This window comes from Dyella sp. 333MFSha, from assembly GCF_900102405.1.
Classification (GTDB): domain Bacteria; phylum Pseudomonadota; class Gammaproteobacteria; order Xanthomonadales; family Rhodanobacteraceae; genus Luteibacter; species Luteibacter mycovicinus.
Genome location: NZ_FNBR01000001.1, coordinates 56720 through 172062 on the forward strand (window position 1 = coordinate 56720; position 115343 = coordinate 172062).

At 65.2% G+C, this 115343-nt stretch carries 98 protein-coding genes (2 of these 98 running past the window's edge); 72 read left to right on the top strand and 26 right to left on the bottom strand.

What is annotated here, in order from left to right:
• From flgE to BLT40_RS00475, 43 genes are all read left to right on the top strand, one after another.
• Positions 1-578 carry the final stretch of a flagellar hook protein FlgE gene (gene flgE / locus BLT40_RS00265; protein ID WP_036111170.1) on the top strand. It extends 646 nt beyond the left edge of the window, so only the last 578 of its 1224 coding nucleotides appear in the window; the start codon falls outside the window, past its left edge; the stop codon is at positions 576-578.
• Between the two features lie 57 nt (positions 579-635).
• The gene (gene flgF, locus BLT40_RS00270) at positions 636-1376 is read left to right on the top strand and encodes a flagellar basal-body rod protein FlgF (protein ID WP_036111172.1); all 741 of its coding nucleotides are present in this window, start codon (positions 636-638) and stop codon (positions 1374-1376) included.
• Positions 1377-1438: 62 nt separating this feature from the next.
• Positions 1439-2224, top strand: coding sequence for a flagellar basal-body rod protein FlgG (gene flgG, locus BLT40_RS00275; protein WP_036111173.1), 786 nt, complete (start codon positions 1439-1441; stop codon positions 2222-2224).
• An 8-nt stretch (positions 2225-2232) separates the two neighbouring features.
• Complete coding sequence (flgH, locus tag BLT40_RS00280) at positions 2233-2913, top strand: flagellar basal body L-ring protein FlgH (RefSeq protein WP_036111175.1); 681 nt, start codon at positions 2233-2235, stop codon at positions 2911-2913.
• Complete coding sequence (locus tag BLT40_RS00285) at positions 2913-4037, top strand: flagellar basal body P-ring protein FlgI (protein WP_079522530.1); 1125 nt, start codon at positions 2913-2915, stop codon at positions 4035-4037. The genes flgH and BLT40_RS00285 overlap by 1 nt, the downstream gene beginning before the upstream one ends.
• A gap of 1 nt (position 4038) precedes the next feature.
• The gene (gene flgJ, locus BLT40_RS00290; RefSeq protein WP_090350645.1) at positions 4039-5046 is read left to right on the top strand and encodes a flagellar assembly peptidoglycan hydrolase FlgJ; all 1008 of its coding nucleotides are present in this window, start codon (positions 4039-4041) and stop codon (positions 5044-5046) included.
• Positions 5047-5082: 36 nt separating this feature from the next.
• A complete protein-coding gene (gene flgK / locus BLT40_RS00295; protein WP_036111180.1) occupies positions 5083-6954 on the top strand; it encodes a flagellar hook-associated protein FlgK in 1872 nt (623 codons plus the stop codon).
• A gap of 3 nt (positions 6955-6957) precedes the next feature.
• Positions 6958-8154 carry a flagellar hook-associated protein FlgL gene (flgL, locus tag BLT40_RS00300; protein WP_079522531.1) on the top strand — a complete coding sequence of 399 codons (1197 nt, stop codon included), beginning with the start codon at positions 6958-6960 and terminating at the stop codon, positions 8152-8154.
• Between the two features lie 228 nt (positions 8155-8382).
• The gene (locus BLT40_RS00305) at positions 8383-9720 is read left to right on the top strand and encodes a flagellin N-terminal helical domain-containing protein (RefSeq protein ID WP_090350649.1); all 1338 of its coding nucleotides are present in this window, start codon (positions 8383-8385) and stop codon (positions 9718-9720) included.
• Positions 9721-10043: 323 nt separating this feature from the next.
• Positions 10044-11522, top strand: coding sequence for a flagellin N-terminal helical domain-containing protein (locus BLT40_RS00310; protein ID WP_090350657.1), 1479 nt, complete (start codon positions 10044-10046; stop codon positions 11520-11522).
• A gap of 134 nt (positions 11523-11656) precedes the next feature.
• The gene (fliD, locus tag BLT40_RS00315) at positions 11657-13021 is read left to right on the top strand and encodes a flagellar filament capping protein FliD (protein WP_090350660.1); all 1365 of its coding nucleotides are present in this window, start codon (positions 11657-11659) and stop codon (positions 13019-13021) included.
• A gap of 20 nt (positions 13022-13041) precedes the next feature.
• On the top strand, positions 13042-13458 hold the full coding sequence (fliS, locus tag BLT40_RS00320; protein ID WP_090350664.1) for a flagellar export chaperone FliS: 417 nt from the start codon (positions 13042-13044) through the stop codon (positions 13456-13458).
• Positions 13455-13751: a flagellar protein FliT gene (locus tag BLT40_RS00325; RefSeq protein ID WP_051943373.1), complete on the top strand. Its 297-nt coding sequence runs from the start codon at positions 13455-13457 to the stop codon at positions 13749-13751. The genes fliS and BLT40_RS00325 overlap by 4 nt, the downstream gene beginning before the upstream one ends.
• A 29-nt stretch (positions 13752-13780) precedes the next feature.
• Positions 13781-14356 (top strand): PilZ domain-containing protein, encoded by a 576-nt coding sequence (locus BLT40_RS00330; RefSeq protein WP_090350667.1) that lies wholly within the window; start codon positions 13781-13783, stop codon positions 14354-14356.
• Between the two features lie 291 nt (positions 14357-14647).
• Positions 14648-16072 (top strand): sigma-54 dependent transcriptional regulator, encoded by a 1425-nt coding sequence (locus tag BLT40_RS00335; RefSeq protein WP_090350671.1) that lies wholly within the window; start codon positions 14648-14650, stop codon positions 16070-16072.
• 67 nt (positions 16073-16139) lie between these two features.
• Entirely contained in the window at positions 16140-16469 is a 330-nt protein-coding gene (gene fliE, locus BLT40_RS00340; RefSeq protein ID WP_036111201.1) for a flagellar hook-basal body complex protein FliE, read from the top strand.
• Between the two features lie 51 nt (positions 16470-16520).
• On the top strand, positions 16521-18233 hold the full coding sequence (fliF, locus tag BLT40_RS00345; protein ID WP_090350674.1) for a flagellar basal-body MS-ring/collar protein FliF: 1713 nt from the start codon (positions 16521-16523) through the stop codon (positions 18231-18233).
• Between the two features lie 13 nt (positions 18234-18246).
• Positions 18247-19236 carry a flagellar motor switch protein FliG gene (gene fliG / locus BLT40_RS00350; protein WP_239709175.1) on the top strand — a complete coding sequence of 330 codons (990 nt, stop codon included), beginning with the start codon at positions 18247-18249 and terminating at the stop codon, positions 19234-19236.
• Positions 19236-19901, top strand: a complete 666-nt coding sequence (locus tag BLT40_RS00355) for a FliH/SctL family protein (protein ID WP_052191361.1) — start codon at positions 19236-19238, stop codon at positions 19899-19901. The genes fliG and BLT40_RS00355 overlap by 1 nt, the downstream gene beginning before the upstream one ends.
• On the top strand, positions 19898-21259 hold the full coding sequence (gene fliI, locus BLT40_RS00360; protein WP_090350677.1) for a flagellar protein export ATPase FliI: 1362 nt from the start codon (positions 19898-19900) through the stop codon (positions 21257-21259). Before BLT40_RS00355 ends, fliI begins: the two co-directional genes overlap by 4 nt.
• Entirely contained in the window at positions 21259-21693 is a 435-nt protein-coding gene (gene fliJ, locus BLT40_RS00365) for a flagellar export protein FliJ (RefSeq protein ID WP_036111212.1), read from the top strand. The genes fliI and fliJ overlap by 1 nt, the downstream gene beginning before the upstream one ends.
• Positions 21694-21711: 18 nt before the next feature.
• The gene (locus BLT40_RS00370; protein ID WP_090350680.1) at positions 21712-22905 is read left to right on the top strand and encodes a flagellar hook-length control protein FliK; all 1194 of its coding nucleotides are present in this window, start codon (positions 21712-21714) and stop codon (positions 22903-22905) included.
• 203 nt (positions 22906-23108) lie between these two features.
• The gene (locus tag BLT40_RS00375) at positions 23109-23609 is read left to right on the top strand and encodes a flagellar basal body-associated FliL family protein (RefSeq protein WP_079522540.1); all 501 of its coding nucleotides are present in this window, start codon (positions 23109-23111) and stop codon (positions 23607-23609) included.
• 16 nt (positions 23610-23625) lie between these two features.
• Positions 23626-24648, top strand: coding sequence for a flagellar motor switch protein FliM (gene fliM / locus BLT40_RS00380; protein ID WP_051943379.1), 1023 nt, complete (start codon positions 23626-23628; stop codon positions 24646-24648).
• Positions 24649-24858: 210 nt separating this feature from the next.
• On the top strand, positions 24859-25191 hold the full coding sequence (gene fliN, locus BLT40_RS00385) for a flagellar motor switch protein FliN (protein ID WP_051943380.1): 333 nt from the start codon (positions 24859-24861) through the stop codon (positions 25189-25191).
• 5 nt (positions 25192-25196) lie between these two features.
• Positions 25197-25610 (top strand): flagellar biosynthetic protein FliO, encoded by a 414-nt coding sequence (gene fliO / locus BLT40_RS00390; RefSeq protein ID WP_239709101.1) that lies wholly within the window; start codon positions 25197-25199, stop codon positions 25608-25610.
• Between the two features lie 74 nt (positions 25611-25684).
• Positions 25685-26395, top strand: a complete 711-nt coding sequence (gene fliP, locus BLT40_RS00395) for a flagellar type III secretion system pore protein FliP (protein ID WP_079522581.1) — start codon at positions 25685-25687, stop codon at positions 26393-26395.
• Complete coding sequence (fliQ, locus tag BLT40_RS00400) at positions 26392-26661, top strand: flagellar biosynthesis protein FliQ (RefSeq protein WP_036111221.1); 270 nt, start codon at positions 26392-26394, stop codon at positions 26659-26661. Before fliP ends, fliQ begins: the two co-directional genes overlap by 4 nt.
• The gene (fliR, locus tag BLT40_RS00405; protein WP_255363904.1) at positions 26661-27428 is read left to right on the top strand and encodes a flagellar biosynthetic protein FliR; all 768 of its coding nucleotides are present in this window, start codon (positions 26661-26663) and stop codon (positions 27426-27428) included. Before fliQ ends, fliR begins: the two co-directional genes overlap by 1 nt.
• Before the next feature lie 6 nt (positions 27429-27434).
• Positions 27435-28580: a flagellar biosynthesis protein FlhB gene (gene flhB / locus BLT40_RS00410; protein ID WP_079522543.1), complete on the top strand. Its 1146-nt coding sequence runs from the start codon at positions 27435-27437 to the stop codon at positions 28578-28580.
• Positions 28581-28583: 3 nt separating this feature from the next.
• The gene (gene flhA, locus BLT40_RS00415; protein WP_079522544.1) at positions 28584-30695 is read left to right on the top strand and encodes a flagellar biosynthesis protein FlhA; all 2112 of its coding nucleotides are present in this window, start codon (positions 28584-28586) and stop codon (positions 30693-30695) included.
• A gap of 33 nt (positions 30696-30728) precedes the next feature.
• Entirely contained in the window at positions 30729-32096 is a 1368-nt protein-coding gene (gene flhF, locus BLT40_RS00420; RefSeq protein WP_090350684.1) for a flagellar biosynthesis protein FlhF, read from the top strand.
• 70 nt (positions 32097-32166) lie between these two features.
• On the top strand, positions 32167-33042 hold the full coding sequence (locus BLT40_RS00425) for a MinD/ParA family ATP-binding protein (RefSeq protein WP_090350687.1): 876 nt from the start codon (positions 32167-32169) through the stop codon (positions 33040-33042).
• A complete protein-coding gene (locus BLT40_RS00430) occupies positions 33039-33770 on the top strand; it encodes an RNA polymerase sigma factor FliA (RefSeq protein WP_036111235.1) in 732 nt (243 codons plus the stop codon). Before BLT40_RS00425 ends, BLT40_RS00430 begins: the two co-directional genes overlap by 4 nt.
• A gap of 53 nt (positions 33771-33823) precedes the next feature.
• Positions 33824-34225, top strand: a complete 402-nt coding sequence (gene cheY / locus BLT40_RS00435) for a chemotaxis response regulator CheY (RefSeq protein ID WP_036111237.1) — start codon at positions 33824-33826, stop codon at positions 34223-34225.
• Positions 34226-34235: 10 nt separating this feature from the next.
• Entirely contained in the window at positions 34236-34877 is a 642-nt protein-coding gene (locus tag BLT40_RS00440) for a protein phosphatase CheZ (protein ID WP_176809059.1), read from the top strand.
• A 7-nt stretch (positions 34878-34884) separates the two neighbouring features.
• Positions 34885-36951 carry a chemotaxis protein CheA gene (locus BLT40_RS00445; protein ID WP_090350691.1) on the top strand — a complete coding sequence of 689 codons (2067 nt, stop codon included), beginning with the start codon at positions 34885-34887 and terminating at the stop codon, positions 36949-36951.
• A gap of 1 nt (position 36952) precedes the next feature.
• On the top strand, positions 36953-37693 hold the full coding sequence (locus BLT40_RS00450; RefSeq protein ID WP_036111245.1) for a flagellar motor protein: 741 nt from the start codon (positions 36953-36955) through the stop codon (positions 37691-37693).
• A complete protein-coding gene (gene motD, locus BLT40_RS00455) occupies positions 37690-38598 on the top strand; it encodes a flagellar motor protein MotD (protein ID WP_079522548.1) in 909 nt (302 codons plus the stop codon). Before BLT40_RS00450 ends, motD begins: the two co-directional genes overlap by 4 nt.
• Positions 38595-39422 carry a ParA family protein gene (locus tag BLT40_RS00460; RefSeq protein ID WP_079522549.1) on the top strand — a complete coding sequence of 276 codons (828 nt, stop codon included), beginning with the start codon at positions 38595-38597 and terminating at the stop codon, positions 39420-39422. Before motD ends, BLT40_RS00460 begins: the two co-directional genes overlap by 4 nt.
• Entirely contained in the window at positions 39422-39994 is a 573-nt protein-coding gene (locus BLT40_RS00465; RefSeq protein WP_079522550.1) for a hypothetical protein, read from the top strand. The genes BLT40_RS00460 and BLT40_RS00465 overlap by 1 nt, the downstream gene beginning before the upstream one ends.
• Positions 39991-40440: a chemotaxis protein CheW gene (locus tag BLT40_RS00470; protein WP_239709099.1), complete on the top strand. Its 450-nt coding sequence runs from the start codon at positions 39991-39993 to the stop codon at positions 40438-40440. Before BLT40_RS00465 ends, BLT40_RS00470 begins: the two co-directional genes overlap by 4 nt.
• 145 nt (positions 40441-40585) lie before the next feature.
• A complete protein-coding gene (locus tag BLT40_RS00475) occupies positions 40586-40990 on the top strand; it encodes a DUF2802 domain-containing protein (RefSeq protein WP_043695293.1) in 405 nt (134 codons plus the stop codon).
• A gap of 36 nt (positions 40991-41026) precedes the next feature.
• Here the strand turns inward: BLT40_RS00475 and BLT40_RS19855 are convergent, their stop codons facing one another.
• From BLT40_RS19855 to BLT40_RS00530, 12 genes are all read right to left on the bottom strand, one after another.
• Positions 41027-41467, bottom strand: a complete 441-nt coding sequence (locus tag BLT40_RS19855; protein ID WP_139382809.1) for a hypothetical protein — start codon at positions 41465-41467, stop codon at positions 41027-41029.
• Between the two features lie 991 nt (positions 41468-42458).
• The gene (locus BLT40_RS19860) at positions 42459-42896 is read right to left on the bottom strand and encodes a hypothetical protein (protein ID WP_143025807.1); all 438 of its coding nucleotides are present in this window, start codon (positions 42894-42896) and stop codon (positions 42459-42461) included.
• Positions 42897-43004: 108 nt separating this feature from the next.
• Entirely contained in the window at positions 43005-44369 is a 1365-nt protein-coding gene (locus tag BLT40_RS00485; RefSeq protein WP_176809060.1) for an RHS repeat-associated core domain-containing protein, read from the bottom strand.
• Positions 44370-44904: 535 nt separating this feature from the next.
• Positions 44905-46266, bottom strand: a complete 1362-nt coding sequence (locus BLT40_RS00490) for an RHS repeat-associated core domain-containing protein (RefSeq protein ID WP_079522553.1) — start codon at positions 46264-46266, stop codon at positions 44905-44907.
• A gap of 325 nt (positions 46267-46591) precedes the next feature.
• Positions 46592-47023 (bottom strand): hypothetical protein, encoded by a 432-nt coding sequence (locus tag BLT40_RS00495; RefSeq protein ID WP_079522554.1) that lies wholly within the window; start codon positions 47021-47023, stop codon positions 46592-46594.
• Between the two features lies 1 nt (position 47024).
• Positions 47025-49865 carry an RHS repeat-associated core domain-containing protein gene (locus tag BLT40_RS00500; RefSeq protein ID WP_176809061.1) on the bottom strand — a complete coding sequence of 947 codons (2841 nt, stop codon included), beginning with the start codon at positions 49863-49865 and terminating at the stop codon, positions 47025-47027.
• A gap of 5 nt (positions 49866-49870) precedes the next feature.
• A complete protein-coding gene (locus BLT40_RS00505) occupies positions 49871-51445 on the bottom strand; it encodes a DUF6531 domain-containing protein (protein WP_090350704.1) in 1575 nt (524 codons plus the stop codon).
• 118 nt (positions 51446-51563) lie between these two features.
• The gene (locus tag BLT40_RS00510) at positions 51564-53858 is read right to left on the bottom strand and encodes an FdhF/YdeP family oxidoreductase (RefSeq protein WP_079522557.1); all 2295 of its coding nucleotides are present in this window, start codon (positions 53856-53858) and stop codon (positions 51564-51566) included.
• Between the two features lie 171 nt (positions 53859-54029).
• The gene (locus BLT40_RS00515; protein WP_090352480.1) at positions 54030-57776 is read right to left on the bottom strand and encodes a translocation/assembly module TamB domain-containing protein; all 3747 of its coding nucleotides are present in this window, start codon (positions 57774-57776) and stop codon (positions 54030-54032) included.
• An 11-nt stretch (positions 57777-57787) separates the two neighbouring features.
• Positions 57788-59554 (bottom strand): autotransporter assembly complex protein TamA, encoded by a 1767-nt coding sequence (locus BLT40_RS00520; protein ID WP_079522583.1) that lies wholly within the window; start codon positions 59552-59554, stop codon positions 57788-57790.
• Positions 59555-59703: 149 nt separating this feature from the next.
• On the bottom strand, positions 59704-62346 hold the full coding sequence (locus BLT40_RS00525) for a glycosyltransferase (RefSeq protein ID WP_239709174.1): 2643 nt from the start codon (positions 62344-62346) through the stop codon (positions 59704-59706).
• Between the two features lie 230 nt (positions 62347-62576).
• Complete coding sequence (locus BLT40_RS00530; RefSeq protein WP_090350706.1) at positions 62577-63044, bottom strand: Dps family protein; 468 nt, start codon at positions 63042-63044, stop codon at positions 62577-62579.
• Between the two features lie 118 nt (positions 63045-63162).
• Here BLT40_RS00530 and hrpA point away from each other — a divergent pair, with 118 nt between their 5' ends.
• On the top strand, positions 63163-67200 hold the full coding sequence (gene hrpA, locus BLT40_RS00535; RefSeq protein ID WP_090350709.1) for an ATP-dependent RNA helicase HrpA: 4038 nt from the start codon (positions 63163-63165) through the stop codon (positions 67198-67200).
• 20 nt (positions 67201-67220) lie between these two features.
• A complete protein-coding gene (locus tag BLT40_RS00540) occupies positions 67221-69326 on the top strand; it encodes a RelA/SpoT family protein (RefSeq protein ID WP_090352481.1) in 2106 nt (701 codons plus the stop codon).
• A gap of 25 nt (positions 69327-69351) precedes the next feature.
• On the opposite strand, the gene BLT40_RS00545 is transcribed toward BLT40_RS00540, so the two are convergent.
• A complete protein-coding gene (locus BLT40_RS00545) occupies positions 69352-69933 on the bottom strand; it encodes a YggT family protein (protein ID WP_090350713.1) in 582 nt (193 codons plus the stop codon).
• A complete protein-coding gene (proC, locus tag BLT40_RS00550; RefSeq protein ID WP_043695279.1) occupies positions 69930-70754 on the bottom strand; it encodes a pyrroline-5-carboxylate reductase in 825 nt (274 codons plus the stop codon). The genes BLT40_RS00545 and proC overlap by 4 nt, the downstream gene beginning before the upstream one ends.
• Positions 70755-70871: 117 nt before the next feature.
• On the opposite strand from proC, the gene BLT40_RS00555 reads away from it, so the two are divergent.
• Both BLT40_RS00555 and BLT40_RS00560 read left to right on the top strand, forming a co-directional pair.
• Positions 70872-71909, top strand: a complete 1038-nt coding sequence (locus BLT40_RS00555) for a type IV pilus twitching motility protein PilT (protein WP_036111278.1) — start codon at positions 70872-70874, stop codon at positions 71907-71909.
• A gap of 93 nt (positions 71910-72002) precedes the next feature.
• Positions 72003-73166 (top strand): PilT/PilU family type 4a pilus ATPase, encoded by a 1164-nt coding sequence (locus BLT40_RS00560; RefSeq protein ID WP_036111280.1) that lies wholly within the window; start codon positions 72003-72005, stop codon positions 73164-73166.
• A 122-nt stretch (positions 73167-73288) separates the two neighbouring features.
• Here BLT40_RS00560 and BLT40_RS00565 read toward each other — a convergent pair whose 3' ends face one another.
• From BLT40_RS00565 to BLT40_RS00585, 5 genes are all read right to left on the bottom strand, one after another.
• Positions 73289-73654 carry a BON domain-containing protein gene (locus tag BLT40_RS00565; protein WP_036111283.1) on the bottom strand — a complete coding sequence of 122 codons (366 nt, stop codon included), beginning with the start codon at positions 73652-73654 and terminating at the stop codon, positions 73289-73291.
• 217 nt (positions 73655-73871) lie between these two features.
• Positions 73872-75620 (bottom strand): hypothetical protein, encoded by a 1749-nt coding sequence (locus tag BLT40_RS00570; RefSeq protein WP_036111285.1) that lies wholly within the window; start codon positions 75618-75620, stop codon positions 73872-73874.
• A gap of 64 nt (positions 75621-75684) precedes the next feature.
• On the bottom strand, positions 75685-76611 hold the full coding sequence (locus tag BLT40_RS00575; protein WP_079522562.1) for an aspartate carbamoyltransferase catalytic subunit: 927 nt from the start codon (positions 76609-76611) through the stop codon (positions 75685-75687).
• A 24-nt stretch (positions 76612-76635) separates the two neighbouring features.
• Positions 76636-77055: a Holliday junction resolvase RuvX gene (ruvX, locus tag BLT40_RS00580; RefSeq protein WP_036111291.1), complete on the bottom strand. Its 420-nt coding sequence runs from the start codon at positions 77053-77055 to the stop codon at positions 76636-76638.
• A 13-nt stretch (positions 77056-77068) separates the two neighbouring features.
• The gene (locus BLT40_RS00585) at positions 77069-77635 is read right to left on the bottom strand and encodes a YqgE/AlgH family protein (protein ID WP_090350718.1); all 567 of its coding nucleotides are present in this window, start codon (positions 77633-77635) and stop codon (positions 77069-77071) included.
• A 91-nt stretch (positions 77636-77726) separates the two neighbouring features.
• Here BLT40_RS00585 and BLT40_RS00590 point away from each other — a divergent pair, with 91 nt between their 5' ends.
• Positions 77727-78056 carry a hypothetical protein gene (locus BLT40_RS00590; protein WP_218124504.1) on the top strand — a complete coding sequence of 110 codons (330 nt, stop codon included), beginning with the start codon at positions 77727-77729 and terminating at the stop codon, positions 78054-78056.
• A 145-nt stretch (positions 78057-78201) separates the two neighbouring features.
• On the opposite strand, the gene BLT40_RS00595 is transcribed toward BLT40_RS00590, so the two are convergent.
• Together BLT40_RS00595 and gshB are read right to left on the bottom strand one after the other, a co-directional pair.
• Positions 78202-79062 carry an energy transducer TonB gene (locus BLT40_RS00595; RefSeq protein ID WP_090350722.1) on the bottom strand — a complete coding sequence of 287 codons (861 nt, stop codon included), beginning with the start codon at positions 79060-79062 and terminating at the stop codon, positions 78202-78204.
• Positions 79059-80003, bottom strand: a complete 945-nt coding sequence (gene gshB / locus BLT40_RS00600) for a glutathione synthase (protein ID WP_090350725.1) — start codon at positions 80001-80003, stop codon at positions 79059-79061. The genes BLT40_RS00595 and gshB overlap by 4 nt, the downstream gene beginning before the upstream one ends.
• A 300-nt stretch (positions 80004-80303) precedes the next feature.
• Between gshB and pilG the strand changes: the two genes are divergently transcribed.
• From pilG to BLT40_RS00700, 20 genes are all read left to right on the top strand, one after another.
• Positions 80304-80660: a twitching motility response regulator PilG gene (pilG, locus tag BLT40_RS00605; RefSeq protein WP_051944199.1), complete on the top strand. Its 357-nt coding sequence runs from the start codon at positions 80304-80306 to the stop codon at positions 80658-80660.
• A gap of 37 nt (positions 80661-80697) precedes the next feature.
• The gene (locus tag BLT40_RS00610) at positions 80698-81072 is read left to right on the top strand and encodes a response regulator (protein ID WP_036111303.1); all 375 of its coding nucleotides are present in this window, start codon (positions 80698-80700) and stop codon (positions 81070-81072) included.
• 7 nt (positions 81073-81079) lie between these two features.
• Positions 81080-81625: a chemotaxis protein CheW gene (locus tag BLT40_RS00615; RefSeq protein ID WP_090350727.1), complete on the top strand. Its 546-nt coding sequence runs from the start codon at positions 81080-81082 to the stop codon at positions 81623-81625.
• A 170-nt stretch (positions 81626-81795) separates the two neighbouring features.
• Entirely contained in the window at positions 81796-83829 is a 2034-nt protein-coding gene (locus tag BLT40_RS00620) for a methyl-accepting chemotaxis protein (protein ID WP_036111308.1), read from the top strand.
• 4 nt (positions 83830-83833) lie between these two features.
• Complete coding sequence (locus BLT40_RS00625; protein WP_176809062.1) at positions 83834-90487, top strand: Hpt domain-containing protein; 6654 nt, start codon at positions 83834-83836, stop codon at positions 90485-90487.
• Positions 90480-92195, top strand: coding sequence for a chemotaxis protein CheB (locus tag BLT40_RS00630; protein ID WP_176809063.1), 1716 nt, complete (start codon positions 90480-90482; stop codon positions 92193-92195). Before BLT40_RS00625 ends, BLT40_RS00630 begins: the two co-directional genes overlap by 8 nt.
• A complete protein-coding gene (locus tag BLT40_RS00635) occupies positions 92192-92683 on the top strand; it encodes a chemotaxis protein CheW (RefSeq protein ID WP_036111313.1) in 492 nt (163 codons plus the stop codon). The genes BLT40_RS00630 and BLT40_RS00635 overlap by 4 nt, the downstream gene beginning before the upstream one ends.
• A gap of 172 nt (positions 92684-92855) precedes the next feature.
• Entirely contained in the window at positions 92856-92993 is a 138-nt protein-coding gene (locus BLT40_RS00640) for a hemin uptake protein HemP (RefSeq protein ID WP_051944201.1), read from the top strand.
• A gap of 89 nt (positions 92994-93082) precedes the next feature.
• Positions 93083-93646, top strand: a complete 564-nt coding sequence (locus BLT40_RS00645) for a hypothetical protein (protein WP_090350734.1) — start codon at positions 93083-93085, stop codon at positions 93644-93646.
• Positions 93647-93808: 162 nt separating this feature from the next.
• Positions 93809-95080, top strand: a complete 1272-nt coding sequence (locus tag BLT40_RS00650) for an efflux RND transporter periplasmic adaptor subunit (RefSeq protein ID WP_090350736.1) — start codon at positions 93809-93811, stop codon at positions 95078-95080.
• A 34-nt stretch (positions 95081-95114) separates the two neighbouring features.
• Positions 95115-95825 (top strand): ABC transporter ATP-binding protein, encoded by a 711-nt coding sequence (locus BLT40_RS00655; RefSeq protein ID WP_036111317.1) that lies wholly within the window; start codon positions 95115-95117, stop codon positions 95823-95825.
• A gap of 32 nt (positions 95826-95857) precedes the next feature.
• Positions 95858-97165, top strand: coding sequence for an ABC transporter permease (locus tag BLT40_RS00660; protein WP_090350738.1), 1308 nt, complete (start codon positions 95858-95860; stop codon positions 97163-97165).
• A gap of 10 nt (positions 97166-97175) precedes the next feature.
• Positions 97176-98390 (top strand): ABC transporter permease, encoded by a 1215-nt coding sequence (locus BLT40_RS00665; protein ID WP_079522569.1) that lies wholly within the window; start codon positions 97176-97178, stop codon positions 98388-98390.
• Between the two features lie 15 nt (positions 98391-98405).
• Positions 98406-99707: an ABC transporter permease gene (locus BLT40_RS00670; protein ID WP_090350740.1), complete on the top strand. Its 1302-nt coding sequence runs from the start codon at positions 98406-98408 to the stop codon at positions 99705-99707.
• A 7-nt stretch (positions 99708-99714) separates the two neighbouring features.
• Positions 99715-100926: an ABC transporter permease gene (locus BLT40_RS00675; RefSeq protein WP_090352483.1), complete on the top strand. Its 1212-nt coding sequence runs from the start codon at positions 99715-99717 to the stop codon at positions 100924-100926.
• Between the two features lie 75 nt (positions 100927-101001).
• Complete coding sequence (locus tag BLT40_RS00680; protein ID WP_090350742.1) at positions 101002-102336, top strand: sigma-54-dependent transcriptional regulator; 1335 nt, start codon at positions 101002-101004, stop codon at positions 102334-102336.
• Positions 102337-102373: 37 nt separating this feature from the next.
• Positions 102374-103738: a sensor histidine kinase gene (locus BLT40_RS00685; RefSeq protein WP_255363905.1), complete on the top strand. Its 1365-nt coding sequence runs from the start codon at positions 102374-102376 to the stop codon at positions 103736-103738.
• 52 nt (positions 103739-103790) lie between these two features.
• Positions 103791-104765 (top strand): SPFH domain-containing protein, encoded by a 975-nt coding sequence (locus BLT40_RS00690; RefSeq protein WP_090350749.1) that lies wholly within the window; start codon positions 103791-103793, stop codon positions 104763-104765.
• Between the two features lie 4 nt (positions 104766-104769).
• Positions 104770-105222: an NfeD family protein gene (locus BLT40_RS00695; RefSeq protein WP_090350751.1), complete on the top strand. Its 453-nt coding sequence runs from the start codon at positions 104770-104772 to the stop codon at positions 105220-105222.
• The gene (locus BLT40_RS00700; protein WP_079522574.1) at positions 105215-106498 is read left to right on the top strand and encodes a threonine/serine exporter family protein; all 1284 of its coding nucleotides are present in this window, start codon (positions 105215-105217) and stop codon (positions 106496-106498) included. Before BLT40_RS00695 ends, BLT40_RS00700 begins: the two co-directional genes overlap by 8 nt.
• Before the next feature lie 4 nt (positions 106499-106502).
• Here BLT40_RS00700 and BLT40_RS00705 read toward each other — a convergent pair whose 3' ends face one another.
• Both BLT40_RS00705 and BLT40_RS00710 read right to left on the bottom strand, forming a co-directional pair.
• Positions 106503-106883: a tautomerase family protein gene (locus BLT40_RS00705; protein WP_090350754.1), complete on the bottom strand. Its 381-nt coding sequence runs from the start codon at positions 106881-106883 to the stop codon at positions 106503-106505.
• A 1011-nt stretch (positions 106884-107894) separates the two neighbouring features.
• On the bottom strand, positions 107895-108218 hold the full coding sequence (locus tag BLT40_RS00710) for an H-NS histone family protein (RefSeq protein WP_036111342.1): 324 nt from the start codon (positions 108216-108218) through the stop codon (positions 107895-107897).
• A gap of 192 nt (positions 108219-108410) precedes the next feature.
• Here BLT40_RS00710 and BLT40_RS00715 point away from each other — a divergent pair, with 192 nt between their 5' ends.
• Positions 108411-109316 (top strand): hypothetical protein, encoded by a 906-nt coding sequence (locus tag BLT40_RS00715; protein ID WP_218124505.1) that lies wholly within the window; start codon positions 108411-108413, stop codon positions 109314-109316.
• Positions 109317-109383: 67 nt separating this feature from the next.
• On the opposite strand, the gene BLT40_RS00720 is transcribed toward BLT40_RS00715, so the two are convergent.
• Positions 109384-111084, bottom strand: a complete 1701-nt coding sequence (locus BLT40_RS00720; RefSeq protein WP_079521101.1) for a proline--tRNA ligase — start codon at positions 111082-111084, stop codon at positions 109384-109386.
• Positions 111085-111143: 59 nt separating this feature from the next.
• Positions 111144-111557: a DUF4124 domain-containing protein gene (locus BLT40_RS00725; RefSeq protein ID WP_176167765.1), complete on the bottom strand. Its 414-nt coding sequence runs from the start codon at positions 111555-111557 to the stop codon at positions 111144-111146.
• 159 nt (positions 111558-111716) lie between these two features.
• Between BLT40_RS00725 and pssA the strand changes: the two genes are divergently transcribed.
• From pssA to rimI, 3 genes are read left to right on the top strand one after another with little or no spacing between them, the layout of a single operon-like run.
• Positions 111717-112508: a CDP-diacylglycerol--serine O-phosphatidyltransferase gene (pssA, locus tag BLT40_RS00730; RefSeq protein WP_090350758.1), complete on the top strand. Its 792-nt coding sequence runs from the start codon at positions 111717-111719 to the stop codon at positions 112506-112508.
• A complete protein-coding gene (locus BLT40_RS00735) occupies positions 112508-112972 on the top strand; it encodes a hypothetical protein (protein WP_079521104.1) in 465 nt (154 codons plus the stop codon). The genes pssA and BLT40_RS00735 overlap by 1 nt, the downstream gene beginning before the upstream one ends.
• Positions 112973-112979: 7 nt before the next feature.
• Positions 112980-113453 (top strand): ribosomal protein S18-alanine N-acetyltransferase, encoded by a 474-nt coding sequence (gene rimI / locus BLT40_RS00740; RefSeq protein WP_036111354.1) that lies wholly within the window; start codon positions 112980-112982, stop codon positions 113451-113453.
• A gap of 6 nt (positions 113454-113459) precedes the next feature.
• Here the strand turns inward: rimI and BLT40_RS00745 are convergent, their stop codons facing one another.
• Positions 113460-115343, bottom strand: partial view of an ABC transporter permease gene (locus BLT40_RS00745; protein WP_090350760.1) — the 3' portion only. The gene runs 600 nt beyond the window's last position; 1884 of the gene's 2484 nt are visible here — the last part of the coding sequence; its start codon lies off the right edge, out of view — the gene reads right to left on this strand; its stop codon occupies positions 113460-113462.

The following is a 115343-nucleotide window of genomic DNA, read 5'->3' on the forward strand; positions in this document are numbered from 1 at the left end:
ACATGACGGTGGACGGCACCCAGGTGGGTACCGCTCAGCAGATGGTGTTCAGCTCGGGTGGCTCGCTCACCACGCCGGCCAACGGCAAGCTCAACTTCGGTGCCGCGTCGCCCAACCCCGGCGCCGCGCCGATCAACCTCACGGTCGACATGACCAAGGTGACCCAGTTCGGCGACTCGTACACCACCTCGGCCGTGACCAATGACGGCTTTGCCGCCGGCAAGTTCTCCAAGATCGACGTCTCGACGGACGGCACGGTGTCGGCGGTCTACACCAACGGTGTGTCGACGCCGCTGGGGCAACTGGCCATCGCGACGTTCGCCAACAACCAGGGTCTGCGCCAGCAGAACGACACCAACTGGGTGGCCTCGACGGATTCGGGTCAGCCGATCCGTGGCGTGGCGGGCTCGGGTGAGGTCGGAACGGTGCAGGCCGGCTCGCTGGAGGCGTCCAACACGGCCGACCTCACCGCCCAGCTGGTCAACATGATCAAGGCGCAGCGCAACTACCAGGCCAACGCGCAGGTCATCTCGACCGACAACACGCTGACCCAGACGATCATCAACATCCGCAACTAAGCGTGACGCGGGTGCGGCTCGGGCCGCGCCCGCGACCGGCCGCTAAGGACCGAAGCCATGGACCGTTCCGTATATGTCGCCATGACCGGCGCCGCGCAGATCATGCGGGCGCAGGCCGAAGTGGCACACAACCTCGCCAACGCCAACACGGCCGGCTTCAAGGCCGAGCTGTCGGCGTTTCAGAGCATGCCGGTTCAGGGCGACGGCCTGCAGACGCGTATCAACGGTGTCGCGCAGGGGACCGGCTGGGACACGACGTCCGGTCAGCAGATGCATACCGGCAACGACCTCGATATCTCCGTGCAGGGTGACGGCTGGATCGCGGTGCAGACTCCCGACGGCACCGAGGGCTACACGCGTGCCGGTAACCTGCGCGTCGACGCCGACGGTTTGTTGACGGACATGCGCGGCAATGCCGTGCTCGGCGGCGGCGGTCCGATCACGATCCCACAGTCGACCAGTGTGAAGATCGGCGAGGACGGCACGATTTCCACCGTTCCGCTGGGTGAAAGTCCGGCCACCGTGGCCACCACCGACCGGATCAAGCTGGTCAACCCCGGCAACGACCAGCTGACGTACGCCAGCGACGGTCTGATGCACATGAAAGACGGATCCCAGGCGCCGGCCGACGCGGACGTGAAAGTGGTCAACGGCACCTTGGAATCCAGCAACGTCAACCCTTCGGACGTGCTCGTGAAGATGATTTCGCTGTCCCGCGAATTCGAAATGCAGGTCCGTTCGATCAAAGCCGCGGACGAAAACGCCCAGTCGGCATCGAAATTGCTACAGGTGGGATAACCACCGCCGCGCGACGCAAAACCGTCGCGGGCTCGTAAAGCGCCAACGCGCAGGAGTCAACGATGTTCACGTCCCTCTGGATCGCCAAGACCGGCCTCGATGCGCAGCAGACGCGCATGGACGTCGTCTCGAACAACCTGGCCAACACGAACACCACGGGCTTCAAACGCGCCCGCGCCGAGTTCGAGGACCTGTCCTACCAGAACCGTGGGCAGGCGGGCGCCCAGACCACCGAGCAGACGCAGTCGCCCACCGGCTTCATGATGGGTACCGGCGTCCGCGTGGTCGGCACGCAGAAGATGTTCGAGCAGGGCGGCGTGCAGCAGACCGACAATCCGCTCGATGTGCGCATCGACGGTCGCGGCTTCCTCCAGGTGACCATGCCGGACGGCACCGTCGGCTACACGCGTGACGGCTCGCTCAAGCGTGACCAGGATGGTCAGATGGTCACCAACGACGGCTACCCGCTGGAACCGTCGATCACCATTCCCGCCAATGCGTCGACCGTCACCATCGGTACCGACGGCACCGTCAGCGTTACCGTGCAGGGTTCGGCCGCCGCGCAGAACGTCGGCACGATCCAGCTGGCCGACTTCGTCAACCCCGCCGGCCTTCAGCCGAAGGGCGACAACCTTTACCTGGAGACCGCCTCGAGCGGCGCTCCGCAGACGGGCACCGCCGGCCTCAACGGTCTCGGCACCCTCAACCAGAACAGCCTCGAAACGTCGAACGTCAACGTGGTCGAGGAAATGGTCAACATGATCGAAACGCAGCGCGCCTACGAGATGAATTCGAAGGCGATCACGGCGTCCGATCAGATGCTCCAGACCATCACCAACAAGACCTGAGACACGTCATGAATCGCATTTACGTCCGTGCTGTTCTCGCTGTGCTGCCGTTCGCGCTCCTCAACGGTTGCGCGATGGTGCCGCCTACGCCCAGGCCGATGTATACCGCCACTCTGCCGGAAGAACCGACGCAGCAGGCGCGCGCCACCGGGTCGCTCTATGCCGATCAGCAGTCGCTGGAGCTCTTCGCGGACCCGCGCGCGCATCGCGTCGGCGACATTTTGACGATCACCCTGGTCGAGTCGACCCAGGCCAGCAAAAAAGCGGCGACCAGCACCAGCAAGAAGAACGGCAACACCATCACCTCGCCCACGGTGCTCGGTCAGGGCCTGCGCATCGGCGGAAAGACCGCCGACAGCTCGCTGGCCAGCAACAACGCTTTCGACGGCGACGGTTCGAGCCAGCAGAGCAATCAGCTTTCCGGCGAGATCACCGTCACCGTCGCGCAGCGGCTGTCCAACGGTGCGCTGGTGGTGCGTGGCGAAAAATGGCTGACGATCAACCAGGGCGACGAGCTGGTCCGCATCTCGGGCATCGTCCGTCCGCAGGATATCGGTAACGACAACATCGTCGCCTCGAGCCGCGTCGCCGACGCGCGCATCGAGTACGTGGGCAAGGGCACGCTCGCGGATTCGAACACGCGTGGCTGGCTCTCGCGCTTCTTCGATTCCAAGTGGATGCCGTTCTGATGAACGTCTCGCTTCGTTTTCGCACTCTTTTTAACGCCGCCGTGGCCGTCTTCGCGATCGCCGCCGTCCTTCCGGCGCACGCGGATCGCATCCGCGACCTCGCGCAGGTCGGCGGTGTCCGCAGCAACCAGCTGATCGGTTACGGCCTCGTCGTCGGTCTCGACGGCAGCGGTGACCAGACCAGCCAGGCACCGTTCACCACGCAGAGCCTGGAGAACATGCTTCAGCAGTTCGGTGTCAACGTGCCGGCCAACGTGCGTCCGCAGCTGAAGAACGCGGCCGCGGTCACGATCACCGCCGAGATTCCGCCGTTCGCGAAGCCGGGTCAGCGCATCGACGTGACGGTCGCCTCGATCGCCAATGCCAAGAGCATTCGCGGTGGCGAGTTGCTGATGTCGCCGCTCAAGGGTGCGGACGGGCAGGTCTACGCCATCGCCCAGGGCAGCGTCATCGTCGGTGGTGTCAGCGCGCAGGGTAAGAGCGGTTCGAGCGTGCAGGTGAATATTTCCTCGAGCGGCCGCATCCCTGGCGGCGCGAGCATCGAGCGCAGCGTCGCGACGTCGTTCGACAAGGGCGGCGATCTGATGCTCAACCTCAACACCGCCGATTTCACGACGGCCAACCGTATCGCGCAGGCAGTCAACCAGAACTTCGGCGCCGGCACGGCCAACGCCCTGGATTCCGGCTCGGTGGCGGTCCGCGCGCCGCTCGACCCGTCCCAGCGTGTGGCCTGGCTGTCGACCATCCAGGCACTGGATGTCACGCCGGGCGATGCCCCGGCACGCATCATCGTCAACTCGCGCACCGGCACCGTGGTGATCGGTTCCGACGTCAAGGTCGGCGCCGCCGCGGTGGCACACGGCGCGATCCAGGTCACGATCAGCGAGCAGCCGCAGGTGAGTCAGCCGGGCGCGTTCAGCCGCGGCCAGACGGCCGTCGTGCCGAGCAGCCAGGTCGCCGTGAGCGAAGAGGGCGGCCACATGTTCAAGTTCGGTCCGGGCACCAGCCTCGACGCCATCGTGCGCGCCGTAAACCAGGTGGGCGCCTCTCCGAGCGACCTGATCTCCATTCTGCAGGCGCTGAAGCAGTCGGGCGCCCTGCGCGCCGAACTGGTGGTGATCTGACATGGTGACCGCGGTCGACAACCAGAAGCTTGGCACCTACACGGACATGTCCGGGTTTGCCGGCCTGCGTTCGGCCGCGCAAAAGGATCAGGCGTCCGCCCTTCCCGCCGTCGCCAAGCAGTTCGAATCGATCTTCACGCAGATGATGCTGAAGTCCATGCGTGACGCCAGCGCCGCCATGGGTGACGACATCATGGGTTCGCAGGCGTCGAACGCCTATCGCGACATGTTCGACAAGCAGCTCTCCGTGACGTTGTCGCAGGGCAAGGGTATCGGCATCGCCGATATGCTCATCCGCCAGCTTGGCGGCGCATCGTCCGCGCAGGGCGCCTCGTCCGGCAACGGCCTCTTCGCAGGCGTCACGGGCGATGCGAGTACGGTGGATGCGGTCTCGTCCAAGTCTGACCAGGACAGCGGGTTGATGGATTCGCTCGAGCGCATGCTCGGTCGCGCCGGGCAGGCCGTCGGCGACGGCGCCAATGCCGTGGCGAGCGCGGTCGGCAAGCTGTCGATCTCCTCCCCGGAGGAGTTCGTCCAGAAGCTGGCGCCGCACGCGATCGAAGCGGCGAAGAAGCTTGGCGTCTCGGTGCGCGCATTGCTCGCTCAGGCGGCACTGGAGACCGGCTGGGGCAAGCACATGCCGGCGCAGGGCAGCACCACCAGTTTCAACATGTTCGGCATCAAGGCCGGCAGCAGCTGGGACGGCAAGCGCGTCAACGTACCGACTCTCGAATACGAAAACGGGGTCGCCGTGCGCAAGAAGGACAGCTTCCGCGCTTACGACTCACCGTCCGACTCGTTCAAGGACTACGCCGACATGGTCGCGAGTAGCCCACGCTACGCGGATGCGGTGGGTCGCGGTGATGACGTGAAGGGTTTCGCCAAGGCGCTGGTCAACGGTGGTTACGCCACCGATCCCAGCTACGCACAGAAGCTGGCCGACATCGCCAATGGTCCGGTGATGAAACAGGCCCTGGCCGCGCTCGAACGCGTCGCGGCCGACCTGTAATCCACGGGCTGACGAAAGGACAGAAGGAACGTAACGATGGCCGATCTGCTCTCCACAGGTGTCTCGGGTCTGCTTGCCTCGCAAGTGGGTCTGTCCACCGTCGGACACAACATCAGCAACGTCAACACCGCGGGGTATACGCGGCAGACGACGACGTTCAATGCGCGCACGCCTGAATACAACGGCGGTTACTACGTCGGTCAGGGCGCCGATGCGGTCAGCGTGCAGCGGGCGTACAGTCAGTTCCTCACGCAGTCGATGTGGTCGGCCAACTCGGGACAATCGCGCGCGTCGCAGTACGCCACGCTGACGGCGTCGGTGAATAACATCGTGAGCGGGTCGGCCAATCTGCAGACGGCGCTCGACGGTTTCTTCGGGGCGGTCAGCGACGTGGCCAACGCTCCCGTGGATACCGCCAGTCGTCAGGCCCTGCTGGGCAAGGCCAGTACGCTGGTGTCGACCTTCAAGTCGCTGTCATCGCAGTTTCAGCAGCTGGACCAGTCCACCAACACGCAGATCAGCACCGCGGTCGATTCGATCAATGCGCTGACCAAGACGATCTCCGACCTCAACGGACAGATCCAGCAGGGTTACGCGGGCGGGGCAGTGCCGAACGACCTGCTCGACTCGCGCGATCAGGCGATCTCGCAGCTCTCGCAGCTGGTCGGCGTCAACGTCACCCAGAACGACAATCACATGGTCACCGTCACGGTGGGCAATGGCCTTTCGCTGGTCAATGGCACCGATTCCGCGAAGCTTTCGACGGCCCCCAATCAGTACGATTCGTCCCGGCTCGAAGTGACCGGCCCCGGTGGCTCGGTCATCAGCAGCCAGCTGGGATCGGGTTCGCTCGGCGCGACGTTCGATTTCCGCACCAACGTGCTCGATCCGGCACGCAACCAGCTGGGTCGCGCCGCGATCGCGATGACGGACGCGTTCAATCAGCAGCACGCACAGGGTATCGACCTCAACGGCGACGCGGGCGGAAACTTCTTCACTATCGCCAACCCCGCCGTGTTCAACAGCACGGCCAACAAAGGCACGGGTTCGATCGCGGCCACGGTGTCCGACGTCTCCAGGCTCGATGCATCCGACTACGTCATGCGCTTCGATGGCACGAACTGGAGCGCGACGACCACGGCCGGTGTCACCGTACCGATGACCGGTACGGGCACCGCCACGGACCCGTTCAAGGTCGGCGGTCTGTCCATGGTGGTGAGCGCGGGCGCGGTGGCGGGCGACTCGTTCCAGATCCAGGCGACGCGCAACGCGGCATCGTCCATGAGCGTTGCGATCAGCGATACCAACAAGATCGCCGCGTCGGGTCCGCTGGCGGCCACGAAAGGCTCAGCGAACACGGGTAAGGCCACGCTGGGCGGCCTTACCGTCACCAACGTGGCCGATCCCGCTTTCAATACGCCGGCCAGCATCGTCTTCACGTCCCCGACGACCTACACGATCAATGGGGTGGGTCCGAATACCTACGCCGATGGCGACACGATCACCGGCAATGGCTGGACATTAAAGCTTTCCGGCGTGCCGGCCGCTAACGACACATTCACCGTGAAACCCGCCGGCACCGCCAGCGGTGACAACGGAAATGCGCTGGCGCTGGCCAACGTGGCCAGCAAGGGCGTGCTCGACAACGGTGTGACCACGGTGGGCAAGTCTTACAGCCAGCTGATCGCGCAAGTGGGTACGGCGGGCGCGCAGGCCAACACGGCACTCGATGCGCAGCAGAGCATCCTCGACCAGGCCACGGCGGCGCAGCAAAGCCTGTCCGGTGTGAACATGGATGAAGAAGCGGCCAATCTGTTGCGTTTTCAGCAGGCCTACTCGGCATCCGCCCAGGTCATCACCACGGCGAACACCATCTTTCAGTCCCTCCTGAGCGCGGTACACGGATAACTCATGCGTATTTCGACTTCATGGGGTGCACAGCAAGCGGTCAACCAGATGCTGGATCGCCAGTATCAGCTGTCGCAGACCCAGCTTGCCCTGGGCAACGGCAAGGCCATCCAGACGCCGTCCGACAATCCGGCGGCCGCCGCGCGCGCCGTCGACGTCAGCTCGGCCAGCGCCCAGAACGATCAGTACACGCGCAACATCAACTCGGCGACGACGCGACTGTCGACGGAAGAAACCGCACTCACCTCGGCCGGCAATATCCTCGACCGGATCCGGTCCATCACGCTGGAAGGCGTGAACGGCACGCAGACCGACGAATCCCGCCAGTCCATCGCCACCGAGCTGCGACAGACGCTGAATCAGCTTGTCGCGCTCGGCAACAGCAAGGACGGCCAGGGCGAATACATCTTCGCCGGTAGCCGCACCACCACGCAGCCGTTCACGATCGACGGCCTGTCGGTGAGCTACGGTGGCGACCAGACCCAGCGGATGGTCGCAGCGGCCGCCGGCCTCCAGGTTGCGACGGGCGACAGTGGCGATGACGTCTTCATGTCGATCCGCGGCGGCAATGGCACGTTCGTGACGACCGCGGGTGCAACGAACACGGGAAGCGCCGTTGTCGGCGCAACCTCGGTCACGGATGCCACGCAGTGGGACGGCGGTAATTACACGGTCAACTTCACCTCGGCGACCACCTACGAGATTCATGACGCGGCCGATCCCACGGGCACGCCTCTGTCGACCGGCACGTATACCGGTACCAGCGGCACGATCAGCTTCAAGGGCGCGCAGCTCAATGTCACCGGTACCCCTGCGGCGGGCGATTCGTTCAGTGTAGGTCCGTCGTCGTCGCAGGACGTGTTCTCGACCATCGCCGGCATCATCAGTGCGTTCGAAGCGCCCGGCGGCGGCGCGGCGATGAACAATCAGGTCAACGCCCAGCTGCAGAATCTCGACCAGGCGGCCACCAGCCTGCTGAATACGCGTACCAAGATCGGCGCACGCATGAACACGCTCGACCAGCAGTCGGACATCGGTTCCGACGTCAAGCTTTCTTATGACAGCACCTTGTCGGATCTGACCGAGCTGGACTACGCGAGTGCAGCCAGTAAATACACCCAGCAGCAGACGGCGCTCGATGCCGCACAGCAGGCCTACGTGAAGATGCAGAATCTGTCGCTGTTCAATTACCTGAAATAGAACGCGCCTCGACGTTCGCATTTGCGACATTTCAAGGCGGCCGCAAGGCCGCCTTTTTAGTGCGCGAAATCCGGACTCATCTTCCTCCGGGCCCTACATCAAACTCATCCACCGCCGTCACTAGCCCGCCTGCAAATCGCCGATCACCTCTTACGGCGAATTCCCTTTTAGCGGGCACGCGACGCCGTCGCGTAAGCGGCGTGCCCGCCACGAGAGAAGGACATTCTCATGGCTCTCACTATCAGTACCAACATGGCGTCGCTCAACGCGCAGCGACACCTCGGCATGACCCAGAGCAGGCTGGCCGAGGCCATGCAGCGCATCACCTCGGGCAAACGCATCAACAGCGCAAAGGACGACGCCGCCGGTCTCGCTATCGCGACACGCTTCACCACGCAGATCAACGGTCTCGCACAAGCCCGTCGGAACGCCAGCGACGGCATCTCGCTGTCGCAGACCAGTGAGGCGGCGCTCGACGAGGTAACGGCCAACCTGCAGCGCATCCGCGAACTGGCGTTGCAGTCGGCCAACGGCTCGAACTCCGGTGTGGACCGGCGCGCCCTCAACAACGAGGTGGTCGAACGCCTCGAAGAAATCACCCGCATCGCCACACAAACCAATTTCAATGGCATGAAAGTACTGGACGGAAGCGGCTCGCGCTTCACCTTCCAGGTCGGCGCCAACGTGGGCGAAGTGATTCAGGTGGGCCTTGGGCTGGGTATGCGTGCGGATCAGGTCGGTCAGGTAGCGAGTGGCTCGGTGGATATCGCATCGGCGTTCGTCTCCAAGCCTTACGCGTTCACGCAGGATCCTGCGAAGGACTGGAGCAATGCCAACGGGAAGAGCCTGGGTACGGTGGACTACGATGGCGTCAGGGTCGACTGGTCGCTCTATAAAGGCGACGCCGTCGACACTGCGCGTGGCTTTCTCGAAGGCAAGCTCGGTCGTGACTTCAGGGTTGCCGCCAACGGTGACAAACTCGACATCGTGAGGGTAGGGGGCGACCGCCTCAGCCTGGCTAAAGGCGATCTTTCATTTACCAATGGCAGCGGCGAGCGCGTCGACATCATCGGATCGTTCCGGGACACGCAAAGCGTCGCCGATGCCATCAATGCCAACGGACGAAGCGGTCTCTCCGCCTTTGTCGGTGAAAACGGATCGTTACGCTTCGATTCGCGGTCGGCCGTCAGCGTGTCGGGGGCTCTGGCAGGCAAGCTCGGATTTTCCAGTGATTACGCCATGGACACCGCGACATCCCTGGCCGATGGCTCGGTGCTTACGCGAGATGCGGCATACGCCCTGGTGGCGCGCGTCGACGCGTCACTGGAATCGGTCAGCTCGACCCGTTCCACGCTGGGTGCCGTGCAGAATCGCCTGGAGTCCACCATCCGGAACCTCGACAGCATCCGGCAGAACATGACGGAGTCACGCAGCACCATCATGGACTCGGACATCGCGGAGGAGACCGCAAAGAAGACGATGGCCATGATCCTTCAGCAATCGGGTGTCTCGGTGCTCGCACAGGCCAATTCATCTCAACAGCTCATCCTGAAATTGCTGGAGTAGTTCCACGGCGAGACGGCACAGGGCGGGGCGCCCCCGCGAGTTCGCCGGGGCGCGTACTTCCGCTGCCGAATCGACGTATCTGGCGTTATGAAATTGACCCTAAACCCGGAGCCGACCCTGCCGATAAATTGACTGACGGAGCCTGGGCGTCACCGCCTACACGGTTTCGATCAAGAAAGTTGTTGACAGGTAGAAAAAGTTCTCAAGTTTCCTCCCGGCGTGCCGTAAACCTCTCTGAGGCGGAAGGCTTCCTTCACGGAACCCCGCCGGACTACGCCGCACAACCTCCGGCATTTCGGTTCCGCTTAAAAAGGATCAATCCCATGGCACTGACCATCAACACCAACATCATGTCGCTGAATGCTCAGCGTAACCTGAGCACCTCGCAGACGAAGCTCTCGTCCGCGATCGAGCGCCTGTCGTCGGGTAACCGCATCAACAGCGCGAAGGACGACGCCGCCGGCCTCGCGATCTCGACCCGCTTCACGACGCAGATCAACGGCCTGAACCGCGCCGTGCAGAACGCCAATGACGGTATCTCGCTGTCGCAGACCACCGAATCGGCCCTCGACGAAGTCACGAACAACCTGCAGCGCATCCGCGAACTGGCCGTTCAGTCGACCAACGCTTCCAACTCGTCTTCGGACCGCGCGGCACTCGACGCCGAAGTCCAGCAGCGTCTGTCGGAAGTTACGCGTATCGCCACGCAGACCAACTTCAACGGCATGAAGGTCCTGGACGGTTCCGCCCAGAACCTCAGCTTCCAGGTCGGTGCCAACGTCGGTGAAGTGATCACCGTCGGCCTCGACAAGGGCATGAAGTCCAATCAGGTCGGTCAGCTGGCTTCGCAGACGGTCGACGTCTCGTCCAACTTCACCGTCGCCGCCGATGCCGCCGCTACCAAGGGCACCTTCACGTCCGACGCTTTCACCGGTGCCGACTACTCGGGTGCCGGTAACGCCAAGACCTTCAAGGTCGGCAACACCAACATCACGCTGAACACCGATCTGTCGGGTGACACCGATGGCAGCGCAACGGCTGCGGCGATCCAGGCCCAGCTCACGAGCGCCGGCGATACGTCGGTCGCCGTGACCGCCGCGGGCGGCAAGGTCGTCTTCACCGCCGGCACCGCCGGTGCGGGTGCGGCTCCGGCCCCGACGGGCGCTGGCGCCGCGATCTTCGGCACCGGCACGGCTGTTGCCGGTACGGACGCCGTGAAGGCGGGCGATGCCAAGTCCCTGACCATCGCTGCGGGCGCGGCTGGCGCCAGCATCCAGCTCGCCGACGGTACCAACTTCTCGCTCGCCGGCACGTACAAGGATGCTCAGGGCCTCGCCGACGCCGTCAACTCGAAGTCGGGTTCGGGCATCAGCGCCTACGTGAGCTCGGATGGCAAGAGCCTGACGATCTCCTCGGCCACGGGTTACACCGTCAGCGGTACGCAGGCCGGTACGCTCGGTATCACGACGCAGGCCGTCAGCACGACCTCGACCCTGGCCGATTCCAGCGTCAAGACGGTCGACGATGCGAACAAGACGATCAACCGCATCGATGCCGCGCTGCAGTCGGTTTCCGATCTGCGCTCCACCCTCGGCGCGGTGCAGAACCGCTTCGAGTCGACCATCTCGAACCTGCAGAACATCTCGCAGAACCTGACCTCGTCGAAGTCGGCCATCACCGACGCCGACTTCGCTCAGGAAACGGCGAACATGTCCTCGGCTCAGATCCTGCAGCAGGCCGGCGTCTCGGTCCTCGCCCAGGCCAACCAGAGCCAGCAGATCGTCACCAAGCTCCTCCAGTAATGGTGACACCGCCAACCCGGGGCATCCCCGGGTTGGCAGGGTAATTGCTTAGTTGTCCACGGCTGGCTCCCACTGGGGGCCAGCCGTCGACAAATTGGCGCCCCGGGCAGTGAGGCGTCTTCACGGAGAGTCTCATGGCCACCAGTAGCAGCACCGTTACGCTCGGATCCAGCTCCATCGACGTCGCATCCATCGTTACGAACCTTGTGAACAACAAGCGTGCGGCGAAGGACAGTCAGATCTCGACGGCTCAGACCAGCACCAGCACCCAGATTTCGGCGATCGGCAATTTCACCTCGTCCCTGACGAGCTTGCAGGCCGCCATCAAGTCCCTGACCGACGGCACCGCGTTCTCCACGCTGAAGACCTCGATCGGCGACTCCACCGTCCTCTCGGCGACGACGGATTCCACGGCCAAGGCCAACGTCTACAACATCGCCGTTACCCAGCTCGCTACCTCGCAGAAGACCACGTCGGGCGCGTTCGCCAGCGCCAGGACGACCGAGGTCGGCACGGGCACCCTGAGCATCGCGGTGGGTGACAAGTCCATGAGCGTCGATATCGCCTCGCCGGCGAACACGCTGCAGGACGTGCGCGACGCGATCAACAACTCCAAGTCCAATCCCGGCGTCACCGCCAGCATCGTCACCGGTACCGACGGCGCACATCTGGTGCTGACCTCGCAGACCACCGGTGCGGCCAACGCGTTCACGGTCACCTCCAGTGGCGGCGACGGCGGCCTGGCGCAGCTGGATTTCGATCCCGCGACGGATACCCCGACCATCAAGGCGCAGGACGCCTTGTTCACGGTCGACGGCACGGCGGCCAGCAGCCCCACCAATACGACCTCGACGGCGATCGACGGCGTGACACTGTCGCTTGCCAAGACCGGCTCGAGCAGCATCACCATCAGCAACGACACCAGCTCGGTCAGCACGGCGATGCAGTCGCTGGTCACCGCCTATAACTCCTTCGTTTCGACCTACAGCACGCTGACCAAGTACGACGCGACCAACCAGCAGGTCGGCGCCCTGATCGGCGATGCCACGGTCAATTCGATCAAGAGTCAGGTCTCCCAGCTGCTGGGTTCGCAACTGACCGGCGCCACCGCCAGCCCGCGCTCGCTCAGCGACCTGGGTGTGTCTTTCCAGGTCGACGGCACGCTGAAGTTCGACACCACGAAGCTGACCTCCGCGCTGAGCTCGAACCCGAGTGGCGTGAAGGACCTGCTGAGCGGCACCAACGGTATCGCGCCGAAACTCGACAAGCTGGTCACCGGCTGGACCTCGTCCAGCGGCATCCTGACCCAGCGCACCACCAATCTGAATGCCAAGCTCAAGGACCTGGCCGATCAGCAGACCGCCTGGGACTCGACCATGACCGACTACACGAAGCGCCTGACCACGCAGTACACGGCGCTCGACACCATGATGACCAAACTCAGCAGCACCAGCAGCTACCTCACGCAGCAGTTCGACGCGCTGACCAAATCGTCCTGATCGCAGGACAGGAAACCGACATGGCACTTGGATACTCCCGCGGCGCTGGCGCCTACCAGCAGGTCCGCACCGGTGGCGGCCTCGAGCAGGCCGACTCGCACGGTCTCATCACCATGCTCATGGATGGCGGTCTGGAACGCATTCGCCTGGCGCTGGCGTGCATGGCCACGGGCAACGTCGCGGGCAAGGGCGAGGCCATCTCGAAGACGATCGAAATCGTCGGCGGTCTCCAGTCGGGCCTCAACCACGACGTGGCCACGCCGCTGGTTTCCCAGCTGGACGCCCTGTACGACTATATGAGCCGCCGTCTCGTACACGCCAATCTGCATAACGACGCCGAAGCCCTCGAAGAAGTCGCGCGCCTGCTCGGGCAGATCCGCGACAGCTGGGTGGCCATCCCGGTCGAGGCCCGTCAGGTCGCCGGAGCAGGCGCATGAACGACACCCTCTGGTGCGACCTCCCGCGCGTGCTCGACCTGACCGAGTCCATGCATGCGGCCGCCAGCGAAGGTCGCTGGGATGAGCTCACCGAACTCGAAGCCCAGCGCGAGCCTGTCCTGCGGCAGGGCAGCATGCGTCCGGCCCCGGAAACGCTCGAGTCGCTGAAGTCCATCATGTTGCTGGATGGCCTGATCAAGGACCTCGTCTCGGCGGCTCGCGACGAGACCGCGGCGCAGTGGGACACGTCCCGTCGGGTTCGCCGCGCCGTCGCCGCGTATAATTCGTTCTGATCGACACATCCTTTGGCGGGGACGGACGGATGACTGACGAAGCGTGGAAGGCATTCTCCGATCGCGTAGCCTGGGATTCCCGGTTTCACGCCACCTGTGAGATCACCGAGCGTCCCGATCCGGCCGCCCTGGCCTTGATCAACGACCGCAACACCAACGTCCTGGTCGCCGTGTCCGCCCTCATGGACCGGCGCAGCGACACTGGCGAGGACGACAGCCCCCTGACCCAGGAAGTGGCCCGTCTGGACGCCAAGCTCAACGTCCTGATGGAGATCGTCAACCGGCTCCTTCTGCCTCAGTCCGTCCTGCCACCCCGCATTCCGGTCCGTGTGAACGCCGCCGGCGCCGCCTTGCCATGGGACGGCCTGCCCGCCGTGGGCACCCCGGTGATGCTGAAGCTGCATTTCGACGTGTGCCGGGCCCTCCCGCTGGAGCTGCCGGGCGTTCGCCTCGCCGGTCCCACGGACGGCAAGGGCTTCATCGCCTTCGAGGGCCTGACGGAGTCCGTCCGCGACGGTATCGAGCGACTGGTGTTCCGCCAGCACCGCCGCCAGGTCGCCGAAGCACGAGCCCACGCACGGCCTCAGGACGGCTCGGGCGAGTGAAGTGACCTTTTACGTCACGTGACGTAGGAACGTCGCGTGGCGTCCTGCGTCACATTCGTGACGCGTGTTGTCAGGGCTGACACCAAGGGGCGCCCTCACGCCGTCATCACTTGCCGAAAAGGTTTTCCTCACACCTCCGCAAGCCCCGTACTTACGTGAATGTCGGCCTTGTGGCGCCAGAATTCCGGCGTTGGCACGCTCCTTGATTGATACCTTGCAACGAAGGCGACGGGATTCCATCGCGAACCCGCTCACGGGCCTTCGATCACACGCAACGTGAGGTATCTCAGGATGAAGTCTTCCAACTTTCTCGTCGTCGAATCCGACGCATCGCGCGCTGAAACCGTCGCTTCCGCGCTGGCTTTCCTGGGTTACCGTCCCGTGCTCGCTCATCGCATGCAGGCTGCGGACGCCGCCGAAGGCTGGCGCGCCGCTTATGTCGGTACGGTGGAAGACGAAGCCGAACTCGAAGGCTATCTGGCTGCCCTGGGTCGCCACGGCCGCAACCTGCCGCTCCTGGTCTCGGCCGATTCCCCGGTCGCCAGCGCGCTGATCGCCGGCGACGACGCGCAGAGCCTCAACGTCGAGCTGATCGACATGCCGCTCCGCTACGAGCGTCTGTCCGAGGCCCTGCGCACCCTGCAGTCGCGCATGCAGCCGGTCCAGAACCACCTGCGCTTCGTCGGCCAGTCCGGTCCCATGCAGCGCGTCAACGCGCTGATCCGCCAGGTGGCGCCGTTCGATTCGAGCGTCCTCGTGCTGGGTGAGTCCGGCAGCGGTAAGGAGCTGGTCGCCCGCACCATTCACGACTGCTCGCCGCGTCGCGACAAACCGTTCGTCGCGATCAACTGCGGCGCCATTCCGGCGGAACTGCTCGAGAGCGAACTGTTCGGTCACGAGAAGGGCGCGTTCACCGGCGCGATCAGCACCCGCAAGGGTCGTTTCGAAATGGCCGAGGGCGGCACGCTGTTCCTCGATGAAATCGGCGACATGAGCCTGCCGATGCAGGTGAAGCTGTTGCGCGTCCTGCAGGAGCGCGTTTTCGAGCGCGTCGGCGGTAACCGCCCGCAGCGCTGCGACGTGCGCATCATCGCCGCGACCCATCGCGACCTCGAAGGTGCCATCGAGCGCGGCGGTTTCCGGGAAGACCTGTTCTATCGCCTGAGCGTGTTCCCGCTGGAAATGCCGGCCCTGCGCCAGCGCCTCGAAGACCTGCCGGCCCTGATCGCCGAGTTCAACCAGCGCCTGCTGCAGCGTGGTCTGACCTCGGTGCGCTTCGCGCCGAGCGCCATGACCGCCTTGTGCCGTCACCCGTGGCCGGGCAACGTGCGTGAGCTGTCCAACCTGGTCGAGCGCATGGCCATCCTCATGCCGCAGGGCGAGGTCCGCGCGGCCGACCTGCCGGAAAAGTACCGGGGCGCACTGCGGATCGAGGAAGTATCGGGTGCGGCACTCATCGCGATGATGGAAGCCGAGCCGGAGCCGGTGGTCGAGACCTTCGGTTTCTCCAACGACAGCGATCCGGCGGTGCTGCCGCTCGGTGGCCTCGACCTGAAGGACCACCTGGCGGGTATCGAGATCGGCCTGATCCGTCAGGCGCTGAACTCGGCCAACGGTGTCGTCGCCCATGCGGCCAAGCTGCTGCGCGTCCAGCGCACCACGCTGGTCGAGAAGCTGCGCAAGTACGGCCTGTCGGAAACCGTCCAGGCCGGTTGAGTCGCGTCGGTTTGGCACACCTCGTGCATCGGGTGTCGGTAAGCCGATAACGCGTTGGAAAACCGTCATGACCACGATCGATGTGAACAGCCTGCTGCTCCAGATGCGCCGCATCAGCGCGCAGACCGAGATGCCCGCGATCCGGGGTGTCGGCGAAACGGGGCAGGCGGCGAAAGGTTCCTTCGGTGACGTACTCAAACAGTCGATCGACGGTGTCGCGCAGTCGCAGGCCAAGGCATCGCAGATGGCGTCGGCATTCGAGCGCGGGGACCCGGGTATCGATCTGGCGCAAGTGATGATTCAGGGCCAGAAGGCGGATCTCTCCTTCCGTGCCATGACCGAAGTGCGCAACAAGATGGTCGATGCGTACAAAGAAATCATGAACATGTCGATCTGATCGCGTTGATCCGATCCGGCATGAGCAACCTCACAGGATTCGAGTTTCCCCATGGCAGATAACGGCGTCGCCACCACGGACAGCAACACGGCCTCGCGCATGGACTCTTTGAAGTCCCTGTCGCAGACGCCGGCCGCCCGTCAGCTCTTCATGCTTGCCGGTATCGCGGGTGCGGTGGCGATCGGTATCGCCGCGGTCATGTGGTCGCGCGCACCGAACTACGGTCTGCTTTACGGCGGCCTCGAGCAGAAGGACGCCGCCGCGGTCACGCAGGCGCTGCAGGCCGGCAATACCCCTTACACGCTCAGCACGGACGGCAGTTCCATCTTCGTCCCGGCCGCCGACGTCGCCGGCGTGCGCCTCAAGCTGGCGGGCCAGGGTCTTCCGCAGGGCAGTGCCGCCGCCGCGCTGCCGCAGGCCGATTCGCCGTTCGGCATGAGCGATATGGCTGAGCGCTCGCGCTACCAGTCGCTGCTCGAAACGGACCTCTCCAACACCATCGCGGGTCTGCAGTCGGTACGTGGCGCGCGCGTGCACCTCGCGCTGCCGAAGCCCTCCGCCTTCGTGCGCGACAACAAGCCGGCTTCGGCGTCGGTGGTCGTGTCGCTCTATCCCGGTCGCCAGCTGGATCAGGGCCAGGTGGCCGCCATCGTTCATCTCGTGGCTGCCAGCGTGCCGGACCTCGATACGCGCCAGGTGTCGGTGATCGATCAGACCGGCAACCTGCTCACCGTCAGCGACCCGGACAGCGCCTCCGCGATCGGCGACAGCCGCCTTCGCCTGTCCAATCGCATCGAAGCCACCTACACGCAGCGCGTCGAAGACCTGCTCACGCCGCTCGTCGGCGCGGGTAAGGTGCGTGCCCAGGTCTTCGCCGACCTGGACTTCTCGCAGACGGAGAAGGCCAGCGAGGTGTTCAACCACGAGAACCCGGCGCTGCGCAGCGAACAGACCAGCAGCGACACGCGTACCGAGCCGAACGGCAACGCCGGCGTGCCCGGTGCGCTGAGCAACCAGCCGCCGAACACCGGTGGTAACCCGACGGCGGCCAACCCGGCCGCAGGCAACAGCAAGCCCGCCGCCGGCCAGAACGCCAGCACGCAGACCGCCGCCACGCCGACGCAGCAGTCGCAGAACGCGACGCGCAATTACGAACTCGATCGCACCGTCAGCCATGTCACGGACCCCGCCGGCAAGGTGGCGCGTCTGTCGGTGGCCGTGGTCGTGGACAACAAGCAGGTGCCGGACAAAGACGGCAAGATGAAGAGCGTGTCGTTCACGCCGGAAGAGCTGACCCGCCTGACCGAACTGACCAAGAACGCGGTGGGCTTCAGCGCGGACCGGGGCGACAGCGTCAGCGTCATCAATGAGCCGTTCCGTGCCGCCGTCGCCGAGGAAGAGCCGCAGGGCATGCCGTTCTACGAGCGTCCCGGCATGCTCGACCTGATCAAGCAGGGGCTGGGCGTGATGATCGCGCTGATCGTCGGCTTCTTCGTCCTGCGCCCGATTCTCAAGGGGCTGCTCAAGCCCGCGCCGATCGCCATGAACAACGTCGCGCTCGCCGGTCCGATGCCTTCGGTGTCGGTCATGGTGGACGACGACGACATGTCGCCGGATCGTGTCAGCACGTCCTCGCCGCAGCTGGGCTCGCCCGCGCTGCTGGCTTACGAACAGAAGGTGGGTCTCGCCAAGCGTATGGCCGCCGAAAATCCGAAGCAGATCGCGCAGGTCGTGAAGAGCTGGGTATCCGACGATGGCAGCTGAGTCGAAAGAGGCCCTGACGGGCGCACAAAAAGCGGCGATCCTGCTTCTCACCCTGGGTGAAGAAGACGCCGCGTCCATCCTCAAACACCTCGGCGCACGCGACGTGCAGGCCGTGGGCTCGGCGATGGCCGCGCTGAAGAACGTCAGCAAGGAGCAGGTCGAGCTGGTGCTCACCAAGCTTCAGGAAGACGTCGGTCAGCATACGTCGATCGGCGTGGGCACCGAGGAATACATCCGCCGCATCCTCGTCAACGCACTGGGTGAGAACAAGGCCGGCGGTCTCATCGACCGCATCCTGCTCGGTCGCAGCAGCAAGGGTCTCGAATCGCTGAAGTGGATGGAAAGCCGTGCCATCGCCGAGATGATCGGGCAGGAACATCCGCAGATCATCGCGCTGGTGATGGCGCATCTCGAGTCCGATCAGGCCGCCGAAGTCATCGGCTACCTGCCAGGCCGTACGCGCAGCGACGTGGTGATGCGTATCGCCACACTGGACGGTGTGCAGCCGCACGCGCTCAACGAACTCGACGAAATCATGGAACGCCAGTTCTCCGGCAACTCCAACAAGCTGAAGTCGGCGACCGTCGGTGGCCTCAAGGCGGCCGCGGATATCCTCAACGCGATGGAAACCTCGCGTGAGGCCGAACTCATGGCGTCGATCCGCGGCATCGATTCGGGCCTGGGTGAGCGCATCGAAGAACTGATGTTCGTCTTCGACGACCTCGCCGACCTCGACGATCGCAGCATGCAGACGCTGCTGCGCGAAGTACCTTCGGCGCGCCTCATCACGGCCCTCAAGGGTGCCGAGGTGGCCATTCGCGAGAAGATCTTCGCCAACATGTCCAAGCGTGCGGCCGACATGCTGCGCGACGACCTCGAGGTCAAGGGTCCGGTCCGTCTCTCCGAGGTGGATGCGGCACAGAAGGAAGTGCTGGCTACCGCGCGCCGCCTGGCTGACGCGGGCCAGATCAATCTCGCCGGTGGCGGGGAAGAGTTCGTCTGATGAGCCTTACCTCGATCCTCGCCCGCGAGCGCGTCGACCAGTTCGAACGCTGGGAGCTGCCCGTCGTGGGTGGTCCCGATCCGCGCGAGGTCGTCGAGCAGGAGGACGATGGTCCGCACCGGCCGACCGTGGCCGAGATCGAAGCGATCGAGCGCCAGGCTCGCGAAGAGGGTTTCCATGCCGGCCTGAGCGAAGGTCGTGCGATGGCGAAGCGCGAACTGGATGCACAGGTCGCGCGTCTCGACGCCTTGTTCGCCGCCGTGGAGCGCCCGTTCGCGGATCTCGACGCCGACGTCGCCGGTGATCTCGCCGTGCTCGCCACCGTCATCGCCGAGCGCGTGCTGGGATATGAGATCGCGACGCGCCCCGAAAAGATCGTCGACGTGGTTCGTCAGGCCGTCGACGTGCTGCCGGCTGGCAGCCGGCAGCTGAAGATTCACCTCAACCCGGCGGATGCCGCGATCGTGCGTGAGCACCGGTCGTCGGTCGATCACGAGGGTTCGATCGTCGACGACGCCGCGCTCGAGCGCGGTGACGTGCGCCTGGAGAGCGAGCACTCGCGCCTGGACGCGCGCCTCCGGACGCGCCTGGCCGCGGTGATCGACAGCGTGCTGGAAGGCCGTGTCGAAGAGGCGGAAGCCGATGCGCTGGACGAACCGGCATGAACGCCGAATCGCACACCGCCGGACGCGTCGCGCACTGGCGTCAATCGCTGGCGGCGCAGCGCGCAAGCGCCGAGGGCGTCAGCCCGATGCAGGCCGAAGGCAAGCTTCGCCGCGTCGTCGGGCTTACGCTCGAGGCCGTCGGCTGCGAAGCGCCGGTCGGTGCCCGCTGCATGGTGACCTCGGCGAACGGCAAACAGCTCGAAACGGAAGTGGTCGGCTTTTCCGATGGCCGGCTTCTGCTGATGCCCACCGGTGAAATGCACGGTGTGCTGCCCAATGCGCGCGTCACGCCGGTGGCCGCCGTGTCGGGCATTCCCGTCGGTGACTCGCTGCTCGGTCGTGTCATCGGCCCCGACGGCGTCCCGCTCGACGGCCAGGGTCCATTGCTGGCGCGCGACCGGGTACCGCTGCGCCGCGACCCGATCAACCCCATGCTGCGCCAGCCGATCGATACGCCGCTCGATGTCGGTGTGCGCGCAATCAACGCGTTGTTGACCGTCGGCCGGGGCCAGCGTATCGGCCTGTTCGCCGGTTCCGGCGTCGGCAAGTCGACGCTGATGGGCATGATGACCCGTTTCACCGACGCCGACGTCGTCGTGGTCGGCCTGATCGGCGAACGAGGCCGCGAAGTAAAGGAATTTGTCGACCATACGCTGGGCGAGGAAGGTCGCCGTCGCGCGGTGGTCGTCGCCGCCCCTGCGGACGCGCCGCCGCTCAGTCGCCTGCGCGGCGCTCAGGTCGCGACCGCCGTGGCCGAGCATTTTCGCGACCAGGGCAAGCGCGTCCTGCTGCTGATGGATTCGCTCACCCGTTATGCCCAGGCGCAGCGCGAGATCGCGCTCGCGATCGGCGAACCGCCGGCCACCAAAGGTTATCCGCCGTCCGTATTCGCGATGTTGCCGGCGCTGGTGGAGCGCGCGGGCAACGACGCGGAAGGTCGCGGCTCGATCACGGCGTTCTACACCGTGCTCACCGAAGGCGACGATTACCGCCACGATCCGATCGCCGACTCCGCGCGCGCCATTCTCGACGGTCATATCGTCTTGTCGCGCGACATGGCGGAAGCCGGTCATTACCCGGCGATCGACATCGAAGCGTCGATCAGCCGCGTCATGCCGGCGGTCGTCAGCAAGGATCACATGCGTTCCGCCCAGCGCTTCCGCCAGGTGTATTCGGCGTATCGCCAGCAGCGCGACCTCATCGCGGTGGGGGCGTACCAGAAGGGCAGCGATCCGCGTACGGACGAGGCGATTGCCTTGTATCCGCGTCTTTCGGCCTTCCTGCAGCAGGAAACCGATGTGCCGGTGGATCTGGCCGATGCGGAAGCCGGCCTCGTCGATGTCGCGAGGACTAACTGATGGCCTCGCGTGCCGACCGCCTGCAACCCGTTGTCGATATCGCCGCCGAGAAGGCGGAGGACGCGACGCGTGCGCTCGCCACGCACCAGCGGACGCTTGCCGAGAGCGAACAGCAGCTGGCCGAGCTACGTCGCTATCGCAACGAGTACGCGGCGATGCCCGATGGCATCGGCGTCAGCGCGTTGCTCAACCGGCAGCAGTTCCTGCAGAAGATCGACATGGCCATCGTGCAGCAGATGAGCGAAGTCCAGCGTCGTGAGCAGGGGCTCGAACGAGCGCGCCAGTCGTGGGCGGAGGCCCGCGGCCGTGCCAAGGCGCTCGAGTCGGTGACCACCAGGTATCGCGACCAGGAACGTAAGTCACAGGATCGTCGGGAGCAGGAACAGGCCGACGAGCGCTCGCAGTACCGCCGTAACCCGAGGGGCTCGGCATGATCTCACCGGAAGCACCGCATGAATAACGCCACTGTCGCCCTCAACCTCGCCCGCCCGGTCAGCCAGGCACCCACGTCCGCGTCGAACGCGACGGCCAGGGCGAACGACGGCACGACCCCGTCGAAGCGCTTCGATGCGGTGCTCGACAGCGCGCACGCCCAGGCGCACACCGGCGCCGGCGGCACGGTCAGGCCGCATGCGGCTGACGCCCATGCCAGCAGCCGCGGCGACGCACCGTCCGACACGCGTAAGGCGAAGGACGACAGTGCCGATGAGCGCGACGACAAGAGCACGACGTCTGCCAAAGCCGATGACGGCAAGGTCGCGAGTACGAAAGCGGATAAGAGCGCCAATCAGGATGACGCGAAGAAGGACGACACGTCCGACAACGACGACACGTCCATTGCCAGCACGATGCTCGCCCTGATCGGCGTACCGCCCAAGGTGACCGAACTGGCGTCGAAGACGCTGGGTGCCCTGAAGGGCGTCGCCGGGAAGACGGGCGATCTCAGCGCTGGCGCGTTGGCCATGGGTCTGCCGAACGCTGCCGCTGCCGCCGTGACCGGTGGCGACGGCAAGGGTGCGATGCTGGCGTCGACCGAGGGCGCCGGTGCCCTTGCCGATGCGACCGCGTCGACGGCCGCCGGATCCCCGCTGGCTGCGCTTCTGGCCGCGCGCACGGTGACCGTGGGCACGGGAAAGGAGGACGCGGCGTCGCCTTCCGATCCGACGACCAGCCCGATGCCGCTGACCCATACGCCCGGTCTGGCACCGGTGGACGGCGCGGCCTTGCAGGTACAGGCCACACAGACCGCCACCTCGCCGCAGTTCGCCCAGGAACTGGGCGAGCAGATCGCCTGGATGGGCGGTGGTGACGTCAAGGAAGCGCGGATCAAGTTGCACCCCGAAGAGCTGGGCAGCATGGACGTCCGCGTGAATGTCGACGGCGGCAAGGTCAATGTCGCGATCATGGCGCAGCACCCGGCAGCGGTGCATGCCGTCCAGCAGACGCTCTCGCAGCTCGACACGATGCTGGCGCATCACGGCCTGTCGCTCGGCCAGACCGACGTGGGTCAGCGCCAGACCGGGCAGGATGACGGGCATACCGGCAACGGCGGCGCGGGGCAGGGTGGCGCGGACGATGCACAGGGCGCGACGGTCACACTGGCGACCTCGCGCGTATCCCGCGGTCTGGTCGACGAAGTGGCCTGACGATCGATTGGGTGACGACGAATTGGCGCGCGTCAATTCGTCGTCGCGGCGACGGCGCGTATTCGGGGCGACAACGACGGCGCGACGCGAAGCGGGATGCGCATCACGCTACATGGACGCAGATGGCACGTCGCTTGCAACAATGCCCGTGAGCCCATCGGGCAACGACGACATCGCATTCGCATCACAGAGGTTTTTCACGCATGGCCGCAGCACAGATGGACGCGCCCGAAGGCGCTCCCGTAAAGAAGAAGGGCAAGGGCAAGTTGCTGATCATCGGCGCGGTCATCGTGCTGGCGGCGGGCGGTGCGGGCGGCTGGTTTCTGATGAAGGGCGGCCACGGCAAGACGAGTGCGGCCGATGCCGCCGCGGCGGCCAAGGCCAAACCGGCGGTTTATCTGCAGCTGGATCCGGCCTTCGTGGTCAATTTCCAGGACGAGGCGGCGCTGCGTTTCCTGCAGGTCGGTGTGAACGTCATGTCTCACGACCCGGAGGCGATCGCCGCGGCGAAGGAAGCCGATCCCGAGATCCGCAATGCCTTGCTGATGCTGTTCTCCGCGCAGGACGTGAAGTCCCTGTCCGACGTCAAGGGCAAGCAGAAGCTGCAGGCCGCCGCGCTCGCCGAGATTCAGCGCGTGCTGAAGGAAAAGATCGGTCGCCCCGGGGTGGACGCGGTCTATTTCACCAGCTTCATCATGCAGTGACGGGACACCCGCAGCCATGAGCGACATTCTCACCCAGGAAGAAATCGACGCCCTGCTCGCGGGTGTGGAAGGCGGTGCCGTCGAAACCGAGGTCGAGCTGCCGCCACCGGGCGGTGTTCACGACTACGATTTCACCCAGCAGGACCGTATCGTGCGCGGGCGTTTGCCCACGCTGGAGATGGTCAACGACCGTTTCGCCCGGTATTTCCGCGCCAACCTGTTCAACGTCCTGCGCAAGTCCTGCGAAGTGTCGGTGCTTGGCGTGAAGATGACCAAGTTCAACGAGTACGTTCACTCGCTGGCGGTGCCGAGCAATCTCAACCTCATTCGCATCAAGCCGCTGCGCGGTACCGCGCTGATGGTGTTCGAGCCGCGCCTGGTGTTCACGGTGATCGACAACTTCTTCGGTGGTGACGGCCGGTACCACGCGCGTATCGAGGGCCGCGATTTCACGCCGACCGAGAACCGCGTGATCCAGATCGTGCTGGCGGAGGCCTTTTCGGCCATGGCGGAAGCATGGGCGCCGGTCCTCAAGATGCAGTTCGAGTTCCTCAATTCCGAGATCAACCCGCAGTTCGCCAACATCGTCAGCCCGACCGAGACGGTGGTGGTGTCGCGCTTCCATATCGAGCTCGACGGCGGCGGCGGTGAAGTCCATCTCACGCTGCCGTATTCGATGGTCGAGCCGATCCGTGAACTGCTCGATGCCGGCGTGCAGAGCGACCGGGCCGAGCGCGATGAGCGCTGGATCCAGAACCTGCACGAGGAAATTCTCGATGCGGAAGTGGAGATCACCTCGATGCTGGCCGAAGCGCGCCTGACCATCGGCGACTTCCTGCACCTGCGCAAGGGCGACATCATCCCGATCAGCCTGCCGGAGACGGCAACGGTCTTTGCCGAAGACGTTCCTATTTTCCGGGGCCGCATGGCCAACTCCGGAGGCAACAAGGCGGTGCAGTTCGATTCTCTGATGCGCAAGCGCGGCGAGGGCAGGGCGATGCCGGTGACCACGACGGAGCCGATGCCCGTACTGGCGTGAAGTGCCGTCAATGGACCGGCTCGGTGACTAACTGCCGTCGAGCGTCAGGTTTCCGCCGAGCGTCACTTTCCGGGCGCGAGACGTGACCGGAAAGCGTCGTTCAAAGCACTGAAAAAACACGGTAAATTTACAGTCTCCAGCGTTTCGACAGCGTGGCACGCGGATTGCTTCATAGCTCCCGTAACCCGGTAACGACACTCTGGAACGGACATGAACGAATCCACGCTCGACAATATCGAAGGCACCGATGCCGCCCTGGCCCGGACCATGGGGCTCGGCAGCGAGGTCAACCTCGACGTCATTCTCGATGTGCCGGTCACCATGGCCATGGAAGTGGGCCGGACCAGGATCAGCATCCGCAACCTGCTCCAGCTCAACCAGGGCTCCGTCGTCGAGCTCGACCGCGCCGCCGGTGAGCCGCTGGACGTCTTCGTCAACGGTACGCTGGTCGCCCACGGCGAAGTCGTGGTCATCAACGAGAAGTTCGGTATCCGGCTGACCGACGTGATCAGCCCGGCCGAGCGCGTCCGCAAGCTGCGGTGATTCCCATGCGCCGTACTGTCGCCGCCTTCGCCGGTGGCTCCCTTCCCTGCGCCCTGATGGCGGCTCCGGTCGCCGCTCCGGCGGTCGATTCGGGCGCGGAACTGGTCCGCGTCCTGATCAGCCTGCTCGGCGTCGTGGCGCTCATTTTCTTCGTCGGCTGGATGGCTCGTCGTGCTCAGGCACGGGTGAGTCCGGGTGGCCGGAAGATCCGCGTCATCGAATCGATGCCCGTGGGCATCAAGGAAAAAGTGATGTTGCTGGAGGTTGGCGGCACGCAGATCCTGGTGGGTGCGTCGCCTGCGGGCGGGCTGCGTACGTTGCATGTGCTGGAGACGCCGGTGTCGGACGATCCTTCCGTGCCCGCGGCGCCGGCGATGCGTGGGTTTCGGGACGTGCTTGCTCAGTGGAAGCGGTCGTGAGGCGGGCTCGGGTCGCCCGCGGGGCGGGCTCCTACAGGAGGTGCTGCACATGGGTGGCGTTTTTTGTGCTGCTGATGTTGCCGCTGGCTTCGTTCGCGGCGGATCCGCCGGGCATTCAGCTGCTGAACGTGCAGCCGGGCGCCAATGGCGGCCAGACCTGGTCGCTGTCGATCCAGATGCTGGCGCTGATGACGGCGCTCACCGCGCTGCCGGCGATCCTGCTGATGATGACCTCGTTTACGCGGATCATCATCGTCCTGGGTTTCCTGCGCCAGGCGCTGGGTACCAACAGCACGCCACCCAACCAGGTGATCCTGGGGCTGTCGCTGTTCCTCACCCTGTTCGTGATGACGCCGGTGATCAACAAGGCGTATGACGCCGGGATCAAGCCGTATATGGACGGTCAGATGACCGTGCAGGACGCGCTGCCGCTGGCCGCCGCACCGTTCCGTCACTTCATGCTCGAGCAGACGCGTGAGCCCGACCTGCAGCTGTTCACCAGGCTGGCCGGCGAGCAGCCGTACGCCGACAAGGACGCCGTGCCGTATCGCGTGGCGCTGCCCGCCTTCGTCACCAGCGAGCTGAAAACCGCCTTCCAGATGGGCTTCCTGCTGTTCATCCCGTTCCTGATCATCGACCTCGTCGTGGCCTCCGTGCTGATGTCGATGGGCATGATGATGGTCTCGCCGATGATCATCTCGCTGCCGTTCAAGATCATGCTGTTCGTGCTGGTCGACGGCTGGACACTGCTGCTCGGCACGCTGGCGGGGAGCTTCTTCCAGTGACGCCGGAATCGGTCATCGCGTTCGGCCAGCAGGCGCTGCACGTCGCCATGCTGATCGGTGCCCCGCTGTTGCTCACCGCGCTGGCGGTGGGCTTGCTGGTGGGCATGATCCAGGCCGCGACCCAGATCAACGAGCAGACCCTGAGCTTCATCCCGAAGCTGATCTGCATGGCGCTGGTGATGATCATCACCGGCCCGTGGATGCTGCGTACGCTGGTGCAGTTCACCCGCACGCTCATCGAGAGCCTGCCTCAGGCGGTCCGCTGATGCCGATCGACCTGGGCCAGCTCGATGGGTGGGTCGGCGGCGCCATGTGGGCGCTGGCCCGCATCTCCGGGCTCATGCTGGTCGCGCCGGTACTCGGCTCGACGATGATCCCGATGCGTATCCGCCTCGGTCTGACCGTGCTGCTGACCATGGTGCTGGCCCCGCTGGCGCCGCTGGATATCCGGCCGCTGTCGGCCGCGGGGGTGGCCGTGATGTCGCAGCAGGTGCTGATCGGCGCGGCGCTGGGCTTCATCCTCAAGCTGGTTTTCGAGGCCGTGGCGTTTGGCGGCCAGTTCCTTTCACAGGCCATGAGCCTGGGTTTCGCCGAGACGGTGAACCCGGGTGTCGGCGGCACCACGCCGGTCATCAGCCAGTTCTACACGATGCTCGTCACCCTGATGTTTCTGGTGTTGAACGGCCATCTCCAGCTCATTTCGCTGCTGGCCGACAGCTTTCGCAGCATGCCCGTGGGCGACGGTGGCATCGGCGCCGATGGCCTGTGGGGCGTCCTGAGCTTCGCGTCGCATCTGTTCTCCGGCGCCGTGCGCGTCGCCCTGCCGGCCCTGACCGCGGTGCTGGTGGTCAACCTCGGTTTCGGCGCCATCAGCCGGTCGGCGCCATCGATGAATCTCTTCGCGGTCGGCTTTCCGATCACGATCTGCCTCGGCGTCCTCGCCGTATGGCTTTCGCTGCGCGCCCTTCCCGGTGCGTTCGACTCGTTGCAGACGGCCGCGTGGGACACCATGCGCCAGTTGATCGGGAGGTAACCGGCCATGGCCGAGGGCGCCGACAACGAGGACAAAACCGAATCACCCAGTGACAAACGCCTTCGCGAAGCCCGCGAGAAGGGCGATCTGCCGCGCTCGCGCGACCTGTCGACCGCCGTGGTGGTGCTGGCGGGCGTCGCCACCCTGATCGCCTCGCGCGACCAGATGTCCATGCACGCGGCCAACATCATGCATGTCGGCCTGCGTTACGGGCGCGATGACCTGTTCGCCGCCAATGGCCTCTACCACGCGCTGATGACCGCCGTGATGGAAGGTTTCTGGATGCTGGCGCCCGTGTTCATCGCGACGATGATCGCGTCGGTGGCCGCGCCGACCCTCATGGGCGGCCTGAACTTTTCCTTCGAGGCGCTCATTCCGAAGTTCGACCGTCTGGACCCGATCAAGGGCTTCGGCCGGCTGGTGTCCCTCAACGGCCTGGTCGAGCTGGGCAAGTCGGTGCTCAAGCTCATCCTGATCGGCGGCACGCTGGTCTGGTTCCTGCGGAAAAGCACGACCGAGATGTACATGGGCGGCACGGGTCCGGTGGCCGAAGGCATCGCCCGAGCCTTCGGGATTTTCGGCCACGCCTCGCTGATCTTCGCGGTGGCGCTCGGCGCCGTGGCCCTGGTCGACGCGCCCTGGCAGAAGTACAGCTTCACCAAGAAGATGAAGATGACCAAGCAGGAGGTGAAGGACGAGCACAAGGAAAGCGAGGGCAGTCCCGAGCTGAAGTCAAAAGTCCGGCAGATGCAGCACCAGATGGCACGCCGCCGGATGATGGAAGACGTGCCCACCGCGGACGTCATCGTGACCAACCCGACGCACTTCGCCGTGGCCCTGAAATACGACGAAAACCGCATGGGAGCGCCCCGCGTGGTGGCCAAGGGTGTGGACGTCCTGGCCCAGCAGATCCGCGATGTGGCGGGTGGGGCGAAGATTCCTGTGGTGGAAGCGCCTCCGTTGGCACGAGCCTTGTATGCAACTACGGAAATCGGACGCGAAATCCCGTCGGCGCTGTATGTCGCGGTGGCCCAGATTCTGGCCTACGTGTTCCGGCTGAAGCAGGCGATCGCCATGGGCGATCTCCCGCCGGAGCTACCGAAGCAGGAGATCGACCCGGACCTGCTCGGCCCCTACCGCATGGATAACTGACGAATGGCCGCTTCCACCAACCTGATGGGTACGTTCCGGCAGATCGGCCGCCGAGGCGTCGCGGCGCCGGTCGCCATGCTGATCATGCTCGGCATGATGATGCTGCCGCTGCCGCCCTTCATGCTGGACCTGCTGTTCACCTTCAACATCGCGTTGTCGCTGGTGATCCTGCTCGCCACCATGTACGTGATGCGCCCGCTGGAGCTGGCCTCGTTCCCGACGGTGGTGCTGTTCGCCACCTTGCTGCGCCTGGCGCTGAACATCGCCTCCACCCGCGTGGTGCTGCTGCACGGTCATAACGGCCCGGGCGCCGCGGGCAAGGTCATCGAGGCCTTCGCCGAGTTCGTCATCGGCGGCAACTTCGCCGTCGGCTTCGTCGTCTTCGCCATCCTCACCATCATCAACTTCGTGGTCGTCACCAAGGGCGCCACCCGCGTGTCCGAAGTGACCGCCCGCTTCACCCTCGACGCCATGCCCGGCAAGCAGATGGCGATCGACGCCGATCTCAACGCCGGTCTGCTGACCCAGGAACAGGCGCGCGAGCGCCGCCAGGAAGTGCGTGAGGAAGCCGACTTCTACGGCTCGATGGACGGTGCGTCCAAGTTCGTCCGCGGCGATGCCACGGCGGGCATGCTCATCCTCGCCATCAACATGCTGGGCGGTTTCTTCATCGGCATGTTCCAGCATGGCCTGTCGGCCGGCGAAGCCGCGCGTACCTACACGCTGCTGACCATTGGTGACGGCCTCGTCGCCCAGGTCCCCGGCCTGATGCTCTCGATCGCCACGGCGGTCATCGTCACCCGAGTGTCCAAGTCGCAGGAGATGGGCAAGCACGTGATGGGCCAGCTGTTCGGTCAGCCCAAGGCGCTGGGCGTGGCCGCCGCCGTGCTCGGCACGATGGGTCTGATCCCCGGGATGCCGAACATTCCGTTCCTGCTGCTGGCCGGAGGCGCCGGCTTTGCCGCGTGGAAGCTGCAGCAGCGCAAGAACCTCGTCGCCGAGGGTGGCGCCACCGGCGCACCGGGCGCCCCGGGTACCGATCTGGCGCTGGAGTCCGCGCCGCCGGCCGAGCGTCTCGAACTCTCGTGGGAAGACGTGGCGCAGGTCGATACCATCGGCCTGGAAGTCGGCTATCGCCTGATTCCGCTGGTGGACAAGGCGCAGGGCGGCGAGCTCATGGCGCGGATCAAATCCGTGCGTCGCAAGCTGTCGCAGGAGCTCGGCTTTCTCGTCCCGTCCGTCCACATTCGCGACAACCTCGATCTCGCACCGCACGGCTATCGCATTTCGCTGATGGGCGTGCCGATGGGCGAGGCCGAAATCCATACCGAGCGCATGCTCGCGATCGATCCGGGCCGCGTGCACGGGACGATCAATGGCATCGCCACGCGCGATCCCGCCTTCGGCCTCGATGCCGTGTGGATCGAGCCGGGCATGCGCGAGCACGCGCAGACGCTGGGCTACACCGTGGTCGACCCGGCCACCGTCATCGCCACGCACCTGTCGCACATTCTGCAGAACCACGCCCACGAACTCATAGGCCACCAGGACGTGCAGCAGTTGCTCGACCGTCTGGCCCAGCAGACGCCGAAGCTGGTCGAAGATCTCGTGCCCAAGCGGCTGTCGCTGGGCGCGGTGGTCAAGGTGCTGCAGAACCTGCTCGCCGAGCGCGTGCCCATCCGCAACTTCCGCGGCATCGTCGAGTCGCTGGCGGAGCACGCGGGCCAGAGTCAGGATCCCGGCGTGCTCGCCGCCGCCGTACGCGTCACGCTCGGTCGTCAGATCGTGCAAGAGATCGCCGGCCTGGGTTCGGAAGTGCCCGTCATTACTTTGGCGCCGGAACTCGAGCAGATCCTGCTGCAGTCGCTGCAGGGTGGCGGTCCGACCGGCGCGGCGGTGGAGCCGGGTCTGGCCGATCGTCTTCAGCAGAACGTCGCCGAGGCCGCACGACGTCAGGAAGCGGCCGGCGAACCGGCGGTATTGCTGGTCTCTCCCGCGCTTCGTCCATGGCTTTCGCGCTTCACGCGTCATGTGGCCCAAAACCTGCATGTACTCGCTTACAACGAAGTTCCGGATAACCGACGCGTCAAGCTGGTGACGGCGCTCGGCAGGTAAGTGGGGAATGAACATGGACACAGGATCGAACGCATGAAAATCAAACGCTTCGTAGCCCCCGACATGCGCCAGGCCATGCGCCAGGTGCGCGACGAGCAGGGCCCGGATGCCGTGATCCTGTCGACCCGTCGGCTGGACGACGGCATCGAGATCATCGCGGCGCTGGATTACGACGAAGCGCTGGTGCGTGAAGCCGGCTTCGGTGTCGATCTTCCGCCGCGCGAGCGTGAGGAAGCCCCGATCCGCGTGCGCCGCGAGAACGACTTCGCCGCCCGCATCGATCAGGCCAAGGCCGCGACCGCCGCCGCTGTCGAACGTGTGACGCGCGGTGCTCCGGCGCCCGCCGCTCCGCCGGTCGCGAATCCGAATGCGCCGCAGCGTCAGTCGAGCGCCGCGCTCGCCGCCAGCGTCGCCGATGTGGTGCGCGCCGCGACGGTCGCCCCGAACCACAACGCGAACAGCGACGCCGCCGTCAATGGCGTGCGTGCCGAGATCAACAGCCTGCGTGAGATGCTGGAAGTGCAGCTGTCCACGCTCGCCTGGAATCAGATGGACCGCGACCAGCCGCTGCGCGCCCGCGTGCTCCGCGAGATGACCCGCCTGGGCATCGACGGCGACGTGGCCCGCGCGCTCTGCGCCGAGCTGCCGCCGGGCATGACCGCCGAGCAGGCCCGCTACCTGCCGCTGGGCATCCTCTCGCGCAACATCCGTACCAGCGGCCGCAATGCCGATACCGCCGGTAGCGCCGTCACCGCTCTGGTCGGCACGACGGGCGTTGGCAAGACCACCACCATCGCCAAGCTCGCGGCGCGTGCGGTGCTCCGCCACGGCGCCTCGAACGTCGCGCTGATCAGTGCCGACCAGTACCGCATCGGTGCGGGCGCCCAGCTGGAACATTACGGCCGCCTGCTCGGCGTGCGCGTCTACAACGCCCACGATGCACAGAGCCTCCGCAACGTGCTGCTCCAGCTGCGTGGCAAGCACACCGTACTGATCGACACCGCCGGCCTGGCCGGTAACGACCCCAAGCTGCAGCAGCAGTTCGACACCCTGCGCGCGATGACCGAGGTGCGTGTCTGCCTCGTGCTTGCCGCGAACGCGCAGGCACAGGCCATCGACAACGCGATCCGTGCCTACGCGCCGCTGGCGCCGCAGACCGCGATTCTGACCAAGCTCGACGAGGCCCCGCTAATCGGCGGTGCCCTGTCGGCCGTCATCCGTCACGGTCTGCCGCTCGACTACACCACGGATGGTCAGCGCGTGCCGGAAGACATCGCCTCCGCGGATGCGCGCAAACTCGTCTGCCTGGCCGCTCAACTCGTCAAGCAGCGCACCGACGAACCGGACGACGCGATTCTCGCCGACCGTTTCGGCTTCTCCACCGCGCCAGCCATCGCCTGACACCGGGAACTGAAGTAACGTGACCACGGCATCCGCATCCGCACACCCCTTCACGGCAGTGAATTCCTTCATGAACACACACGTCGATTCCACCCAGGCTGCTGGGCTCAACTGGCTCGCCGACCGTCGTCCCACGCGCAGCATCGCGGTGGCGGGCGGCAAGGGCGGCGTGGGCAAGACCACGGTGGCGGTCAACCTCGGCATGGCGCTTGCGATGGGCGGCCGTGACGTGGTCCTGCTGGACGCGGATCTGGCCATGGCGAACATCGATGTGCTGCTGGGCCTGCAGCCCACGCGCCATCTGGGCCACATGCTCGAAGGCGAGTGCCGCATCGAGGACCTGATCCTCCACGCCAACCACGGCCTGAAAGTGATCCCGGCGACCTCGGGCGCGCGCCGCATGGCGCAGCTGCCGAATATCGAGCACGCCGCCGTGATCCGCGCCTTCGACGAATACCCGGTCGCCCCCGAATATCTGATCGTCGACACCGCCGCCGGCATCTCCGACAGCGTGTCGATGTTCGCGGCAGCCTCCGACGAGGTGGTGGTCGTGGTCTGCGACGAGCCGGCCTCGCTGACCGACGCCTACGCGCTGATCAAGGTGATGAGCCGCGAGTTCGACGTGAACCGCTTCCGCATCGTCGCCAATATGGTCCGCCATGCGCAGGAAGGCCGTCAGCTGTTCGAGAAGCTCGCCCGCGTGACCAACCGCTTCCTGGACGTGTCCCTGGATTTCATGGGCATGGTTCCGCACGACGAGTACCTGCGTCAGGCCATCCGCCGCCAGGCGGCCGTGGTCGACGCCTGGCCGAGCAGCCGCTCGGCGGTGGGATTCAAGAATCTGGCCCGGTCGGTCGATACATGGGGTGAACCCGAACCCCGGGTGCAGGGTCGCATCGGCTTTTTCGCCGAACGGAACCAGATGGGGGGAGGGCTGCCGCTGTGAGTGTCGCTAGCGAATACCTTGAAATCACTAGAGTTCCAGCGGATCAACTGGTTAAAACGCATGCACCCCTGGTGCGCCGGATCGCCTATCACCTGATGGGCCGCCTGCCGCCAAGCGTGGACGCGAATGACCTCATGCAGGCCGGAATGATCGGACTGCTCGAGGCCGCAAGAAATTACTCGCCGACTCGCGCGGCCAGCTTCGAGACCTATGCGGGCATCCGCATTCGTGGCGCCATGCTGGACGAACTGCGCAAGACGGACTGGACCCCGCGCTCCGTCCACCGGAAGTTGCGCGAGGTGGCTGAAGTAACGAGGCAGATCGAGAACGAAACGGGTGGCGACGCCGAAGACGCGGAAGTGATGAAGCGGCTGGGTATCGACGCCATGGAGTACAACCAGATTCTGGCCGACGCGGCGAGCGCGCGGTTGCTGAGCCTCACGGCGCCGGAAGGCGACGAAGGCGCGGCGATCGACGTCGCGGACCCCGACGCCTCGGGCCCGGAAGGCAACTTCGAGAAGAACGGCCTGCGCGACGCGCTGGCGCAATCGATCGACGGCCTGCCGGAACGCGAGAAGCTGGTGATGTCGCTGTACTACGATGAAGAGCTCAACCTGAAAGAAATCGGTGTGGTACTGGGTGTGAGCGAGTCGCGCGTGTGCCAGATCCATGGCCAGGCCCTGATTCGCCTGCGTGCACGCATGACGGGTTGGAAAGACAAGCAGTGACGGCATCGCGGTGCCGTCGCCGGTAAAGAAAAAGCACGTGGCGGAGAGCAGTTTTGGACAAGAACATGAAGATCCTCGTGGTGGACGACTTTTCCACCATGCGGCGCATCGTCAGGAATCTCCTGGTCGAGTTGGGTTTCACCAACACGCTCATCCAGGAAGCCGAAGACGGTAACGCGGCCCTCGCGTTGCTGCGCTCGCAGCCGATCGACCTCGTCGTCACCGACTGGAACATGCCCAACATGACGGGCATCGACCTGCTTCGCGCGATCCGCGCCGATGCCGGTCTGAAGTCGTTGCCGGTGCTGATGGTGACCGCGGAAAACAACCGCGACCAGATCATCGCCGCCGCGCAGAGCGGTGTTAACGGCTACGTCGTCAAGCCTTTCACGGCGGTCACGCTGAAGGAAAAGCTCGACAAGATCTTCGAACGACTCGCCGCGGCTGCGGGCTAAGGGAATAACGATGAATACGATGCTCTCCCCCGGCCAAGAGGTCGTCCCCGAACTGCGCGAGCTGCTCGAGGCCGACGACGGCGCCGCCTTCGAAAAGGCACTCGACAACCTGATCCGCAGCCGCGAGCAGCACCTGTTCCTGGCGCTGGGCCACCTTGCGCGCGACCTGCACGAATCCGTGCGCCGCCTCGCTTCGGACATTTCGACCGACGGCGTGCCCGGCAACATGAGCGATGCGCGCAAGCATCTGCGTGACGTGCTCGAGATGAGCTCGACCGCCGCGCACCGCACGCTGGACTTCAGCGAAAAGCTGCGTCCGCAGGCCCAGGCGCTGGCGAAGCAGGCCGACGAAGTGCTCGTGCTCGATCACGCCGATCCGGCGTTCGGCGCCAATGCCACGGCGCTTGCCGTGCGCGTGGGCGATTTCGCGCAGAGCTGCGACATCGGCCTGGGCGAAATGGTCGAAGCCCAGTCGTGGCAGGATCTTTCCGGTCAGCGCGTGGCGCAGGTCGAAGCGTTCATGGCCAAGGTCGAGTCGTCGCTGGTCGAGCTGGTCCGTCTGACCGGCTCGCTCGCGGGCGGCAATGCGCCGGCCGCGGACAAGGTCAGCCAGGACGAAGTGGATCGCCTCCTCAGCGAATTCGGATTCTGAGCCCGCTATGAGCGTGGAGCTGGACAACGAGCTGCTCAACGTCTTCCTGATCGAAGCGCGCGAACTGCTCGAGAGCCTGGGCGAGCAGCTCGTGGATCTCGAAGCGTCGCCGAACGACACGGAGCTGCTGAACGCGGTCTTCCGTGCGTTCCACACCGTGAAGGGCGGTGCGGGCTTTCTTGGGCTCAATCCCATGGTGGAGCTGTGCCACCGTGGCGAAGATCTTCTGAACGAAGCGCGTAACGGCACGATCGTGCTCAACGCCGCCTTCATGGATGCGCTGCTCGAGTCGCTCGACCTGCTCAACGACATGATGCGCGCCGCCGATGGCGGCGTGCCGATCGAGCCCGCGCCGCGTTCGCTGCTCGACCGGCTGCTGATTCCCGGTCGTGCCGTATCCGCGGCTCCCGTTGCCTTGGCGGTACCGGTCTCTTCGCCGGTCGCGGCACCTTCCGCGCCGAAAGCGTACGACCCGATCGAAGATGAATTCGAGGCGATGCTCGACGCCGCGCGCACCGACCGCGCGCCGGCACCGGCCTCGTCCGCGACGATCAACGATGACGAGTTCGAAGCGCTGCTCGATTCGTTGTACGGCACGGGTGCGCCAGGCGCGGACAGCGCAGCTGTTTCCGCATCGGCACCGACGCCCGCACCCGTGGTCGCTGCCGCAGCACCGTTGCCGTCGAACAACGACGCGATCAGCGACGACGAATTCGAAGCCTTGCTGGATTCCCTTCACGGCACGGCAGCGCCGGGTGCGGTCGGTGGTGCGGCGCCTGTTGTCGCATCCACGCCTGCGCTCGCCGTGGTTCCGGTCGCTGCACCCGCACCGCCGGCAGTGGCTGCTCCCGCAGCGAAGGCCGCGCCCGCCGCGGCTGGCGAAAAGCGCGCCGCGTCCGCCGCCGACACGACGGTTCGCGTCGACACGCATCGTCTCGACAGCCTGGTCGACGCCGCGGGCGAGCTCGTGCTCGTACGCAACCGCCTCACCAGCCTCGCACCGCGCGGCGGCAACGATCCGATGGAACGTGCCATCGGCGAGCTGGAGCGCGTCGCGGAAGACTTGCAGAACGCCGTGCTGCGCATGCGCATGCAGCCCGTCGGCAAACTGTTCTCCCGTTTCCCACGCATCATTCGTGACCTCGCCCGCCAGCTCGGTAAAGAGATCGAGCTCGTCACGGAAGGCGAAGAAACCGATATCGATCGCACCGTGGTCGAGGCGCTCGCCGATCCGCTCGTGCATTTGCTGCGTAACGCGGTGGATCACGGCATCGAGATGCCTGACGTGCGCGCGGCCGAAGGTAAGTCGCGTCTGGGCACGGTGCGCCTCGCCGCTGGCCAGTACGGCGACCGCATCGTCATTACCGTCACCGACGACGGCAAGGGCATGGATCCCGAGGTCCTGCGCCGCAAGGCCGTCGAAAAGGGCCTGATGGACGCCGAGCAGGCCGCGCGTCTGGACGAGCGCGAATGCTACGAAATCGTCTTCCGCCCGGGCTTCTCGACCGCCAGCACGGTGTCCGACATTTCCGGCCGCGGCGTCGGCATGGACGTGGTCAAGACCAAGATCGTCGAACTGGGCGGCACGCTGTCCATCGACTCGCGTGTCGGTCATGGCAGCACGGTACGCCTGTCGGTGCCGCTGACGCTGGCGATCATGCGCGTGCTGATGGTTCGCGTCGGTCATCGTCTGCTTTCGCTCCCGCTGTCCAATGTCACCGAAGTGTTCGAGCTCGTTCCCGGTCAGATCCAGGAGCTCGACGGCCGCATCGTCGCGTCGCACCGTCAGCGCGCCTTGCCGCTCGCCGACCTCGGTCACTGGGCCGGGGTGAGCGGGAAGGGCGGCCATGTCGTCGTCGTGCAGATCGGTCACCAGACGCTGGGTTGCCTGGTCGACGAAGTGCTCGGCCGCGAAGACGTCATGGCCAAGCCGCTGGGCCCGTTCCTCAAGGACGTTCCCGGTGTCGCCGGGGCGACCATCACCGGTGACGGGCGTATCTCCCTCGTGCTCGACCTTGCCGGTCTGGCCGATGACAGTGGGCAGGTGCTGCCTTCATTGAGGATGGCTGTCTGACATGGATATCGTGAGCGTCGTCGGCACGATCCTGGCCTTCGTGGTCATCATCGTGGGGACCATCCTCAAAGGCTCGAGTCTCGATGCCCTGTGGAACCCGGCGGCGTTCGTCATCGTCTTTCTCGGCACCCTGGCCGCGCTGCTGGTGCAGACGCCGGGGCCGGTACTCAAGCGTGCGTGGAGCATGCTGCCGTGGGTGTATCGCCCGCCGGATATCGAATCGGAAAACCTCGTCAGCCGCATCGTCGGCTGGAGCGAGATATCCCGGCGCACCGGCCTGCTCGGGCTGGAACCCGCCATCGAGCGCGAATCGGACCCCTTCATCCGTAAGGGGCTTCAGCTTTTGGTGGATGGCACCGAGCCGGACGCCATGCGCTCCGTGCTCGAAGTGGAAGTGCTCGCACGCGAGCACAACGACATCGAAGCCGCCAAGGTCTACGAAAACGCCGGTGCGTACTCGCCGACGATGGGCATCATCGGTGCCGTCATGGGCCTCATGTCGGTCATGCAGAACCTGGCCGAGCCCAGCAAGCTCGGCCACGGCATCGCGGCCGCCTTCGTCGCCACCATTTACGGTATCGGCCTGGCCAATCTGCTGGCGCTGCCCATGGCGTCACGCCTGAAAGGTCTGGCCCGTCAGCGGTCGCAGATGCGCGAGATCCTCGTCGAAGGCCTCGTCTCGATCGCCCAGGGCGATAACCCGCGGCACATCGAGAGCAAGCTTCAGGGGTTCCTCTCGTGAAGCGCCGCCACCACGAAGAGCACATCAATCACGAGCGCTGGGCGATCCCCTATGGCGACCTGATCACGTTGCTGCTCGCGTTGTTCGTGGTGATGTACGCGGTATCGGCCGTCAACGAAACCAAGTTCAAGGTGATGGCGCAGTCCATCAATGAAGCCTTCAACGGCACGGGCAAGGTGATCGAGCCGATCCGCGAGGCTACGCCCGCCGCGCAGGTGCCGCTGCCGAATCAGTCGCGTGCGCCGGCCGCCGCGCCCATCGCCCGCATCGACGTGCCCGTTCCGCCGCGCAACCTGCCGTTGCCCGGTCACGAAGGCGCCGCCGCCGAGCGTCAGGAAGCGGCCAGCACGAATGCCGCGACGGCGGCGAACACCACGGTCGGCAAGACCGAGGACGCCAGCCTCAGCCAGATTTCCGACGAAGTGAAGCGGGCGATGAAGCCGCTGATCGACAAGAGTCTGGTCAACGTGCGGCAGACGCCGGACTGGCTCGAGATCGAGGTCAAGACCGACATGCTGTTCCCGGTCGGTGTCGCCAGACTGCAGGCGCCGGCCGATGACGTGCTGCGCAAGCTGGCCGGCATCCTCGCGCCGTTTCCGAACCCGATGCGTATCGAGGGCTATACAGATAACACGCCGATCGCCACGCCGACGTTCCCGTCCAACTGGGAGCTGTCCGCGGCACGCGCCGCTACCGTGGCGCGTCTGCTGACGACGACGGGTGTGGATCCGCATCGCGTGGGTATCGTCGGCTGGGGCGAGTTTCGTCCGATCGTGGCGAACGATACCGACGACGGACGCAACCGGAACCGCCGCGTGCTGATTGTCGTGATGAGCGACAAGGCGGCCCCGTCGCGTTTCTACAGCGATGCCGCGGCCGCGCCGGCCGGGGGAAATCGCCGATGATCACCTGGGCGGTCTCCAACCAGAAGGGCGGCGTCGGAAAAACCACGACCACGGTCGCGCTGGGCAGTCTGCTCGCCGCGTCCGGCAAGCGCACGCTGCTCATCGACATGGATCCGCATGCCTCGCTGTCCGGTTACATCGGCGTCGAAGGCGGGGCGCATGGCAGCGTCTACGATCTGTTCGGCATCGGTAACAGTGCGGCCCCGCTGCCGGTGCGCACGCTGGTGCACGCCACGCAGTGGGACCGGTTGAGCGTGCTGCCTGCGTCGCCCGCGATGATCACGCTGGACCGTCAGCTGGGTACGCGTCCGGGTATGGGGCTGGTGCTTACCCAGGCGCTCGCCGAACTCGCGCCCGACTTCGACCATGTGCTGCTCGATTGCCCGCCCACGCTCGGCGTGCTGATGGTCAACGCACTGGCGGCGAGCGATCGTCTGCTGGTGCCGACACAGACCGAAGCATTGGCGCTGGCCGGTCTTGAGCGCATGCTGCGCAGCCTGTCGATGATCGAGCGCTCGCGCGGTCGTCCGCTGCCACGCACGATTGTGCCGACGATGTTCGATTCGCGGACGCACGCCTCGCGCGTCTGCCTGGATCAGTTGCGCGAGCAATACGGCGACAGCGTCAGTCAGGCTGTCATTCCTACCGATACGCAGATCCGCGAAGCCAGTGCGGCCGGTGTGCCGCTCGCCTCGTGGCCGGCCGCACGTCGCGGCGGTCTGGCGTATCGCCAGTTGCTCGATGAATTGCTGGCGCCTCCCGCGGTTGATGCCGCTTCCACCGTTGCGTCGGCCACCGCGCCCGCGACGGATGCCGCCGCGTGATGCGCGCCATGCAGGACGCCGAGCAGATCGTCGCCGACTATCTTGCCGAGCTGCTGACGCCTGCGGCGGTGCCGGCCGTGGTGACCCCGAACGAAGTCAAAGTGGTGGCCATCGAGACCTGGCGCAACGCGCCGTCCGAGTCCGCTGCGCCGGCCGTCGACAACCGTTACCTGCTTTGCGTTGCCGCCGGCGTCAAGCTGGCCGTGCCGATGGCCGACGTGAGTCACGTCCTGCCGATACCGCCTTTGTCGCCGCCCAATGTACCGAACCCGGTATGCCTCGGGCGCTGGCGTCATCCCAGCGGTGAAGCGCGGGTCGCGGATCTGGCGGCGATCATCTCGCCGGATATGGCGGGAGCGCTGTCGTCATCGGTCGTTCTGCTCGGCCATCGCGGCTGGGCGATCGCCTGCATCGTCGTCGACGAGCCGGTGGAACTCGATGCCGACGCCATCCAGTGGCGCACCGGCGCGACCACGCGGCCCTGGCTGGCCGGCATGTCGCAAGAACCCAAGTGCGGCGTGGTCAACACCACGGCGCTGATCGAATGGCTGGAAAAGGAGCTGGGTCCGTGACCGACTCGCAACACAACGCGCAGGGCGCCTGGCTGGGCTTTTCACTCAAGGGGCAGCGTTACGCCGTGGCGCTGAACAGCGTGCGCGAAGTCATCCGTCCGGGTGACATCACGCCGGTACCGGGTGGTCCTGAAGACGTTCTCGGCATCGTCAACCTGCGCGGTCAGATCGTACCCGTGCTGGACGGCCGTCGCCGCTTCGGCCTCGACGGCGCACTCGAACCGGGCGCGGAAGACGCGCGCCGCGTCATCGTCTTCGAAGACAGCGGAACGGCGGTTGGCATGCTCATCGACGTGATCGGAGAGATGCTTCAGTTCGACGCCGACGAAGTCGACCCGCCACCGCCCGGCCGCGCGAACCGCCGAGACGACCCCGTCACCGGCGTCATCACCCGCGACGACGGCTTCATCGCCCTCGTCGACGTCCCCCGCCTCTGCCGCGCCTGACAGCGGCGGCAGAGGTTACCGCCCCCGCTCTGTGTAGGAGCCAGCCCCGCTGGCGACAGGCCTCGCACCACCGCACCAACCTGCATCTTCAGAATTCCCCCCCACTGAGTTACCGTGTCCCCGCTAACCCCGGAAGCCACCCCGCATGAACCCGATCGTCGGATACATCCTCATCGCACTCGCCGCCCTGAACCTGGTCGGCCTGCTGCTGGTGTTCCGCCGCCTCGGTAACGCGCCCGCGAAACCGGCACCCGCGCCCGTCGCCGAACCCGAGCAGACGCCCGCACCGCTCGCCGAACCTGCCATCGATCCGACGGCACTCAACACGATGCTTCGTCGCCTCGAGAACCGCCTTGGCGATATTGAAGAGCAGGTGCGTCGTGCGCCGACGGTGACGATTGCTTCCGAGCCGGGTAGCACGAGTGACCGGTCGCTGGCACTCGCGCAGCGCCTTGCGCGGCAGGGGGCTTCGCCGAAGGACATTGCGGAGACGTGTGGGATTTCGTTGACTGAGGCTGAGTTGCTGCATCGGTTGCACTCGGGGCGCTGATTTAGCGGCCTGACCTGTGCAGGTAGTGCTAGGTCATTACGTCGCTGTCCTTGGGCAGTAAGACTGACTGCCTCGATAGCTTGTCCAGACGACGCCAATGTAATAAATGGGATGGTCTTTATCGTTCGAGGCCTGTACCAGAAGGCTCGTGCCGCTTTTGCAGAACTTGACTTCATCCGGTCGTCGATCATCGTCGGATCGTACCCATCCTAACCTTGGGAGGGTTTCGACGTAATAAGCTATGACACTGGCCATTGGCGAGTCCGTCGAGACGTGCATGGTCGCGCCAACAATGACCGTCTTATCAAATGAGCGGATGCCACCGTCCATCCGGTCGCCAGGATGCAACGGTATAGCCTGCAGATCGCTCAATAACGAGGAGATCGGCAGGTGTGCTTCGGTGGTTCCGGCGAAAAGCGTAGCGATTCGGTCGCGTCCAAACAGAACCACGCCGGCAACAATTAAGGCGGTAACCATGCCCAGGATTCTGGTTCGCACGTTTCGCGTTACCATTTCTGGCCCGAGTTCGAGACGGGCTTCATAACTTCGACCGCACGATAGGACGCATTTCGAATGCCCACACCGCATTTGACCGAGGTAGCCGTCGACTTACAAGAAACGCGGTCGGTCAACCGTGAGAGGCTAAGGCCTGCAGGCATAACGCTGATAACCCTCCCACAGCCAAGGAAATCAGCATTCCCCCAAACGCCATGAACACCCGGCGACGCCACTTCAGTCCCGTCTCGGTTAGAAGAGACGGCGCGGTTAAGGCATTGAGGGGGTTCCATAACGTCCGTTTTGAGAACCGGTCTGACGACACTTTGAAGTTTCGCATGACTCCGAACGCCGACACTACGGTCAGCAGCCAGCAGCCTGCATGCGTAGCAAGGGCCAACACGAACAAACACAGGAATATCAAGACAATCCTCCAACATTTACCACATGCCGGGATAAGTCATTCCCGGATCTATCCCCAAGGGACCGATGCTTTTGCTACAGGTCGCACTGCTCGTGGTGCTGCCAATGTTCCTGAAGAAATTCACGGCATCTCGAACACCGAAGTGTGCCGTTCTCGTCGTGGTCAGCGATCCGGCGATTAGAAGCCCAACACCCGCCCCGACATTGTAGCTTGCGTATGTTGGTCGACTAATTGCACCGCTGACAGTGCCGCTGAATAGCCCGGCGCCACCCGTCACGGCGACAGTCGTCCCACTGATATTGCTCGCATCGTCCGAGCCGGGTAGCACGAGTGACCGGTCGCTGGCACTCGCGCAGCGACTGGCCCGGCAGGGGGCTTCCCCGAAAGACATTGCGGAGACATGTGGGATTTCGCTGACTTAGGCCGAGTTGTTGCATCGGTTGCATTTGGGGCGGTGTTTTGCGCGCTAAGCGCCGGCATACGCATGGCAATCGTGGTCTGCGAGATCAGCGTATTTTTGGGTTCGTCGGCCGTGGCGGTAAGAGGGGACTATTCGCTCGCCTTTGACAGTTTCGCGCACAAAGCTTCCTGACCGGCGTTGCATTCCCTGGAGGCGTGCAGGCGGATTTTCGCCAAGACGTCTTCTGGGATCGTCTCGTCAGACAAATGCGTGAGAACGAAGGTTTCGAATGCGGCATCTTTCCTGGTTAGCCGCGACAGTTGATCTATGTTCTTCCAGTCCTTGGCGAGGAGATTCGATATAACCTGGCTATATGCTCCCCACACTTCAACGACGTTTTCTCCGTTACACGACTGGTTGATTCGATACGCGTGATAGACGCCTTGCCAGTCGCGAAGGCGCGCGACGCTAGACTCGACATGTACTGATTCAGCAGGCGTGCATGTGGAAAGAGGCTCACCTGCTGCGACGGCTCCGGCGGCTGCGACAGAAGCAGCCGCCAAAGATAGATAACCTCTGATGCGCATGTTGATGCTCGACTGTCAGTGTAGTCAGGGGGTCGCCGGAGCGCTCCAGAAGGCGTATGGCCCCTGTAGCGGCATCTGTGGTGCGGATGCATCCGTTTGTAGCGAAGTTTACACCTGTGCGGCCTGCCCGATCAGTGCTTTGTGCTCTTCCCGAATGCAAGCCGCAGCCGGTACATCCCGGAACGTTGAACACGGCGTTGCCGTTTGTTCCATATGAGCGTTGGGAGCGTCGTCCGGGTGACGAGTACTGTATGAGTAGTTATAAGTTCCGTCTGCCCATGCGCCTCGGCTTCCGCGCTGAGCGTTATTGGCTGCAGGCTGTTCGCTGACGATATTGCCGTCTCGATCTCGAATGGTGACGGTATGCGTCGACTTGTTGAATGTCGCAGTAGAAAGCCCATTTGGGTCAATGTCTTCTAATGGCCTGCCGTCCACGTATGCGTAGGTCGTGGGCCCACCCTGGAGTCCGATCGGATCGCTCTGCAAGTACCGGCCGGACGCGGCATCGAAGCTGCGGTTGATGTTGTATTTCAATCCTGCCTCGCCATCGGCATATTGTCCTGGCAGCCGAAGATTAAGCACATAGCCCGACGCTGAAAGTGCCCTGTTCTCTCCGAATGGATTCAACGAATACGGCCAGTTCCAGATGATCGCACCGCCCGCCGATGTCACCGCCCGTGGCGACCCCAGGCCATCCGCGGTAACAAACCCAATCGTCGGCACCATCCCGCCATCCAACACGGCAACGGGCAAACCACCGATGGCCACATAGTCGCGCCGCGTCGTCCCTGAGGCTTCCGACACCAGCTGGCTCGCGTCGTCATAAACAAATCGCGTGGTGACCTTGCTCGCGGTCTTGGCAACGCGCTCATTATTGGCGTTGTACACATAGGTGCCCACGGTGCTTCCACCCTGCTGCACCACGGTCATCCGGTTACGGCCGTTATAGCCATAACCCCAGACGGTCCCGGCTGCAGCGTTACCCGTCGTATTCCCGTTCGCATCGTAGGTCCTCGATGCGGTCCCGGTCGCTGTCAGCCAGTGGGTCGCCGCCTGATACTTGTATGCGCCGGTATACGCTCCGGGAGCCGTCTTGCTCAACCGGTCACCGGTGGGGTTATAGGTGTAGGTCTCGATCGCCTTACCCGTCGCATCGTTCACCGAGGTCAGCCGGTAGAGCGGATCGTACAGATAGGTCGCCGAGGCACCGCTGGTCTCCGTGACCGCCTTGATGTTGCCCATGTAGTCGAGCGTGAAGCGCAGTTCCAACGCTGGGGACAACACTGCAGTGACGTTATAGCTCGCGTCGTAAGTACGTGACACGGTCTGCCCGTTGCCCAGCGTGTACGTCAGGATCGGCCCGAACGGCAGCCAGGTCACGCCACTGGCCACGACCTGCTCGGCCCCGCCGGTCGGCGTCACCCAGACGCCAGTGACCTCGCCGAGGGTGTCGTAGCCGTAGCGGACGATCATGCCGCATAGGGTCATGGCCTATCTAACGCTAGGGGGGCAGGTCAGTTTGAGCAGTGTTATGCGAAGACAGGCTGCAGAGTGTCGATAAGATGCTGTGCGCTCCACTTTAAATAGCTCGTTATCATTTGCTAACGTGGACGCGAGGTTATTTCGACGTTTCCGTAAAGATCGGCCCTGAAATTGAGTTTTGCGTCTGCTGGGTATGAGATGTCCAGGTGGTTGTCATCTTTCCACGTGAAGGTCAGTTCTATGGCTGAAATGTTTGCGGCAGATGGATTTTCGAGTACCAGAATATGAACCGGCTCGCCCTCCGAGTCGGGCCGGACAATGTCCACCGTCGTGAATACCCCGGCCGTGCCCGGGCCTCCGTATTGGGTAGTTTCGGCAACGGCGATTTTATCTCCGCTGGGCGCAACGGACTTGGCCGTCCAAACTACCGCTGAGTCTTTCCCGCAACCAGCGCACAGGGCAGCTGCCATCAGCGTGCAGGCTAAAGTTGTCCTAGTCGGGAAAATCTGATATCGGATTGCAAGGTTTAGCGAGCGTGGCATAAATTGCCTTCTTGTTGATTCCAGTAGCCGCGGGTGATGTTATTCACATTGGACGTCGGTATGTCTGGATAGTCCGTGCTCATCTCAATATCCGGACCATATTTTGACCGGGGTCGACCATACGCGTTCGCCGAACTGAGTGTTTCCGACAGACTCCAGCCGGCGGCACCTAGGTATACCCCATACACGTAGTTTGCATAGGCGGTAGAGCCACCGTACTGCACCTGTGCGTCCAGTCTGTCGCCGCGCTTGAAGTGATACAAGGTCGCGAAGTTGTAAGCCGCGCCCCCGGGTGTTCCCAAAGATCCCGGGCTATGCGGGTTGTAGGTGTAGATCGCATCATGGGAAGCTCGGCCAAGTTGCTCGTATTGCTGAGGTGTGGGCGCGGAACCGGAAGGATCACAGGCTTCCCCTGGACACAGTCCCGAGGCATCCCAATGTAGGAGCGGGTTTGCCAGGGCATATAGATAGGTATTGGTGCCTGCCTGCAGGCCCATTGGGTCGCTCTGAAGATAACGGCCCGTCGCCGCGTCGAATGACCGGTGCATGTTGTATTTTAAACCCGCCTCACCATCGGCATATTGCCCTGGTAACCGTAGATTGGGCACATACCCCGACGCCGAGACAGCCCTGTTCTCGCCAAACGGATTCAGCGAATACGGCCAGTTCCAAATTACCGCACCGGCCGTCGACGTGACCGCACGAGGTGACCCCAGGCCATCCGCGGTCACAAACCCAATCGTCGTCGCTGTCCCGCCATCCACCACAGCAACCGGCAGCCCACCGATGGCCACATAGTCGCGCCGCGTCGTCCCCGAGGCTTCCGACACCAGCTGGCTCGCCTCGTCATAAACAAATCGCGTGGTGACCTTGTTCGCGGTCGTCGCAATGCGCTCGTTATTGGCGTTGTACACATAGGTCCCGACGGTGCTTCCACCCTGCTGCACCACGGTCATTCGGTTTCGGCCGTTGTAGCCATAGCCCCAGACTGTGCCGGCGGCGTTTCCCGTCGTATTCCCGTTGGCATCGTAAGTCCGCGATGCGGTCCCGGTCGCTGTCAGCCAGTGGGTCCCCGCCTGATACTTGTATGCGCCGGTATACGCTCCGGGCGCCGTCTTGCTCAACCGGTCGCCGGTTGGGTTATAGGTGTAGGTCTCGATCGCCTTGCCGGTGGCATCGTTCACCGAGGTCAGCCGGTAGAGCGGATCGTACAGATAGGTCGCCGACGCACCACCGGTCTCCGTGACCGCCTTGATGTTGCCCATGTAGTCGAGCGTGAAGCGCAACTCGAGTGCCGGGGACACGACCGCGGTGACGCGATAAGTGGTGTCGTAGGTGCGTGACACGGTCTGCCCATTGCTAGCGTGTCGGTCAGGATCGGCCCGAACGGCAACCAGGTCACGCCTCTGGTCACGACCTGCTCGGCCCCGCCTGTCGGCGTCACCCAGACGCCACTGACCCGACCTAGGGTGTCGTAGTCGTAGCGGACGATCGCCACCGGGCCGGGTCTCGGTGAGTACGCGGTCCGCCGCCGTGTAGCTTTAACCCAGCACATCGGTGGCCGTGCCCTGGGTCTGCTTCTTTTTTTCTTTCGCAGCAATCGCATTGGCGATGTGCTGTTTGCGTCCCGCGTTGGCTTACATGCGAATGCGAAGCTGTGGCGACGTAATCTTAGTTTTTGTGTATCGATTCGATCGCAAGACCGACGTCTTTGCATGGCCCAACAACGGACATGCCAGGCTCGACCAAGGAGACAACCGTCCCTGTGACTGTAACTACGGACCCATTGAATGACGCTAAATCCTTGTCCATTGCGTCGTTGCCACGCTCGACTAGGATCGGTAGGCATGCATCCCTCTCCGCTTTGCGAACGGATGCCTCCCTCGGATAGATGGATCGATTCTCGAACTCATATCGAAGATAGCCCGTGACCGTCACCCGCTTTCCTGCCAAGGTGTCGGCATTTAAGAAGATCGCTTCTGGTGCAGTGCTCTTTCGATCTGCCGCACAGCCGGCAACGAGTATGGCGAAGACGCTTACTATGGATATCCAGACAAGATTGTTGCCGACAAAGCCGATGGTTTGCGCATTTCCATCTTTCATGCTAATTCCTTTGAAACGAGTTCAGCTGCTTGCGCGTTGCGTCGCGCTCAGGCCGAGAAAGCGAGCCGGATATAACGCGGTATTGGTACTGCCCGTCGACCTTCTCGACTACGCCAATTGTCCCGTTACGTACAATATAGTTTGGACGGGATGAGTCACGGATTTGACGGTCATCTCCGAAGCCCGGTGTCGGACTAAACCCAGCGGTGTGGGGATGTGAGTGACAGACGGCTACCGTGTTCACAGGGACGCTAAAGCTTCCTACGTAGCCCTTGGACGTTTTGATGCCGCTGCCTGGTCGTACTGAAAACACATCCGTAGGCGAAATTGCGCCATATGCCTCTTCTGGGCCGGACGAATCTAGCCTCCATGCGTTCGTAGCGGCGACCTCGTCTGTTTCCACCGTTCCCTGAACGGTCACGTGGTCGCTGCTCTCGTCGTCATAATTCGATGCGTCAATGCACATGCCCTGCGCTTTCAGTTGAGGTGGGCATGCTAGCCCAGAAGCATCTGACCCAGACAAGGGACTGTTGCCTGCATAGCTGTAGGTAGATGGTCCTCCGAATAATCCAATCGGATCACTTTGGAGGTACCTGCTGGACGCGGCATCGAAGCTCCGGTTCAGGTTGTACTTGAGTCCAGCTTCCCCGTCGGCATACTGCCCCGGGAACCGCAGATTAAGGACATACCCCGATGCCGAGACCGCCCTGTTCTCCCCGAACGGATTCAAGGAATAAGGCCAGTTCCAGATGACCGCACCGCCCGCCGATGTCACCGCCCGTGGCGACCCCAGGCCATCCGCGGTAACAAACCCAATCGTCGGCACCGTCCCGCCATCCAACACGGCAACGGGCAAACCACCAATCGCCACATACTCACGCCGCGTCGTCCCCGAAGCTTCCGATACGAGCTGGCTCGCCTCGTCATAAACAAATCGCGTGGTGACCTTGCTCGCCGTCTTCGCAACGCGCTCGTTATTGGCGTTGTACACATAGGTGCCGATGGTGCTTCCACCCTGCTGCACCACGGTCATTCGGTTTCGGCCGTTGTAGCCATAGCCCCAGACTGTGCCGGCGGCCGCGTTGCCCGTTGTATTGCCGTTGGCATCGTAAGTCCGCGATGCGGTCCCGGTCGCGGTCAGCCAGTGCGTCCCGGCCTGATACGTGTACGCGCCGGTGTACGCTCCCGGTGCCGTCTTGCTCAGCCGGTCGCCGGTTGGGTTATAGGTGTAAGTCTCGATCGCTTTACCCGTCCCGTCGTTCACCGAGGTCAGCCGGTAGAGCGGATCGTATAGATAGGTCGCCGATGCTCCGCCGGTCTCCGTGACTGCTTTGATATTGCCCATGTAGTCGAGCGTGAAGCGCAGCTCGAGTGCCGGGGACACGACCGCGGTGACGCGATAATTGGCGTCATAGGTGCGCGACACGGTCTGCCCGTTACCCAGCGTGTAGGTCAGGATCGGCCCAAACGGCAACCAGGTCACGCCACTGGCCACGACCTGCTCGGGCCCGCCGGTCGGCGTCACCCAGACGCCACTGACCTGACCAAGGGTGTCGTAGCCGTAGCGGACGATCGCACCGCCGGGCCGTGTCTCGGTCAGCACGCGGTCCGCCGCCGTGTAGCTGTAACCCAGCGTATCGGTGACGGTGCCCTGGGTCTGCTTCTTCTGGATGACGTTGCCACGCTTGTCGTAGCAGTAGATCGTCGTAACCGCCTGCTCGACGACGCGTGTCAGGTGCCCGATCGGCGCGGACGCGGCGCAGCCGGTGACCGTATTGGCCTCGTCGTAGTGATAGGCCGCATTGAGCGTGGTATCGGTATATGAGGCCGACAAGGGGCGATTGAGGGCATCGTAGGCGTACGTCGTGACGATGCCGCGCGCATCGGTCCTGGTCAGCGGGTTGCCGGCGGCGTCCACGGTAAACGTGGTCGTGCCCGTGTCCGGGCTATGGATGCCAGTGAGGTCGCCCAGCCCGTTGTGGTCGTAGATGGTGTTGAGGCCGGAGGGATCGCTGACCGCTTCAAGGTTGTCGCTGGCATCGTATGAGGACACCGACTGTGTGTTGGCCGTGCCCGCGCTGGTGCCGTTGTAATCGTCGATCGTACTGACCAGGCGGTTGAGCGCATCGTAACCCTGCTTGCGCTGCACACCCTTGACGTCTGCGCTATGGACCGGGTGGCCCTCGGCGTCGTACCCGTCGGTGGTGTTGAAGGCCAGGATGGCGCGGTTGAGCCCGTCGACCACGGTGAGCAGCTGGCCCAGGCTGTTGAACGTGCGCGTCATCGAGCGCTTGAGCGTGCCGGCGGCGTTGAAGGTCTGCTCCTTCGTCCGGTTGCCGGCGGCGTCGAGCGTGTACTGGATCCGGTTGCCCGCACCATCGGTGATGGTCGTCAGGCGGCTGGCATCGTCGAAGGTGTACTTGAGGACCACGCCATCCGCGTCCTTGGTCTGGACCACGTTACCGACGGCGTCGTAGGTGACGGTGGTCGTCGCGGGCGTGCCCGTCGCATCGCGTGTGGTGGTGGCGAGCCAGCCTTCCGGGGTGTAGGTCAGTGACGTGACCACGCCGTTGGCGTCGACGATGCGCCCGGGGTTTCCATAAGGGTCGTAGGTGTCATACGTCGTGACGTGCCCTAGGGCATCGGTCACGGTGGCCAGGCGGCCCTGCGTGTCGTAGGCGTAACGGGTGACGTCCGATACGTCCGTGCGTGGGCCGTCGACCGACGCGACGAGGCCGCTGGTGTTGTACGTCACGGTCGATGTGCGATCGGCGGTGGCGGCGTGGCTCATGGCCGCGCAGAGGGCGAGGGCGAGCGGGGTCCAGCGCAGTCCCTTGGTCATGTGCATCACTCCTTGATCGAATGCGTCTGAGTGGAGAGCAGGCGGCCCTGGGTGTCGTAGCTGTAGGTGGTCACCCGGTCGGCGGTGGTCACCGTCTTGGGCCGGAAGCTGGTGCCGTCCCAGGTGGTGGTCGTGACGCGCTGCTGGGCGGTGCCCTTGGCTTCGGTTTTGGAAATGATGCGGCCTTGCGTGTCGTAGACAAGGGCGGTGATGTGGCCGAGTGCGTCGGTCTGCGTCGCGATCTGTCCGCGGGCGTCATAGGTGAAGGACGAGTTGCTGATCGGGCAGCCGGGGGCAGGGGCACCCGATACCGACATCATCTGCTTCGTGCCAGCCACGAGCGCATATTTGTACGTGACGACGTGGCCCAGTGCATTGGTCACCGTCGTCGTGCCGTCGTCGGCGTAGGAGACAGTCGTTTTGTCCGCACCGCCGCTATGCTGGCTGGACGTGGCTCGTCCCTGGGTATCGTAGGTCCAGGTCGCAGCCCTGACGCCCTTCTCGTCGATAAGGCCGGTCAGAAGGAGTGGGTTGTTCGGATCGTCATATACATAGGACCGTGACACCGACTTGCCGCCGAGCGCCCGCGTGACCGACGTCAGCGTGCCGCCATCGCTGTAAACGTAAGTTGCGGTCAGTGCGCCCGCCGTCAGCTTGACAAGGTGCGAGCTGAAGTCTTCCGTAAAGGACAGGACATGGCCGCGCGAATCGGTGACGGTGACGAGGTTGTTGTAGTTTTCGTCGAAATCGTAGGTGAGCTTCTGGGTAAGCCCAGACGCAAGCTTCCAGGCCGTCAGCTGACCATCACTGTTGAAGGTCATGGTTTCATTTGTGGGTGACGAATAGACCCAGTTGGCGCCCGATTTCACAAGGCTGCCGCGCTCAGTGGACTCGGCCGTTGCAACGTTCGCCGTCACGGTAAAGATCGACGCGCGACCGTCCTCGAAGGTCAGGATGGCCGAGCCGTTCGTGACAATGAGAGACGCGCCGTAACTGTGCCGCCAGCGGCCTTCTGCGCCATTGTAGAAACGTTCGAAACGAAGCTCGCCGTCGGCATCCGCGAAATCGATCTGCCGCTCGAACTTGTTGCCAATGGCAATATTGATCGGGTTACCGGCGCAGTTGTCTGGATGGTTGTCCGGATCGTTATTGGGATCGCCGTTCTGTCTACGCTGCGCGTAATCGCTGAGCGGTCCGCACTTCCCCGCATAGGGATCGAACACTAGCCCGGGTCCGCACATCTCACCCTGGACACTAATGATATGGCGAAAGTCAGAGACCGACCATGAGGAGCCATCGATGGTGCCGGTCCAGCTTTCGACGCAATCGTACGTCACGTACGGCAATGTGAGCGGATTCCAAACGGGCGGCCGATACGCCAGCATGTAATCGTTGTCGAACTGCGACAGGTAGTCGATGTCTTTCGCGTAACCCGCACGGCACGCGTCTTCAGCACTCGAATAGTGCACGAGATCCGGTGGCATGGGGTAGCCAGGATCCAGCGCAAACCATATTTCCTCGGCTTGAGCGGAGGCCATCGTCATGACAAACAGACACAGAATCCCGAAGACGGTCTTCATACCTTTCCCTGGCAGCTGATTGTGAATGGGCACAATGCTGCATCTGCGGAATTCGGGGCGAGACCGGCGTCACATTTTTCCCGACATGACAGCTATTGAATGCGATCACGTCCTCCGATCATGTGGGTTCTTTTCCGGCGGAGATTCGCACCGGCACACCCTTGGCCGCGGGCGTCTTCGAATCCACGTCGTGGTACCACAAGGGCATAAGCGGGTTCATTTCCGGGTAGTATCCGCCGACGCAGCCCGAAGGCAGATTGAACGCCGTAACGGTGAGGCCTCCGACCAACCGTTCGGCGCCATCGCCAGCATCGCCAACCAGCGACACCACGTCGCCCACGTGGAGCCCATCGCGCTCGATATCCTGCGGGTTCATCAGCAACACGGATCGCGAGCCCTCGAGCCCACGCAACCGGTCACTATGTCCGTAGATCGTCGTGTTGAACTGATCGTTGGACCGCATCGTGATCAGGTGGTACCGGCCAGGCGCGTCACCGACGCCGACGGCCGAGAGAACGGTCGGCGTGGTGAACCTTGCCTTGCCGGTCTCTGTTTTCCAGTCACGTTCACGCGCCGGATTCCCGCGATAGAAGCCGCCGGCATCGAACATGCGCGCGTTGTAATCCTTGAACTGGTCCGGGTACGTCGCTTCGATCAGATCGCGGATCTTGCCGTAGTCAGCGGTCCATTCATCCCAGCGCCATGTCGGGTTGGGAGGCAGCGTCGCCTTGGCGATGCCGGCGACGATGGCGACCTCGGATCGCAGGTGCTCACTGGCCGGTTTCCGCTTGCCGATCGAGCCATGGATGTGGCTGAAGCTGTCCTCCATCGATACGGACTGGCTTCCCGACGCCTGCACGTCGTCCTCGGAACGCGCGAGGCAGGGCAGGAGATAGGAGGCCTTGCCATGCACGAGATGGCTGCGATTGAGCTTGGTCGCGATATAGACCGTGATCGCCTGCGCGGACCACGCGGCCTCCACGATCTCCTGGTCGGGGATGGCTCGGACGAAATTGCCCCCAAGGCTGATGAATCCTTTCACCGTGCCGGCGAGAATGCCTTCGCAGGTTTCCACCGTACCCATGCCCTTGTCGCGCGGCGGCTCGAAGTCGAACTGCCTGGCGAGTACATCGAGCGGTACCAGCTCCGGCTTCTCCGAGATGCCGACCGTACGCTGGCCCTGAACGTTGGAATGACCACGCACCGGGCATGCGCCCGCCCCGTCGCGGCCGATATGACCGCCAAGCAGCAGCATGTTCACCAGCATGCCGATGGACTGAGTTCCGTGGACATGCTGCGTCAGTCCCATGCCGTAGACGGCAATGACGTTCTTCGCGGTGGCGTAGACGTCCGCGGCGGCTTCGAGGTCCGCACGCGTAAGACCGGATTCGCGTTCGATATCGTGCCACGCGGTCGCATGTACCTTCGTGGCGAAGTCGTCGAACTCGCTGGTGTGCTGGGCGATGAAGTCACGGTCGAAAACACCGTCTTCGCCACCTTCGCGACGGGCCGCATCGAGGGCGAACGCATGCTTGCACATACCCATCATTGCCGCGATGTCGCCGCCCGGGCGCACCTGCAGATACATGTGCGAAAGTTCGGTGGCGTGGCCGCTCAGCATCTGCATCGGGTTCTGCGGATTGATGAAGCGAACCAAGCCTTGTTCGCGTACGGGATTGAACGTGAGGATCTTGCAGCCCCGCTTAACGGCTTCCTGCAGCGGATGGAGAAAGCGCGGACTGTTGGTGCCCGGGTTCTGGCCGAAGTAGAGGATCACGTCGCACGTCTCGAAGTCTTCGAGTACGCAGGTCCCGACCGGCGACCCGATGACCTGCTTCAGGCCGACCGAGGTCGTTTCGTGACACATGTTCGAGCTGTCGGGCAGGTTGTTGTTGCCGTAGAAGCGCGCGGTAAGTCCGTAGAGGTAGGACTGTTCGAGTGCGGACTTGCCGGAGGCGTAGAAAATAACGGACTTCGGGTCCAGCGTCCTGAGTGTCGCTCCGATGCCTGCGAAAGCTTCGTCCCAGGTGCAGGCGAGGTATTTATCCGTCGCGGCGTCGTAGCGCATGGGCTCGGTCAGGCGACCCTGCATCTCGAGGTCGTAGTCCTGCCAGTCGAGCAACTCCGTAACCGTATGTGCGGCGAAGAAGTCGGGCGTGCAGCGATCCGATGTCAGCTCCCACAGGGTCGACTTGGCGCCGTTCTCGCAGAATTCGAATTTGTGCGGATGTTTTGGCTTGCCCCAGGCGCACGATGTACACATGAAGCCGTGGGGTTTGTTCTGGTGAAGCAGGGTGTCGAGGGAGGCCGGCGTTGGCTTTTCTCGCAGGAGCACCTTGGCCATACCGGAGACGGAGCCCCAGCCACCGGAAGCGCCTTCGTGCTGGATCTCTTCGGCTTTGCGGGATGTCATGACTCGTCTCCGATATCTGTATCTATCGGGACGAGGGAATCATGTGGATCGTGATGGGGGTGGGAACCACGTGTGAGGCATCGCCTCGTCGGCTTTAGCGGCGTTGAGGGTTCGCCAGCAGGCTGGCTCCTACCTTTGGGTGCCGCGGCCTGGGGGACGCGGCACCATCGGTCAGCGTTCGAGGCGGTAGTTGAGGCTGGCGCGGCTGAAGTCTGTCGCGTTCTGCGCTTCGAAGTTCCACTTGTGGCTGAAGAGGTAGCGCAGGGTGATGACCTGACCCGGGTCGAACAGGCCCACGCCGTAGCTGAGGTAGAGCCGGGGTGAGAGGTACTTGCCCACGGTGAATGCCGAGGTGCCACCCAGCGCATCGTTGTTCGATACGCCGATGTCGTCGACGCCGATCTTCGAGCCGACACTCTTCGCCAGCAGGTCGCCAGCGGCCGAGCCCAGCGCCTGTGCGGCGGCACCCACCATGTTCCCTTCGCCACCTTTCACCTGCGACAGCGGCTTGCCGGTGACGAGGTAGGAGAGAGCGTCGGACTGTTCCATCACGGGATTCGAGAACACGGTAAGGATGGGACGCTGCGCGGTGCCGGAGACGTACAGGCCGACCTTCTGCCCGTCGTCGATCGTGGCGTTCGGGTTGAGCGTACGCGCCGCGCGGATATTGAGGCCGGGATTGTCGATGGGCGTGCTGGCGAACAACAGCTGACCCTGTTCGATCCTCAGGTCCTGACCGTAGGCCTTATAGGTACCGTCGACGCCGATCTGGCCCTGACCCGTCGTCGCACGACCGGGACGCTCACGTACATCGAGCTGACCGGTGATACGACCATCGATGCCGAAACCGACCAGGTGAACCTTCTGCCCCAGATCGACGCGAATATCCGCGCTGATCGGCGTCGCTTCAGCGGCGGCCTCCTGCTGTTTGTCATCGACGACCACGACGTCGGGCGACGCTTTGGTCGCGCCGGAGCCGGGCAGTCGCTCGACGTTGACGTCCGCCAGATCGATGCCGACCTTCCCGGTGACGTTCATGCCCTTCGCATCCTGCACGATCGTCAGGTTGGGCGAAATGATCGCCTTCGCCGCGGGGATGTCGACGGCGGTGAACTTGGAACCTTCGACGCCGATGCGCATCGTCGCGCCGGTGCCGATCAGCGCGGTGCCCTTGATGCCGAGCGTGCCATCGCCGGAGCGCACGGTGCCGTCGACAGCGAAGTTCTTCGCGTCGGTGGTGTTTACGCTGAAGCGGCCGTCCTTCAGCTTGAGGCCGGCGCTCGGTACCTCCGCCGCGAAGCTATCGACCACGGCCTGGCCGGTGACGGCGGGATTGGCAACGGTGCCGCCGAGGTTGAAGTTCGCATCGAGGCCGCCCTTCACTTCGGCGAGTTCCGTCGTGAACAGCTCGATGAGACCGAGGTTCTTCAGATGCAGCGCAACGTTGCCGCCGAGCGCCTGCTGCGCGCCGGTGAGCGATACGTTGCCGGCCAGCGTACCGCCGTCATTGAGGTTGGCGCTGAGCGTCAAACGCTGATTGTCGGGCGCAAGCTGCGCATTGGCCGTCAGGTTGTCGTATACCAGCAGAGGCTGGTCGGCGTGGTCGGCATAAGCGACCGTGCCATGCGCGGAGTGAACATTCGCCTGACCTGACAGGGCGCCGGCGGCGGTGCGACGAATGCTGCCGTCACCTTCGATGATGCCGTCGGCGCGCATCGGGCTATCCGACGCCTCGGCCGCGGTCATGAGCAAGGCGAGCGGCACCTGACGCAGGCGGTAGCTGGCGTCGAGGTTGCCACCCTTATCCTGTCTTGCGGCCACGCAGAGCAGGGGATCGCCGGCCGTGAGGCACAGGTCGCTCATGCTCATCGCGCCGTCCTTGTACGCGAGCTGGCTCGCGTTCTGCAGGCGCCAGCGCGGCAGATTCTGGTAGTCGATATTGAGCGTGGACAGCGTGCCGTTCCAGGCACCGTCGCGCAGGCCTCCGGACAGCTGCAGGTCGGCGGTGAGCGGACGGCCCTTCGCATCGATGCTGAGCTGGTGCTTCTCTTGCGTGCCGTTGGCGTTGACGGCAAGGCGCTCGAACAGCAACCCACCCGCATTGACGCCGGTACCGACAATGGCGAGCTTACCGCCCGGCGCGCTTACGTCGGGCACATCGGCATCGACGGTCAACGCGTCGATCTTTTGACCCGCGTAAACGATGGCGCTGCCGCGCACGCTTGCCTTCACCGCAAGCTTCGGCACATTGCCCTTCGCCGAAATGTCACCCTGCACGCGGCCACCCGCGTCAGGCAGCCAGTCCCCGAGCGAGGCGATGGCGAGCTTCAGCGTCGCGTCGTTCGAGGTGTCGCCCCTGGCATCCAGACGAATCGTGCTGCCGCCGGAGGCAACGTCGAGCGTGCCGTTGACGACTTCGTTGGGTTTCAGCGTGAGCTCGCCGTTGCCGCGCAGCGGACGCTGGCGCAGGGTGCCGTCGAGCTTGCGCAGCGTGAGCGTGCCCAGCGGCTGGTTGTCGACCAGACGACCTTCGGTCGACATGTCGAGATTCAGCGCACCCGGCCATTCGGCAAGCAACTGGCCGGGGTCGAAGCGGTCGCCCTTGACGTCGAGTTTCCACGCGAGCGCGGGCTGCAGCGTCAGCGTGCCGCTGGCGCCGAGGCTGCCGTCGGCCTGCCTGAGCTGCACGGTGTGCATCGTGATGAGGTCGGGCTTGCCATCGACATCGAGCGTGAACTTGCCGACGTGACCGGGCGGGCCGATGTCGATATCGCCCGCGGCGTGGTACGCCTCGGCGCTGCCCTTGAAGCCGAGCTGGCCGGTGCTGGCGAGATCCTGGCCGGCGACGCTGGCCGGGACCAGCACGTCCTTCCAGTTGAGCGCGAGATCCGCCGACAACGGCGTGGCGGCAATCTCCACGGTGCCCTTTGCCGTGAGCGTCCCCTTGACCTGCGGCGAGCCGACCGTGAGCTCGTCCAGCGTCAGGCGCTTGTACTCGTGGTCGAACGTGGCCTTCAGCGGCGCGAGGTGCACCCGGTAATCGTTGAGGTCGAGATCGCCGGTGAGGTTGGCGCCGTAGCGGTCGCCGCTGCCTTTCACGGCTAGGCCGAGCGAGGTCAGGCTGCTGTCGCCGATCAGCGGCTTGGGATCGAAGCGGGGCGCGTCGATGGACGCCGTCCACGGGAAGTCGCCGCTCTGCGTCAGATTCGCATCGACCTGCGCGACGAGCGGGAGCGTGAGCTTGACGATGGTGTGGGCCTTGTCGCCGTCGCTATGCGCTTCGACATTGCCCGCGTAATCGATATCGCCGACTTTCCAGCGGAAGCTGGCCTTGCCATCACCCTGATAGTTCTTGCCCACCGCCAGCGTGCCACCGAGGTCGGCCTGACCATCGGGCGCGCGCAGCGCGAGCGTCTTCAGTGCAATGCCTTTCGCGGTCCAGGAGCCAGCGAGATCCAGCGAGTTGGATTCGAACAGGGGCTGGCCCTGCTGGGTCACGCGGACGTGCCCGACCTTGACCTTGTCCAGCACGATGTCCAGCGGCGGCTTGAGCGAGAACGGCTCGGACGGCTGCGTGTCGGGCTCGCTGGGGCCTAGCGCCACGTCGATCCCGTCGGCGGTGAGCGTGTACACGTGCGCCGTCTTGCGCAGCAGTGCGCCGAACGAGAAGTCGAGGTGCGCCGACGCGACGCGCACGTCCATGCCCTTGCCGTCGCGGTAGCGGACGCCAGCGAGATCGAGCGGGCCGGCGAGACGACCTTCGGCTTTGTCGACGGTCAGGGCATTGTCGGTGAAACCCTGTGCACGGGCCAGCGCAAAGCGCAGGCCGGATGCCGTGCCGACCAGCCACCACACGGCCAGCACGACGACGAGCAACAGCGCACCGAGCGCGATACCGATACGGAGAAACCATTTCATGCCGGTGCTGCTCACAGGTCGGGCCCGATGACGACGTGAAGGTGGATGCCGTGTTCGTTCTTGTCGCCGACCGGCACGCCGATATCCGCGCGGATCATGCCGACCGGTGACAGCCAGCGGACGCCCAGGCCGGCGCCGATGCGCGGGCTGTAATCGGTGCCCGTGAACGCGTTGCCGGCGTCGACGAAGGCGGCCATGCCCCAGTTGCGGGTGAAGTAGTGCTCGACCTCGGTACTGCCGACCAGCAGGCCTTCGCCACCGATCACGCGACCGTAGCTGTTTCGCGGACCAATGCTCTCGAAGTCGTAACCGCGCACGGAGCGATCGCCACCGGCGAAGAAGCGCAGCTGCGGCGGCAGATCGCTGAAGTTGTCGGTCCAGATCTTGCCGGCGGTGCCGCGCAAGATCAGACGGTTGCGGCCCCAGAACGACTGAATCCATTTCACGTCGCCGATCACCTGCGAGAAGCTGGCGTCGGAGAGCAGACCGCCCACGGTGCTGCGTCCGGTGACGGTGATCGACCAGCCGCTGCGCACGAAGGTCGGGTTGTCGCCCTTCTTCCTGCTTAGCGTCACCTCCGGGTAGAGCAGGGTGCTGCGACCGTGCTCGAGGCCTGCGGCGCTGTCGGCTTCATCGCCACGCTTGCCGACGGTGAAGGTGCCGGACAACGCGCTGACGCCGAGCGTGCGCGTCCAGCCGTGCCATAAACGGGTTTCATTGGCGACCAGCTGCAACGTGCGCGACTGCGAGGTCACGGTGTTGGCGTCGCGGTAATTCGCGCCGAAGTTGAAGCTGCGCTGGTTGGGGCCGGGCATGGGGATCTGGTACAGCGTGGAGATCGTCTTCAGGCGCGTGGCGACGACCAGCTCGTTCTTCCACTTGTGACCGCGATCGTTGATCCAGCGCTTCTCGATACCGCCGCGAAGGCCCGGGCCCGTATCCGTGCCGAAGAACGGACCGCCGGTGTAGATGGTCCGCTTGGCCGGCGCCAGTTCGACGTCGATGTCGATCGTGCCTTCCTTCGCGTTGTCCGTATCGGGGATGACGTTGACGACGGCGAAATAGTCGGCGCCGTTCAACGCCTGCTGCAGTTCCAGCAGCTGGCTCTGCGAGAAGTAGTCGCCGCTCTTGAACGGCACGTAGCGATCGAGGAAACCGTCGCGGAACTGCGAGTTCTTGAAGACGACGTGGCCGTACCGATACCGCTGGCCGGCTTCCCACTTCAGGTTAACCGTGGCGCTGTGCTCGGCCCGGTTCACTTCCACGCTGTGCGTGACGAGCCTGGCGTCCAGGTAACCCGTGGCGGTCAGCGCGCCGCTGACCGCGTCGCGCGCGCCGTCGTAGGCGCCGTCGTTCATGGGCTGGTCTTTGAGGTTTTCGACACCGCGGACGGCGCGACGGATCGTCGGCACCTTCTTCGCGTCGTCATCGACCGTGACATTCACCTTCGTGATCTTCACCGGCGTACCGGGGACCACATGCAGCGTCACCTGCCAGTCGTTGCCGACCTGGTTGAGGTCGCCCGTCGCCGTCGCCTCGTAGTAGCCGTAGGGGCGAAGCGCGGTCTGCACCTGGTCGGGCGCCTTCTCGTAAAGGCGGCGAACCTGCGCGGCGGTGACGTCGCGTTTGGCGTACTGGGAAAGGTCGACGCCGGCGACCACGGCGTTCTTCAGGTTCTCGTCGACACCGTCGACACGGAGGACGATGCCGGCATGCGCGAGCGTGGGCAGGAGGAACCACGGCAGAAGCAGCAGTCCATGGCGTCTGGTAAGGCGCATGAGCGTCCTGTTCCGATCGTGATTCACAAACGCCGTCGCGAGGACGGCAGCCAGGCGGGGTCGCATCCAGCGTCCCCTGACGTCAGGTCTTGGCGTAACTTACCGCGACGGGCGTGTAAGGTCGATACACAAACGTGAACGAGGCTGAATCAACCGGCCTCGTCACCCGAGGTATGCGCGATCCACGCGCCGACCAGAGCGGACACGTACGGAATCGACTGCGCGGCCAGGATGAACATCCACAGCTCGCTCTCCGTATAGGCGGTGCCGTAGTGCATGGCCATGCCGATCACGGCGCAGAGCAGGGCGATGGCCATGAGGCCTTCTTCGCGCACCGGTGCGAAGGCGGCGAAGCTGCTGCCACCCATGCGCCGGCTCTTGGCCGTCACCACGAATGCGGTCTTCTCACGGGTGAGGCCATGCAGGATGCCGCGCGCGATGGCGTGCGACAGGCCCATGCTGGCCACCGATGCCATGATGGTGTCGTACCAGCCGCACGGGACACGTGCCCGGTACAGCACCACACCGAAGATGGCCTTGGCGAAGAAGAAGCCGATCACGGGGATCATGAACAGCTGCATCGGCAGGTTGAAGTACTCCGGCGCGTAGATCATGCCCGCGGTCCAGAGCAGACCCATCATCGTGAAGATGAAATGCAGCGCGTCGGCGAACCAGCTGAACCAGCCGGTGAGGAAGTGGAAACGCTGACCGGCGGAGAGCGGACCCTTGCGGGTCATCCAGTTCCAGCGGCCCTTGAGGATCTGCATGGCGCCAAACGCCCAGCGGTAGCGCTGGCTCTTGTACGCCTTGAAGTCCGCCGGGGTGAGGCCCTTGCCCATCAGCTCGTCGACGTAGACCAGCTCGTAACCCGAATGCATCAGGCGCAGGCCGAGTTCGGCGTCTTCGCAGATGGTCCATTCGGACCAGCCGCCGGTGCCTTCCAGCGCCGAGCGACGGACCATGGTCATGGTGCCATGCTGGATGATCGCGTTGCGCTCGTTGCGGTGGTGCATGCCGATGCGGAAGAAGCCGTCGAATTCCCAGGCGGTCATGCGGCGGAAGCGGTTCTTCTCGAAGTCGCGGTGGGCCTGCGGGCACTGCACCACGGCGACCTTCGAGTCGTGGAAGTAACCTGTGAGGGAGGCGAGCCAGTCTTCACGCACCACGTAATCGGCATCGATGACGGCCACCACATCGGCGCGCTCGTCGGTCGCGGTCAGGCCGAAGTTCAGCGCGCCGGCCTTGTAGCCGGGCCACGGTTCGAGGTGGAAGAAGCGGAACTTCGGGCCGAGCTGCTCGCAGTACGCCTTGACCGGCTCCCAGACCGCCGGGTCCTTGGTGTTGTTGTCCAGCACCAGGACTTCGTAGTTCTCGTAGTCCAGCGCGGCCAGCGAGTCCAGGGTCATCTGGACCATCTCCGGCGGCTCGTTGTGGCAGGCCAGGTGGATGGAAACGAAGGGCTGACGCTCGACCGGGTCCTTGGGCAGCATGCCCGCATGACGGATCCAGCTGCGGGCCCAGAGGACCTCGGTGAACTCGAAGCCGTTGATCAGCAGGATGCCGAGGATGGCGATCTGCGCGGGGAACAGCAGGATCAGCATCGCCCAGTCGAACGGGCTGAGGTAGAAATTGAACGGCAGGGTCGCCGACCAGACGATCAGGCCGCAGGCCAGCTGGATCAGCGCCATGAAGAACAGGCGCCCCATCAGCTTGAAGCGGCTGAAGCGCAGGCCGAACCAAAGCATCGGGAAGAACGCGATGACCGAAGCGGCGAGCGCCTTCCAGGGCCAGCCCACGTCCTCGGTGACCGGGCCGGTGAAGGGGAACTTCAGCTGGCGGTCGGCGTTGAACATGCCCCAGTAGGCGCCGGTGCGGCCTTCGCCCAGGTTTTCCTTCCACGGCTGATCGATGGCTTCGAGGACGTAGTAGTCGTCGATGCCCTTGCGCTTGGCCACGTTGAAGAATTCACGGAGGAAGATCGCTTCGTTGGAGACGCTGGGGTAAGCGTACTTGTTGCGATCGCCGTTGGACGGCCAGCCGATCTCGCCGATGACGATGTGCTTGCCGGGGAAGGTCTTCTGCAGGGCCTGGTAGCTGCCGTCGGTGTTGTTGCTGCCGTCCTCGTTGCGGGTGCCGATGGAGTCGGCGACGCCGGCACGGGTCTCGATGCCGTTCCAGTAGGGGAAGAGGTGGACCGTGATGAAGTCGACGTGGTTGGCCAGCTCCGGGTTCTGGATCCAGACGTGGAACGGCTCGGCCACGGAAACCGGTTGGTGCACCGCGGCACGGACCCGGTCGAGGTACGCCATGATCTGCTCGGGCTTCATGTCGCCGCGGAACAGCGACTCGTTGCCCACGATGACCCGGGTGATCGTCTTGGGATAGCGGTTGGCCTGGGCGATCAGCGCTTCGATCTCGCGCTCGTTGTTTTCGAGGCGCGTGTCGATGTTGGCACCCGCCATGACGTCCAGACCTTCCTTCGCGGCCAGGCGAACCGTCTGCGGGTTCTCCAGCATCGAGTAGGTGCGGATGCGGGGCGAATACTTCCGGACCAGCCTCAGATCGCTGTCGATCTCCGGATCCGTGGCGAAGTCGCCCTTCATCGGGTTTTGGTAGCGCTGGTAGGCGGTGAACGCGAAGCCCGGGATCGGGCCGTGCCAGTCGGTCGGCCCGTTGGGCAGATTGGCTACCAGCCAGAGGCCGAAGTTAAGGCCCGCGACGAGGATCGCGAGGATCAGCGCGGCGAGAATCGGATGGCTTCGTTCGGTCTTGGTGGCTGAGCTCAAAACAATCCCCGGACCGGTCGGCCCCCAAATGGAGTCAGAAGGTAACCGGGGGAGCTTAACCAACGCGAGGGACCGGCTCAACGCATTGCAGCAAAGCCGGTCAGGCTGGCCTCAGAGAAAAAGCCGAAACCGGGGGCCGCAACCGGGTAGGAGCGCGCCCCGCGCGCGAAAAGCCAACAGGGCGGGGATGCGGGAAATCCATCGCGCGCATGGCGCGCTCCTACAGGGGCTGCCGCTTATTTCAGGAGGGAGCGCAGCATCCAGGCGGTCTTCTCGTGTTCCTTGAGGCGCCCGGTGACCATGTCGGCGGTACCATCGTCACCTGCGGCCTCGGCAGCCTTGATCGTGTCACGCGAGGTGGCGGCGGCGATCTCGTGGCCTTCGACCAGCTGGGCCACCATGTCCTTCCACTCGGGCACGCCCGATTCTTCCTTGATCGAGGTGAGCTTGCCGAACTGGCTGTAGGAGCCCGGGGCGAACACGTCGAGGATGCGGATCCGCTCGGCGACCTCGTCGGCGGCCAGCCACAGCGCGTTGTACTGCACCTCGAACATGGCGTGGAGGCTGTTGAACTGCGGCCCGGTCACGTTCCAATGGAAGTTGTGGGTCTTCAGATACAGCGAATACGTGTCCGCCAGCAGCTTGGACAGGTGCTTCGCGACCGCTTCACGGTCTTTCTTGGCAATACCGATATCGATGGCCATCTTACGACTCTCCTTGGAATGATCTTGCTTTGGATTGAAATCTTAACGTTCGGACCGGACGAGGTGAAATGAAACGTTCCGATGCCGTCCATAGGCGCACGCTATTATTGGCGTCCCCATGAGTACAACCACACCTCCCGCCCGTTCTCCGTCGCCCGATCCGCGCCTGCGCGCGATGCGCGATGCGCTCAATCACGTGGCCAGCCGCGATTTCGGTCGCCTGCTCGGGCGCTGGCGCGGTCTCCAGCGCAAGCCGGATCCGTCCCGCGTGGACGCCCTCGCCGCCGATATCGAGGTGTCGCGCGCGCGGCGCGCGGCACGAGCCGCGTCCAAGCCGGCGATCACGGTGAATGCCTCGCTGCCCATCGCGGCGCGCGCGGAAGACATCATCAAGCTGATTCGCGAGAACCAGGTCGTGGTGCTGGCCGGTGAGACCGGCTCGGGCAAGACCACGCAGCTCCCGAAGCTGTGCCTTGCGGCCGGGCGCGGCGAGGCGGGGATGATCGGTTGCACGCAGCCGCGGCGTCTTGCCGCACGTTCGGTTGCCACGCGCGTGGCCGAGGAGCTGGGCACGCCGCTGGGCGACAAGGTCGGCTTCCAGGTGCGCTTCACCGAGAAGGTGTCCGATCAGGCGCTGGTCAAGTTCATGACCGACGGCATCCTCCTGGCCGAGACCCAGTCGGATCCCTGGCTGTCCGCCTACGACACGATCATCATCGACGAGGCGCACGAGCGCAGCCTCAACATCGACTTTCTGTTGGGCTACCTCCGGCGGCTGGCCGAGCGCCGGTCGGACCTGAAGATCATCGTGACCTCGGCGACGATCGACACCGAGCGCTTCGCCACCCATTTCGGCAATGCGCCGGTGGTCGAGGTAGAGGGGCGTACCTACCCGGTCGAGGTTCGCTATCGGCCGCCCGGCGAGCGCGGCGAAGGCAATGTCGCGCAGCAGATCGCGGACGCGATGGACGACATCACCCGTGAGGATCCGCGTGGTGACGTGCTGGTATTCCTGCCCGGCGAGCGCGAGATTCGAGACACCCATCTGTTGTTGTCGCGCAAGCAGTACCGTGAGACCGAGGTGGTGGCGCTCTACGCGCGACTTTCCGCCAGCGAGCAGGATCGCGTGTTCCGTCCCGGGCCGAAGCGGCGCATCGTGCTGGCGACCAACGTGGCCGAAACCTCGTTGACCGTGCCGCGCATCAGGTATGTCGTGGATCCCGGAACGGCGCGCGTCAAACGCTACAGCCAGCGGGGACAGCTGGAGCGGCTGCATATCGAGCCCATTTCGCAGGCCGCCGCCAACCAGCGCAAGGGCCGCTGCGGACGCGTGGGACCGGGCATCTGCTATCGGCTTTACGAAGAAGCCGACTTCAATCTCCGTCCGGAGTTCACGGACCCGGAACTGCTCCGATCCTCGCTCGCCAACGTGATCCTGCGCATGCTGGCGCTGGATCTGGGCGAGGTGGAGGACTTTCCGTTCCTCGAAGCGCCGGATCCCCGCATCGTGGCCGATGGCTACCGCCGCCTCGCCGAGATCGGTGCGATCGACGACGACCGCCGCCTTACGGCGACCGGGCGTACCGTCGCGCGTCTGCCGATCGATGTGCAGCTGGCGCGCATGCTGGTGGAAGCGCGTCGGCTTGGTTCGCTGGCCGAACTGACCACGATCGTCGCGTTCCTCAGCATCCAGGACCCACGCGAGCGTCCGCCGGAAGCGCGCGGCCAGGCCGATGCGGCTCATGCACAGTTTGCCGATCCGAAATCCGACTTCGTCGGCGTGCTGAATCTGTGGCGCGGCTATCTGTCCGCCGCCGAGGAACTCACCTCGTCGAAGCTGCGCGACTGGTGCTCGCGTCACTTCCTGAGCTTCATGCGCATGCGCGAGTGGCGCGAGCTGCACCGGCAGCTCGTGCTGGTGACGCGCAACCTCGGCTGGTCGGACCGGGATAAGTCCGAGGACAAGGCAGGCCAGGGCAAGCCGGCTGTGGCAGGAGCCAGCCCTGCTGGCGATAAGCGCCGCCGCAACCGTGCGGTCGCCAACAGGGTCAGCTCCCACCAAAGCGGGGAGATCGCCGACAGGGTTGGCTCCCAGCAGGGTGAGGGCAGCGCGGACGCGCTCTTCGAGGCCGTGCACCGCAGCCTCCTCGCGGGCCTGCCGACCCAGGTCGGCCACAAGGACGAGAAGGGCATCTTCCGCGGGACGCGCGAGCGCCGCTTCCAGGTCTTCCCCGGTTCCGCGCTTGCCAAGTCGCCGCCGGCATGGATCTTCGCCGCGCAGATCCTGGATATCGGTGGGCGGATCTGGGCGATGATGAATGCGCGGGTCGATCCGGCGTGGATCGAAACGCAGGCCAGTCACCTCGTCCGCGCGACGGCGCGCGACGCCCACTGGTCGCGCAAGCGCGGTACCGTCGTGGCGTACGAACAGGTCACGCTGTTCGGTCTGGTGCTGGTCGAGCGTCGTCCGGTGACCTTCCACCGGCAGGATCCCAGGCTGGCGCACGAGATCTTTCTGCGCGAGGCGCTGGTGCGCGCGGATATCGACAGCCGCGCCGACTTCGTCCGTGCCAATGCGCGCGTGCTCGAGCAGGCGCATGACATCGAAGCCAAGCAGCGCCGCGCCGGTCTGCTGCGTTCCGACGACGATCTGGTCGCCTTCTTCCACGGCAAGCTGCCCGAGGAGATCGCCGACGTACGCGCGCTCGACGCGTGGTACCGGAAGGCATCGCCCGGTGAACAGGCCGCCTTGCGCTGGACGCTCGCTGATGTGATGGATACCGGCAGCGGGCTCGATCCGAAGGCGTTCCCCGCCTCCCTCGATATCGGTCAGCACCGCTATCGGCTCGAATACCGCTTCGTCCCCGGCGATCACGCCGATGGCGTCACCGTGAATGTGCCGCTGGCTTTCCTCAATGCGTTGCCGACGGCGCGGGGCGAGTGGCTGGTCGCTGGCCTGCTCGTCGACAAGGTGGCCGAGCTGATCCGTGCATTGCCGAAGGCGCTGCGGCGCAACTTCGTGCCCGCGCCGGATTTCGCACGCGCGTTCGCCGAAGCCGAGTCGCCGCGTGACGAATCCCTGCCGCTGGCGCTGGCCCGTTTTCTGAAGAAAACCACGGGTGTCGACGTGGACGCCGCGGTGTTCGCCGATGCGGAGCTTCCGCCGCACCTGCTCATGCGCTACCGCGTGCACGACGAAAACGGTCGCACCGTGGCCGAAGGCCGTGACCTCGCGGCGATTCGTGCCCAGTGGGAAGGCAAGGCGCGCGAAGCGTTCTCGCGCAAGACCGACATCGAACTCACGCGCGAGGACATCGTCACGTGGGACTTCGAATCGATCCCGGCGGAAGTGACGTCCGAAGCCGGTCTGAAGGCCTACCCCGCGCTGGTCGACCTCGGCGAGGCGGTGGCGTTGCGTGTCTTCGAGCGCGCCGACGAGGCCGCCGAAGCACATGCGGGCGGTGTCGAGCGGCTGCTGCGTGAAGCGCTCGGCCCTGAATTCAAGCGCGCGAAACGGCAGTTGCCGATCGCCAATCCGCTGTCGCTCAAATACGCGCCGATGGGCAGTGTCGACGGTCTGCGCGAGGACCTCGTGGAGGGTGGCTTCAGCGACCTGCTCGACGGTCGCCGGCTCGACATGCGCACCCAGGGTGCCTTCGAAGCCTTGCGCACGGAATTCGCCCAGAAGCTGTTCGGCGCCGCGATGGCGCGGCAGAAGCTCGCCGAACCGATTATCGAGGCACAGGCCGAACTCAAACCGTGGATGGAGCCGCCACTGATGGGCTTCGCCAGGGCCAGCTACGACGACCTGCGCGAGCAACTCGCGGCCTTGTTGCAGCCGGGGTTTCTGCGGGAACTGCCGACCACCCGGCTCGCGCATATCCCGCGTTACCTGAAAGCCATGCGTCTGCGTGGCGAGCGTCTCCGCCAGGATCCCGCGCGCGACCAGTCGCGTATGCTGCAGGTGCTGCCGTACTGGCGCGCACTGCTGCAGGGTGGCGGCACCGCGCTGGATGCGACGGACTGGAGCGAGCTACGCTGGTTGCTCGAAGAATGGCGCGTGTCCCTGTTTGCCCAGGAGCTGAAAACGGCCGAGCCGGTTTCAGCCAAACGGCTGGCGAAGGCACTGGAAACCGCGCAGGCGGCGTCACGATGAAAACCCGCGAGGATGAAGCCATGAGCGAGACGCGCTCCCCGGAGGCGAAAGGCAACGCGATGCCGCTGACCGAGCGTGCCCGCGAGGCCTGTGCCGTGCTGCCCGTGGCGGCGCGGGCCGAAGGCGAGACCGTCATCGAGCTGTTGCGCCTGCTCGGCTGCGATGACGAAACCTGCGCCTCGGCACTGTGGTTTTCGCTGGTCAACGGGCTGCCCGGCGCGGCCGACGAGGCGGCGAAGACATGGGCGCCCACACTGCGCCGCCTGGTCGAAGGGCAGGGCGAAGCGGAAAAGGTCTGGGCACTGCATGCGCAGCGCGGTCCGGCGAGCGGCGCGGAAGGCCTGCGTCGCCTGTTGCTGGCGATCATCCGCGATCTCCGCGTCGTGTTCGTCCTGCTCGCACGCCAGCTCGCCGCGATGCGCACCGCCATGGCCTTGCCGGATCACGAACGTCGTGAACTGGCCCAGCTCACGTCCGACATCCATGCGCCGCTCGCCAATCGCCTCGGTATCTGGCAGCTGAAATGGGAGCTGGAGGATCTCGCCTTCCGTTACCTGGAGCCGGACACCTACCGCCGTATCGCGCGTCTGCTCGACGAGCGCCGCACCGATCGCGAGACGTTTATCGCCGCGAGTCTGACGACGTTGCGCGAGACGCTCGACGGTGCCGGCGTGCATGCCGATCTCGCCGGTCGTCCGAAGCACATTTTCTCCATCTGGAAAAAGATGAAGAAGAAGGGGCTGGAGTTCTCCGACCTCTATGACATCCGTGCGGTGCGCATCCTCGTCGACAGCGTGGCCGACTGTTACGCGGCGCTGGGTCTCGTGCACAGTCTGTGGCCGCATCTGCCGGGCGAGTTCGACGACTACGTCGCGCGACCGAAGGGCAACGGTTACCGGTCGCTGCATACCGCCGTGCTGGGTCCGCAGGGCAAGACGCTGGAAGTGCAGATCCGTACGCACGAGATGCACCGCGCTAACGAACTCGGCGTGGCCGCCCACTGGCGTTACAAGGAAGGCGGCGGTGCCGATGCGGAATTCGAGGCGAAGATCGCCTGGATGCGCAAGCTGCTCGAACCGCGCGGTGAAGACGAGGCCGAGCTCGCCGCGGGCTTCGAAACCGAGCTGATGGAAGACCGCGTGTATGTGCTGTCGCCCAAGGGCGAGGTCATCGACATGCCGCGGGGTGCGACCGTGCTCGATTTCGCGTACCACATCCATACCGAGGTCGGTCATCGCTGCCGTGGCGCGAAGCTCAACGGCCGCATCGTGCCGCTGACCACGCAGCCGCGCAGCGGCGACCGCATCGAGATCCTCACCACCAAGGTGTCGGAGCCGAGCCGTGACTGGCTCTCGGCCCATCACGGTTACCTGCATACGTCGCGCGCGAAGGAAAAGGTGCGCGGCTGGTTCCGGCGCGAGGCGCACGACGCCAACATCGTGACGGGCAAGATCACGCTCGAGAAGGAGCTGCGCCGGCTGGCGCTCGACGACGTCGATCTGGCCAAGCTGGCCACGCACTTCCGCCTGAAGTCGGTCGACGAGCTCTACGTCACCATCGCACTCGGTGAGGTCACGCTGGGGCAGGTGGCTCGGTCACTGCAGGAGCCGGTGGAACCGGAGATCACGCAGTCGGGCAACCCCGTCGCGTCGCGCGCCGCCCAGCACGACCGCGGGGCGCTGTCGATCGAGGGCCTGGGTAATCTGCTCACGACGCTTGCGCGCTGCTGCCAGCCGCTGCCGGGCGACCCGGTGCGTGGCTTCATCACCCGCGGACGTGGCGTATCGGTTCATCGCTCCGATTGCGCCAGCCTGGCACGGCTCGCACGCCGCAGCCCCGAACGCGTCATCGACGTGAGCTGGGGCCGCGTGGAGGTGCAGAGTTACGAGATCGACATCGAGCTGCGCGGTTACGACCGGAAGGGGCTGCAGAAGGATGTCGCCACCACGATCAGCAACACCGGACCGCACATCGTCGCGTCCTCCAGCCGCGTGCATGTGCGGACGGGCGAGGTCGACATGCGCTTTACGCTGCGAGTGAAGGACTATGAGCAGCTTTCAACGTTGCTCGGTCGGTTGAGCGCGCTGTCCAACGTGACGGATGCGCGGAGGGTAGGGGGCAGGTAGGAGTGCGCTGGGCGCGCTCCTGCCTTCAGCCTGCCGCCCCCAGCATCATGGACACACCCCAGTCCTTGATCGGCGCGGCAATCAGCATCCGCGCCAGGATCAGGCCGAGAATCACGACGGTCGGCGAGAAATCCAGTCCGCCGATCGTCATGCGCCCACGCAGCGGCCTCACCAGCGGCTCGGCCAGGCTCGTCACCAGACGCGCCACCGGGTGGTAGCGATCGGTCGAGAGCATGCTCATGATCGACCAGGCGAAGACCAGCACCACCCAGGTCAGCAGGAAGATATCCAGCGTCTCGCCCAGGCCGGTGATCGCCAGGCCGAGGATGTTCGGCGCGATGCCCGCCATGGCGGCGATCAGAAGCCACTTGACGCATTCGAGCAGGTACACGATCACAATGCCGCCGGTGTTCACCCGGCGCACGGGCGGCAGCACCTTGCGCAGCGGTCGCAGCACCGGGTTGGTGAACCGGTAGAGGAACTGGCAGATCGGGTTGTGGAAGTCGGCCCGGTACGCTTCGGCGAGGATGCGCAGGATGAAAAGCGTGACGAGTGCGCCGAAAGCGACTTCAAGGAGCAGGCCGCCGGCGTTGGTCAGGTAGTTCACGTGTTCGATTCCATGTCTTCGGATAGTTGAAAGCCGCGTCGGCGCGCCGCGTCGACCGCCCGCGCCACGATGGCAGGGAAATGATCGTCGCGAAAGCTCTCCAGCGCAGCCTGGGTGGTGCCGTTGGGGGAGGTGACGCGTTGCCGCAGCGTGGCGGCGCTCTCGCCGGATTCGACCAGCATGCGCCCGGCGCCGAACGCCGTCTGCGCCGCGAGGGCCCGGGCCGTCTCACGGGACAGCCCTTGAGAAAATGCCGCGTTTTCCAGTGCCTCGACCATCAGGAAGAAATACGCCGGGCCCGAGCCGGAGAGGGCGGTGACGATATCGAGCTGGTCCTCGTCAGGCACCCACACGGTCAGGCCGCCCGCGTCCAGCACGTGCTGCGCCTCGGCCCGCTGCGGTGCGCTCACCCGCCCGTTGGCGAACAGCCCGGTGGCGCCGGCGCCGAACATGGCGGGCGTATTGGGCATGCAGCGCACCACGGGCAGGGCGGCGTCGAACCAGCGCTCGAGTTGGGCGATGCGGATGCCCGCCGCGATGGAGATGATCACCGGCCGGTATTTCTGTACCGCCGGACGGAGGCCGCGGCAGACCTCGGCCATCATCTGCGGCTTCACCGCCAGCACGAGGATCGACGCGCCTTCGGCGGCGTCGAGGTTGTCGGTGTACGTGGCCACGCCGTATTCGCGGGAGAGCTCCTGCAGGGCCTCGGCGCGGGGCTCGGCCACCGCGATGCCGCCGGGCTGGGCGCCGTGGCGAAGCATGCCGGCGATCAAGGCCGTGGCCATGTTGCCGCCGCCGATAAAGGCGATCCGATTCATGGGGTGGTCCGCTCCGTTCGCGATGGTTTTCACAGTCACCGAAGCATATATGGTGCCGCGCCTTGCCGCCGACCCTCCGGCGTGTTTACCTATGCCCCACATCGAAAGGGGACCCTCATGGATATCGCCGAACTCCTTGCCTTCTCAGTGAAGAACAAGGCCTCCGACCTGCACCTCTCCGCGGGCCTGCCGCCCATGATCCGCGTCGATGGTGACGTGCGGCGTATCAATATCCCCGCGCTGGAGCACAAGCAGGTCCATTCGCTGATCTACGACATCATGTCGGACAAGCAGCGACGCGACTTCGAAGAGTTCCTCGAGACCGACTTCTCGTTCGAGATTCCCGGGCTGGCGCGCTTCCGCGTCAACGCCTTCAACCACAACCGTGGTGCCGGCGCGGTGTTCCGTACCATTCCTTCCGAGGTGCTCACCCTGGAAGACCTCGGCGCGCCGAAGATCTTCCGCGAGCTGATCGAACAGCCGCAGGGCCTGATCCTGGTCACCGGGCCGACCGGTTCGGGCAAGTCCACGACGCTGGCGGCGATGGTCGATCACATCAACAAGAACGAATACGGTCACCTGCTCACCGTCGAGGATCCGATCGAATTCGTGCATACCTCGCAGAAGTGCCTGGTCAACCAGCGTGAAGTGCACCGCGACACCCACGGCTTCAACGAGGCCCTGCGTTCGGCACTGCGTGAGGATCCCGACTACATCCTGGTCGGCGAGCTTCGCGATCTGGAGACCATCCGCCTGGCGCTGACCGCCGCGGAAACCGGCCATCTGGTGTTCGGTACGCTGCATACCTCCTCGGCCGCCAAGACCATCGACCGCATCATCGACGTGTTCCCGGCAGGCGAAAAGCCGATGGTCCGCTCGATGCTGTCCGAGTCGTTGCGCGCGGTCATCTCGCAGTCCCTGCTGAAAAAGGTGGGCGGCGGTCGTCTGGCGGCCCACGAGATCATGGTAGGCATCCCGGCCATCCGTAACCTGATCCGCGAGGACAAGGTCGCCCAGATGTACTCGGCGATCCAGACCGGTCAGCAGTACGGCATGCAGACCCTCGACCAGAACCTGCTCGATCTGGTCAAGCGCGGCCAGATCACCCGCCAGGAAGGCATGATGTACGCCAAGAACAAGGAATCGTTCCGCTAAGGCGTGAAACAGTCCGCTGCAAGCGCCCCCGTCGCCGGTATATGATCGCGACAGGGGCGCCGGCCCGGTCCGGCACACGGGGACCAGACCGCCATGAGCGAATTCGATTTCACCTCTTTTCTGAAGCTGATGGTGCATAAGCAGGCTTCCGACCTGTTCATCACCGCCGGCGTCGCACCTTCCATGAAGGTCCAGGGACGCATCGTTCCCATCACGCAGAGCCCGCTGTCCGCGCAGCAGTCGCGCGACATGGTGCTGAACGTGATGACGCCCGCGCAGCGCGAAGAGTTCGAAAAGACCCACGAGTGCCAGTTCGCCATCAGCGCCTCGGGTGTCGGACGTTTCCGTGTGTCGTGCTTCTACCAGCGCAACTGCGTCGGTATGGTGCTGCGCCGGATCGAGTCGAAGATCCCCACGCCGGAAGAACTGAGTCTGCCGCCGATCATCAAGCAGCTGGCGATGACCAAGCGCGGCATCATCATCTTCGTCGGTGGTACCGGTACCGGTAAGTCCACGTCGCTCGCGTCGATGATCGGCTACCGCAACCAGAACTCCACGGGTCACATCATCACGATCGAAGACCCGATCGAATACGTGCACAAGCACGAAGGCTGCATCATCACCCAGCGCGAACTCGGCATCGATACCGACAACTGGGAAAACGCGCTGAAGAACACGCTGCGCCAGGCGCCCGACGTCATCATGATCGGCGAGGTGCGTACGCGCGAGACGATGGAGCACGCGATCAACTTCTCGGAGACGGGCCACCTGTGCCTGTGCACCCTGCATGCGAACAATGCCAACCAGGCGCTGGACCGTATCCTCCACTTCTTCCCGGAAGACCGTCGCAGCGCGTTGTTCATGGATCTCTCGCTGAACCTCAAGGGCATCGTCGCGCAGCAGCTGATCCCGACGCCGGACGGCAAGTCGCGCCGCGTCGCGGTGGAAGTGCTGCTGGGCACGCCGCTCGCGCAGGATTACATCCGACAGGGTGAGGTGCATAAGCTCAAGGAGCTGATGCGCGACTCGAATCAGCTCGGCATGCGGACGTTCGACCAGAGCCTGGTCGAGCTGTACCACGCTGGTGAGATCTCGTACGAAGACGCGCTGCGCCACGCGGACAGTTCGAACGAAGTGCGCCTGCGGATCAAGCTGGCCCAGGGAGGCGATGCGCATACGCTGTCGCAGGGGCTGGAAGGTGTCGAGATCGACTCGACGAACGACAAGCAGACGTTCGGCGGAATGCTGAGCCGGTAAGCGGGCGCGTCGCCAGCAGGGCTGGCTGGCGACTATCGGACGGGCGAGCGCGAAGGCTGCCCGGGACCGCACAAAAAAAGGGAGCCTTTCGGCTCCCTTTTCGATTCCGCCGAAGCGAAGTCTTACTGTGCGGCAGCCGACACGGTCAGGCCGCTCGCGTCGACGCTCTTCACGCCCTTGATCTTCTTGGCGATCATCTCGGCGTGGCTCTTTTCCTTCGCCGTGGCGACGGTGCCCGTCAGGGTGACGACGCCGTCAGCGGTCGAGACCGAAATGTCGGTGGCCTTGACGCTCTTGTTCGCAGCGAACTCGGACTTCACCTTGGTGGTGATCCACGTGTCGTCCGCCTTGCCGGCGACCGTCTGGTTGTCGCCCTTGCTCGTGGCCGCCGCGGAGTCCTGTGCATTGACCTGAGCGAACGGGACCGTGCCGAGACCGGCAACGAGAGCGGCGGCGAACAGGGCCTTACGGAGGTTCGAATGGTTCATGGGGAACTCCTTTATACGAATCTGTGATGGGACTGGCGACGGCGCCGCGCACTGTGGCTGCCGTGTCGCGGGGCCTATGGAAACAGCGCATCCGTGAACGATTCGTGCCCGAAAAACCGCTCCGTTCAGCTTTGCCGAAAGGATGATCAGTGTCTGCTCAGCGCATAAAAAAGGCGGCCCCGGAGGGCCGCCTTCATCTTTGGCGCCGTAACGCGGCTTACTTGTATTCGACCGCGCCCGAGATCACCAGGCCCTTCTCGTCGACGTGCGACTCGCCCGAGACCTGCACGACGCGGGCGGCCTGAGCCTTCATCGCATCGAACTGTGCCTTGGAGCGCTGAGCCGCCGCGGCGGTGTCGGCCTGGCCGTCCGGAGCGCCGTCGGCGCCCGCGGCTTCGGTCATGTTGCTGGCGAAGGCCTGAGCCTTATCGGCCATCACGTCGACCCACGAGCGGTACATGTCGCCGTTCAGATGCAGGCGGGAGACACGGCCAGCGTCACCCGTGCTGCCCATCAGGACGTCGTCGAGCTTGGCGTCTTCGCCGGCACCCAGGCCGATGGCGATGGCCTGGCCGTTCATGGCGGCCCAGCCCGGCATACCGAGCATGCCGCTGATGTTCGGCGGCAGAGCGACCGGCTTGCCGTCGCCGGCCAGCTTGAAGTCGCCGCCGAGCATCGCCTGACCCATGGCCAGCAGACCCGCCGGGTTACGCGTCGCGATCACGACACGGCCGGTGAGCTGCGGCATCTGCTGCGCGTTGGCGGCAGGCTTGAACGAGTCGATGAGCACGCGAAGGCCGCGCAGGTCGCCGATCGGCGGGATGGCCGCCTGCTGCATGGTCGAACCCATTTTGGCGAAGCTGTCGTTCATGCTGGCGAAGGCCGGGCATTCGAACGGCTTGGCCGCTACGGCTTCCGCCTGCGCGGTGAAGAACGTGCGCAGCTGTTCGACGGGCAGCGCGAGGCTGATGTCGAACGCGCCGGTCGCGTCGCTACCCAGGCCCGGGACTTCGACCTTGAGACCGGAGAAGGCCTTGGTGATGTCGTCGGCCAGCGCGATGTCCACGCGCTGCTCCTGGTGGTGCAGGTCGAGGCGGGTGTAGCCGAAGCTGACCGAGGGCACGCGCGCGGCGATGCGCGACGCTTCGCTCTGGCAGCTCGGCGGCAGCGTGGGCACAGGCTCGCCGGTCTTGGCCGACTGGTGCTTGAGGAAGGTCGCGAACAGCGGATCCTTGCCCGTGGCGATCAGGGGCAGCAGACGGGTCAGGTCGACCTGGCCGACGGCGTAGTCCTTGTAGCCCTTGTCCTTGGCCAGATCGGCAAGGCGGCCGTCTTCCTGGATGCTCTTTTCCGGGCGATCGGCACCGAGCGCCTGACGGATCAGCGGCTGGGCGGCGTCCGCCGGCAGCAGCGAAACCACGGCCTGCTTGCCGACGGTGGCGATGATCAGCTGGATGCCCGAGTCGGACAGGGCGACGTGGCGGTACGGCTGGCCACCGGCATCGGCGGTCTCGAGCTTCTTGCCATAGGCGGTTTCCAGGCGACCGACGAAGGCGTCCCACGCGGCGGTATCGGCCAGCGTGATGCGCGCGACCGGAGCGAGACCGAGGCCGTAGAAGGCCGTGCCGTTCTTCGCATCCAGGCCCATGTTCTTCAGGGCGGCCTCGGCGGTCTTGCCGTCGAACTCGGCCGCCAGCGCATTGACGAGGTTGGCGCCGTCCTTGTTGCCCTTGCTCTCGAGGTCCGAGGCGAAGGCCTTCATCTGACCCACCTGGCCCGGCAGCTCGCTGTTGGCCTGGGCCAGCATGGCCTCGTAGGCGTCGTCGTCGAGCTTGTCGAGGCTTGCGACCACGTACGGCGTATCCGCCGGCACGAAGGCCAGAGGGGCATCCTTGTCTTTGTGGCCGCAGGCCGCCAGCAGCAAGCTGGCGACGCCGAGCGCGAGAAGTCGCTTGGTCGGTCGCATTCTGTATCCCATTGTTTGGTCCCTAGGTCCCGGCATTATGCCGGAACGCAAGGCGCGGTGCCGGTTAGCGGCCGAGCACTTCGCAAAGAACCGCCATCCGCACGAACACCCCGTTGCCGACCTGCTCGAGGATCCGCGACTGGGCGCCATCGGCGACGTCGGAGGCGATCTCGATGCCACGGTTGATCGGGCCCGGGTGCATCACGAGGCAACCCTTCGCCGCCCGGGCGAGGCGCCTGGTGTCAAGGCCATAGCGCTCGAAGTAGGCCGCTTCGTCCGGGAGGTCTGTCGAGGCCATGCGCTCTTTCTGCAGGCGCAGCATGATCACGGCGTCGACACCGGCGATCGCCTCGTCGAAATCCTCGTGGTACGTGACGCCGTTCAACTCACCTTCGGTGGGCAGCAGCGCGGTCGGCCCCACGATACGGACGTCCTTCACGCCGAGTGCGGTCAGCACATGGACGTCGGAGCGGGCGACACGCGAGTGGCGCACGTCGCCGCAGATGGCAACCTTGACCTTGCGCATGTCCGGGTGGTGGTTGCGGATGGTCAGCGCATCGAGCAGGCCCTGCGTCGGGTGGGCGCGGTTGCCGTCGCCGGCATTCACCACGGACACGCCGCTCATCGCGTGCCTGACCAGTTCCTCGGGCGTTCCGGAGACCTTGTGGCGGACGACGATGGCGTCGAGATGCATGGCTTCGAGCGTGTGCAGGGTGTCGAACAGTTCTTCGCCCTTGCTGGTCGAGGACAGCCCGATGTCGAAATTGACGACATCGGCGCCGAGGCGACGCGCGGCCAGTTCGAACGACGTGCGCGTGCGCGTCGAGGGCTCGAAGAACAGGTTGAGCACGGTACGACCGCCGAGCAGGTCCAGCTTGCGCGTGCCATGGGCGCTGGCGTCGCGCATGGAGTTCGCGCGGTCGAGCAGGCGCTCGATCGTTTCGCGCGGCAGGTTCTCGAGGGTGGTCAGATGGCGCAGGCGTTGGGACATGACGGCCTCAAGGTGGGGGATGGATCATGACTGCAGAAGATAAGACTCGAGGATGACCGCGGCGGCCTCGGCATCGATCGAGCGGACATCGGAGCGCTTGCGCGTGCCCGCGGCGCGTCCGGCGGCGAAGCGACGCGCGGCCTCCTGCGAGCTCATGCGCTCGTCGGCGAAGGTCACGGGCAGGGCGTAGCGCTCGCCGATGCGTTCGGCGAAACGGCGGGCCGTACGGGTCATCGGTTGTTCCTTGCCCTCGTTATCGAGCGGCAGGCCGACGATCAGCGCCTCGGGCAGCCACTCGCGGCGGAGCGTGTCGAGCGCCTGCCAGTCGGGCTGGCCGTCGCGCACCGGCACCGCGGCGATGCCGCGGGCCGTTCCGGTAAGGCGGTTGCCGACGGCGACACCGACGACCTTGGTGCCGACATCGAAACCGAACAGGCAACTCATCGCGAACGGATGCTCAGGCGTGACCGGCGTAGCCGGTCAGCTGGGAGGGGTCCTGCATGCCCAGCTTGCGGGCCGCGGCGACCCAGCGCTCGTCGAGCGGTGTGTCGAAAATAATGTGTTCGTCAGCGCGCGTGGTGAGCCAGGCGTTGTCCATGACTTCCTGTTCGAGCTGGCCGGCTTCCCAGCCCGCGTAGCCGAGTGTGACCACCGCGCGGCGAGGGCCTTCGCCTTTGGCCATGGCGACCAGGATGTCGCGCGAGGTGGTGACGGACCAGTCCTCGTTGACCCGGTAGCTGGAGTCCCAGTTGCCCGGCTCGCGATGGAGGACGAATCCGCGCTCCTGCTGCACCGGCCCGCCGATGAGTACCGGGTAGTCGGCGATCTCGGGGTCCTCGCAGTCCAGCTTCATCTGCGCGAGCACGTCGCCCAGACGGTATTCGGAGATCTGGTTGATCAGCAGCCCGACCGCTCCGTCTTCGCCATGCTGGCAAAGAAAGGCGACGCCACGCGCGAACGGCGGTTCGGCCAGCGAGGGCATCGCGATGAGGAATTGACCCGCGAATGTGTTGGCGATCGTCATGGCCGCATTGTAGCCGCTGTTCGCCCGGGCGTGCGGATGGGTTCAGCGCGCCGGAGGTACCGTGTGCGCCCGGTCACAAGGAGGCAAAATCGTGAAGAAGATGATGTTCGCAAAGGGTTTTATAGCGGCGACCGGCGCGCTCGCCGCTTCGCTGGCGCAGGCTTCGACGCCGTCGGCATGGAAGGACTATGACCAGCGGCTGACGCAGGCCTGCGTCGCGGCAAGCGGCCTGAAGGATGTGAAGCCGGTGGGGCGGCCTATCGCGTATGACGACAGGGTGCCGGTGACGGCGCTGGTGCTGGCGGGGCGTTATCCGCAGAAGCACATGCAGAACCGGCCGGGGCGGGAGCTGTGTGTCTGGGACAGGAAGGCGCAGAAGGCCTACGTGAGTGAGGCGGATCAGCTGCTGCCGGCATCGTGAATCGCGTTGGCGTGAATCGCGCGCAGGGCGCGCTCCTACAAGGCGACCCGGCCCCTGTAGGAGCGCGCCCTGCGCGCGATAAGGTCCCTGTAGGAGCGCGCCCCGCGCGCGATCCGGGCCTCAGCCCGGCCCGGCCCCCCCAGCCTCAATAGTTCCTCAAAACGTTCCCCGGCAAGAACTGCCAGGTCCGGGTGATGTACAACTCATCCACCTTCGTCTTGTCAGCCGGCAGCGAGGGGAAAGGTGCCGCAAGCCGGACGATGCGCTGGGCGGCGTCATCGAGCAGCTTATGGCCTGAACTCTTGATCACGTCCATGCTCTTGATCGAGCCGTCCTTGTTCAGACCGACGGTGAGGACCAGCTCGCCATACAGCCCCTGGCGGCGGGCTTCGTCCGGGTAGTTGAGGTTGCCCACCCGCTCCACGCGACCCACCCAGCCCTTCATGTAGGCGGCGTAGACGTACTCGCGCGTGTTGGACGAAATGAATTTCTTCTTCGGTCGCTTGGCGTAGGCCTGCGACTGTTCGCGCACCTCGGCCGACAGGCGAGCCATCTCCAGCTTGCGCTGGATCTCCTCGTCCGACACGGGCAGCGGGTGCTCCTGGTGCTCGGTCTGCTGTGTCGTCGTATCGACCGCGAAGGCGGTTTCACCGGAACTCGTCAGCAACTGCTGCGGCGTGCGGTCCTGAGGCGCGGGTGCCTGCGCTTCTTTCGGCTCGGGCGTGACGCCGCGCACGGGAGTGGGCAGGGGGCCGGACACCGGCTCCGACGGGCGCGCCGCCTTGTCCTTGTCACCGCCGCCCGCGTTGTTCGCCTGGGCCAGGAAGTCGGCCTTGTCGGGCGGCTCCTGGTTGGCGACGTCCACAAGCGTGACGTCGAGCGTGGGAACGCTCGGTTTGGGCTTCTCCGCGTCGAAGGTGATGCCGAGGATGACGACACCGTGCAGCAGCAGCGAGAACAGCAGGGTCGCGCCGAACAGGTCGGCGCCGGTGGTGCGGGTCGTCATCGGGCCTCGATTGCGTCGAACATCAGCCCCGCGATGTTAATGCCGAACTGGGCATCCAGTTCCCGGATACAGGTCGGAGATGTGACGTTGATCTCGGTCAGGTAGTCGCCGATGACGTCCAGACCGACGAAGCGGAGGCCGCGACGCAGCAGTTCGGGCGCGACCTGTGCGGCGATCCAGCGGTCACGCTCGGACAGCGGCACGCCTTCGCCACGGCCACCGGCCGCCAGGTTGCCGCGGAATTCGTCGCCCTGGGGAATGCGGGCGAGGGCATAAGGCACCGGTTCGCCGTCGATCAGCAGGATGCGCTTGTCGCCCGACGTGATCTCCGGGATGTACTTCTGTGCGATGACAAAGTCATGCCCTGCCGGAACCAGCAGGGTCTCCAGCATCGAGTTGAGATTGCTGTCGCCGGCCCGGACGCGGAAGATTCCGCGACCGCCCATCCCGTCGAGCGGCTTCAGGACCGCCTCGCCATGAAGGGCGACGAAGGCCTTGAGGTCGCCACGGCCGCGCGAGACCAGCGTCGGGGCGATGCACTGCGGGAAATCCAGCGCGAACAGCTTCTCGTTGCAGTCGCGCAGGCTGCGCGGGTCGTTGACGACCCTGGCGCCCGCCCGCTGGGCACGCTCCAGCACCATGGTGTCGTAGACGAACTGAGCATCGACCGGTGGATCCTTGCGGGCCAGCACGATGTCGATCTCGCCAAGGGGGCGCCAGGCGGCTTCGCCCAGCGTGTACCAGCCGGCGGGATCGTCTTTCACGGTGAGCGGCCGCAGGCGTGCCCAGGCCTCGCCGTCGCGCAGGGCCAGGTCGCCCTGCTCCATGTAAAACAGGGTGTGGCCGCGGCGGGAAGCCTCCAGCAACATGGCGAAGGTGGAGTCCTTGGCGATCTTGATGGCGCGGATCGGGTCCATCAGGACGGCGACGGTGAGGGACATGGCGGGTCCGGCGAGCAGGAAGGGTGCCAAGTCTAGTGGAGCGGGAGGGTCCATTTCACAAGCCCGTCCCCCTTTTAAGAACAATTCATCTTGACGTAACTCTCACCAACCATTAAACAGCGGTCGGGAGGAACGCCGAAGAGCGGGCCGCCGGGACGCAGGTTCCGGACGACGACCCAGCGCACGGAACAAGCCCCGGAAAGGGGCTATCCTGCGCGGGGATTTGCGGTTTTTTTTGCGTGGCACGGGGGCGCAGTGAACGAAAGCGGACGCGGTACCGACCTGACCGGTTTGAAGGTCATGGTCATCGACGATTCGAAAACCATCCGGCGCACGGCGGAAACGCTGTTGAAGAAGGAAGGCTGCGACGTCCTCACCGCCGTCGACGGCTTCGAGGCGCTGGCGAAAATCTCGGACCAGAAGCCGAACATCATCTTCGTCGACATCATGATGCCGCGCCTGGACGGGTATCAGACCTGCGCGCTGATCAAGAACAACGCCCAGTTCCGCGGTACGCCGGTAATCATGCTGTCCTCCAAGGACGGTCTGTTCGACAAGGCGCGCGGTCGCATCGTCGGGGCCGAGCAGTACCTCACCAAGCCATTCACCCGCGACGAACTTCTCGGCGCGATTCACCGCTATGCGACGGCGAGCTGACCGACCTGATCTCGCTTAACGACGTCCAGGGGGACGTGTGGCAAATATCCTAATCATCGACGACTCGCCCACCGACGTACGCGTGTTCACCACGCTGCTCGAAAAGGCGGGTTTTTCCGTTTCCAGCGTGGACAACGCCGAAGCAGGCATCGCGCGGATCCAGGAGAACAAGCCCGATCTGGTCATCATGGACGTCATCATGCCCGGCATGAACGGCTTCCAGGCCACCCGTTCGCTGAGCCGCGACCCGGCCACGGCGGACGTGCCCGTGGTGATGATCACGACCAAATCGATGGAGACCGACCGCGTGTGGGGCCTGCGCCAGGGTGCGAAGGCCTTCATCACCAAGCCGGTAAACGAGAAGGAGCTTCTCTCGACCATCGCCAGCCTGCTCCCGAACAAGACGCACTGAGGGCGATATGAGCGAGAACGTTGCAACGTCGCCCTTCGAACTGCTCGCGTTCTACGAACGCGCCTGTCTGGCGCACTCGGCCGATGCGCCGACGCACGTCGACTCGACGGGCCTGTGGCGTGGCATCGGGTTCCGCGTGGGTCGGCGCGCCTTCGTCAGCGGCATCGAGGAAATCAACGAACTGCTGGCGGTTCCCTCGCTGACCAACGTCCCGGGCACGCAGCCCTGGCTGATGGGCGTGGCGAACGTGCGAGGCAACCTGGTGCCGGCGATCGATCTGGGCCGGTTCCTGTTCGACGAACGTACGCCGTCTTCCGAACGTACGCGTCTGCTTCTCGTACGCCAGCACGGCGGCACGGTGGGGCTGCTGGTCGACGAGGTTTTCGGCCAGCGGACGATGGACGACGCCCAGCGCGGTTCGGGCGAAGACGAACGCGATCCGCGCCTGACGCGGTTCGTGGCTGAAAACGTGACACTTGGCGAGCAATCGTTCGGGCTGTTCAGCATGAGCCGGCTGGTTCGTGCGCCGGATTTCCGGCAGGCGGCGCTGTAAGGCGTCTCCAGGGGGACGGGGCGGCCTCCTGGCCGGCCCGTTACAGGATGGGCGGAGGTGGCTTGGCCGCTTTCGCATTGGGAACGGGGGGCGATCACTTCGGTCGCTTCGTCTTGCCGGCAGCCTCGAGGCACCGGTGGCTAGCTTTGCCAGGTTTGGGTGAGGTAGATATGAGCACGACAGCAGGCGGCGCAGGCCGGGAACGTGGCTACACGATCGTTATCGTGTTTCTTCTCCTGGCGATCGGTTTGGCGTCGGTCGACTTCTGGTGGCTGAACACCAGGAACGGTGAGGATCGCGAAGCCATCGCGTTGACGACCCAGGTTCAGGTGCTTTCGCAGCAGACCGCGAAGTACGCGCTCGAGGCATCCGACGGCAACCGCGACTCCTTCCGCGAACTGTCGGCCACCCGGAACACGATCGATTCGGCGGTGCAGCGCCTGGTCAAGGGCGACGACAAGACCGGCATGCCGGCTTACGCGGACGACAACGGCTCGCAGGCCGGTCGCTCGGTGGGCGCGCTGGCCAACGCCTGGCACCAGCTCGACGCGGACATCGGCAAGATTCTCTCCAACAAGGACCTCGTCCTGTCGTCGGGTGAGCGCGCCGATCTGTTCTCCAGGCAGATGCCGCTGCTGAACGCGCGCACCGACGAGGTGCTCAACATCGTCCAGCAGAAAAACGCCTCGGTGGAGCAGACCTTCACCATCGCGCGCTGGATGCTCATGGCTGACCGCATGATCCGCCGCGTGCAGGAAATCCTGCAGGGTGGCGACGGTGCGCAGTCCGCCGCTGACGGCCTGTCGCGCGATGCGCAGCTGTACGGTTCGGTGCTCAAGGGCCTGATCGATGGCAACCCGGACGGCGGTGTCCGTGCCATCTCCGACAGCAATGCCCACAAGATCCTGACCGACATGCAGACGTCGTGGGGCGACCTGGTCGATCCCGTCACCCAGCTGGTCTCGGCGTCGCCGAACCTGCAGGACGTGAAGCGCGCCGGTAACCAGGCCTCGCTCGATTCGCAGACCGTGTTGCTTCGTGCGAACGAGTCCGCCGACCAAATCGCCAGGCTGCCGCTGACCCGTCTGTTCCCGAACGTATGGTGGGGCCTGATCGGCGCCATCGGCGCGGTGGCGTTCGCCCTGTTGCTGGTCTACAACCTCGTGCGCGATCAGCGTCGCCGCCTGGAAACCACGTCCGAACTCAATCAGCGTAACCAGACCGCGATTATGCGACTGCTGGACGAGATGGGCTCGCTCGCCGAAGGCGACCTGACCATCAAGGCCACGGTGACCGAGGACATCACGGGCGCCATCGCGGACGCCATGAACTCCGCGGTCGACGAGATGCGCAACCTCGTCACCACGATTAACGAAACGGCGGTGCGGGTCTCGGCGGCAGCGCAGGAAACCCAGGCGACCGCGATGCACCTCGCCGACGCGGCGGAACAGCAGGCGCAGCAGATCACCTCGGCGACCTCCGCCATCAACCAGATCGCCACCTCGATGGATACGGTGTCGAAGGACTCGGCCGAGTCGGCCGACGTGGCGCAGCGCTCGGTGCAGATCGCATCGCGTGGCGCGGAAGTGGTGCGGGAAACGATTCAGGGCATGGACTCGATCCGTGACCAGATCCAGGAAACCTCGAAGCGAATCAAGCGACTGGGCGAGTCTTCGCAGGAAATCGGCTCGATCGTCGAACTGATCAACGACATTGCCGAGCAGACCAACATCCTCGCGTTGAACGCAGCCATCCAGGCGGCGTCGGCCGGTGAAGCGGGTCGCGGTTTCGCGGTCGTCGCGGACGAAGTCCAGCGACTCGCCGAGCGTTCCGCCAGCGCCACGAAGCGAATCGAAACGCTGGTCCAGACCATTCAGTCCGATACCAACGAGGCGGTCAGCTCCATGGAGCAGACCACCGCCGAGGTGGTGGCCGGTGCACGACTGGCCGAGGACGCGGGTACCGCGCTGGGCGACATCGAGCGCGTCTCGAACGATCTTTCCGCACTGATTCAGAACATCTCCGCCGCTGCCCGCCAGCAGTCGGCCGCGGCAACGGACACCTCGGCGACGATGAACGTCATTCAGGAGATCACCTCGCAGACCTCGCTGGGTGCAAGCCAGACGGCCGAGTCGATCGGAAACCTGGCGCAGCTGGCGAACGACCTGCGACTGTCCGTCGCGAACTTCAAGCTGCCGGGCTAATGCAGTGAGACTTCAAGACCATACCGATTTCACTACGCTGCACTGGGTCAAGGCGGAGCTCGACGACGCCTTGTCCAAGGCACGCCAGGCCCTCGAGTCCTACGTCGAAGACTCCCGCGACGCCTACGTCATGCACACCTGTGCCGCGGACCTTCACCAGGTCCACGGCACGCTGCGTATGGTCGAGTTGTACGGCGCCGCCATGGTCGTCGGCGAAATGGAGCAGCTGGTCGCCGCGCTGATCGACGATCGCGTGGCCCATCGCGACGACGCCTATGCCGCGCTTATGCGCGGCATGATGCAGATGCCCGACTACCTCGAGCGTCTGCAGAGTGGCCACCGCGACGTGCCCATCGTGCTCCTGCCGCTGCTCAACGATCTTCGCTCGAGCCGTGGCGAGCAGTCGCTGCACGAGTCGGCACTGTTCACGCCCAACCTCGACACCATGCTGCCGGCCATTGCGCCGGGTGCGAACGATCCCGCGGCGGCGGAAAGCCATCGCGCCGAGATCGCCGAACTGCGCGTGCGTTTCCAGCAGCAGTTGCTGGCCTGGTTCCGCGGGCAGGGCAACGAACGTCAGCTGCTCGGCATGCGCGCGACGCTCGACGGCATCGCCGCGCGTTGCTACACCATCGCCGGCCGTCGCCTGTGGTGGATCGCCGCTGGTGTGCTCGAGGGCCTCGAGCGTGGCGTGCTGCGCGCCCACGAAAAGGACGTGCGCCAGCTGATCGGCCGCGTCGACCGTTCCATCCGTGAACTGGTGGAGGGTGGCGAAGACGCATTGCTCAACGGCGATGCGGACGAACTCGCACGCAAGCTGCTGTACTACGTCGCCCAGGCCAAGCCGGGCAGCGAACGCCTCGAAGAACTGCGCCAGACCTACCGGCTCGACGGCTTGCTGCCGCAGGCCGCCGAGGTCGAGCATGCCCGTGGCTCGATGTCCGGTCACAACCGCGCGCTGCTCGACACCGTGTCGGTGGCGATCAAGGAAGACCTGCTGCGCGTGAAGGAATCGCTCGATCTGTTCCTCCGTCGCCCCGATGGCGATCCCGCCCAGCTCGGCCCGCAGGCTGACGTACTCGATCGTGTCGGTGACACGCTGGGCATGCTTGCGCTCGGCGTGCCGCGTCGCGTGGTGGGCGAACAGCGCCGGATCCTCGGCGAAATCGCCACCGGTGCGCGCGATCCCGACGAAGAGTCGTTGCTCGACGTCGCGGGTGCGCTGCTCTACGTCGAAGCCTCGCTCGACGACCACATCGAACGCCTCGGTGCCGAGGGCGAGGAGCAGGTCGTTTCCGACCTCGGTCCGTCGCCGCTTCCGCGCAGCGAAGCACGCCACATTCTCGCCACGCTGATGCGCGAAGCCACGGGCAACACGTCGAAGGTCAAGGACGCGATCGTCGCCTTCGTCGAGTCGTCCTGGGATCACGCCCAGCTGGACGGTACGCCGGAGCTGATGGCCGAAATCGGCGGCGCGATGCGCATGCTGGGCGCTCCGCGCCCCGGCGAACTCGCCGACGGCATTGGCCTGTTCATTCATCGTGAACTGCTCGGCGACCGCCGCGTGCCGAACGGCGCGCAGATGGATCGCCTTGCCGATGCACTGGCGGCGCTCGAGTATTACCTCGAAGCCGCCCGCGAACACCGCGGTGGCCTCGAGCACATACTGGACGTGACGCAGCAGAGCCTGGCCGAGCTCGGCTACTGGCCGCTGCCGACCGCTGAGGAAGACGTAGCCGAGCCGCTGGGCGAAGCCGCGATCGAGCGCATCGAAAGCGAGGCGATCGAGCACATCGCCGTGCCGTCGACCAGCGTCGATGCGGGCGAAACGGTATCGACGTTTGCGGAATCGTTCGATCTGGTCGACGAGCCGCCGACCGAGGCGGAAATCGCCGCGGCCGCCGCGGTCGCCGCGCCCGAAGCGACGGCGCCTGAAGCGACGTCGCCGGTCGCGGCCGCTGCGGAGCCCGCCGCTGCCGCGGGCGAGGAAGACTGGGTCGAGATCGAGGAAGAAATCGAGCAGGAAGTGGGCGGCGCAGGCCATGCCGAGTTCGCCGGCTTCCAGATCACGGTCGACGGTATCGACGACGAAATCCGCGAGATCTTCCTCGAAGAAACCGAGGAAGAGATCAACAATCTCCGCGCCGCGCAGAGCGCGTGGCTGGCCAATCCGGAAAGAAGCGAGTCGCTCGTTCCGATCCGTCGCTCGTTCCATACGCTGAAGGGCTCCGGTCGTCTGGTCGGCGCCCGTCTTCTGGGCGAGTTCGCCTGGAAGGTCGAGAACACGCTCAACCGCGTGCTCGACAAGAGCATCGAACCGCATCCGGGCGTGCAGGCGCTGGTCCGTCATGCCATCGATGCGCTGCCGCAGCTGAAGGCCGCTCTCGAAGGCGAAAGCACGCCGGGTGCGCCGATCGCCGCGATCATGGAAACCGCGGATCGCCTCGCGATGGGCGACATGGCCTTCGTGGAAGATGTCGCGAAGAGCTCCGTACAGAAGGTCCGCACCAAGGTGAAGCGTCGCGTGCCCCGCGACACCATCGCCGCCGTGCCGACCGCCGCTTTCGCCAGCTACGGGCAGACGCCCGCCGAGCCCGTCGAAGCCGCGCCGAGCGAGCCGGTGTATGTCGCGCCGCCGCTGCCGCCGGTCGACGCCGTGCTGCTCGACATCCTGCGTACCGAGGTGGCCCAGTACCTCACGATCATTCGTGCCAACCTGGCCCGCGCCGGCGACGGCGAACTGTTTGTCGACGACGCGCTGCTGCGTGCCGTGCACACGTTGCACGGTGCCATCGGTATGGTCGACATCCCGGTGCTCATCCAGGTGCTCGCACCGCTGGAAGGCCTGATCAAGCGCGTTCGTGCCAGCGGCCTGCCGCTGCGTGTCGAAGGCGTAGACGCGCTGACCGATACGGCCGATCTCGTCGATCACGTGATGGACCAGTTCGACACCCCGGATCCGCGCGTACCGGACGTGGCCGCGCTGGCGGCACATATCATCGCCATGCGCGACGAACAGCCCGAAGCGACGGTCGCGCACATCCTGTACGAGCCCGATCCGCTGCCGCTGGACGAGACGCCCGTCGACGCGGCGTCCGCGACGCCGGTCGTCGCCGACATCGACAACATCGACAACATCGAAGACGTCGTGCCGCACGTTGCGAACGTCGTCGACGACGTCCCGCCGCCGGTCGTGGACGAGGTCTTGCCGGAAGACGACGTGGCCTCCGTGTCGTCGCTCGACACGGAAACCCTCGCCGACGACAGCGTGGAAGAGGATGCTGCCGCTCCGGGGGATCTCGAAGCCGAGCTGGAAGCGATGCTGGCCCGTGAGCTGGCCGAGCTCGAGGCTGCCGCTCCGCCCGCGGTCGAAACGAAAGCCGACGTCGTCGCCGACGTGGAGCCTGAATCCGAAACGTCCGAAGAGCAGGAGCTGACGCTCGCCGAGCTTCAGGCCGACATCGACGCCGAGACGGACAGTCAGGCCATTCCCGGGATCGAGCTGGCGCCCGTCGAGCCGATCGACAGCACGGACGATCTCACGGCCGAGCTGCTCGCTTCGTTCGAACGTTTCGAGGTCGACAAACCGGAAGGCGTGGTCGAGCCGATCGCGAAGTACGACGTCGACGAAGCGGCTGCCTGGCGCGCGCTGGTGGAGGGATTCGATGCCGCGGCGACGACGCCGGCCGGGCCGTCGGTCGACGCGGCAGCGGAAGCCAACGCCGAAGCCGAAGCGGAAGCATTGCCGCAGCCGATGTCGCACGACGGTGACGTGCCGCATACCGACGATGGCCTCGTCGAACCGCGTGTCGAGGATTCGCGTGTCGGGGAGGTTGTTTCCGCCGACGATGAAGTGATCGACGAGACGCCGTCGGAAGAGGATTCGTTTGTCGATCCCGATCCGCTGGCGTCGGCGGGTCCCGACGCGCCGGCAGAGTCGGCTCCCACCGAGCCCGTCTTCGAGCCGGTGGCCGAGGAAATACCTGTCGACCAGGCCGAGGCTCCGGAAGTAGCGCCGTACGCCGCTGACATGGCGGAGTCCGAAGCATCGTTCGAGCTGGCTGAGCCGGAAGAAGCCGCTGAGCCGCGAGCAGTGGCCGAGCCGGACGAAGTGGCCGAGCCGGAAGACGTGGCTCAGCCGGAAGACGTGGCCGAGCCCGCCGTGGCCGAGCCCGTTCTCATCGAAGACCAGTCGCATGAACCGGTCGCCGCGCCGGTGCATACGCCGGTGGACGAGCCGGCACCGGCCCTGGTGCCGGAGCTTTCGCCGTATGCCGATATCGATCCCGACCTGCTCGAGGTGTTCGTCGAGGAAGGCCGCGAGATTCTGGATCACGCCGACGGCGCGCTCGCCGCATGGCGCATCGAGCCGCAGGTGGCGGAACACGTCACCTCGCTGCAGCGCGATCTGCACACGCTGAAGGGCAGTGCGCGCATGGCTGGCCTGGCGCCGGTCGGCGACTTCGCGCATGCGATGGAAGCCCTGCTCGACGCGGTGGCCACGGGCCAGCGCGAAAGCGACCGCGCCTCCATCGAAGCGATGGAAGTCGGTTTCGATCGTCTGCATGGCATGATCCAGAGCATCGCGCAGAACCGCGCGATCGCGCTCAGCGATGCCGACATCGAGCCGTTCGCACGCCTGGCCGGCGCGCCCATCGCACCGGATACGCTGACCGCCGAGGCTTACCGTGAAGAGCGCGAGGCCGCCGAGTACATCCCGGCGACCGAGCCCCTGCCGGAACCGGAAGTCATTCCTGTCCTCGACCACGAACTGCCGGACCTGCTGCCGGAATTCGAGGAAGAAGAACTGCAGCGCGCGTCGCAGGAACAGATCCGTGTCCGCGCGGACATGCTCGACACGCTGGTGAACCACGCCGGCGAAGTGTCGATTTACCGCTCGCGCCTGGAACAGCAGACGGCCAGCTTCCGCTCGACGCTCACCGAGCACGAGCAGACGGTCAGCCGTCTGCGCAGCCAGCTGCGCATGCTCGAAATCGAAACCGAAGCGCAAATCATCGCGCGTTACCACCAGGAACACCGCGATACCGGATCGGCGACGTTTGATCCGCTCGAACTCGATCGCTTCTCGCAGCTTCAGCAGTACTCGCGAGCGCTGGCCGAGTCGGTATCCGATCTGGTCTCGCTGCAGACGATCCTCGATGAGCTGACCCGTCAGTCCGAAAATCTTCTGCTCCAGCAGCAGCGGGTCAACGCGGAACTGCAGGAAGGTCTCATGCAGACCCGCATGTTGCCGTTCGACGCGATGGTGCCCAACCTTCGCCGCACGCTCCGCCAGGCCGCCAACGATGTTGGCAAGCGGGCGCAGCTGGTGGTGGAAGGCGCCAACGGCGAAATGGACCGCAACATGCTCGACCGCATCAAGGCGCCGTTCGAGCACATGCTGCGTAACGCGGTCGCCCACGGTATCGAGACACCGGACACCCGCGAAGCCAACGGTAAGCATCCGGAAGGCACGGTGCGTATCCAGGTGGCGCGCGAAGCCACCGAGGTCGTGGTGCGCCTGTCCGACGACGGTGCCGGCATGGACCGCGATGCCATTCGCGCCAAGGCGATCGAGCGCGGCCTGCTGCGTCCGGATGCCCGTGTCTCCGACGACCAGATCCTTCAGCTCACTCAGGTACCGGGCTTCTCCACCGCGGAGAAGGTCACCCAGGTAGCCGGTCGTGGTGTCGGTATGGACGTGGTCGCCAACGAGATCAAGCAGCTCGGCGGCACGCTGGCGATCGAATCGGAGAAGGGCAGCGGTACGACCTTCGTGATGCGCCTGCCGTTCACCCTCGCGGTGACCCAGGCCCTGATCGTGCGCATCGGTGAAACGAACTTCGCCATCCCGATGACCTCGGTCAACGGCGTGGCGCGTGTGGAGCCGAACGAGCTTGCCCACCGCATGGCCGACGAGCAGCCCGCGTTCGACTATCTGGGTGAAGAGTTCGCCATCCACGACCTGCCGCAGCTGCTGGGCGTGCATATCGTCGCGTCGCCGGACGAGGGTGATATTCCGCTGCTGCTCGCTCGCTCGGGCGACCTGCGTGCCGCGATCCGTGTCGATGCCGTGCTCGGCTCGCGCGAAATCGTGGTCAAGCCGGTCGGTCCGCAGGTCAGCTCGGTGCCGGGTATCCTCGGCGCGACGATCATGGGCGACGGTTCGGTGCTGATGATTCTCGACCTCGCGCCCCTGGTGCGTCATGGCATGGCTCGCCGCGCCTTCGAAGCCGAAGCGGCCATCCCGCACGCACCGCGCGCGCAGGACGAGATCCGCGTGAAGCCGCTGGTCATGGTGGTCGACGATTCGATCACCATGCGCAAGGTCACCGGCCGCGTGCTGGAGCGTCACGAGTTCGAGGTGATGACGGCGAAGGACGGTATCGACGCGCTCGAAAAGCTCAATGAGCGCGTGCCCGACCTGATGCTGCTCGACATCGAGATGCCACGCATGGACGGCTATGAACTGGCGACGCAGATGAAGGCCGATGAGCGTCTGGCGGGCGTGCCCATCATCATGATCACCTCGCGTACCGGCGACAAACATCGTCAGCGCGCGTTCGACATCGGCGTCGACCGTTACATCGGCAAGCCGTATCAGGAAAACGATCTGGTCATCCAGATCAACGATGTGCTCGGAGTTCACCATGGGTGATCGTGCGCCCCTGGTGGCGTTACTGTTCGACGACTCAGCGCTGTCCGGACACCTGCGCGACGCGCTGGTCGAGCAGGGCGCGACGATCGTCTATGAATCCGACCTCCGCGCCTTCGCGCCCGCCGAACTGGTGGGTTCTTCGGCCGATGTGGTCGTGGTCGACCTCGACGACCCCAGTGATGACGACCTCGACCGTCTGTACGACACGGTCGAAGGCGGACATCCGCGCCTGGTATTCAACGATGCGGACGTGAGCCGCACGCTGGAAGGCTGGGACCGCGCCCGCTGGGCCCGGCATCTCGCGGCAAAGCTGGTCGGCGTGTCACCGATGGATCCGCCACGCCCCGAAGACGCCCGAGCCATCGAACCGCGTGTGGTCGCGATGGCCGGCGTTGCCGCACCGGCCGAAGAGACCTTCAACGAACCCCTGGTCGATGACCTGGCCATCACGGGTACGCACGGTTATCCCGAGGAGCCGATGGCATCCGTCGACAAGCCTGCGCCTGTGTCGATGGATGCCGTGCCGGGTGTCGAGCACGATGTGCCCGACGAACTGGCCTTTTCGACCACGCTGTCCGCCACGGGCGAACACGACGGTGAGGGGGCCGATCCGACGGAGCTCGCCGCCGAACTCGAAGCGCTGCTGGCCGACACCGATGCCTCCGCGATCAGCACGGACGGCCTGGACGAGGTGCCGTCCGCACCGGTCGAACTGACCGAGTTGGCGTCGCTCGATCTGTCCGGCTTCGAGGTCATCGACGAAACGCCGCCGCCGTCGCCCGCACCGGAACGCGAATTCGACCTGAGCCAGTTCTCGCTCGCACCTGAGGACGATGCCCTGCCGGGCACGGCGCAGGCAGGCACGCCGAAGCTGGAGATCGAAGGCCGCGCCACCGAATACGTACCGCCCCCGGCGCCCGAATGGGACCTGATCGACCACGATGCTGTCATGCCCGAAACGGTGGCTCGCCCGCCCGCTTCGGAGTTCGGTATCGAAACGCTCACGGCTGCGGAATACCTCGCACAGGACATCGTCGACGACGGGACGCACGGCATCGAGGCGGGCTTCACGCTCGAACTGGTCTCGATGGAAGAAGCCATCGCGCCGCGCACCGATGGCGAGTTCTCTCACGAGATGTTCCTCGAAGGCAGCTCGCGTGCCGTGCGCCGGGTGATCGCCCTCGGCGGCGCAGGCGAAAGCGAAGCGTCGATCGCCGCGTTCCTGGCCGCGGTCCCCGCACGTCTTCCCGCGGTGCTGCTCGTCGTGGCGCATCATGACGACACCCAGGCATTCGCGCGTCGCCTGGGCGATCTGCGAATCGCTGGCGAGCAGGACCATACGGCCCACGGCGAGCGCCTGGTGGTGCCGCGCGGGTCGCACGTACAGATCCGCCGTGACGGCAGCGTCACGGTGCGCGAGGACGCCAGCGCGACCGGCAGTGCGGGCCCGTCGATCGACGGTGTCCTGAGCACGCTGGCCGGCGGGTTCGGTGGCGACGCGCTGGCCATCGTGTTCGCCGGTCGCGGGAACGATGCCGTGGCGGGAGCGCAGGCGGTTTATGACGCCGGCGGTCGCGTCTGGGTGGAAAGCGTGCCGGTGGAAGAGGCGCATGGCCACATGGTCGCGGGTATCCGCGAAGAGCGTGTGGCGGCCTATGCCGGCGACGTCGCGGCGCTGGCGCAGAAACTGATCGAGGAATTCCCATGAGTGAGCCGTTACCGCGCGAAATCCGCTGCGTCCTGATTCCCAGCGCGGGCGTACGCCTGCTGCTGCCGAACGCCGCGGTGGCGGAAGTCATTACCCTGGCTGGCGTCGAGCCGGTCGCCGATGCGCCCGATTGGCTGCTGGGGCGCATCGCCTGGCGTGGCTGGAGCATTCCGCTGGTGCGTTTCGACCATGTGGCCCGCCTGCCCGACGACGCACCGCCGCAGGCCGCCCGCGTCGCCGTGCTGAAGGCGCTCGGCAATACGGCGGGGCTGCCGTACATCGCCGTGGTGACCCACGGCTTCCCGCGCCTGACCACGCTCAATGCCGAGCTTCTGTTGCCGACCCACGACGGGCATGACCTGCCGTTCGGTGTGCGTGCGCGGGTGCTCGTCCGTGACGACACCGCGATCATTCCGGACCTCGAAGAACTGGAGCGGACGCTGGCCGGGATGCTTGCCGACGCCCCGCGGCTGGCCGGCGAGGGCTGAAACGACGCCGCCGTCGGGCGGCGTTTTCTCAGCAGAGACCCCATTGCCTGTTGACAGGTAATTGAGAATCATTATCATCAACTCCGCACCCTCAACCGCGGAGCTGACCATGTTGCTGAGAACGCTTCCCCTGACCGACAACGGCGGCCGAGACAAGGTCGTACCCCTTCGCATGGCGACCCCCGTCGCGACGCGGCGCATCGAGAGCAAGAACCTCCTCGACGGTTCGCGTGAGCTCGTCATCGAGCACCAGGGCAGCGAGTACCACCTGCGCCTGACTCGCAACGACAAGCTGATCCTTACCAAGTAAGCGCACTTCTCCCCGACGCCAAGCCACGCGGGACCTCCCCGGACCGCGCAAGCCAGGCCTCCGTTCCTCGTCACAGACCGGGAGGCGACATGTTCGGCTGGCTATCGTCCTTCGGCGTGCTCTCGCGCGCCCGTACCACCTCGACCACGCGCTGGCTGGCGCTGGCACCGCGGACCCTGTTCGAGGGCCTGGGGCAGCTGGGCGGTGTGCTGTACCTGGCACCGCCGCTGTCCGGCTGTGCGCTCAGCGCGCCGGCCGCCGACGGCTGCCTCGTGGAATCGGCCGATCTGGCGCCACTGCTCGTCGCCCGCTACGTGGGCCTGACCTGCGCCATCACGGCGGAAGGGCCGCGCGAGTGGATCGACGGCGTCAGCGCCGAAGGCGACACCGTCGCCCGCATCTATCTGCTGCCCGACACGGACTACCTCGCCTGGGATGGCCTGTTCGCCGACGCCTCACCGATCGCGGCGCCGGCGCGGCGATCGCCGAACCGCGAATGGTTGCGTGCATCGCGTGCGCGCGTGCTCACCTTCACCCGCCGACGGATGAGTGGCTTCACGGTGCTTGGTGCGCGCGACGCATGCATATCCACGCTGGGCCACGGTGTGGCGCGGGATATCGCGATGTCCGAATCCGTGGGCATCGCTGGCTGATGCCTCGCGCGGACGTGTCCGCCACCCGCGGGTGTCCGGACACTTTGTCCGCGGACACACGTCGCACACGCCGGATTCCTTGCAAGGCCATGATCTGATTTAGTATTTCGTGTTGGCACGCCGCTTGCTGCTACTCCCTGGAAATCACCAGGGATACCCAACATGATCCGCGACACCTCCGCACAGGACCGCCTCGTCGAAGTCCGCCCGAGCCATCGGCGCAAGCTCATGCTCGGTGGCGCGGGCGTGGTGGTGCTGGCCGCGCTCGTATTCGCGGCGCCGAAGGTCGCGACGATGTTCTCCGCGGATTCGTCGGTCAGCGCCTCGCGCCTCTCGTTCGGCACCGTCACCCGTGGCCCCTTCGTTCGCGACATCGCGGCGGAAGGCAAAGTGGTCGCCGCCGTGAGCCCGACGATGTATGCGGCGTCCGCCGGCGCGGTCGTGCTGAAAGTGCATGCGGGCGACGTGGTCACGAAGAATCAGCCGCTCGCCGTCATCACCAGTCCCGAACTCACCAGCAAGCTCGCGCAGGAACAGTCGGCGGCCGATGCGATGGAAGTGGAGTTCCTGCGCGCGCAGATCGACGCGACGAAGAAGCGCTCCGAGCTGCAGAAGGCGTTCGATAACGCGACCATCGATCAGACCGCCGCCGAGCGTGACCTCAAGCGCTACCAGAGCGCGTTCGACAAGGGTGCCGTGCCGGCCGCCGAAGTGGAGAAGGCCAAGTCCACGCTGGACAAGGCGGCGATCACCACGAAGCACGCGAAGTCCGACCTGGCGACGGATAACGACAGCCTGACTTTCGACGTGCAGTCGAAGAAGCTGGCCCACGACCGTCAGCTGCTGCTGGTGAAAGACCTCGAGCGCCAGGTCGACGACCTCAACGTGAAGTCGCCCGTCGACGGGCAGGTCGGTCAGCTGTTCATCGCCGAGCGCGCCACGGTCGCCAAGGATGCCCAGCTGTTGAGCGTCATCGATCTGTCCGCCCTCGAAGTCGAGATGAAAGTGCCGGAGAGCTTCGCGCGCGACCTCGCGATCGGCATGCCCGGTGAGATCACCGGTAACGGCAAGGTGTGGGACGGGAAGGTGAGCGCGATCTCGCCCGAGGTGGTCAATGGCGAAGTCGCGGCGCGACTGCGTTTCGACGGCGATACACCCAAGCAGCTGCGCCAGAGCCAGCGCATGTCCGTGCGTATCCTGCTCGACAAACGCGACAACGTACTGACCGTCGAGCGCGGCTCGTTCGTGGACGAAAGCGCCGGCCGCTACGCTTACGTCGTGGCCGACGGCATGGCCGATCGTCGCGACATCCGTGTCGGTGCCAGCAGCATCGACAAGGTCGAGATTCTGGACGGTCTGAAGGAGGGCGACAAGATCGTCATCTCCGGGGCGGACACCTTTGGCACCGCCAAGCACATCGCCATCAGCCGTTAACCGTTCCAACCATTCATCCACCGAGGGAAACGTCATGCTCAAGATGAACCATCTCGCCAAGGTCTACCGCACGGAAGTCGTCGAGACCTACGCCCTGCGCGACTTCAACATCGATGTGAAGGAAGGCGAGTTCGTGGCCGTCACCGGACCGTCCGGCTCGGGCAAGACCACCTTCCTCACCATCGCCGGCCTGCTCGAGACGTTCACCGGGGGCGAATACCACCTGGACGGCGTCGAAGTGAGCAAGCTCGACGATAACGCCCGCTCGAAGATCCGCAACGAGAAGATCGGCTTCATCTTCCAGGCGTTCAACCTGATCCCCGATCTCAACGTGTTCGACAACGTCGAAGTGCCGCTGCGCTATCGCGGGATGAAAGCCGCCGAGCGCAAGCAGCGCATCATGGATGCGCTCGAGCGTGTCGGCCTGGCCTCGCGCGCGAGGCATTACCCGGCCGAACTCTCCGGCGGTCAGCAGCAGCGTGTCGCCATCGCCCGCGCACTCGCCGGCTCACCGCGTCTTCTTCTGGCCGACGAACCGACCGGTAACCTCGATACACAGATGGCCCGCGGCGTGATGGAACTGCTGGAAGAGATCCACCGTGAAGGCGCCACCATCGTCATGGTGACTCACGATCCGGAACTCGCCGCACGCGCGCAGCGCAACGTCCACGTGATCGACGGCCAGGTGGTCGACCTCGCTGAAGAACCGCGCTTCCACTCGCATCCCAACGTCGCCCACTCCTGATCGTACCGCCGCTTCTCCGGGGGAATCCGTCCATGTTCAGTTACTACCTCCATCTCGGTATGCGCAGCCTGAGGCGCAACCCGGTCCTCACCGCACTGATGGTGATGGCCATCGGCTTCGGCGTGGCCGCGTCGATGACGACGTACTCGGTGTTCCGCGCGACGTCGCGGGATCCGATTCCACAGAAGTCGGCCGTGCTCTACAACGTGCAGGTCGACAACTGGGGTCCCGAGAATACGGAGAAGGGCGAGCCACCCCCGGCATTGTCGTACCAGGACGCGATCGCGCTGCTGCGGGCACACAAGGCCGAACGGCAGACGGTGACCTATCCGATCGGCATTTCCGTGATTCCGGAAGACCCGAGCCGTTTACCGGTGCGCGAAGGTGCGTACGCGACAGGTGCCGACTTCTTCCCGATGTTCGATGTGCCCTTCATCCAGGGACAGGCATGGACGCTGGACGACGACGAGCGCCATGCCAGCGTCGCTGTGATCTCGAAGACGCTGAACGACAAGCTGTTCGACGGCGGCCAGAGCGTCGGCAAGCAGATCAACATCGATGGCCATCTGTTCCGCATCAGCGGCGTGATCCAGGACTGGGCGCCGCAGCCGCTGTTCTTCGACGTGCCCAATACGAGCGGGTTCAACGATGGCGCCTCGGTGTATGTGCCGTTCAACCGGGCTGTCGATCTCAAACTGCCCAATAGTGGCAACAACAACTGTGTCGCCGATCCCGGTGAAGGCTGGGACAACTATCTGCGTTCCGAGTGCATCTGGCTGTCGCTCTGGGCGGAGCTGCCGACCCGTGTCGCGGCGGACTCCTACCGTCAATACATCGCCGGCTATGGAGCCGAACAACAACGTGCGGGCCGTTTTCGCTGGGCACCCAACGGGCGCGTGCGTGACGTGATGGACTGGTTGTCGGTGCAGAACGTCGTTCCACCGGAGTCGCAGGTGTCGCTGGTCGTATCGCTGGGCTTCCTGGTGATCTGCCTGGTCAACACGGTGGGTCTGCTGCTGGCGAAGTTCATGCGCCGGGCGCCTGAAATCGGCGTTCGCCGGGCGCTGGGCGCGTCACGGCTGCATATCTACGCGCAGTTCCTGATCGAGGCGGGCACGATCGGCGTCGCAGGGGGCGTCCTGGGTCTGATCCTTACCGGGCTGGGCGTGCTCGGCGTGGGGCTGGTCTTCCCCGAGCCCATCGCCCGGCTGGCGACACTGGACCCGATGCTCGTGCTGCTCACGCTCGTGGTGTCGATCGCCGCGTCGATCATCGCCGCTTTCTATCCGACCTGGCGCGCCGCCCAAGTGCAGCCCGCCTGGCAGCTGAAGTCGAACTGAGGATTTCATCGTGCAGATACTTCCCATCCTCGCCGCGCTGCGTCGGCATAAGGCCGGCACCATCCTCATCGCGCTGCAGATCGCCTTGACCCTGGCCATCGTCTGCAATGCCCTGTTCATCGTGCATGAGCGCGTCGAGCGCGCGAACCGCCCGACAGGCATGAACGAGTCGAACCTGATCGCCGTGCAGAACCGGTATGTAGGCGCGCCCTCGACCTACCTTCCGATCATAAGGACGGACATCCAGGCCATTCGCGCCATGCCCGGCGTGGAAGATGCGTATGTCACCAACACGTATCCGCTGCGCCGGGGTGGCTGGTCATTGACCGCGCGCACGGCACCGGATGCGACCAAGGGCGGCGCGCAGACCGCGCTCTACTTCGGCGACGAGCACACGCTCAAGACGCTGGGCGTGCAGCTCATCGCCGGCCGGAATTTCACGGCCTCCGAGGTCGGCTCGTTCGAGCGCCAGGAGTCGCCGTCCCCGCCGCAGGTGATCGTGACCAAGACGCTGGCCGACAAACTTTTTCCCAACGGCGATGCGCTGGGCAAGGTTATCTATTACCGCGGCGGGAAGCCGTCGACCATCATCGGCATCGTGGCGAAGCTGACCGTTCCGTGGATCGACATGGACTTCATGGACAGCGTGACGATCATGCCGCTGACGTTCAATGACGGCGGACAGAGTTTCATGATCCGTACCAAGCCGGGCCAGCAGGACGCCGTATTCAAGAGCGTTCCCAAAGTCCTGTTCGACGTCAACCGCATGCGTGTGCTTCCCGAAAAATACGGCATCCGCACCTTCGAAACGGTGCGTGCGAACGCCTACGAGGCGGATCGCGGCATGGCGATCCTGATGAGCGTCGTCTGCGGCGTGTTGCTGGCCATCACGGCGGCGGGCATCGTGGGCTTGTCGAGCTTCTGGGTCGGGCAGCGGCGTAAGCAGATCGGTGTGCGGCGCGCATTGGGGGCGAAGCGCAGCGATATCCTCAGTTACTTCATGACCGAGAACTTCCTGATCGCGCTCGCCGGCGTGGTCGTCGGCACGATGCTCGCGCTGGGGCTGAGCCAGTGGATGTTCACGCATTTCGAGATGAAGCGGCTTTCGTTTACGTACGTGATGGTCGGCGTGGTCGCGTTGCTCGGCCTCGGTCAGGCGGCGGTGTTCGCGCCGGCGCTGCGCGCCTCTCGGGTGTCGCCTGTCGAAGCGACGCGGAGCGTCTGAGGCGTGGAAGTATCGATGTTCGCCTATTACCTGGAACTCGCCTTTCGCAGCCTGAGGCGGAGCAGGGCACTGACGGCGCTCATGATTCTCGCCGTCGCGCTAGGGATCGGGGCCAGCATGACCACGCTGACCGTCCTGCACGTGTTGTCGGGCGATCCGCTGCCGGAACGCAGCGGATCGATCTACATGCCCCGGCTGGACCCTCGCGATCTGAGCCACGCGGAGGATACGAAGCTACCCGTGCAGGTCACCTGGATCGACGGCATGCGCTTGCTGAAGGACCGTCGGGCGGACCGGCAAGCCCTGATGGTGGGTGGCACGGTACCGGTCCAGTCCGACGATCAGGCCATGGATCCGTTCATCGAGCACTCGCGCTATACGACGGCAGACTTCTTCGCGATGTTCGATGTGCCGTTCCGCTACGGGCAGCCGTGGAGCGATGCGGAGGACGAGTCCAGGGCACACGTGGCCGTGATCGGAGCCGATCTGAACGACCGGCTGTTCGGCGGCACCAACAGCGTCGGCCGGACGATACGCGCTAACGGGGCGGATCTTCGCATCATCGGCGTGCTCGATGTCTGGCGACCCGTGCCGCATTTCTACGATATCTATACCGGCAGCTTTTCGGGCAGCGAAGGCGTGTTCGTCCCGCTCTCGACGGCCCGCGCGCTGGAGATGGGCCGAGACGGTGGGATCAGCTGCTGGGGCGAGGGGTCGACCGCCGAGAACGAGATGGAACGTGCCTCGTGCACCTGGCTGCAGTACTGGGTACAGCTCGACAGTGCGGCGCACCTCGAAGCGTATCGTCGCTACCTCGACGGCTACGCGCACGAGCAGGCGGCGCTTGGCCGTTTTCAGCGTCCCCAGCACCCGGAGGTGACCGGCCTGCTCGCTTTCCTGGAGGAGCAGAAGGTCGTTCCGAGTGACGTCCGCCTGCAGGTGTGGCTTGCCCTCGGATTTTTTGTCGTGTGCCTGGTCAACACCGTGGGGCTGATGCTGGCCAAGTTCATGCGACGCGCCGGCGAAGTCGGTGTGCGGCGGGCACTGGGCGCGTCACGGCGCAGCGTGTTTGCGCAACTGCTCACCGAGGCCGGCCTGATCGGTGTGGCCGGAGGCGTGGGTGGGCTGATCCTCGCGTGGGCCGGACTCGCCCTGGTGCGAAGGCAGCCCGATGCGTTCGCCCGGCTGGCTCATCTCGATCTGACCATGCTCGTCGCCACGTTGCTGCTTTCGGTGATCGCTACGTTGATCGCCGGCCTGCTTCCCGCCTGGCGCGCGTGCAGCATCACGCCCGCGCTGCAGCTGAAGAGTCAATGACATGAACATGCAGATCGGACCTATCCTCTCCACACTGCGACGCCATCGCTTCACCTGCACGCTGCTCGTCCTGCAGGTCGCCCTGACGTGCGCGATCGTCTGCAACGCGGTTTTCCTGGTGCGCGACCGGCTGGCGTGGATGGACACGCCCAGTGGCGTCGACGAAGACCGTCTGGTGCGTATCGAAGTGGGCGACATCGGTATCCACACCGACATGCATGCACGCACCCTGGCGGATCTGGCCGCTCTTCGCGAGGTCCCGGGTGTGGAAGACGCCACCGTGGCCAACTCGGTGCCTTTCGGCGACCGTAGCTGGAGCAGTGGTCTCGGTCGTCAGCGCGATCAGCATGTGTCGAGCCTGAATACCGGTAATTTCTACGGCGAGCGCATCGGCGAGATCATGGGTGTGCAGCTGGCCGAAGGCCGTTGGTTCCGCCCCGACGAGTATCGCTGGATGGACGATGTCGTCAGCGCGAAGGTCAAGGTGGCCCCGTCGATCATCCTTTCGAAAGACGCCGCCGACCGGCTTTTCCCCGACGGGCATCCGATCGGTCGAAGCGTGTTCGTCGGCGATAACGAGATGCGTGTGGTCGGTGTCGTGAAACGCCTGTCGCGCGCCGGGGGCGGCGACCGTGGGCAGGTCGCCTTCAGCACGATGGTGCCGCTCCGGGAATATCCGGCGATGGGCGCGGCCTTCGTGCTGCGTGTAAGGCCGGGCGAGGCGGACCGCGTACTGACGGCCGCCGCGGCGAAACTTCGCCAGCTCGACCCGCGGCGGGTGGTCACCGGCAAACAGCGTTACAGCGACATCCGCGACGCGTATTTCGCCAGCGATCGTGCCATGGCCGTCTTGCTGGTCGGTGTGTGTATCGCACTGCTCACGGTGACCGCGCTGGGCATCGTCGGGCTGGCCAGCTTCTGGGTGGGCCAGCGGCGTCGGCAGATCGGCGTACGGCGGGCACTGGGCGCGCGCCGGGTCGACGTGCTGCGCTACTTTCAGACCGAAAACTTCCTGCTGGCCAGCATCGGGATCGGCCTAGGCATGGTGCTGGCTTACGGTATGAACCTGCTGCTGATGTGGCAATACGAAGTGCCGAGACTTCCGCTGGTCTATCTGCCGGCCGGGGCGATCATCCTCTGGCTGCTCGGGCAGGTCGCCGTGCTGGCACCGGCCCTGCGCGCGGCGGCCGTCCCCCCGGTGGTCGCGACACGTGGTTAGAATGAAGATTCATGCGAAAGGCTTTCAACCTTTTGGTCATCGAGAAGCATCCATGCCTGCATGCCAAAGGTTCACATGCGCTGCGTACTGATCATTGACGACAACCCCGCCGTCGGCGAGGCCCTTTCCCTGGCTCTCAGCCTCCGCGAGATCCGGCCCCTTGTCGCGCTCACACCCGAAGAAGGCCTGGCGATGCTTGGCCGTGAACGGATCGATGTCGTCATTCAGGACATGAACTTCACCGCCGACACCACGTCGGGGGAGGAAGGCATCGCGCTGTTCAAGGCCATCCGCGCGCGTTACACCGACCTGCCGGTGATCCTGCTGACGGCGTGGACGCACCTCGAAGCCGCGGTGGAACTGGTCAAGGCCGGCGCTTCCGATTATCTGGCCAAGCCGTGGGATGACAACAAGCTGCTGGCGACGGTGGAAAACCTGCTGGAACTGGCCGAAGCCAACCGCGAGGCCACGCGTGTCCATGTCGAACGCCGTCGCCGGCGCGAAGCTCTCGAAAGCCGCTACGAACTCGATGGCCTGGTATTCGCTTCCGAGGCCATGAGCCGCACGATCGAGCTTGCATGTCAGGTCGCGCGTTCCGACGTATCCGTGCTGGTGACCGGTCCCAACGGTGCCGGCAAGGAACGCATCGCCGCGATCGTGCACGCCAATTCCGCCGTGAGGCACGGGCCGTTCGTCGCGGTCAATTGCGGTGCGCTTCCCGGGGAGCTGATCGAGGCCGAGCTGTTCGGTGCCGACGCCGGCGCGTATACGGGCGCCAACAAGGCGCGTGAGGGCCGCTTCGAGATGGCTCATGGCGGCACGTTGTTCCTCGACGAGATCGGCAACCTGCCGCTGCCGGGGCAGATGAAGCTGCTGCGCGTGCTCGAGACGGGCCAGTTCGAGCGACTGGGTTCGGGGCGGACGCGACAGGTCAAGGTGCGCCTGGTCAGCGCGACCAATGCCGACCTCAAGGCGATGATCGCTGCGGGCACCTTCCGCGAAGACCTCTATTACCGCCTCAACGTCATCGACGTGAACCTCCCTCCGCTCTCCGAGCGCAGCGACGATATCCTGCCGCTGGCCGGGCATTTCCTGGACGGCAAGGCCACATTGACCGAAGACGCTCGCGAAGCCCTGCTGGCGCACTCGTGGCCGGGCAACGTACGTGAGCTGAAAAACGCCATCGCGCGTGCGGCGCTGCTGGCACCGGACGGTCGCATCGAGCCGGTACACCTCAACCTCCCGCCGCCGGCGGCGAACGCCACGCGCAACCTCGACGAACCCAGCCGCGAGTCGGTCGAAGCAGCCCTGGCCTCGGCGGGCGGGGTCATCAGTCGCGCCGCGAACAGCCTGGGCCTGTCACGGCAAGCGCTCTACCGGCGGATGGAGCGATACGGGCTGGCTGTCTGACGCGCCGCCGATGAGGACGCTCACGCTAGAGGGACGGATGACGATCGTGGTGGCCGCATCGGCCATCGTCGGCGCGCTGGTGTTCGCGGGCGTTTCCATCTGGCCTTTCCCGCAGGTGCTGGCGTGGATGCGCGCGGTGCCTGACAAGACCGGCAAACTGCCCACGCCGGGGCCGATCGAGGCGTTCGACGGCACCACGGCCCTGGTCATCTGTCTTCTCGTGTTGCTGCCGCTGTCGGCCTGGGTGGCGCACCTTCTGGTCGAGCCCCTGCGTCGTCTAATGCGTGCGCTGGAGAGCGCACTGGCCAGTTATCGCGACGGGGATTTCAGCATCTCGATCGGATCCGGGCGCAACGACGAACTCGGCGATCTGATCCACATGCACAACGCGCTTGGCCAGACGCTGCGCGAACAACGCCAGCATCTCGCCCAGCGCGAGTTGCTGCTGGACACCGTGGTACAGAACACGCCCGTCGCCCTCGTGTTGACCGATGCGACAGGCAAGGTCACCTACGCGAACATCGCGGCGAGGCATCTCTTCAACGAAGGCCGGGCGTTGGCGGGTCTCGACTTCGCGACGGTGCTCGAAGCCATGCCCGCCAACCTTCGCGATGCCGCCGGCGCCGGCGAGGACGCGCTGTTCAACGTCGAGATGGATGGCAGCGAAGAGACCTTCCACCTTTCGCAGCGGGGCTTCCGTCTGCAGGGGCGGCCTCACCGGCTTCAGCTGTACCGTCGCATGACGCGTGAGCTTTCCCGCCAGGAAGTACACACGTGGAAACGGGTCATCCGCGTCATCAGTCACGAACTCAACAACTCGCTGGCGCCTATCTCGTCGCTGTCGCATTCCGGTGCCGAACTCGCACGTCGCGGCGATCTCGCCCGGCTGCCCGGGGTCTTCGCCTCCATCGGCGACCGCGCGAAGCACCTGCACAGTTTCATTGCCGGCTACGCCAGCTTCGCCAAGCTGCCCGCGCCGCAGGCCCGCGAGGTCCCCTGGGCGCCGTTTCTCGACGATCTGGCTCTGCACGCGGAATTTCGCCTTGCGGCGCCCTTGCCCGAGCATCCGGGGTGGTTCGATCGCACCCAGGTCGAGCAGGTGCTGATCAACCTGATCAAGAATGCGCACGAGGCCGGCGGGGAGGCCACGGAGGTCAGCCTGGCGGTCCACCACATCGGCCGCGAGACCCTGATCGAGGTGGCCGACCGCGGCCCGGGCATGAGCGACACCGTCCTGGCGCAGGCGTTATTGCCTTTTTATTCGACCAAGCGCTCGGGTACCGGCCTTGGGCTGGCGCTTGCCCGAGAAATTTCGGAAGCCCATGGCGGCCGGATCGCGCTGTCCAACCGCGACGGCGGCGGCCTTCGCGTCACCCTGTTGCTTCCCGCCGGTCCGGCCTGAGTCGCTTCGCCTATACTCCGGGCAAGACACCGGAAATAGGGAGCGAAGGGCCATGGGAAATATCGTCGTCGCGTTCGTCGTCGTGGTGGTTGCCGTCACCGTGCTGGCGAAGCTGATCCGCATCGTGCCTCAGGGCTACGAGTGGACGGTCGAGATGTTCGGCAAGTACACCGGCACGCTGACACCGGGTCTGCATTTTCTGATTCCCTTCGTCTATGCGATCGGTCGCAAGATGAACATGATGGAGCAGGTCCTCGAGGTTCCCTCGCAGGACGTCATCACCAAGGACAACGCGGTGGTCCGCGTGGATGGCGTCGTCTTCTACCAGGTGCTGGATGCCGCCAAGGCCGCGTATGAAGTCGCGAACCTCGAAGGTGCGGCGCTGGCGCTGATCATGACGAATATCCGTACCGTGCTCGGTTCGATGGATCTCGACGAGAGCCTCAGCCAGCGCGACGCGATCAATGCCAAGCTGCTGGGCGTGATCGACGAGGCCACGCATCCGTGGGGCGTCAAGGTCACCCGTATCGAAATCAAGGACATCTCGCCGCCGCGCGATCTGGTCGACGCGATGGCCCGGCAGATGAAGGCCGAGCGCGAGAAGCGCGCCAACATCCTCGATGCTGAGGGCTTCCGTCAGGCGGCCATCCTCAAGGCGGAAGGCGAAAAGCAGTCCGCCATCCTGAGCGCCGAGGGCAAAAAAGAGGCCGCTTTCCGCGAAGCCGAAGCACGCGAGCGCCTCGCCGAGGCCGAAGCCAAGGCGACGACGATGGTCTCCAACGCCATCTCGCATGGCGACGTCAACGCACTGAATTACTTCGTGGCCAACAATTACGTCGAGGCGCTGAAGGAAATGGCCAAGTCGCCCAACCAGAAGACGTTGCTGCTGCCGATGGAAGCCACGGGCATCCTCGGTTCGCTGGCGGGCATCGCCGAGCTGGCCAAATCCTCGCTGGCCACGCAGCAACAGCAGCGCCCGCCGCAGGGCGACGGCACCGTCAATCGCACCCCGCCAGTGCCCCGCTGACGCCATGAGCCAGATCGCGCTGCATTACCTGTGGTGGATCGCCGCCTTGCTGCTGCTCGGCGGCGAGGTGCTGTTGCCGGGTTACTTCATGCTGTGGATCGGTCTCGCCGCGGCGGTCATGGGCGTCGTGCTGTTGGCCGTCCCCGGTCTGACCGCGCTTGCACAGGCCGTGATTTTCGTGATCCTCGCATTCGCCTCCTGCTTCCTTTACTGGAAATGGGTGCGGCCGCGGCTCAACCGTGTTCCGGCCGGCAACGAGCGGCTCAACCGTCGTGGCGAACAGCTGATCGGTCAGCGTTACACGCTGTGCGAGCCGATCGTGCAGGGTCGCGGCAAGGCGAAGGTGGGCGACGGCATGTGGCTGGTCACCGGGCCGGATCTCCCCCTGGGTGCCACCGTCGAGGTCGTCGGCATCGACGGCACCACCCTGCGCGTGAAGGCGACGGACGTTGCCTGAGGTCGCACCGCTGACCGTTCCGGTGAGCTTCGCCACCACGGCGATCAACACCCGCATCGCGTTCCTCACCGAGCTGGCGCGTCGCCTGCACCAGTACGGCACCACCGCACCGCGCCTGGAGACCGCCATCGGTCGCTCCGCGCAGCGCCTCGGCCTTTCCGCCGAGGTCTGGTCCAGCCCCACCGCGATCATCGTGTCGTTCGCCGATCTGGGGCAGGGCGACGACGGCGTCGCCCAGGTCACGCAGGTCATGCGCCTGCCGCCCGGCGACGTCAACCTCGCGCGCCTCTGCGAAGCCGACCGCATCGCCGACGTCGTGATCGACGGCCGGATGGAACTGCGCGAAGGCTTTCACCTGTTACGCAAGCTGGGTGCACCGGAAACCTTCCGTGCCGAGCTCGGCGTGATCGCTAGCTATGGCCTCTGCGCGGCCACCGTCGTCGGCCTGCTGTTGCACAGCGCGTGGCCCGATCTGGTCACCGCGGGTTTCATCGGCGTTCTCATCGGTTCGATTACCGTCGCGTCGGGCAGCCGACCGCGGCTCGCCGCCGCCAGCGATGCGATCAGCGCCATGGTCGCCACAGCCATCGCGATCGTCGTCAGCGCCTACCTGGTGCCGCTGGCGGTCAAGTCGGTGATCCTCGGCAGCCTGATCGTGCTGATGCCCGGCATGGCGCTGACCACGGCCGTGCGCGAAATTTCCAGTCAACATCTCGTGGCCGGTGTCGCGCGCATGGGTGGCGCGGTGGCCACGCTGCTGAAGCTGACCTTCGGTACCGTGGCGGCCAGCCAGCTGTGCGAGGCCTTCGGTATCGTGTCGCGCGATTACTCGCTGCCGCCACTTCCCGGCTGGGCCGACTGGCCGATGCTCGCGGTCGGCGCTTTCTCGTTCGCCATCCTGTTCCGCGCCGCCCGGCGCGACTGGCTGGTCGTGATGGGGGCCGTCATTCTCGGTTACCTCGCCACACGATGGGGAGGCAGTATTTCGGGCTCGCTGCCGGGCGCGCCGTTCGGCGTGTTTGTCGGCGGCCTGCTGCTGGGCTCGCTCAGCAATGTCTATGCGCGCTACGCCCAGCAACCGGGCGCCGTCGTGCGCGAGCCCGGCATCATCCTGCTGGTGCCGGGCTCGGTAAGCTTCCGCAGCGTCTCCTATCTGCTGGACCGGGATGCCTCACTGGGCATGGATACGGGCCTGCTCGGTGTCACGCTGCTGGTGTCGCTGGTGGCGGGCCTGTTGTTCGGCGACCTGATCGTCGCGCCGCGTCGTTCGCTCTGAGCGGTCAGCTGGCGTATTGAGCCACGCCGTTGCCAAACGACCAGTTCTCTTTTTTGACCTCGACGAGATTGACGAAGACGTCGCCCGGTTTGACGCCTGGCGACTTGCCCAGATTTTCCGCGATCGCCTGATACAGCGCTTTCTTCTGCTCGAGGGTGCGCGTGTCGTTGAAGGTGATCTGCACGATGACGATGTCGTCGGTGCGTTCGATACCGAGGTAGTGCGCGTCGTAGACGAGACCTTCCGCATCGTGTTCGGCGATGACCTGGAAACGGTCATCGTGCGGCACGCCGATGCTGACCAGAGCGTCATGAACGGCTTTCCCGAGCGCGCTGCGATAGGCGGCATCCTTGCCACGGCGGACATCGATTCGGACGAGGGGCATGAGGTTGGCTCCGGGGATAATCCGCCCGGTTTACGCCGGGGGCGGGGGAGCGTCAAGGGCGTGCTTTCGATCTCGCGGGCTTGGTTCGGCTCGGCTTGCGCCATCGCATTTGGCTTTGTCGCGAGCGTGTTGTGTCGCGTTGGAGAGCCGGCGGGGGTGACCCTCGAGGCCACGCCTGCGGCGACCCCTCAGGGAAGGGCCGCTACCGCCGCCGTATATCAATGGCCTTCGGCCGGGTCGGGCTCCGACTGGGGGTTTTCGAGTCGGCTGTCCCTGCCTCCCCGAAAACGGCCGGTCATCCCTGACCGGCCCCGCCCGCGCGGCCTCGTCCAGTCGAAGCCCTCGCCTGCGGCTACCGGCCCCGAGGGTCACCCCCGCCGTCTCTTTGGTGTACCGAGGTGGGTTGGTGGTCGAGCGGGGTGTGGCTTCTTCGCTTCGTTGGCTTTTCGCGCGCAGGGCGCGCTCCTACAGGCCGCCATGTATCCCACCATTGCGCTCGCCGCGCGGTAGGAGCGAACCCTGTTCGCGAACCCTCAGCCTAGCTAAGGCGAACGAGGCGATGCGCCCAGGCAAGCGAGCGTTCCCATCCAACGAAGCGCACCGCCGCTCGACCCACCCGCAACCTCAGTCCCCCAAAGAGCCGGCGGGTGCCACCCTCGCGTCCGGTAGCCGCAGGCGAGGGCTCCGACTGGAAGAGGCCCGTAGGGGGCCGGTCATGAATCACCTGCCGTTTTCGGGGAGGCAGGGACAGCCGACTCGAAAACCCCCAGTCGGAGCCCGACCCGGCCGAAGGCCATTGAGATACGGCCGCGGTAGCGGCCCTCCTTGAGGGGTCGCCGCAGGCGTGGACGCGAGGGTGGCACCCGCCGGCTCTTCCCGACCTCACCGCACGCCGCGACAAAGCCAAACGCGATGGCGAAGCCGAGCTCCCGAAACAAACACCACGCCGATTCGCAAAAAAAAGGCCCCGCATTCGCAAGGCCATTTTTCTCGTTTATGTCGGGATGTAAATCACACCAGCAGATCGCTTTCCTTTTTACCGGCCTTCAGCGCGTCATTGAACCAGCGCGGACGCTTGCCGCGTCCCGACCAGGTCTGTTCCTCGTTATCCGGATTACGGTATTTGGCAGCAACCACCGTGCCGGCGCGTTTGGATTTCGGGGCGCGGGCGCCGAAGACGTCGTCGAAGGTGAAACCTTCGGCGCGGATCAATTCATTGATTTTGTCGCGCAGTGCGGAAACTTTCTCCCTGCGCAGCTCGGTTTGGCGGGACTGGGCCTTGGCGATCAGCTCGTTGAGCTGATTGTGGCTGAGGTTCTTGATATCGACGGCCATGGGCATTCTCCCTGTTCTGGTTTCACAGTAAATCGACGTATTAATCGATGCGATTAATTTCACACACGCTCGGGTCGGAATTGTGAACCAAGTGGCGGAATAATGGCAGCTTACCGTGGGACTCTCAGCGCAATCGGAGCCGATTATCGGAATAATCCTACAGCGGCGCCGTTCACTGGAATGGAATAACTCATGTCCATCATTAGCATTGGCGTACGACGTGTTGCCCTCGCGGTCGCCCTGGCCGGCGGTGTGAGCCTTTCGGCGCCGGGTATGGCGGAATCCGCCGTGTACGGCGGCGGCCCGTTTTACAGCGGCGGTACGCCCGTCATGGACGACCTCCGGGCATCGGGATTCACCACAGTCATGCTGTGGAGCGTGCATGTGGATACCAATGGCGACCTGCACCTCAACGATGAGCCCCTCATCAGTGACGGCAACTACGTCGGCCCGAACACGGGCTGGTCAGCCGAGCTGGCGACGCTCAAGCAGGCGCCTACGTCGGTGAACCGGATCGAGGTGTCGATCGGTGCCGGCGGTACGACGGACTTCGAGAGTATCCAGGCACTGGTCAACGGCACCGGGGCGGGATCGGGTACGGGGCCGGACAGCATCCTTTACCGTAACTTCCAGTTGCTGAAACAGATTACGGGCGCGGACGCGGCGAATTTCGACGATGAGAGCGCCTACGATCTGGCATCGGCGACGGCCTTCGGTCAGATGCTGGCGGGGCTCGGCTACAAGATCACGTTCGCGCCTTATACCAATCGCAGCTTCTGGGCTTCGCTCAAAGCCAACCTGGGCAGTGCCGTGGACAAGATCTACCTGCAGGACTACGCGGGTGGCACGGGTAACGATCCGGCGCAGTGGACGAGCGCGCTCGGCATGCCGGTGATTCCGGGGCTCTGGTCGAAGAACGGCACGGGCTGCAGCGCTGGCGATTCGCCGGCGACCGTGCAGTCGAAGATGACTGCCTGGAAACAGAGCGCCGGTATCCCGGGCGGCTTCATGTGGCTGTACGACGATATCCAGAAATGCTCGGCGCCGGGCCGTACGACGGCGGACTACGCCAACGCGATCAATGCCGCCGTCCAGTAGAGGCGGCCGGTAACCGCGACGGGAGCGCGGCTCGTGCGCTCCCGTCGCGCCTGTCACTCAGGGACCATCACGCTTCGAGCAGCGCGAGCAGTTCTTCGCGCGTGACGTTGCGCGATTCGGCTTCCGTGCGGGCGCGGTATTCGAACGTCCCGGCCTCGAGGCCGCGGCCGCTCACGACGATACGGTGCGGAATACCGATCAGTTCCATGTCGGCAAGCATCGGACCGGTACGGAGTCCGCGGTCGTCGAATGCGGTGTCGATGCCGGCCTGCGACAGTTCCTGATAAAGCGACTCGGCCGCCTCGGTGACGACGGGATCGTTCTTCGGATTGATGACGCAGACCACCACGCGCCACGGCGCCATGGCGTCGGTCCAGATCATGCCGGCGTCGTCGTGGCGCTGCTCGATGGCGGCGGCGACGATGCGGCTGACGCCGACGCCGTAGCAACCCATGTACATGGTGGCCATCTTGCCGTTGTTGTCGAGCACGCGCGCGCCCATGGCTTCCGCGTACTTCTGGCCGAGCTGGAAGATATGACCGACCTCGATGCCGCGGGCCAGACGGATCGTGCCCTTGCCGTCCGGGGACGCGTCGCCTTCCACCACCTTGCGGATGTCGGCTACGCGGTTGATGCGGGCATCGCGCTGCCAGTTGGCGCCGGTGAAATGGGTGCCGTCCTGATTGCCACCGCAGACGAAGTCGGCGAGCACGGCGGCGCTGCGGTCGACGATGACCGGAATGGAGTCGGGCAGGCCGACAGGGCCGATGAAGCCAGGGCGTGTGCCGGTGGCGGCGAGGATCTCCGCTTCGCTGGCCAGTTCGGAATCGTCCGGAAGCTCCGGCAGGTGGGCGGCCTTCACTTCATTGATGTCGTGATCGCCGCGCACGACGAGCGCGACCAGGCCTTCCAGGCCGCGAACGAGGATGGTCTTCACCGTCTGCGAAGCCGGTACGCCGAGGAACGCGGTGATCTCGTCGATCGTGCGCTGCGTGGGCGTATCCACGCGGGTGAGCTCGGCCGACGGGGCGGGACGCTCGATGGCCGGTGCCAGCGCTTCGGCTTTTTCGATGTTGGCCGCATACGACGAACCGTCGGAGAACGCGATGGCGTCTTCGCCCGAGTCGGCGATGACCTGGAACTCGTGGCTGGCGCTGCCGCCGATGGCGCCGGTGTCGGCGTCGACGGCGCGGAATTCCAGGCCCAGGCGGGTGAAGATGCGCGAATACGCGTCGTACATGACCTGGTAGGTTTCGCCGAGCGATTCCGGGGTCAGGTGGAACGAGTAGGCGTCCTTCATCAGGAACTCGCGCGCGCGCATCACACCGAAGCGCGGGCGGATCTCGTCGCGGAACTTGGTCTGGATCTGGAAGAAGTTGAGCGGCAGCTGCTTGTAGCTCTTCAGCTCGTTACGCGCGAAGTCGGTGATGACTTCTTCGTGCGTGGGGCCGTAGCAGAACTCCTGTTCCTTGCGATCCTTGATCTTCAGCAACTGGCCGCCGAATTTCTCCCAGCGGCCGGTTTCTTCCCACAGTTCGCGCGGCTGCACCGAAGGCATGAGCACTTCGATCGCGCCGGCGCGGACCATTTCCTCGCGAACCACGGCCTCGACCTTGCGCATCACGCGCAGGCCCAGCGGCGACCAGGTGTAAAGGCCGGACGCCAGCTTGCGGATCATGCCCGCGCGCAGCATCAGCTGGTGGCTGGCGATTTCCGCGTCGGCGGGGACTTCCTTGACGGTGGCGAGATGAAACTGGCTGAGGCGCATGCGGGCGATTCGTCGGGAGTAAGACGCCGATTATAGTTGCAAGCCCCAGCCAGCGCCGATCACTTGCAGTAAAGCGTCATCTGCGCCTGTGTGGTTTCGATCTGGCGCTTCTTCCCGGCGTCGTCGAGCTGCTGGGAACCGCCCTTGCCGTCATCGATGGAGATGACCTGTTCCTTGCCCAGCACGTCCATGTTCTTTCGCAGCTGGTCGCAGAGCCTGGCGCGGTTGGCCGGGTTGTCGGCGACCTGGGTGCCGGGTGCGGGAGGCGCGGCTTCCGGCTTCGCCGGTGCGGCGGGGGCCGGTGCCGGTGCCTCGACCGTGCCGCTGGTCTTCACCTTCTCGTATCTGGCGTTGTTCGGCGGCGGCGTGTCCGCGTAATGGGTGACGCCCTGAGCGTCCTTCCACTTGTATGCCTGGGCCAGCGCGAGGGGGCAGGCCGTGACGAGGAGTGCGAGGACAAGGCAGCGACGCATGCGTGATTCCGGCAGGTGGGTGGATGGCGCAAGAAGTATCACCGGGCCCCCTGCCACGCAAGCGACCCCCGTCCCGGTTTCACGCACCGCGGCACCGGCGGCGGCCTGACGCATCACGGCGCCTGGGCTACACTGGCGGCCCATGTCACGGAATGGCCCATGAGCGATCCGATCCAACCCCGGGGGCCGCGTCACCGCGGCATCTATCTGCTGCCGAACCTTTTCACCACGGGCGCGATGTTCTCGGGGTTCTACGCGATCGTCTCCGCGATCGGCGGGCACTACCAGACGGCCGCTCTGGCCGTGTTCGTCGCGGCGATCCTCGATGGCATGGACGGCCGCGTCGCCCGCATGACCAACACGCAGAGCGAGTTCGGCGTGCAGTACGACTCGCTGTCCGATCTGGTCAGCTTCGGGCTGGCGCCCGCGCTGGTGCTGTACACCTGGTCATTGTCATCGCTGGCTGATTACGGACAGGTATGGGGCAAGATCGGCTGGGCCGGTGCCTTCATTTACGCCGTCTGCGCGGCGCTGCGTCTTGCCCGCTTCAATACCCAGGTGGGCGTGGCGGACAAGCTTTACTTCCAGGGACTGGCCAGCCCGGCGGCGGCCGCCCTGTGCATGTCCTTCGTCTGGACCATGGTCAAGTTCGACGTGCCGGGGCCGACGGTCGCGTTCTTCGCGCTGCCCATGGCGGTGATCGCCGGCCTGCTGATGGTCAGCAACGTGCGCTATTACAGCTTCAAGGCGTGGCCCAAGGGTGACCGCGTGCCCTTCATCTGGCTGATCGCCGCGGTGCTCATCGTGGTGCTGTTGCTCATCGACACCGCGCGCGTGCTCTTCGCCGTCGCGGTGATCTACACGATATCGGGCCCGGTGATGACGCTGTGGGGCCGTGCGGCCCACCGTCGTCGGGTGCGTCGCCATGCCCGGGTGCCGGGAGGCAGCTGATGGCCGCGATGCCCGCCCGTCACGCGCGACTGCTCAAGGTCATGGGTGTGACCCCATGGCGCCTGCGTGTCACGGAAGCCGTGGAGCCGTCGCCGTTCGAGCCGGCCAACGACCCGGTCGATGGTGAGCGCGTGGCCTGCGTCGTCGTCCTGCCCGCGGGATGCAGCGAGCGTGAAATGGAACTGCTCGGTCGCGCCTTGCGCGCCTTCGGCGCCGTTACCGCGCGTGCGGCGCGGCTGGAGGTCGGGCCCAACGGCCTCGAGCACGTGCCGGTCGCCTCGGCGTATCTTGTTTTCGGCGATGCTCAGGCGCGAGCCCTGGGCCATCAGTTGCCGGCCGCCGCGCTCGCCGCGGCACAGATCGTCCTCGTCGACCCACCGTCAGCCATCGTGTCCGATGCGGCCGCCAAGCGCCGTCTCTGGAACGGTCTGCGCGCTCTGGGCCGCGCGTTCGCACGGAGCTGAGCCCGCCATGGTCGCTGTCGCCCGCCCGTCCACCGAAGTCCGCGCGATGCGTCGCGACGACCTCGATGCCGTCGTGGCGATCGAGCACGCGTCCTATCCGTTTCCCTGGAGTGCGGGCATCTTCCGCGACTGCCTGCAGGCCGGCCATAACTGTTGGGTAATCGTCCACGAGGGCGACATCGCCGGGTACGGCATTCTCTCGGTGGCCGCGGGGGAGGCGCATGTACTCAACGTCTGCATCGGTGACGCCTGGCGTGGACTCGGTTACGGCCGCCGCATGATGCGACGGCTGCTCGATCTGGCCCGCTGGTACGGCGTGGAGCGGGTGTTTCTCGAAGTACGCCCCTCCAACCCCGTCGCCAGGGCGCTTTACGACTCGCTGGATTTCCACGAGATCGGACGTCGGCCCGGTTACTACCCTGCGGAAAACGGGCGCGAAGAGGCCATCGTAATGGCCTTCGACATGCACCGCCCGGACTGAGCCGACTCAGCCTTCCCGCAGCAGCGCCATCGGCGATGTGTTGAGCACGCGTCGCGTCCCGTACAGGCCGATCAGCATGACCACCAGCGCCGCCAGCGCGGCGGCGCCGATGAGCGGCCACAGCGGCGGCACGAAGTGTTCGATACGGAACACCGCCTGGCCGAGCCAGATGCCCGCGCCCGTGGCACCCAGCGCCGCCGTCAGGCCGGCGACCAGACCCAGCAACGCGAACTCGCAGGCCGCGGCAGCCCTCAGTTGCAGGCGGGTGGCGCCGAGCGTGCGCAGCAGGGCGGCTTCCTTCCGCCGCTCCTGTGCGCTCGCCGCCAGGGCGGCCGTGAGCACGAGCGCGCCCGCCAGCAGGCTGAAACCGAGTACCCAGCGCACGGCGCCACCGACGCGGTCGACGATCTCGCGGACGCGGTCGAGCAGCGCATCCACGTCGATCAGGCTGAGGTTGCCGTAGTCGCGCGACAGTTTCGACAACTCATCCGCGTGGCCACGAGGCAGATAGAAACTGGTCAGCCACGTGTGCGGAAGATCGGCGGCATGGGCCGGATCGAGCATGAGGAAGAAGTTGACCCGGAACGAGCTCCAGTCGACCTTGCGGATGCTCGTGACGCGCGCGTCGAGGCTGCCTTCGCCCACCTCGAAACGAAGGGTGTCGCCGAGCTTCAGCTGGAAACGGTCACGCCACGACGTATCGATGGACACTTCGGCCTGCGCCGGCGAGGCGCCGGGCCATGCCCCGGCGACGATCTGATTCGACGGCGGGAGCTCCGCGCTCCACGAGAGGCGCAACTGCTGATCGGCCGAATCGCGGCCCTGCTGGTCGTCGAAGGTGAGTGTGTCGATCGACTTGCCGTTGATCGCGGTGAGCTTGCCCACGGCGAGCGGCATCATGTTGGTCCGGCTCGCACCCATGTGAGTCAGCGCGTTGGTGAAGGCGTCGCGCTGGTCGTCCTGCAGGTTGAGCGCGAACCAGTTAGGTGTATCGGCAGGCAGTTCGCGTCGCCAGCCGTCGAGCAGCGACGGAGCGATCACGGCGAGCAGGAGGAGGGCGCACAGTCCGAGCGACAGAGCGGTGGCCTGGATCAGCGACAGCCCGCGTCGGCGTGCCAGCGCCGCAAGGCCCAGACGAAGCGCGGGGTGCGCGCCGGGGGCGATGCGGCGTGCGACGACCAGCAGCAAGGCCGAAAGCAGCGCGGCGACGACGGCGACGCCGCTCAGGCTCGCCGCGAGGATGCCGGCCAGTCTGGCCGAATCGCTTTGCACCCACACCAGCGCGATCGCGGTCAGCAGCGGGATGAGGTACAGCACGTCGAAGCGGCGGACGCGTCGCTGCATCGACTCGCGGAACACGGCGACCGGCGGCACTTCGGCGAGGCGCACGAGCGGCGGCAGCGCGAAGCCGGCGAGCACGGCCAGGCCCATCGCGGCGGCGGCAAAGACCGGTCCCAGCGGCAGGGTGGTCGGAATGTTGTCGAACAGCTGGCGCGCGAAGTACCACGCGCCCTGGGCGAGGCCGATCGCAATCAGCATGCCGACGGCGGCGGCGGGCAGCGCCAGCGCGGTCAGCGTGCTGATCAGCAGCGCGACCACGCGTCGGCGCGGCGTGCCGAGCGCGCGCAACAGCGCGACTTCGGACGCCTTGCGTCGTGCATAGCGCGACGATGCCAGCGCGATAGCGACACCCGCGAGCAGGGCGGAGAGCAGGGCGGTCAGGCGCAGGAAGGCGCTGGCGCGATCGAATGCCGAGCGCATGCGCTCCTGCATTTTCTCCGGTGTGATCAGGTCGGCGCCCTGGGGCAGGGCGTTCGCTTCCAGCGACGTGCGCCATGTGGCGACCGCCGCCGGCGGACCCGAGACCAGCAGCCGGTGACGAGCGCGACT

What these genes read in the sequence shown, in the direction of transcription:
- fliJ (WP_036111212.1), top strand. Translation starts at nt 21,259, where the DNA reads ATGGCCTCGCGTGCCGACCGCCTGCAACCCGTTGTCGATATCGCCGCC.
- flgG (WP_036111173.1), top strand. Translation starts at nt 1,439, where the DNA reads ATGTTCACGTCCCTCTGGATCGCCAAGACCGGCCTCGATGCGCAGCAG.
- BLT40_RS19855 (WP_139382809.1), bottom strand. Translation starts at nt 41,467, where the DNA reads ATGGTTACCGCCTTAATTGTTGCCGGCGTGGTTCTGTTTGGACGCGAC.
- BLT40_RS00500 (WP_176809061.1), bottom strand. Translation starts at nt 49,865, where the DNA reads ATGACCAAGGGACTGCGCTGGACCCCGCTCGCCCTCGCCCTCTGCGCG.
- BLT40_RS00370 (WP_090350680.1), top strand. Translation starts at nt 21,712, where the DNA reads ATGAATAACGCCACTGTCGCCCTCAACCTCGCCCGCCCGGTCAGCCAG.
- BLT40_RS00440 (WP_176809059.1), top strand. Translation starts at nt 34,236, where the DNA reads ATGAATACGATGCTCTCCCCCGGCCAAGAGGTCGTCCCCGAACTGCGC.
- BLT40_RS00560 (WP_036111280.1), top strand. Translation starts at nt 72,003, where the DNA reads ATGAGCGAATTCGATTTCACCTCTTTTCTGAAGCTGATGGTGCATAAG.
- BLT40_RS00720 (WP_079521101.1), bottom strand. Translation starts at nt 111,084, where the DNA reads ATGCGCCTCAGCCAGTTTCATCTCGCCACCGTCAAGGAAGTCCCCGCC.
- BLT40_RS00565 (WP_036111283.1), bottom strand. Translation starts at nt 73,654, where the DNA reads ATGAACCATTCGAACCTCCGTAAGGCCCTGTTCGCCGCCGCTCTCGTT.
- BLT40_RS00620 (WP_036111308.1), top strand. Translation starts at nt 81,796, where the DNA reads ATGAGCACGACAGCAGGCGGCGCAGGCCGGGAACGTGGCTACACGATC.
- hrpA (WP_090350709.1), top strand. Translation starts at nt 63,163, where the DNA reads ATGAGTACAACCACACCTCCCGCCCGTTCTCCGTCGCCCGATCCGCGC.
- BLT40_RS00325 (WP_051943373.1), top strand. Translation starts at nt 13,455, where the DNA reads ATGAACGACACCCTCTGGTGCGACCTCCCGCGCGTGCTCGACCTGACC.
- BLT40_RS00675 (WP_090352483.1), top strand. Translation starts at nt 99,715, where the DNA reads ATGCAGATCGGACCTATCCTCTCCACACTGCGACGCCATCGCTTCACC.
- BLT40_RS00495 (WP_079522554.1), bottom strand. Translation starts at nt 47,023, where the DNA reads ATGAAAGATGGAAATGCGCAAACCATCGGCTTTGTCGGCAACAATCTT.
- BLT40_RS00635 (WP_036111313.1), top strand. Translation starts at nt 92,192, where the DNA reads ATGAGTGAGCCGTTACCGCGCGAAATCCGCTGCGTCCTGATTCCCAGC.
- BLT40_RS00475 (WP_043695293.1), top strand. Translation starts at nt 40,586, where the DNA reads ATGAACCCGATCGTCGGATACATCCTCATCGCACTCGCCGCCCTGAAC.
- BLT40_RS00510 (WP_079522557.1), bottom strand. Translation starts at nt 53,858, where the DNA reads ATGACATCCCGCAAAGCCGAAGAGATCCAGCACGAAGGCGCTTCCGGT.
- BLT40_RS00305 (WP_090350649.1), top strand. Translation starts at nt 8,383, where the DNA reads ATGGCTCTCACTATCAGTACCAACATGGCGTCGCTCAACGCGCAGCGA.
- fliD (WP_090350660.1), top strand. Translation starts at nt 11,657, where the DNA reads ATGGCCACCAGTAGCAGCACCGTTACGCTCGGATCCAGCTCCATCGAC.
- gshB (WP_090350725.1), bottom strand. Translation starts at nt 80,003, where the DNA reads ATGTCCCTCACCGTCGCCGTCCTGATGGACCCGATCCGCGCCATCAAG.
- fliS (WP_090350664.1), top strand. Translation starts at nt 13,042, where the DNA reads ATGGCACTTGGATACTCCCGCGGCGCTGGCGCCTACCAGCAGGTCCGC.
- BLT40_RS00640 (WP_051944201.1), top strand. Translation starts at nt 92,856, where the DNA reads ATGGCGACCCCCGTCGCGACGCGGCGCATCGAGAGCAAGAACCTCCTC.
- fliR (WP_255363904.1), top strand. Translation starts at nt 26,661, where the DNA reads ATGCCGATCGACCTGGGCCAGCTCGATGGGTGGGTCGGCGGCGCCATG.
- BLT40_RS00595 (WP_090350722.1), bottom strand. Translation starts at nt 79,062, where the DNA reads ATGACGACCCGCACCACCGGCGCCGACCTGTTCGGCGCGACCCTGCTG.
- BLT40_RS00645 (WP_090350734.1), top strand. Translation starts at nt 93,083, where the DNA reads ATGTTCGGCTGGCTATCGTCCTTCGGCGTGCTCTCGCGCGCCCGTACC.
- BLT40_RS00630 (WP_176809063.1), top strand. Translation starts at nt 90,480, where the DNA reads ATGGGTGATCGTGCGCCCCTGGTGGCGTTACTGTTCGACGACTCAGCG.
- fliN (WP_051943380.1), top strand. Translation starts at nt 24,859, where the DNA reads ATGAACGAATCCACGCTCGACAATATCGAAGGCACCGATGCCGCCCTG.
- BLT40_RS00445 (WP_090350691.1), top strand. Translation starts at nt 34,885, where the DNA reads ATGAGCGTGGAGCTGGACAACGAGCTGCTCAACGTCTTCCTGATCGAA.
- fliI (WP_090350677.1), top strand. Translation starts at nt 19,898, where the DNA reads ATGAACGCCGAATCGCACACCGCCGGACGCGTCGCGCACTGGCGTCAA.
- BLT40_RS00725 (WP_176167765.1), bottom strand. Translation starts at nt 111,557, where the DNA reads ATGCGTCGCTGCCTTGTCCTCGCACTCCTCGTCACGGCCTGCCCCCTC.
- BLT40_RS00650 (WP_090350736.1), top strand. Translation starts at nt 93,809, where the DNA reads ATGATCCGCGACACCTCCGCACAGGACCGCCTCGTCGAAGTCCGCCCG.
- ruvX (WP_036111291.1), bottom strand. Translation starts at nt 77,055, where the DNA reads ATGAGTTGCCTGTTCGGTTTCGATGTCGGCACCAAGGTCGTCGGTGTC.
- fliE (WP_036111201.1), top strand. Translation starts at nt 16,140, where the DNA reads ATGACCACGATCGATGTGAACAGCCTGCTGCTCCAGATGCGCCGCATC.
- BLT40_RS00655 (WP_036111317.1), top strand. Translation starts at nt 95,115, where the DNA reads ATGCTCAAGATGAACCATCTCGCCAAGGTCTACCGCACGGAAGTCGTC.
- flgH (WP_036111175.1), top strand. Translation starts at nt 2,233, where the DNA reads ATGAATCGCATTTACGTCCGTGCTGTTCTCGCTGTGCTGCCGTTCGCG.
- BLT40_RS00680 (WP_090350742.1), top strand. Translation starts at nt 101,002, where the DNA reads ATGCGCTGCGTACTGATCATTGACGACAACCCCGCCGTCGGCGAGGCC.
- BLT40_RS00520 (WP_079522583.1), bottom strand. Translation starts at nt 59,554, where the DNA reads ATGCGCCTTACCAGACGCCATGGACTGCTGCTTCTGCCGTGGTTCCTC.
- BLT40_RS00335 (WP_090350671.1), top strand. Translation starts at nt 14,648, where the DNA reads ATGAAGTCTTCCAACTTTCTCGTCGTCGAATCCGACGCATCGCGCGCT.
- BLT40_RS00530 (WP_090350706.1), bottom strand. Translation starts at nt 63,044, where the DNA reads ATGGCCATCGATATCGGTATTGCCAAGAAAGACCGTGAAGCGGTCGCG.
- BLT40_RS00425 (WP_090350687.1), top strand. Translation starts at nt 32,167, where the DNA reads ATGAACACACACGTCGATTCCACCCAGGCTGCTGGGCTCAACTGGCTC.
- BLT40_RS00585 (WP_090350718.1), bottom strand. Translation starts at nt 77,635, where the DNA reads ATGACGATCGCCAACACATTCGCGGGTCAATTCCTCATCGCGATGCCC.
- BLT40_RS00570 (WP_036111285.1), bottom strand. Translation starts at nt 75,620, where the DNA reads ATGCGACCGACCAAGCGACTTCTCGCGCTCGGCGTCGCCAGCTTGCTG.
- BLT40_RS00285 (WP_079522530.1), top strand. Translation starts at nt 2,913, where the DNA reads ATGAACGTCTCGCTTCGTTTTCGCACTCTTTTTAACGCCGCCGTGGCC.
- BLT40_RS00450 (WP_036111245.1), top strand. Translation starts at nt 36,953, where the DNA reads ATGGATATCGTGAGCGTCGTCGGCACGATCCTGGCCTTCGTGGTCATC.
- BLT40_RS00505 (WP_090350704.1), bottom strand. Translation starts at nt 51,445, where the DNA reads ATGAAGACCGTCTTCGGGATTCTGTGTCTGTTTGTCATGACGATGGCC.
- BLT40_RS00690 (WP_090350749.1), top strand. Translation starts at nt 103,791, where the DNA reads ATGGGAAATATCGTCGTCGCGTTCGTCGTCGTGGTGGTTGCCGTCACC.
- BLT40_RS00660 (WP_090350738.1), top strand. Translation starts at nt 95,858, where the DNA reads ATGTTCAGTTACTACCTCCATCTCGGTATGCGCAGCCTGAGGCGCAAC.
- BLT40_RS00355 (WP_052191361.1), top strand. Translation starts at nt 19,236, where the DNA reads ATGAGCCTTACCTCGATCCTCGCCCGCGAGCGCGTCGACCAGTTCGAA.
- BLT40_RS00310 (WP_090350657.1), top strand. Translation starts at nt 10,044, where the DNA reads ATGGCACTGACCATCAACACCAACATCATGTCGCTGAATGCTCAGCGT.
- fliP (WP_079522581.1), top strand. Translation starts at nt 25,685, where the DNA reads ATGTTGCCGCTGGCTTCGTTCGCGGCGGATCCGCCGGGCATTCAGCTG.
- flgJ (WP_090350645.1), top strand. Translation starts at nt 4,039, where the DNA reads ATGGTGACCGCGGTCGACAACCAGAAGCTTGGCACCTACACGGACATG.
- BLT40_RS00670 (WP_090350740.1), top strand. Translation starts at nt 98,406, where the DNA reads ATGTTCGCCTATTACCTGGAACTCGCCTTTCGCAGCCTGAGGCGGAGC.
- BLT40_RS00575 (WP_079522562.1), bottom strand. Translation starts at nt 76,611, where the DNA reads ATGTCCCAACGCCTGCGCCATCTGACCACCCTCGAGAACCTGCCGCGC.
- BLT40_RS00540 (WP_090352481.1), top strand. Translation starts at nt 67,221, where the DNA reads ATGAGCGAGACGCGCTCCCCGGAGGCGAAAGGCAACGCGATGCCGCTG.
- fliM (WP_051943379.1), top strand. Translation starts at nt 23,626, where the DNA reads ATGAGCGACATTCTCACCCAGGAAGAAATCGACGCCCTGCTCGCGGGT.
- BLT40_RS19860 (WP_143025807.1), bottom strand. Translation starts at nt 42,896, where the DNA reads ATGCGCATCAGAGGTTATCTATCTTTGGCGGCTGCTTCTGTCGCAGCC.
- flgF (WP_036111172.1), top strand. Translation starts at nt 636, where the DNA reads ATGGACCGTTCCGTATATGTCGCCATGACCGGCGCCGCGCAGATCATG.
- rimI (WP_036111354.1), top strand. Translation starts at nt 112,980, where the DNA reads ATGGTCGCTGTCGCCCGCCCGTCCACCGAAGTCCGCGCGATGCGTCGC.
- BLT40_RS00460 (WP_079522549.1), top strand. Translation starts at nt 38,595, where the DNA reads ATGATCACCTGGGCGGTCTCCAACCAGAAGGGCGGCGTCGGAAAAACC.
- BLT40_RS00515 (WP_090352480.1), bottom strand. Translation starts at nt 57,776, where the DNA reads ATGAAATGGTTTCTCCGTATCGGTATCGCGCTCGGTGCGCTGTTGCTC.
- BLT40_RS00485 (WP_176809060.1), bottom strand. Translation starts at nt 44,369, where the DNA reads ATGATCGTCCGCTACGGCTACGACACCCTCGGCGAGGTCACTGGCGTC.
- flhF (WP_090350684.1), top strand. Translation starts at nt 30,729, where the DNA reads ATGAAAATCAAACGCTTCGTAGCCCCCGACATGCGCCAGGCCATGCGC.
- flhA (WP_079522544.1), top strand. Translation starts at nt 28,584, where the DNA reads ATGGCCGCTTCCACCAACCTGATGGGTACGTTCCGGCAGATCGGCCGC.
- BLT40_RS00555 (WP_036111278.1), top strand. Translation starts at nt 70,872, where the DNA reads ATGGATATCGCCGAACTCCTTGCCTTCTCAGTGAAGAACAAGGCCTCC.
- BLT40_RS00375 (WP_079522540.1), top strand. Translation starts at nt 23,109, where the DNA reads ATGGCCGCAGCACAGATGGACGCGCCCGAAGGCGCTCCCGTAAAGAAG.
- BLT40_RS00465 (WP_079522550.1), top strand. Translation starts at nt 39,422, where the DNA reads ATGCGCGCCATGCAGGACGCCGAGCAGATCGTCGCCGACTATCTTGCC.
- pssA (WP_090350758.1), top strand. Translation starts at nt 111,717, where the DNA reads ATGAGCGATCCGATCCAACCCCGGGGGCCGCGTCACCGCGGCATCTAT.
- BLT40_RS00735 (WP_079521104.1), top strand. Translation starts at nt 112,508, where the DNA reads ATGGCCGCGATGCCCGCCCGTCACGCGCGACTGCTCAAGGTCATGGGT.
- proC (WP_043695279.1), bottom strand. Translation starts at nt 70,754, where the DNA reads ATGAATCGGATCGCCTTTATCGGCGGCGGCAACATGGCCACGGCCTTG.
- BLT40_RS00330 (WP_090350667.1), top strand. Translation starts at nt 13,781, where the DNA reads ATGACTGACGAAGCGTGGAAGGCATTCTCCGATCGCGTAGCCTGGGAT.
- flgK (WP_036111180.1), top strand. Translation starts at nt 5,083, where the DNA reads ATGGCCGATCTGCTCTCCACAGGTGTCTCGGGTCTGCTTGCCTCGCAA.
- BLT40_RS00615 (WP_090350727.1), top strand. Translation starts at nt 81,080, where the DNA reads ATGAGCGAGAACGTTGCAACGTCGCCCTTCGAACTGCTCGCGTTCTAC.
- fliO (WP_239709101.1), top strand. Translation starts at nt 25,197, where the DNA reads ATGCGCCGTACTGTCGCCGCCTTCGCCGGTGGCTCCCTTCCCTGCGCC.
- BLT40_RS00685 (WP_255363905.1), top strand. Translation starts at nt 102,374, where the DNA reads ATGACGATCGTGGTGGCCGCATCGGCCATCGTCGGCGCGCTGGTGTTC.
- BLT40_RS00695 (WP_090350751.1), top strand. Translation starts at nt 104,770, where the DNA reads ATGAGCCAGATCGCGCTGCATTACCTGTGGTGGATCGCCGCCTTGCTG.
- pilG (WP_051944199.1), top strand. Translation starts at nt 80,304, where the DNA reads ATGGTCATCGACGATTCGAAAACCATCCGGCGCACGGCGGAAACGCTG.
- BLT40_RS00710 (WP_036111342.1), bottom strand. Translation starts at nt 108,218, where the DNA reads ATGGCCGTCGATATCAAGAACCTCAGCCACAATCAGCTCAACGAGCTG.
- BLT40_RS00705 (WP_090350754.1), bottom strand. Translation starts at nt 106,883, where the DNA reads ATGCCCCTCGTCCGAATCGATGTCCGCCGTGGCAAGGATGCCGCCTAT.
- BLT40_RS00715 (WP_218124505.1), top strand. Translation starts at nt 108,411, where the DNA reads ATGTCCATCATTAGCATTGGCGTACGACGTGTTGCCCTCGCGGTCGCC.
- fliF (WP_090350674.1), top strand. Translation starts at nt 16,521, where the DNA reads ATGGCAGATAACGGCGTCGCCACCACGGACAGCAACACGGCCTCGCGC.
- flgL (WP_079522531.1), top strand. Translation starts at nt 6,958, where the DNA reads ATGCGTATTTCGACTTCATGGGGTGCACAGCAAGCGGTCAACCAGATG.
- flhB (WP_079522543.1), top strand. Translation starts at nt 27,435, where the DNA reads ATGGCCGAGGGCGCCGACAACGAGGACAAAACCGAATCACCCAGTGAC.